The organism is Streptomyces sp. NBC_00249, assembly GCF_026342355.1.
Classification (GTDB): domain Bacteria; phylum Actinomycetota; class Actinomycetes; order Streptomycetales; family Streptomycetaceae; genus Streptomyces.
In genome coordinates, this window is sequence record NZ_JAPEMV010000004.1 from 170,396 (window position 1) to 280,034 (window position 109,639).

112 protein-coding genes, 2 tRNA genes and 1 pseudogene (2 of these 115 cut by a window edge) are annotated in these 109,639 nt (G+C 72.7%); 58 read left to right on the top strand and 57 right to left on the bottom strand.

What is annotated here, in order from left to right:
• Both OOK31_RS19010 and OOK31_RS19015 read left to right on the top strand, forming a co-directional pair.
• Positions 1 to 45: the end of a Crp/Fnr family transcriptional regulator gene (locus OOK31_RS19010; protein ID WP_003981529.1), read on the top strand. It extends 630 nt beyond the left edge of the window; 45 of the gene's 675 nt are visible here — the last part of the coding sequence; its start codon lies off the left edge, out of view; the stop codon is at positions 43 to 45.
• A gap of 126 nt (positions 46 to 171) precedes the next feature.
• Positions 172 to 975 carry a nucleotidyltransferase domain-containing protein gene (locus OOK31_RS19015; protein WP_267088463.1) on the top strand — a complete coding sequence of 268 codons (804 nt, stop codon included), beginning with the start codon at positions 172 to 174 and terminating at the stop codon, positions 973 to 975.
• Here the strand turns inward: OOK31_RS19015 and OOK31_RS19020 are convergent.
• From OOK31_RS19020 to OOK31_RS19040, 5 genes are all read right to left on the bottom strand, one after another.
• Entirely contained in the window at positions 972 to 1,268 is a 297-nt protein-coding gene (locus tag OOK31_RS19020; protein ID WP_267088464.1) for a hypothetical protein, read from the bottom strand. The genes OOK31_RS19015 and OOK31_RS19020 overlap by 4 nt on opposite strands.
• Positions 1,265 to 2,110, bottom strand: a complete 846-nt coding sequence (locus OOK31_RS19025; protein WP_267088465.1) for an MBL fold metallo-hydrolase — start codon at positions 2,108 to 2,110, stop codon at positions 1,265 to 1,267. Before OOK31_RS19025 ends, OOK31_RS19020 begins: the two co-directional genes overlap by 4 nt.
• On the bottom strand, positions 2,107 to 3,015 hold the full coding sequence (locus tag OOK31_RS19030) for an NUDIX hydrolase (protein ID WP_267088466.1): 909 nt from the start codon (positions 3,013 to 3,015) through the stop codon (positions 2,107 to 2,109). The genes OOK31_RS19025 and OOK31_RS19030 overlap by 4 nt, the downstream gene beginning before the upstream one ends.
• 191 nt (positions 3,016 to 3,206) lie before the next feature.
• Complete coding sequence (locus tag OOK31_RS19035; RefSeq protein WP_267088467.1) at positions 3,207 to 3,677, bottom strand: RidA family protein; 471 nt, start codon at positions 3,675 to 3,677, stop codon at positions 3,207 to 3,209.
• The gene (locus OOK31_RS19040; RefSeq protein ID WP_007264966.1) at positions 3,674 to 3,835 is read right to left on the bottom strand and encodes a DUF4177 domain-containing protein; all 162 of its coding nucleotides are present in this window, start codon (positions 3,833 to 3,835) and stop codon (positions 3,674 to 3,676) included. The genes OOK31_RS19035 and OOK31_RS19040 overlap by 4 nt, the downstream gene beginning before the upstream one ends.
• Positions 3,836 to 3,881: 46 nt before the next feature.
• Here OOK31_RS19040 and OOK31_RS19045 point away from each other — a divergent pair, with 46 nt between their 5' ends.
• Together OOK31_RS19045 and OOK31_RS19050 are read left to right on the top strand one after the other, a co-directional pair.
• A complete protein-coding gene (locus tag OOK31_RS19045) occupies positions 3,882 to 4,868 on the top strand; it encodes an ArsA-related P-loop ATPase (RefSeq protein WP_267088468.1) in 987 nt (328 codons plus the stop codon).
• The gene (locus OOK31_RS19050) at positions 4,865 to 6,163 is read left to right on the top strand and encodes an ArsA family ATPase (RefSeq protein WP_267088469.1); all 1,299 of its coding nucleotides are present in this window, start codon (positions 4,865 to 4,867) and stop codon (positions 6,161 to 6,163) included. Before OOK31_RS19045 ends, OOK31_RS19050 begins: the two co-directional genes overlap by 4 nt.
• Positions 6,164 to 6,260: 97 nt before the next feature.
• On the opposite strand, the gene OOK31_RS19055 is transcribed toward OOK31_RS19050, so the two are convergent.
• On the bottom strand, positions 6,261 to 6,611 hold the full coding sequence (locus tag OOK31_RS19055) for a WhiB family transcriptional regulator (protein WP_030299276.1): 351 nt from the start codon (positions 6,609 to 6,611) through the stop codon (positions 6,261 to 6,263).
• 398 nt (positions 6,612 to 7,009) lie between these two features.
• Here OOK31_RS19055 and OOK31_RS19060 point away from each other — a divergent pair, with 398 nt between their 5' ends.
• The gene (locus OOK31_RS19060; RefSeq protein WP_267088470.1) at positions 7,010 to 9,424 is read left to right on the top strand and encodes a transglycosylase domain-containing protein; all 2,415 of its coding nucleotides are present in this window, start codon (positions 7,010 to 7,012) and stop codon (positions 9,422 to 9,424) included.
• 72 nt (positions 9,425 to 9,496) lie between these two features.
• Here OOK31_RS19060 and OOK31_RS19065 read toward each other — a convergent pair whose 3' ends face one another.
• Positions 9,497 to 9,958: a GatB/YqeY domain-containing protein gene (locus tag OOK31_RS19065; RefSeq protein ID WP_267088471.1), complete on the bottom strand. Its 462-nt coding sequence runs from the start codon at positions 9,956 to 9,958 to the stop codon at positions 9,497 to 9,499.
• Between the two features lie 68 nt (positions 9,959 to 10,026).
• Between OOK31_RS19065 and OOK31_RS19070 the strand changes: the two genes are divergently transcribed.
• The 5 genes from OOK31_RS19070 to OOK31_RS19090 all read left to right on the top strand — a co-directional run bounded on the left by OOK31_RS19070 (position 10,027) and on the right by OOK31_RS19090 (position 14,015).
• Entirely contained in the window at positions 10,027 to 10,965 is a 939-nt protein-coding gene (locus tag OOK31_RS19070) for a metallophosphoesterase (RefSeq protein WP_267088472.1), read from the top strand.
• Positions 10,966 to 11,140: 175 nt separating this feature from the next.
• Positions 11,141 to 11,214: transfer RNA gene (locus tag OOK31_RS19075), tRNA-Pro, on the top strand.
• Between the two features lie 98 nt (positions 11,215 to 11,312).
• Entirely contained in the window at positions 11,313 to 11,984 is a 672-nt protein-coding gene (locus OOK31_RS19080; protein WP_267088473.1) for a histone deacetylase, read from the top strand.
• 97 nt (positions 11,985 to 12,081) lie between these two features.
• On the top strand, positions 12,082 to 12,657 hold the full coding sequence (locus OOK31_RS19085) for a potassium channel family protein (RefSeq protein ID WP_267088474.1): 576 nt from the start codon (positions 12,082 to 12,084) through the stop codon (positions 12,655 to 12,657).
• Positions 12,658 to 12,701: 44 nt separating this feature from the next.
• Positions 12,702 to 14,015, top strand: a complete 1,314-nt coding sequence (locus OOK31_RS19090; RefSeq protein ID WP_267088475.1) for a chloride channel protein — start codon at positions 12,702 to 12,704, stop codon at positions 14,013 to 14,015.
• A 19-nt stretch (positions 14,016 to 14,034) separates the two neighbouring features.
• On the opposite strand, the gene OOK31_RS19095 is transcribed toward OOK31_RS19090, so the two are convergent.
• The gene (locus tag OOK31_RS19095) at positions 14,035 to 14,604 is read right to left on the bottom strand and encodes a DM13 domain-containing protein (protein WP_267088476.1); all 570 of its coding nucleotides are present in this window, start codon (positions 14,602 to 14,604) and stop codon (positions 14,035 to 14,037) included.
• Between the two features lie 245 nt (positions 14,605 to 14,849).
• On the opposite strand from OOK31_RS19095, the gene OOK31_RS19100 reads away from it, so the two are divergent.
• Together OOK31_RS19100 and OOK31_RS19105 are read left to right on the top strand one after the other, a co-directional pair.
• A complete protein-coding gene (locus OOK31_RS19100) occupies positions 14,850 to 15,068 on the top strand; it encodes a hypothetical protein (protein WP_267088477.1) in 219 nt (72 codons plus the stop codon).
• A gap of 7 nt (positions 15,069 to 15,075) precedes the next feature.
• A complete protein-coding gene (locus OOK31_RS19105) occupies positions 15,076 to 15,348 on the top strand; it encodes a hypothetical protein (RefSeq protein WP_267088478.1) in 273 nt (90 codons plus the stop codon).
• Positions 15,349 to 15,437: 89 nt separating this feature from the next.
• Here OOK31_RS19105 and OOK31_RS19110 read toward each other — a convergent pair whose 3' ends face one another.
• Positions 15,438 to 16,427 (bottom strand): helix-turn-helix transcriptional regulator, encoded by a 990-nt coding sequence (locus OOK31_RS19110; protein ID WP_267088479.1) that lies wholly within the window; start codon positions 16,425 to 16,427, stop codon positions 15,438 to 15,440.
• A gap of 188 nt (positions 16,428 to 16,615) precedes the next feature.
• Here OOK31_RS19110 and OOK31_RS19115 point away from each other — a divergent pair, with 188 nt between their 5' ends.
• Positions 16,616 to 16,864, top strand: a complete 249-nt coding sequence (locus OOK31_RS19115) for a response regulator transcription factor (protein ID WP_267088480.1) — start codon at positions 16,616 to 16,618, stop codon at positions 16,862 to 16,864.
• Positions 16,865 to 16,948: 84 nt separating this feature from the next.
• On the opposite strand, the gene OOK31_RS19120 is transcribed toward OOK31_RS19115, so the two are convergent.
• Together OOK31_RS19120 and OOK31_RS19125 are read right to left on the bottom strand one after the other, a co-directional pair.
• Entirely contained in the window at positions 16,949 to 17,512 is a 564-nt protein-coding gene (locus tag OOK31_RS19120; protein WP_267088481.1) for a hypothetical protein, read from the bottom strand.
• A 64-nt stretch (positions 17,513 to 17,576) separates the two neighbouring features.
• Complete coding sequence (locus tag OOK31_RS19125) at positions 17,577 to 19,331, bottom strand: ABC transporter ATP-binding protein (RefSeq protein WP_267088482.1); 1,755 nt, start codon at positions 19,329 to 19,331, stop codon at positions 17,577 to 17,579.
• 311 nt (positions 19,332 to 19,642) lie between these two features.
• On the opposite strand from OOK31_RS19125, the gene lxmA (OOK31_RS19130) reads away from it, so the two are divergent.
• The 13 genes from lxmA (OOK31_RS19130) to OOK31_RS19190 all read left to right on the top strand — a co-directional run bounded on the left by lxmA (OOK31_RS19130) (position 19,643) and on the right by OOK31_RS19190 (position 30,987).
• On the top strand, positions 19,643 to 19,858 hold the full coding sequence (gene lxmA, locus OOK31_RS19130) for a lexapeptide family class V lantibiotic (protein WP_267088483.1): 216 nt from the start codon (positions 19,643 to 19,645) through the stop codon (positions 19,856 to 19,858).
• A 100-nt stretch (positions 19,859 to 19,958) separates the two neighbouring features.
• Positions 19,959 to 20,174, top strand: coding sequence for a lexapeptide family class V lantibiotic (gene lxmA / locus OOK31_RS19135; protein ID WP_267088483.1), 216 nt, complete (start codon positions 19,959 to 19,961; stop codon positions 20,172 to 20,174).
• Between the two features lie 129 nt (positions 20,175 to 20,303).
• Positions 20,304 to 20,894 (top strand): flavoprotein, encoded by a 591-nt coding sequence (locus OOK31_RS19140; protein WP_267088484.1) that lies wholly within the window; start codon positions 20,304 to 20,306, stop codon positions 20,892 to 20,894.
• Positions 20,891 to 21,823 carry a hypothetical protein gene (locus tag OOK31_RS19145; RefSeq protein WP_267088485.1) on the top strand — a complete coding sequence of 311 codons (933 nt, stop codon included), beginning with the start codon at positions 20,891 to 20,893 and terminating at the stop codon, positions 21,821 to 21,823. Before OOK31_RS19140 ends, OOK31_RS19145 begins: the two co-directional genes overlap by 4 nt.
• The gene (gene lxmK, locus OOK31_RS19150; protein ID WP_267088486.1) at positions 21,820 to 22,971 is read left to right on the top strand and encodes a class V lanthionine synthetase subunit LxmK; all 1,152 of its coding nucleotides are present in this window, start codon (positions 21,820 to 21,822) and stop codon (positions 22,969 to 22,971) included. Before OOK31_RS19145 ends, lxmK begins: the two co-directional genes overlap by 4 nt.
• Entirely contained in the window at positions 22,968 to 23,978 is a 1,011-nt protein-coding gene (locus OOK31_RS19155) for a T3SS effector HopA1 family protein (protein ID WP_267088487.1), read from the top strand. Before lxmK ends, OOK31_RS19155 begins: the two co-directional genes overlap by 4 nt.
• A 1-nt stretch (position 23,979) precedes the next feature.
• Entirely contained in the window at positions 23,980 to 24,828 is an 849-nt protein-coding gene (locus OOK31_RS19160) for a bifunctional 2-polyprenyl-6-hydroxyphenol methylase/3-demethylubiquinol 3-O-methyltransferase UbiG (protein ID WP_267088488.1), read from the top strand.
• Positions 24,825 to 26,102, top strand: coding sequence for a pitrilysin family protein (locus OOK31_RS19165; RefSeq protein WP_267088489.1), 1,278 nt, complete (start codon positions 24,825 to 24,827; stop codon positions 26,100 to 26,102). The genes OOK31_RS19160 and OOK31_RS19165 overlap by 4 nt, the downstream gene beginning before the upstream one ends.
• Complete coding sequence (locus OOK31_RS19170) at positions 26,099 to 27,400, top strand: pitrilysin family protein (RefSeq protein ID WP_267088490.1); 1,302 nt, start codon at positions 26,099 to 26,101, stop codon at positions 27,398 to 27,400. The genes OOK31_RS19165 and OOK31_RS19170 overlap by 4 nt, the downstream gene beginning before the upstream one ends.
• Entirely contained in the window at positions 27,397 to 28,425 is a 1,029-nt protein-coding gene (gene lxmJ / locus OOK31_RS19175) for a F420-dependent peptide dehydroalanine reductase LxmJ (protein ID WP_267088491.1), read from the top strand. The genes OOK31_RS19170 and lxmJ overlap by 4 nt, the downstream gene beginning before the upstream one ends.
• A gap of 146 nt (positions 28,426 to 28,571) precedes the next feature.
• Positions 28,572 to 29,336 carry an ABC transporter ATP-binding protein gene (locus OOK31_RS19180; protein ID WP_267088492.1) on the top strand — a complete coding sequence of 255 codons (765 nt, stop codon included), beginning with the start codon at positions 28,572 to 28,574 and terminating at the stop codon, positions 29,334 to 29,336.
• A complete protein-coding gene (locus OOK31_RS19185; protein ID WP_267088493.1) occupies positions 29,329 to 30,135 on the top strand; it encodes an ABC transporter permease in 807 nt (268 codons plus the stop codon). Before OOK31_RS19180 ends, OOK31_RS19185 begins: the two co-directional genes overlap by 8 nt.
• Positions 30,136 to 30,264: 129 nt before the next feature.
• Positions 30,265 to 30,987, top strand: coding sequence for a TetR-like C-terminal domain-containing protein (locus OOK31_RS19190; protein ID WP_267088494.1), 723 nt, complete (start codon positions 30,265 to 30,267; stop codon positions 30,985 to 30,987).
• 66 nt (positions 30,988 to 31,053) lie between these two features.
• Here the strand turns inward: OOK31_RS19190 and OOK31_RS19195 are convergent, their stop codons facing one another.
• From OOK31_RS19195 to OOK31_RS19205, 3 genes are all read right to left on the bottom strand, one after another.
• Positions 31,054 to 31,647, bottom strand: coding sequence for an HD domain-containing protein (locus OOK31_RS19195; protein WP_267088495.1), 594 nt, complete (start codon positions 31,645 to 31,647; stop codon positions 31,054 to 31,056).
• A gap of 42 nt (positions 31,648 to 31,689) precedes the next feature.
• Positions 31,690 to 32,994, bottom strand: a complete 1,305-nt coding sequence (gene codA / locus OOK31_RS19200; protein ID WP_323188230.1) for a cytosine deaminase — start codon at positions 32,992 to 32,994, stop codon at positions 31,690 to 31,692.
• A gap of 120 nt (positions 32,995 to 33,114) precedes the next feature.
• On the bottom strand, positions 33,115 to 33,282 hold the full coding sequence (locus tag OOK31_RS19205; RefSeq protein ID WP_267088496.1) for a hypothetical protein: 168 nt from the start codon (positions 33,280 to 33,282) through the stop codon (positions 33,115 to 33,117).
• 181 nt (positions 33,283 to 33,463) lie between these two features.
• Here OOK31_RS19205 and OOK31_RS19210 point away from each other — a divergent pair, with 181 nt between their 5' ends.
• Both OOK31_RS19210 and OOK31_RS19215 read left to right on the top strand, forming a co-directional pair.
• Positions 33,464 to 35,242, top strand: a complete 1,779-nt coding sequence (locus OOK31_RS19210; protein WP_267088935.1) for a prolyl oligopeptidase family serine peptidase — start codon at positions 33,464 to 33,466, stop codon at positions 35,240 to 35,242.
• A 30-nt stretch (positions 35,243 to 35,272) separates the two neighbouring features.
• Complete coding sequence (locus tag OOK31_RS19215) at positions 35,273 to 36,127, top strand: SURF1 family protein (protein WP_267088497.1); 855 nt, start codon at positions 35,273 to 35,275, stop codon at positions 36,125 to 36,127.
• Here the strand turns inward: OOK31_RS19215 and OOK31_RS19220 are convergent.
• The 7 genes from OOK31_RS19220 to OOK31_RS19250 form a co-directional block, all read right to left on the bottom strand.
• Positions 36,105 to 37,283: a hypothetical protein gene (locus OOK31_RS19220; RefSeq protein WP_267088498.1), complete on the bottom strand. Its 1,179-nt coding sequence runs from the start codon at positions 37,281 to 37,283 to the stop codon at positions 36,105 to 36,107. The genes OOK31_RS19215 and OOK31_RS19220 overlap by 23 nt on opposite strands.
• Complete coding sequence (locus OOK31_RS19225) at positions 37,280 to 38,059, bottom strand: SigE family RNA polymerase sigma factor (protein WP_323188231.1); 780 nt, start codon at positions 38,057 to 38,059, stop codon at positions 37,280 to 37,282. The genes OOK31_RS19220 and OOK31_RS19225 overlap by 4 nt, the downstream gene beginning before the upstream one ends.
• Positions 38,060 to 38,228: 169 nt before the next feature.
• The gene (locus OOK31_RS19230) at positions 38,229 to 39,305 is read right to left on the bottom strand and encodes an aspartate-semialdehyde dehydrogenase (protein WP_267088499.1); all 1,077 of its coding nucleotides are present in this window, start codon (positions 39,303 to 39,305) and stop codon (positions 38,229 to 38,231) included.
• Entirely contained in the window at positions 39,302 to 40,576 is a 1,275-nt protein-coding gene (locus OOK31_RS19235; RefSeq protein ID WP_267088500.1) for an aspartate kinase, read from the bottom strand. Before OOK31_RS19235 ends, OOK31_RS19230 begins: the two co-directional genes overlap by 4 nt.
• Before the next feature lie 152 nt (positions 40,577 to 40,728).
• Complete coding sequence (locus OOK31_RS19240) at positions 40,729 to 41,376, bottom strand: DUF5063 domain-containing protein (RefSeq protein ID WP_267088501.1); 648 nt, start codon at positions 41,374 to 41,376, stop codon at positions 40,729 to 40,731.
• Entirely contained in the window at positions 41,369 to 41,968 is a 600-nt protein-coding gene (gene recR / locus OOK31_RS19245) for a recombination mediator RecR (RefSeq protein WP_267088502.1), read from the bottom strand. The genes OOK31_RS19240 and recR overlap by 8 nt, the downstream gene beginning before the upstream one ends.
• Before the next feature lie 51 nt (positions 41,969 to 42,019).
• Complete coding sequence (locus OOK31_RS19250) at positions 42,020 to 42,364, bottom strand: YbaB/EbfC family nucleoid-associated protein (protein ID WP_267088503.1); 345 nt, start codon at positions 42,362 to 42,364, stop codon at positions 42,020 to 42,022.
• A gap of 266 nt (positions 42,365 to 42,630) precedes the next feature.
• On the opposite strand from OOK31_RS19250, the gene OOK31_RS19255 reads away from it, so the two are divergent.
• Positions 42,631 to 43,365, top strand: coding sequence for an SLATT domain-containing protein (locus OOK31_RS19255; protein WP_267088504.1), 735 nt, complete (start codon positions 42,631 to 42,633; stop codon positions 43,363 to 43,365).
• Between the two features lie 392 nt (positions 43,366 to 43,757).
• On the opposite strand, the gene OOK31_RS19260 is transcribed toward OOK31_RS19255, so the two are convergent.
• The 3 genes from OOK31_RS19260 to OOK31_RS19270 all read right to left on the bottom strand — a co-directional run bounded on the left by OOK31_RS19260 (position 43,758) and on the right by OOK31_RS19270 (position 46,635).
• On the bottom strand, positions 43,758 to 44,408 hold the full coding sequence (locus tag OOK31_RS19260; RefSeq protein WP_267088505.1) for a hypothetical protein: 651 nt from the start codon (positions 44,406 to 44,408) through the stop codon (positions 43,758 to 43,760).
• Between the two features lie 99 nt (positions 44,409 to 44,507).
• Positions 44,508 to 45,173, bottom strand: a complete 666-nt coding sequence (locus tag OOK31_RS19265; protein WP_267088506.1) for a GntR family transcriptional regulator — start codon at positions 45,171 to 45,173, stop codon at positions 44,508 to 44,510.
• Between the two features lie 109 nt (positions 45,174 to 45,282).
• Entirely contained in the window at positions 45,283 to 46,635 is a 1,353-nt protein-coding gene (locus OOK31_RS19270) for an aspartate aminotransferase family protein (RefSeq protein ID WP_267088507.1), read from the bottom strand.
• A gap of 190 nt (positions 46,636 to 46,825) precedes the next feature.
• Between OOK31_RS19270 and OOK31_RS19275 the strand changes: the two genes are divergently transcribed.
• From OOK31_RS19275 to OOK31_RS19295, 5 genes are all read left to right on the top strand, one after another.
• Positions 46,826 to 47,461 (top strand): DJ-1/PfpI family protein, encoded by a 636-nt coding sequence (locus tag OOK31_RS19275; protein ID WP_267088508.1) that lies wholly within the window; start codon positions 46,826 to 46,828, stop codon positions 47,459 to 47,461.
• Positions 47,454 to 48,029, top strand: a complete 576-nt coding sequence (locus tag OOK31_RS19280; RefSeq protein ID WP_323188232.1) for a helix-turn-helix domain-containing protein — start codon at positions 47,454 to 47,456, stop codon at positions 48,027 to 48,029. Before OOK31_RS19275 ends, OOK31_RS19280 begins: the two co-directional genes overlap by 8 nt.
• Positions 48,030 to 48,172: 143 nt before the next feature.
• On the top strand, positions 48,173 to 49,777 hold the full coding sequence (locus OOK31_RS19285) for a serine/threonine-protein kinase (protein ID WP_267088509.1): 1,605 nt from the start codon (positions 48,173 to 48,175) through the stop codon (positions 49,775 to 49,777).
• Positions 49,778 to 49,869: 92 nt separating this feature from the next.
• The gene (locus OOK31_RS19290; RefSeq protein ID WP_267088510.1) at positions 49,870 to 50,292 is read left to right on the top strand and encodes a nuclear transport factor 2 family protein; all 423 of its coding nucleotides are present in this window, start codon (positions 49,870 to 49,872) and stop codon (positions 50,290 to 50,292) included.
• A 5-nt stretch (positions 50,293 to 50,297) separates the two neighbouring features.
• A complete protein-coding gene (locus OOK31_RS19295) occupies positions 50,298 to 50,972 on the top strand; it encodes a LysE family translocator (RefSeq protein WP_267088511.1) in 675 nt (224 codons plus the stop codon).
• A 58-nt stretch (positions 50,973 to 51,030) separates the two neighbouring features.
• Here OOK31_RS19295 and OOK31_RS19300 read toward each other — a convergent pair whose 3' ends face one another.
• A complete protein-coding gene (locus OOK31_RS19300) occupies positions 51,031 to 51,510 on the bottom strand; it encodes an HIT family protein (RefSeq protein WP_267088512.1) in 480 nt (159 codons plus the stop codon).
• Between the two features lie 200 nt (positions 51,511 to 51,710).
• Here OOK31_RS19300 and OOK31_RS19305 point away from each other — a divergent pair, with 200 nt between their 5' ends.
• The 7 genes from OOK31_RS19305 (at position 51,711) to OOK31_RS19335 (ending at position 59,410) form a co-directional block, all read left to right on the top strand.
• Positions 51,711 to 52,796 carry an alpha/beta hydrolase gene (locus OOK31_RS19305; RefSeq protein WP_267088513.1) on the top strand — a complete coding sequence of 362 codons (1,086 nt, stop codon included), beginning with the start codon at positions 51,711 to 51,713 and terminating at the stop codon, positions 52,794 to 52,796.
• Positions 52,789 to 54,009, top strand: a complete 1,221-nt coding sequence (locus OOK31_RS19310; protein ID WP_267088514.1) for an acyltransferase — start codon at positions 52,789 to 52,791, stop codon at positions 54,007 to 54,009. Before OOK31_RS19305 ends, OOK31_RS19310 begins: the two co-directional genes overlap by 8 nt.
• A gap of 10 nt (positions 54,010 to 54,019) precedes the next feature.
• Positions 54,020 to 55,399, top strand: coding sequence for a sensor histidine kinase (locus OOK31_RS19315; protein WP_267088515.1), 1,380 nt, complete (start codon positions 54,020 to 54,022; stop codon positions 55,397 to 55,399).
• Positions 55,396 to 56,067 (top strand): response regulator transcription factor, encoded by a 672-nt coding sequence (locus OOK31_RS19320; protein WP_267088516.1) that lies wholly within the window; start codon positions 55,396 to 55,398, stop codon positions 56,065 to 56,067. The genes OOK31_RS19315 and OOK31_RS19320 overlap by 4 nt, the downstream gene beginning before the upstream one ends.
• 86 nt (positions 56,068 to 56,153) lie before the next feature.
• Positions 56,154 to 57,476: a sensor histidine kinase gene (locus OOK31_RS19325; protein ID WP_267088517.1), complete on the top strand. Its 1,323-nt coding sequence runs from the start codon at positions 56,154 to 56,156 to the stop codon at positions 57,474 to 57,476.
• Complete coding sequence (locus OOK31_RS19330; RefSeq protein ID WP_267088518.1) at positions 57,473 to 58,132, top strand: response regulator transcription factor; 660 nt, start codon at positions 57,473 to 57,475, stop codon at positions 58,130 to 58,132. Before OOK31_RS19325 ends, OOK31_RS19330 begins: the two co-directional genes overlap by 4 nt.
• Positions 58,133 to 58,192: 60 nt before the next feature.
• A complete protein-coding gene (locus OOK31_RS19335) occupies positions 58,193 to 59,410 on the top strand; it encodes a cytochrome P450 (RefSeq protein WP_267088519.1) in 1,218 nt (405 codons plus the stop codon).
• A 35-nt stretch (positions 59,411 to 59,445) separates the two neighbouring features.
• Here the strand turns inward: OOK31_RS19335 and OOK31_RS19340 are convergent, their stop codons facing one another.
• Positions 59,446 to 61,032, bottom strand: a complete 1,587-nt coding sequence (locus OOK31_RS19340) for an ABC transporter permease (protein ID WP_267088520.1) — start codon at positions 61,030 to 61,032, stop codon at positions 59,446 to 59,448.
• The gene (locus tag OOK31_RS19345; RefSeq protein ID WP_267088521.1) at positions 61,029 to 61,934 is read right to left on the bottom strand and encodes an ABC transporter ATP-binding protein; all 906 of its coding nucleotides are present in this window, start codon (positions 61,932 to 61,934) and stop codon (positions 61,029 to 61,031) included. Before OOK31_RS19345 ends, OOK31_RS19340 begins: the two co-directional genes overlap by 4 nt.
• 75 nt (positions 61,935 to 62,009) lie before the next feature.
• On the opposite strand from OOK31_RS19345, the gene OOK31_RS19350 reads away from it, so the two are divergent.
• Together OOK31_RS19350 and OOK31_RS19355 are read left to right on the top strand one after the other, a co-directional pair.
• A complete protein-coding gene (locus tag OOK31_RS19350) occupies positions 62,010 to 62,525 on the top strand; it encodes a GbsR/MarR family transcriptional regulator (protein WP_267088938.1) in 516 nt (171 codons plus the stop codon).
• A 133-nt stretch (positions 62,526 to 62,658) separates the two neighbouring features.
• A complete protein-coding gene (locus OOK31_RS19355; protein WP_267088522.1) occupies positions 62,659 to 63,561 on the top strand; it encodes a S41 family peptidase in 903 nt (300 codons plus the stop codon).
• Positions 63,562 to 63,584: 23 nt separating this feature from the next.
• Here OOK31_RS19355 and OOK31_RS19360 read toward each other — a convergent pair whose 3' ends face one another.
• A complete protein-coding gene (locus OOK31_RS19360) occupies positions 63,585 to 63,761 on the bottom strand; it encodes an MTH938/NDUFAF3 family protein (protein WP_267088523.1) in 177 nt (58 codons plus the stop codon).
• Positions 63,762 to 63,868: 107 nt separating this feature from the next.
• On the opposite strand from OOK31_RS19360, the gene OOK31_RS19365 reads away from it, so the two are divergent.
• The gene (locus tag OOK31_RS19365) at positions 63,869 to 64,243 is read left to right on the top strand and encodes a VOC family protein (RefSeq protein WP_267088939.1); all 375 of its coding nucleotides are present in this window, start codon (positions 63,869 to 63,871) and stop codon (positions 64,241 to 64,243) included.
• Between the two features lie 110 nt (positions 64,244 to 64,353).
• Here OOK31_RS19365 and OOK31_RS19370 read toward each other — a convergent pair whose 3' ends face one another.
• Positions 64,354 to 65,163 (bottom strand): diacylglycerol kinase, encoded by an 810-nt coding sequence (locus tag OOK31_RS19370; protein WP_267088524.1) that lies wholly within the window; start codon positions 65,161 to 65,163, stop codon positions 64,354 to 64,356.
• Positions 65,164 to 65,347: 184 nt separating this feature from the next.
• Here OOK31_RS19370 and OOK31_RS19375 point away from each other — a divergent pair, with 184 nt between their 5' ends.
• Entirely contained in the window at positions 65,348 to 66,631 is a 1,284-nt protein-coding gene (locus tag OOK31_RS19375) for an adenylosuccinate synthase (protein WP_267088525.1), read from the top strand.
• 55 nt (positions 66,632 to 66,686) lie between these two features.
• Here the strand turns inward: OOK31_RS19375 and OOK31_RS19380 are convergent, their stop codons facing one another.
• Complete coding sequence (locus OOK31_RS19380; protein WP_267088526.1) at positions 66,687 to 67,085, bottom strand: DNA-binding protein; 399 nt, start codon at positions 67,083 to 67,085, stop codon at positions 66,687 to 66,689.
• A complete protein-coding gene (locus tag OOK31_RS19385; RefSeq protein WP_267088527.1) occupies positions 67,082 to 67,330 on the bottom strand; it encodes a type II toxin-antitoxin system CcdA family antitoxin in 249 nt (82 codons plus the stop codon). The genes OOK31_RS19380 and OOK31_RS19385 overlap by 4 nt, the downstream gene beginning before the upstream one ends.
• Before the next feature lie 125 nt (positions 67,331 to 67,455).
• On the opposite strand from OOK31_RS19385, the gene OOK31_RS19390 reads away from it, so the two are divergent.
• From OOK31_RS19390 to OOK31_RS19400, 3 genes are all read left to right on the top strand, one after another.
• Entirely contained in the window at positions 67,456 to 67,956 is a 501-nt protein-coding gene (locus tag OOK31_RS19390) for a carboxymuconolactone decarboxylase family protein (protein WP_267088528.1), read from the top strand.
• A gap of 150 nt (positions 67,957 to 68,106) precedes the next feature.
• Positions 68,107 to 69,300, top strand: coding sequence for an NAD(P)/FAD-dependent oxidoreductase (locus OOK31_RS19395; protein ID WP_267088529.1), 1,194 nt, complete (start codon positions 68,107 to 68,109; stop codon positions 69,298 to 69,300).
• Between the two features lie 25 nt (positions 69,301 to 69,325).
• Positions 69,326 to 70,210 (top strand): RNA polymerase sigma-70 factor, encoded by an 885-nt coding sequence (locus tag OOK31_RS19400; RefSeq protein WP_267088530.1) that lies wholly within the window; start codon positions 69,326 to 69,328, stop codon positions 70,208 to 70,210.
• Positions 70,211 to 70,232: 22 nt separating this feature from the next.
• On the opposite strand, the gene OOK31_RS19405 is transcribed toward OOK31_RS19400, so the two are convergent.
• From OOK31_RS19405 to OOK31_RS19425, 5 genes are all read right to left on the bottom strand, one after another.
• A complete protein-coding gene (locus tag OOK31_RS19405) occupies positions 70,233 to 71,111 on the bottom strand; it encodes a S9 family peptidase (protein ID WP_267088531.1) in 879 nt (292 codons plus the stop codon).
• A 181-nt stretch (positions 71,112 to 71,292) separates the two neighbouring features.
• The gene (gene kynU, locus OOK31_RS19410; protein WP_267088532.1) at positions 71,293 to 72,528 is read right to left on the bottom strand and encodes a kynureninase; all 1,236 of its coding nucleotides are present in this window, start codon (positions 72,526 to 72,528) and stop codon (positions 71,293 to 71,295) included.
• Entirely contained in the window at positions 72,521 to 73,369 is an 849-nt protein-coding gene (locus tag OOK31_RS19415; RefSeq protein ID WP_267088533.1) for a tryptophan 2,3-dioxygenase family protein, read from the bottom strand. The genes kynU and OOK31_RS19415 overlap by 8 nt, the downstream gene beginning before the upstream one ends.
• A 220-nt stretch (positions 73,370 to 73,589) precedes the next feature.
• Complete coding sequence (locus tag OOK31_RS19420; RefSeq protein ID WP_267088534.1) at positions 73,590 to 74,006, bottom strand: DUF3151 domain-containing protein; 417 nt, start codon at positions 74,004 to 74,006, stop codon at positions 73,590 to 73,592.
• A 4-nt stretch (positions 74,007 to 74,010) separates the two neighbouring features.
• Positions 74,011 to 75,123 carry a CE1758 family FMN-dependent luciferase-like monooxygenase gene (locus OOK31_RS19425; RefSeq protein ID WP_267088535.1) on the bottom strand — a complete coding sequence of 371 codons (1,113 nt, stop codon included), beginning with the start codon at positions 75,121 to 75,123 and terminating at the stop codon, positions 74,011 to 74,013.
• A 317-nt stretch (positions 75,124 to 75,440) separates the two neighbouring features.
• On the opposite strand from OOK31_RS19425, the gene OOK31_RS19430 reads away from it, so the two are divergent.
• Positions 75,441 to 76,721 (top strand): transposase, encoded by a 1,281-nt coding sequence (locus OOK31_RS19430; protein WP_267088536.1) that lies wholly within the window; start codon positions 75,441 to 75,443, stop codon positions 76,719 to 76,721.
• Here the strand turns inward: OOK31_RS19430 and OOK31_RS19435 are convergent.
• From OOK31_RS19435 to OOK31_RS19480, 10 genes are all read right to left on the bottom strand, one after another.
• Entirely contained in the window at positions 76,718 to 78,670 is a 1,953-nt protein-coding gene (locus OOK31_RS19435; protein ID WP_267088537.1) for a helix-turn-helix domain-containing protein, read from the bottom strand. The two genes, OOK31_RS19430 and OOK31_RS19435, sit on opposite strands and share 4 nt — an antisense overlap.
• 132 nt (positions 78,671 to 78,802) lie before the next feature.
• A complete protein-coding gene (locus tag OOK31_RS19440; protein WP_267088538.1) occupies positions 78,803 to 79,510 on the bottom strand; it encodes a BTAD domain-containing putative transcriptional regulator in 708 nt (235 codons plus the stop codon).
• Positions 79,511 to 79,583: 73 nt separating this feature from the next.
• Positions 79,584 to 80,327, bottom strand: coding sequence for a ScbR family autoregulator-binding transcription factor (locus OOK31_RS19445; RefSeq protein WP_267088539.1), 744 nt, complete (start codon positions 80,325 to 80,327; stop codon positions 79,584 to 79,586).
• 213 nt (positions 80,328 to 80,540) lie between these two features.
• Positions 80,541 to 81,563: a class II fructose-bisphosphate aldolase gene (gene fbaA, locus OOK31_RS19450; protein ID WP_267088540.1), complete on the bottom strand. Its 1,023-nt coding sequence runs from the start codon at positions 81,561 to 81,563 to the stop codon at positions 80,541 to 80,543.
• A 257-nt stretch (positions 81,564 to 81,820) separates the two neighbouring features.
• The gene (gene pyrE, locus OOK31_RS19455) at positions 81,821 to 82,360 is read right to left on the bottom strand and encodes an orotate phosphoribosyltransferase (RefSeq protein ID WP_267088541.1); all 540 of its coding nucleotides are present in this window, start codon (positions 82,358 to 82,360) and stop codon (positions 81,821 to 81,823) included.
• A gap of 21 nt (positions 82,361 to 82,381) precedes the next feature.
• A complete protein-coding gene (locus tag OOK31_RS19460) occupies positions 82,382 to 83,170 on the bottom strand; it encodes an aldose 1-epimerase (RefSeq protein ID WP_267088542.1) in 789 nt (262 codons plus the stop codon).
• 19 nt (positions 83,171 to 83,189) lie between these two features.
• On the bottom strand, positions 83,190 to 84,017 hold the full coding sequence (locus tag OOK31_RS19465; protein ID WP_267088543.1) for an SRPBCC domain-containing protein: 828 nt from the start codon (positions 84,015 to 84,017) through the stop codon (positions 83,190 to 83,192).
• Between the two features lie 72 nt (positions 84,018 to 84,089).
• Positions 84,090 to 85,733, bottom strand: coding sequence for a polyamine aminopropyltransferase (locus OOK31_RS19470; protein ID WP_267088544.1), 1,644 nt, complete (start codon positions 85,731 to 85,733; stop codon positions 84,090 to 84,092).
• A 116-nt stretch (positions 85,734 to 85,849) separates the two neighbouring features.
• On the bottom strand, positions 85,850 to 86,368 hold the full coding sequence (locus OOK31_RS19475; RefSeq protein WP_267088545.1) for a DUF2617 family protein: 519 nt from the start codon (positions 86,366 to 86,368) through the stop codon (positions 85,850 to 85,852).
• 297 nt (positions 86,369 to 86,665) lie between these two features.
• Positions 86,666 to 86,806 carry a hypothetical protein gene (locus OOK31_RS19480; protein ID WP_267088546.1) on the bottom strand — a complete coding sequence of 47 codons (141 nt, stop codon included), beginning with the start codon at positions 86,804 to 86,806 and terminating at the stop codon, positions 86,666 to 86,668.
• A gap of 244 nt (positions 86,807 to 87,050) precedes the next feature.
• On the opposite strand from OOK31_RS19480, the gene OOK31_RS19485 reads away from it, so the two are divergent.
• Complete coding sequence (locus OOK31_RS19485) at positions 87,051 to 88,226, top strand: pyridoxal phosphate-dependent aminotransferase (protein WP_267088547.1); 1,176 nt, start codon at positions 87,051 to 87,053, stop codon at positions 88,224 to 88,226.
• A 94-nt stretch (positions 88,227 to 88,320) separates the two neighbouring features.
• Positions 88,321 to 89,448 carry a hypothetical protein gene (locus tag OOK31_RS19490; RefSeq protein ID WP_267088548.1) on the top strand — a complete coding sequence of 376 codons (1,128 nt, stop codon included), beginning with the start codon at positions 88,321 to 88,323 and terminating at the stop codon, positions 89,446 to 89,448.
• A gap of 10 nt (positions 89,449 to 89,458) precedes the next feature.
• Here the strand turns inward: OOK31_RS19490 and OOK31_RS19495 are convergent, their stop codons facing one another.
• Positions 89,459 to 90,004, bottom strand: a complete 546-nt coding sequence (locus OOK31_RS19495; protein ID WP_267088549.1) for a YbjN domain-containing protein — start codon at positions 90,002 to 90,004, stop codon at positions 89,459 to 89,461.
• Between the two features lie 135 nt (positions 90,005 to 90,139).
• Positions 90,140 to 92,737, bottom strand: coding sequence for an ATP-dependent chaperone ClpB (clpB, locus tag OOK31_RS19500; RefSeq protein WP_267088550.1), 2,598 nt, complete (start codon positions 92,735 to 92,737; stop codon positions 90,140 to 90,142).
• 133 nt (positions 92,738 to 92,870) lie between these two features.
• On the opposite strand from clpB, the gene OOK31_RS19505 reads away from it, so the two are divergent.
• Positions 92,871 to 93,275 (top strand): pyridoxamine 5'-phosphate oxidase family protein, encoded by a 405-nt coding sequence (locus tag OOK31_RS19505; protein WP_267088551.1) that lies wholly within the window; start codon positions 92,871 to 92,873, stop codon positions 93,273 to 93,275.
• Positions 93,276 to 93,414: 139 nt separating this feature from the next.
• Here OOK31_RS19505 and OOK31_RS19510 read toward each other — a convergent pair whose 3' ends face one another.
• Positions 93,415 to 93,729, bottom strand: a complete 315-nt coding sequence (locus OOK31_RS19510) for a (2Fe-2S)-binding protein (protein WP_267088552.1) — start codon at positions 93,727 to 93,729, stop codon at positions 93,415 to 93,417.
• Between the two features lie 323 nt (positions 93,730 to 94,052).
• Here OOK31_RS19510 and OOK31_RS19515 point away from each other — a divergent pair, with 323 nt between their 5' ends.
• The gene (locus tag OOK31_RS19515; protein WP_267088553.1) at positions 94,053 to 95,084 is read left to right on the top strand and encodes a helix-turn-helix transcriptional regulator; all 1,032 of its coding nucleotides are present in this window, start codon (positions 94,053 to 94,055) and stop codon (positions 95,082 to 95,084) included.
• A 78-nt stretch (positions 95,085 to 95,162) separates the two neighbouring features.
• On the opposite strand, the gene OOK31_RS19520 is transcribed toward OOK31_RS19515, so the two are convergent.
• From OOK31_RS19520 to dnaK, 4 genes are read right to left on the bottom strand one after another with little or no spacing between them, the layout of a single operon-like run.
• Positions 95,163 to 95,627 (bottom strand): helix-turn-helix domain-containing protein, encoded by a 465-nt coding sequence (locus tag OOK31_RS19520; protein ID WP_267088554.1) that lies wholly within the window; start codon positions 95,625 to 95,627, stop codon positions 95,163 to 95,165.
• Position 95,628: 1 nt separating this feature from the next.
• Positions 95,629 to 96,816 carry a molecular chaperone DnaJ gene (gene dnaJ / locus OOK31_RS19525; RefSeq protein WP_267088555.1) on the bottom strand — a complete coding sequence of 396 codons (1,188 nt, stop codon included), beginning with the start codon at positions 96,814 to 96,816 and terminating at the stop codon, positions 95,629 to 95,631.
• 45 nt (positions 96,817 to 96,861) lie between these two features.
• Positions 96,862 to 97,524, bottom strand: a complete 663-nt coding sequence (gene grpE, locus OOK31_RS19530) for a nucleotide exchange factor GrpE (RefSeq protein ID WP_267088556.1) — start codon at positions 97,522 to 97,524, stop codon at positions 96,862 to 96,864.
• A complete protein-coding gene (gene dnaK, locus OOK31_RS19535) occupies positions 97,524 to 99,371 on the bottom strand; it encodes a molecular chaperone DnaK (RefSeq protein WP_267088557.1) in 1,848 nt (615 codons plus the stop codon). The genes grpE and dnaK overlap by 1 nt, the downstream gene beginning before the upstream one ends.
• A 415-nt stretch (positions 99,372 to 99,786) precedes the next feature.
• Between dnaK and OOK31_RS19540 the strand changes: the two genes are divergently transcribed.
• A complete protein-coding gene (locus tag OOK31_RS19540) occupies positions 99,787 to 100,323 on the top strand; it encodes a sugar transferase (protein ID WP_267088558.1) in 537 nt (178 codons plus the stop codon).
• Between the two features lie 110 nt (positions 100,324 to 100,433).
• A pseudogene (locus OOK31_RS19545) lies at positions 100,434 to 102,650 on the top strand (heterodisulfide reductase-related iron-sulfur binding cluster); the annotation flags it as partial.
• A gap of 933 nt (positions 102,651 to 103,583) precedes the next feature.
• Here OOK31_RS19545 and OOK31_RS19550 read toward each other — a convergent pair.
• Complete coding sequence (locus OOK31_RS19550) at positions 103,584 to 104,579, bottom strand: PT domain-containing protein (protein WP_267088559.1); 996 nt, start codon at positions 104,577 to 104,579, stop codon at positions 103,584 to 103,586.
• A gap of 230 nt (positions 104,580 to 104,809) precedes the next feature.
• On the opposite strand from OOK31_RS19550, the gene OOK31_RS19555 reads away from it, so the two are divergent.
• On the top strand, positions 104,810 to 105,739 hold the full coding sequence (locus OOK31_RS19555) for a Yip1 family protein (protein ID WP_267088560.1): 930 nt from the start codon (positions 104,810 to 104,812) through the stop codon (positions 105,737 to 105,739).
• Positions 105,740 to 105,810: 71 nt separating this feature from the next.
• Here the strand turns inward: OOK31_RS19555 and OOK31_RS19560 are convergent, their stop codons facing one another.
• Together OOK31_RS19560 and dcd are read right to left on the bottom strand one after the other, a co-directional pair.
• A complete protein-coding gene (locus tag OOK31_RS19560; RefSeq protein WP_267088561.1) occupies positions 105,811 to 106,308 on the bottom strand; it encodes a phosphoribosyltransferase in 498 nt (165 codons plus the stop codon).
• A complete protein-coding gene (gene dcd / locus OOK31_RS19565; protein ID WP_267088562.1) occupies positions 106,305 to 106,892 on the bottom strand; it encodes a dCTP deaminase in 588 nt (195 codons plus the stop codon). The genes OOK31_RS19560 and dcd overlap by 4 nt, the downstream gene beginning before the upstream one ends.
• A gap of 499 nt (positions 106,893 to 107,391) precedes the next feature.
• Between dcd and OOK31_RS19570 the strand changes: the two genes are divergently transcribed.
• Positions 107,392 to 107,465, top strand: a tRNA-Gly gene (locus OOK31_RS19570).
• Positions 107,466 to 107,827: 362 nt separating this feature from the next.
• On the opposite strand, the gene OOK31_RS19575 is transcribed toward OOK31_RS19570, so the two are convergent.
• A complete protein-coding gene (locus tag OOK31_RS19575; RefSeq protein WP_267088563.1) occupies positions 107,828 to 108,547 on the bottom strand; it encodes a DUF4232 domain-containing protein in 720 nt (239 codons plus the stop codon).
• Positions 108,548 to 108,876: 329 nt separating this feature from the next.
• On the opposite strand from OOK31_RS19575, the gene OOK31_RS19580 reads away from it, so the two are divergent.
• Positions 108,877 to 109,639, top strand: partial view of a helix-turn-helix transcriptional regulator gene (locus tag OOK31_RS19580; RefSeq protein ID WP_267088564.1) — the start only. 800 nt of this gene lie beyond the right edge of the window; only the first 763 of its 1,563 coding nucleotides appear in the window; it begins with the start codon at positions 108,877 to 108,879; its stop codon lies off the right edge, out of view.

Sequence of the window (109,639 nt, forward strand, 5' to 3'; positions counted from 1 at the left end):
GTGATCCTGCTGGACGTGGAGCGCCTCGCGAAGCGCTCCCGCTGACACCGACGCACAGGCAGGGCCCCGTCCGGACCCCCGGACGGGGCCCTGCGTGCGTCCGGGGGCCCTCGGCCCGCGGAGGGCCGTAAATGAGCTGCTCCGGGGCCCCAGGCGGGTCACAGTGGCCCCATGGGGCACAGAGGGCTGGACGCGTACGGGTACTTCGAGCGGGAGGGCTCGCTCGGCACGGTGCGGCCGGAGTTCGCCGGCCTCGTCGCCGCCGCGCGCGGCCGGATCCTCGAGGCGTACGGGGGCCGGCTGCACAGCGCGTACCTCTACGGTTCCGTGCCGCGCGGCACCGCCCGCCCCGGGCGCTCCGACCTCGACCTGCTGCTCGCCCTGCACCGAGAGCCCACCGACGAGGACCGGGACACGGCCGAGGTGCTGGGTCGGGGGCTCGACCAGGACTTCCCGGAGATCGACGGGGTCGGCATCCTGCTGTACGGCAAGGAGACCCTGCTGAGCGAGCGGGAACGTCACGACCTGGGCTGGTTCCTCGCCTGCCTGTGCACGCCGCTGCTCGGGGCCGATCTCGCCGAGCACCTGCCCCGCTACCGGCCGGACAGCCTGCTCGCCCGCGAGACCAACGGCGACCTGGCCCTCGTCCTGCCCAGGTGGCGGGCCCGCTTCGCGGCGGCCTCCGAGCCCTCCGAGTACCGCCGGATGAGCCGGTCCTTCGCCCGGCACCTGGTGCGCACCGGATTCACCCTGGTCATGCCCCGGTGGGGCGGCTGGACCAGTGACCTCGCCGAGTCCGCGGAGATCTTCGGCCGCTACTACCCGGAGCGGGCGGCCCAGATGCGGGCCGCGGCCGCCGTGGCGCTGGACCCCGTGGAGGACCCGGCCGTGGTGCGGCGGTACATCGAGGACCTCGGGCCGTGGCTCGCGGACGAGTACACCGCCCGGCACGGCACGAAGGCGCCGCGGGACTAGCTCTTGGCGGGCTCCAGGGCCTCTACCGCCCGCTTGGCCTCGGCCAGGCCGACGCCGGTGATCCCCCGGTAGACCTTGATGGCGGAGATGGTGCGGCCGTCGCGCATCAGGGCGCGCACCTCGTCCAGTCCGGCCGGCTCCGGCTCCTCGACGCCCAGGTGGTCCAGGAGCAGGCCCAGGCGGCGCTCCAGCCGGTCCGCCCGGTCCTCCAGGGCCCGCATCCGCAGGGTCACCGTGGAGGTGATCCAGCCGGCCGTGGCGAGCACCGCGAGCAGCAGGAAAAGGGTGTTCATTCAGGTCCCCCCGGGATCAGTCCGTGATCACGAAGGTACTCGAGCTGCGCCCGGACGGACCACGTGGCCGCGGGCCACAGCGAGCGGTCCACATCGGCGTAGACCTGGGCGACGACCTGCTCCGCGGTGAGGAACCCGTTCTCCACGGCCGTCTCGACCTGCGCCAGCCGGTGCGCGCGGTGGGCCAGGTAGTACTCGACGACGCCCTGGGCGTCCTCCAGCACCGGCCCGTGGCCCGGCAGGACCGTGTGGACGCCGTCGTCGACGGTGAGGGAGCGCAGCCGGCGCAAGGAGTCCAGGTAGTCGCCGAGGCGGCCGTCGGGGTGCGCGACGACGGTGGTGCCGCGGCCCAGGATCGTGTCGCCGGTCAGGACCGCGCGGTCGGCGGGCAGGTGGAAGCAGAGCGAGTCGGCGGTGTGCCCGGGGGTCGGGACCACGCGCAGTTCCAGGCCGCCGGTGCGGATGACGTTCCCGGCGGCCAGGCCCTCGTCGCCGAGGCGCAGCGCGGGGTCGAGGGCGCGGACCTTCGTACCGGTGAGCTCGGCGAAGCGGCCGGCGCCCTCGGCGTGGTCGGGGTGGCCGTGGGTGAGGAGGGTGAGGGCGATCCGCTTGCCGGCGCTCTCGGCGGCGGCGACGACGGCCTTCAGGTGGGTCTCGTCCAGCGGGCCGGGGTCGATGACGACGGCCAGCTCGGAGTCGGGCTCCGACACCAGCCAGGTGTTGGTGCCGTCCAGGGTCATCGCCGAGGCGTTGGGGGCGAGCACGTTGACGGCGCGGGCGGTCGCCGGCCCGGAGGAGACCACGCCGCGGGGCTGGCCGGGCAGGGCTGCGGCGTCGGTCATGCGGGGCCTCCCGGGCGTACTCGCTTGGTGAACTCCTCGTGGCCCGGCCAGCTCAGCACCAGCTCACCGTCCTCCAGCGTGGCCTGGGCGAGAACGGCGGTCAGGTCCTGCCCGGCGGCCGCGCCGAGGGCCCCGGCGGCGCTCGGGTAGGGCTGGAGGGAGCGCAGCGTGGAGATGGTGGGCGGCATCATCAGCAGCTCGCCCTTGTCATAACCGGCGGCGGCGTCCGCGGGGCGGATCCAGACGGTCCGGTCGGCCTCGGTGGAGGCGTTGCGGGTGCGCTGGCCCTCCGGGAGGGCGGCGACGAAGAACCACGTGTCGTAGCGGCGCGGCTCGAACTCGGGAGTGATCCAGCGGGCCCACGCCCCGAGCAGGTCGGAACGCAGCAGCAGGCCGCGCCGGTCGAGGAACTCGGCGAAGGACAGCTCACGGCCTACGAGGGCCTCCCGGTCGGCCTCCCAGTCGTCCCCGGTGGTGTCGCCGACGACGGTGTCGGGGGTCTCCCCGGCGAGGAGTACGCCCGCCTCCTCGAAGGTTTCCCGGACGGCCCCGCAGACGATGGCCTGGGCGGTGGCGGCGTCGGTGCCGAGGCGTGCCGCCCAGACGTCCTGGCCGGGTCCGGCCCAGCCGATGCGGTGGTCCTCGTCGCGGGGGTCGACGCCGCCGCCGGGGTAGGCGTAGGCGCCGCCGGCGAAGGCCATGGAGGCGCGGCGGCGGAGCATGTGCACGGCGGGGCCGTCGGGGGTGTCGCGGAGCAGCATGACGGTGGCGGCGCGCTTGGGTTCCACCGGGGTGAGGGTGCCGTCCGCGAGCGCGCGGATGCGGGCGGGCCACTCCGGGGGGTACCACTGGCCTCCGGCGGGCTGGGTGGGCTTCGGCGGCTGACCGTGCTGACCATTCGGCATGGGCGGATGCTACGGCCATCCGGCCCGATGTTCGAGGGCCCCCCGCCTGCGCCGCGGACGCCCCCCGCTGCGCGGTGCCGCTCCCCGCCCCGCCCTTCGCCCGTTCCCCGGGGCTCCGCCCCAGACCCCGCGCCTCAAACGCCGGCGGGGCTGGATTCATCCAGCCCCGCCGGCGTTTGAGGCGGGAACGGTCAGGAGGGGAGAAGTTCGACCTGGATCTCGATCTCCACCGGGGCGTCGAGCGGGAGGACCGCCACGCCGACCGCGCTGCGGGCGTGGACGCCCTTCTCGCCGAGGACCTCGCCGAGCAGCTCGCTCGCACCGTTCAGCACGCCCGGCTGGGCGGTGAAGTCGGGGGCGGAGGCGACGAAGCCGACGACCTTCACGACACGCGCGATGCGGTCGAGGTCACCGACGACCGACTTGACGGCGGCCAGCGCGTTCAGCGCGCAGGTCGCGGCCAGCTGCTTGGCCTGTTCCGCCGAGACCTCCGCGCCGACCTTGCCGGTCAGCGGGAGCTTGCCCTTCACCATCGGGAGCTGCCCGGCGGTGAACACGTAGTCACCCGACCGGACGGCCGGCTGGTACGTGGCCAGCGGCGGGACGACCTCGGGCAGGGTCAGGCCGAGCTCTGCGAGCCTCGCCTCGACGACGCCGCTCATGCCTTCTCCCGCTTGAGGTAGGCCACGAGCTGCTCGGGGTTGTTCGGGCCGGGCACGACCTGGACGAGCTCCCAGCCGTCCTCGCCCCAGGTGTCCAGGATCTGCTTGGTGGCGTGGACAAGCAGCGGGACGGTCGCGTATTCGAACTTCTTGGTCATGGGGGCGAGCGTAATGCCTGAGCGGGAGTGGTTAGGCTCGGACGCTGTGAGCAGGCTCCAGGTGGTCAGCGGCAAGGGCGGCACCGGCAAGACCACGGTCGCCGCGGCACTCGCGCTGGCCCTCGCGCGCGAGGGCAGGCGGACTCTTCTCGTGGAGGTCGAGGGCAGGCAGGGCATCGCACAGCTTTTCGGCGCGGAGGCGCTCCCCTACGAGGAGCGCAAGATCGCGGTCGCGCCCGGCGGGGGCGGGGGTGAGGTGTACGCGCTCGCCATCGACGCCGAGCGGGCGCTGCTGGACTACCTCCAGATGTTCTACAAGCTGGGCTCGGCCGGCCGAGCCCTGAAGAAGCTCGGCGCGATCGACTTCGCGACGACCATCGCCCCCGGTCTGCGGGACGTGCTGCTGACGGGCAAGGCGTGCGAGGCGGTGCGGCGCAAGGACAAGGCCGGGCGGTTCGTCTACGACCACGTGGTCATGGACGCTCCGCCGACGGGCCGGATCACCCGCTTCCTGAACGTCAACGACGAGGTGGCGGGGCTGGCCCGGTTCGGGCCGATCCACAATCAGGCGCAGGCCGTCATGAAGGTGCTGAAGTCCCCGGAGACGGCGGTGCACCTGGTGACGCTGCTGGAGGAGATGCCCGTCCAGGAGACCGCCGACGGGATCGCGGAACTGCGGCAGGCCGGACTGCCGTTCGGCCGGGTCATCGTCAACATGGTGCGCCCGCACCACCTGGACGAGAGCACCCTGCGGGAGGCCGCGGACGGGCGGCGGGCGGAGATCGCCCGGGCGCTGTCCCGTGCCGGGCTGGGCGGCGCACGGCGGGGCGGGCTGGCCGAGCGCCTGGTGGAGCCGCTCCTGACGCAGGCAGCCGAGCACGCGAGCCGGGTCGAGCTGGAGCGGGAGCAGCGCGCGGTGCTGGCGGGCCTGGACGTGCCGACGTACGAACTCCCCCTGCTCGGCTCGGGGATGGAGCTGGCCGGGCTGTACGAGCTGGCCGTGGAACTCCGCAAGCAGGCGGACGCCGAATGAGCGAGGGTGGGGACATCGTGGGCCTGGACACTCCGCCGCGGCTGGCGGTCGACGCGCTGCTGGACGACCGGGGGACCCGGATCATCGTGTGCTGCGGGGCGGGCGGGGTGGGCAAGACCACCACGGCCGCGGCGCTCGGCGTACGGGCGGCGGAGCGCGGCCGCAAGGTGGTGGTGCTGACCATCGACCCGGCGCGCAGGCTGGCCCAGTCGATGGGGATCGACTCGCTGGACAACACTCCCCGGCGGGTGAAGGACGTGTCCGGGGGCGGCGAACTGCACGCCATGATGCTGGACATGAAGCGGACCTTCGACGAGATCGTCGAGTCCCACGCGGAGGGCGACCGGGCGCAGGCGATCCTGGACAACCCCTTCTACCAGTCCCTGTCGGCCGGTTTCGCGGGCACGCAGGAGTACATGGCGATGGAGAAGCTGGGGCAGCTGCGGGCCAGGGACGACTGGGACCTGATCGTCGTGGACACCCCGCCGAGCCGGTCCGCGCTGGACTTCCTCGACGCGCCGAAGCGGCTCGGGTCCTTCCTGGACGGGAAGTTCATCCGGGTGCTGATGGCTCCGGCGAAGGTCGGCGGGCGGGCCGGGATGAAGTTCCTGAATGTCGGCATGTCGATGATGACGGGCACGCTGAGCAAGCTGATGGGTGCCTCGCTGCTGAAGGACGTGCAGACCTTCGTGGCGGCGATGGACACGATGTTCGGCGGGTTCCGCACCCGCGCGGACGCGACGTTCCGGCTCCTCCAGGCTCCGGGGACGGCCTTCCTCGTGGTCGCGGCTCCCGAGCCGGACGCCCTGCGCGAGGCGGCGTACTTCGTCGAACGCCTGGCCGCGGAGCGGATGCCGCTGGCGGGCCTGGTGCTGAACCGGGTGCACGGAAGTGACGCCGGACAGCTGTCGGCGGAGCGGGCCCTGGCCGCCGCCGAGAATCTTGAGTACGGCGGCATTGTCGATCAGGAGTCCGGGAAAGCTGGACTTCGTGACGCCGAAGACTCCGCCGGCACCGGCTCCCCCGCCCTGGCCGAGGACAGCAACGGCGACGATGCCGACGACAACGGCAACGACGACGTGACCGTCGACGGGATCACGGCAGGACTGCTGCGCCTGCATGCCGAACGGATGCAGGTGATCGCGCGCGAACAGCGCACACGCGATCGCTTCACCTCGCTCCACCCGGAGGTGGCGGTGGCCGAAGTGGCCGCCCTGCCCGGCGATGTACACGACCTCGCCGGGCTGCGGGCCATCGGAGAACGACTCGCGGCCGGGGTTCCGGCCGGAGCGTAGACGTTCCTTCGTCTGACGTGACGTGCCGTGGCGTGCCGACGGTGCGGGCGGTGACGACGTGGTGGGTCGTTGACGCCCTGGCGCGGCGGGCGGGTGGTTACCCGGCTGCCGCGTACGTCTCGTACGGAACGTCGATCTCCGCGTCGACATCCACGGTGAGGATGCCTGTGCTGCGCTCGTACTCCGTGCGGGCGGTTTCGAGCAGCCGTCGCCACGAGGTGACGGTGGGACGCCGGCGCAGCAAGGCGCGACGTTCCCGCTCGGTCATTCCGCCCCATACTCCGAACTCGACACGGTTGTCGAGCGCGTCGGCCAGGCACTCGGTCCGCACCGGACATCCGGTGCACACCGCCTTGGCCCTGTTCTGTGCCGCTCCTTGAACGAACAGTTCATCCGGATCGGTAGTGCGGCAGGCTGCCTGCGCACTCCAGTCGGTAACCCAGCCCATCCCGGCGCCGTCCTCTCCCGAATCGAGGCTCCCCCACGGCGGCATGCGGCATATTCACCGCTGCCAGTTGAGGACGTTACGGAAGGCGGGCACAGTGCAACACCCCCGTCGGGCCCAATCTTGAATGGTCCGAACGGACTATGGGTAAGCGGCAGATCACCCGACGGAGTGATCCGGCGACATGCCCGGCCATTCCGGCGATTCGGGTGAAATCGGGGAGGCTCCGGTGCGCAGCCGTCAGAGTGAAGGGCGGGATTCGGACATGTGTCCACCCGATTCGGGAAGGGTGAAAATCAAGCCGGGGGGTTGATGTGGGCCCGCGCTGCTGTGACAGTTGGGGACAGCTTAGGCCAAGGCATTCGCGCGTGTCCGGCGAATGAGAACGTAGGCTGCCCTCCATGGGAAAGAAGCGCTCGGGCGGCGGGCTCACGGGGCCACAGCAGGCCGCCAAGTTCCTCGGGGTGTCCGTTCTCTCCGGAGTCGTACTCGCCGGCATCGCGATCCCGGGCGCCGGCGCGCTGGGGCTCGCGGCCAAGGGGACCGTCGAGGGTTTCGACGAGATCCCGGCCAATCTGAAGACCCCTCCGTTGAGCCAGCGCACCACGATCCTGGACGCGGAAGGTGGCGTGATCGCCACCGTCTATTCACGGGACCGGCAGGTGGTCCCGCTCACGGCCATCTCGCCGTACATGCAGAAGGCGATCGTCGCGATCGAGGACTCTCGTTTCTACGAGCACGGCGCGGTCGACCTCAAGGGCATCCTGCGCGCTGTGAACCGCAACGCGCAGGAGGGCGGCGCGGCACAGGGCGCGTCCACCCTCACGCAGCAGTACGTCAAGAACGTCTTCGTCGAGGAGGCGGGTGACGACGAGACGAAGGTGCGCGAGGCCCAGGAGAAGAGCCTCGGGCGCAAGATCCGCGAGCTGAAGTACTCGATCCAGGTCGAGGAGGAGCTCGGGAAGAAGAAGATCCTCGAGAACTACCTCAACATCACCTACTTCGGGCAGCAGGCGTACGGCATCGAGTCCGCGGCGCAGCGCTACTTCAGCAAGCCGGCCAAGGACCTGACCCTGGAGGAGTCGGCGCTGCTGGCGGGCGTCGTGCAGTCGCCGAGCCGCTTCGACCCGGTGAACGACGCGACCGAGGCCATGAAGCGCCGCAACATCGTCCTCCAGCGGATGGCCGACATGAAGGACATCTCGCAGGCGGAGGCGGACGAGGCCAAGCAGAAGCCCGTCACGCTGAAGGTGACCCGGCCGAAGAACGGCTGCATCACCGCAGTCAAGGGCGCGGGCTTCTTCTGCGACTTCGTGCGTGCCACCTTCCTGTCCGACCCGGTCTTCGGCAAGAACCGGGAGGACCGGGCGAAGGTCTGGAACCAGGGCGGCCTGACGATCCGTACGACGCTGGACCCGCAGTCGCAGGAGGCCGCCAACGCCTCGATCAAGGACCACGTCAACGACGACGACTCGATCGCGACGGCCGTGACCATGGTCCAGCCGGGCACCGGACGGGTCCTGGCGATGGGCCAGTCGAAGCCGTACGGCTTCGGGAAGAACGAGACGCAGATCAACTACTCCGTGGACAAGCGGATGGGCGGCTCCAACTTCGGCTTCCAGGTGGGCTCGACGTTCAAGCCGTTCATCGCGGCCGCGGCCATAGAGCAGGGCATGACGCCGACGAAGGTGTACTCGGCGCCGAACAAGATGGACTACCCGAGCCCCGTGCCGCGGTGCGACGGTTCGAAGTGGCAGAACCTGCCGATGGGCGGCGGGAAGTTCCAGACCGTCGAGAACGAGACCGAGAGCGAGATCGGTCCGTACGCGCTGAAGACGGCGATGGAGAAGTCCATCAACACCTACTTCGTGCAGATGATCTCGGAGATCGGGCTGTGCCCGGTGACCGAGATGACGCAGAAGCTGGGTGTGGTCCCGGCCAGCGGCGTGAAGCTGCCCGAGGAGCCCTCCATCGCGCTCGGCTCCGCCGAGATGTCCCCGCTGACGATGGCCAACGCCTACGCCACCTTCGCCAACCGGGGCGTCTACTGCACCCCGGTCGCCCTCGAGTCGATCACCGACGCGCACGGCAAGGCGCTCGCGGTCCCGAAGTCCAAGTGCGACCGGGCGATGTCGCAGGAGACCGCCGACACCATCAACACCCTGCTGCGCGGAGTGGTCGACTCCGGTACGGGTGAGCGGGCCGGCCTGTCCGACCGGGACAACGCGGGCAAGACCGGTACCACCGACAGCCGCTACAACGCCTGGTTCGTCGGGTACACCCCGAACCTGTCGGGCGCGGTGTGGGTCGGCTCCGGCGGCGCGAAGAAGATCTCGATGGAGAACATCACCATCGGCGGCCAGTACTACGACAAGGTCTTCGGCGGCGGCCTGCCCGGCCCGATCTGGAAGGACGCGGTCACGGGCGCGCTGAACGGCCGCGAGGCACCCGCCTTCACCACCGTCAGCATCCCGGAGCCCTCGGTCCCGAGCGGCGGCAACGCGGGCGGCAACGGCACCGGAACCGGCGGCGGCGGCAACGGCAACGCGACGGGCGGCACCACCGGCGGCACCACCGGCGGCCGGGGCAACACGCCCAAGCCGGGGAAGCCGACCAAGCCCGGCGGTGACGGCAAGCCCGGCGACACCCGCCCCGGCGGTACGACGACCGCCGGAACCACCGCCGGAACCGGAACCACAGCCACCGGCGGCACGAGCACGGGCGGCACGGGCGGCACCCCGCCCGACCCGCTCGCCGGAGGCACCACCACCGGCCCGATCGGCGGCCCGATCGGCGGCGGGGGCGCGACCCCGTAGTACGGAACGCAGGAAAGAGGGGGAGGCCCCGGCCGGATGATCCGGCCGGGGCCTCCCCTTGTGCGTTCCGTCCTACGAAAGCTGCTGCTTGACGACAGCGGCGACCCGGCCGCCGTCCGCCAGGCCCGCGACCTTCGGGTTCACGATCTTCATGACGGCGCCCATCGCGCGGGGCCCCTCGGCGCCGGCCGCCTTGGCCTCCTCGACCGCCTGCGCCACGATCGCGACGAGCTCGTCGTCGCTGAGCTGCTTGGGCAGGTAGCCGTCGAGGAACGCGCCCTCCGCGGTCTCCCGCGCGGCCTGCTCGCTGCGGCCGCCGGCCGCGAAGGCCTCCGCGGCCTCACGCCGCTTCTTCGCCTCCTTCGCGATCACCTTGAGGACTTCCTCGTCGGAGAGCACGCGCGCTTCCTTGCCCGCGACCTCCTCCTTGGTGATGGCGGAGAGGGTCAGGCGCAGTGTGGACGAGCTGAGTTCGTCACGCGCCTTGATGGCGGTGGTGAGGTCTTCCTGGAGCTTGGCCTTGAGCGTGGTCATGCCCCTGAGTCTGCCAGGTGCGGGGGCCGCGGCGCCCGTCGGTTTAACGCGTCTGCGACGATGGGGGCATGCGCGCGCGTTACGGAGTACCCCTGAAGGTCACCGCTGGAATCGCTGCGGCGGGCGCCGCGGGAGTGGCCTATGCCGCCGGGTTCGAGGCCAGGTCGTTCCGGCTGCGCCGGATCACGGTGCCGGTGCTCCCGGCGGGCGCGCGGCCGCTGCGCGTGCTCCAGGTGTCGGACATCCACATGGTGGGCGGGCAGCGCAAGAAGCGCGCCTGGCTGCAGTCCCTCGCCGGGCTGCGCCCCGACCTCGTGGTGAACACCGGCGACAACCTCTCCGACACGGAGGGCGTGCCGGAGCTGCTCGACGCGCTCGGGCCGCTGATGTCCTTCCCCGGCGTGTACGTCTTCGGCTCCAACGACTACTACGGGCCGCGGCTGCGCAATCCGGGGCGCTACCTGATCGAGAAGGTCCAGGGCCGGCACGGGCTGAACGGCAACAAGCCGGTCGTCGGCGCCGTCCACAACCCGTGGGAGGGCATGCGGGACGCCTTCGACGCGGCGGGCTGGCTGAACCTCACCAACACCCGGGCCCGGATGAAGCTGGACGGCCTGGAGCTGGCCTTCACCGGCCTGGACGACCCGCACATCAAGCGGGACCGCTACGAGCAGGTCGCGGGCGGGCCGGAGGCGGACGCGGACTTCTCGATGGCCGTCGTGCACGCCCCGTACCTGCGGGTGCTCGAATCCTTCACCGCGGACCGCTACCCGCTGATCCTCGCCGGGCACACGCACGGCGGCCAGCTGTGCGTCCCCTTCTACGGGGCCCTCGTCACCAACTGCGACCTCGACACCAAGCGCGTGAAGGGGCTGTCCACGTACGAGGCCGACGGGCAGCGCTCCTACCTGCACGTCTCCGCCGGCTGCGGCACGAACCGGTTCACCCCGGTGCGCTTCGCCTGCCCGCCGGAGGCGACACTGCTGACGCTGGCGCCCAAGGCGTAGGGGAGCCCCTTCAACGTCCCCGATGACCTCGACGAGCTGGTCACCGCGGACCGCCACCGCCCCCACTCCCCACTGGCCCCGGGCACACCCCGCGAAAACCGGATTTCGTCTCCGGCCGAGGGTCCGCTAAAGTAATCGATGTCGCCAGGGCAGCAAGCGCTGCAAGGGTGGACATCGGGGTGTAGCGCAGCTTGGCAGCGCGCTTCGTTCGGGACGAAGAGGTCGTGGGTTCAAATCCCGCCACCCCGACTTCGTAAGATCAGGTCAGGGAGACTACTCATCGAGTAGTCTCCCTGACCTGTTTCTGTGAGCGCCAGACCCTCGCCCCCGCCTCCGAGGAACTGCGTATGGTCGTGCACACCGCCGCTCCGCTCACTCGGGCGCTGCCTGTGCCCGAGCACGTCTGGTACGCCTCCTACGGGTCCAACATGCACATGGACCGTCTTGCCGCTTACATCGCCGGTGGGACCCCGCCCGGCGCGACGCGTACGTACCCGGGTTGCCGGGACAGGCGGGCACCGCAACGGTCGATCGCCGTCGAGCTGGAAGGCTGCCTGTACTTCGCCACGGAGTCCCCCGTGTGGACCGGGGGCCGTGCGTTCTACGACCCCACGGCTGCCGGGCGGATGCGGGGGCGGGCTCACCTGGTGACGGTCGGCCAGATGTCGGACATCGCCACGCAGGAGATGTACGAGGATCCCGGGGCAGACCTGGACCTGACGACGGTCCTGCGGGACGGCCGCGACGAGTTGGGGCCGGGGCGGTACGAGACCCTGATCTGTCCGGGCACGATCGAGGGCATCCCCGTGCTGACGTGCACAGCCCCCTGGACCCTCCAGGACGTCGAGGTCCGCACCCCGTCGGCCGCGTACCTGCGCTACTTGGCCGGCGGCCTCCTGGAGTCCGGGCCGTGGGAGGAGCGGGGCATCGCGGAATACCTCGCGGCCTGTCCCGGTGCCGAGGGCACCTGGACTCCTCAGCAGGTCCAGAAGTTGTTCGCGGCTGACGTCCGCCGCTGACATCCACGCGCGGTGCGTGGAGGTGCGGGGGCGGGTGGGCGGTGCTGGAATGCCGGGAGGGGCCGGGCCGGTGGCCGGGCCGTGGACGAGGAGGGGTATGGGCGACGACACGTCCGACGACCGCCGCCGCCTCCTGCCCGCCCGGTGGTGGCGCCCGCGTCCGGTCGTCGCCGTCCTGCTGCGGTGCAGTGGTGTGGTGGTGCTGCTCACCGCGCTGTACTACCTGGCACCGCTGGACCACGGGTTCGGCGTCGTCACCGTCGGGGCGCTGTTCACCGGGCTGCTGCTCTTCGGCTGCGTGATCGCCTGGCAGGTGTCGGCCATCACCCGTTCGGAGCATCCGCGGCTGCAGGCCTTGGAGGCCCTGGCCACCGCCGTGCCGCTGTTCCTGCTGCTGTTCTCCTCGACGTACTACCTGCTGTCGCTGAACCGGCCCGGCGCGTTCTCGGAACCGCTGGACCGGACCGACGCCCTGTACTTCACGGTGACGGTCTTCGCGACCGTGGGATTCGGCGACATCGTGCCGACCACCACGGGCTGCCGGGCGCTGACCACCGTGCAGATGATCGCCGACCTGATCGTGGTCGGACTCGTCGTCAAGCTCCTCTTCGGCGCCGTACAGATCGGACTGTCCCGGAACCCGCCCGGCGGGGAAGGAAGGAACGACCTGTGACGACGGCGGATGAGGGAGGGGACCGGCCAGGAGCAACGCAGCCCGTGACCCAGCCCGTGGAGGCCGACCTGCTGCGCGACATCCTGCGCTCGCCCGGATACATGAAGACCCTCGTGCTGTGCGCGCTCGTCGGCATCCCGGTGTCCCTGGCGTCCTTCTGGTTCCTGGCCGCGATGCACTCGCTGGAACACGCGCTGTGGGAACGCGTGCCGCACTCCCTCGGCTGGGGCACCGCGCCCTGGTGGTGGCCGCTGGTGCTGCTTCCCGTCGCCGGTGTCATCGTCGGCCTCGTCGCCACGCACCTGCCCGGCGCGGGCGGCCACATCCCCGCCGCCGGAGTGGGCACGGGCGGCGCCTCGGTGGCCGCGCTGCCCGGCGTACTGCTCGCGGCGGCGGCGAGCCTGCCGCTCGGCGCGACCCTGGGACCCGAGGCACCGCTGATCGCCCTCGGCGGCGGGCTCGCCCTGCTGTTCCGGGACCTCTCGCGGGCGCCGGCGACCCCGCGCGGCTCGCTGCTGATCGGCACGGCCGGCGCCGCCGCGGCCATTTCGGCCATCTTCGGGAGCCCGCTGGTCGGCGCGGTGCTGCTCATCGAGGTCGCGGGGGTGGGCGGGCCCCAGCTGTTCGCGGTGATGATCCCGTCGCTGCTCTCCAGCGGCGTCGGAGCCCTGGTGTTCACCGGCTTCGGACGGTGGACCGGGCTGCAGACCGGCGGGCTCGGGGTGAAGATGTCGGTGCCGTTCACCCGGCTGGACGCATCCGAGGTGCTCTGGGCGCTGCTGATCGCCGTGGTCCTGGCCTGCGTCATGCACCGGGTGATGGCCGGGGGGCATCGCGTGGCGGCGTACGTCTCCACACGGACGGTCTCCCGGACCACGCTGTGCGCGCTCGCCGCCGGGGCGTGCGCGGCCCTCTACACGCTGGCCACCGACCGCACCCCGGCCGACGTCGCCTCCTCAGGGCAGGGCACCCTGGGGGAGCTGACCTCCGACCCGCGTGCGTGGGGCATCGGCGCGCTGATCGCCGTGGTGGTGTTCAAGAGCCTCGCGTACACGCTGTGCCTGGGCAGCCTGCGCGGCGGGCCGATCTTCCCCGGGCTGTTCATCGGGGCGGCGGCGGGGCTGCTGCTGGCGCCGCTGCCGGGGCTCGGGATCGTCCCGGCGATGGCGGTGGGCATGGCCGCCGTCCTCGCGAGCGTCATGCGGCTGCCGGTCAGCAGCGTGGTGCTGGTGGTCCTGCTGATCGACAATGCCGCGGCGACGCCCGTGGTGATCCTGGCGGCCGTGGTCGCCTTCGTCGTCACCGAGCTGCTGCCGGCACCGAAGGCGGCTCCGTTGAAGGCGGAGGCGAAGGCCTGAACGGGGGCGTCCGCCCGGCTCAGACGGGCTTGAGGGTGGCCGCGCCGAAGGAGACGTCGAAGCGGTCGCACCAGATGGTGACGCTGCCGTAGTCGGCGGGGTTCACGCCGGCCGGAACCTCGTAGTTCTGGTCGCCCTTGTTGCCCTTGAGCTTGCCCAGGCTGGTGTGGGCGCCGTCGTCGAAGACCCGCCAGCCCGCGACGCCCTCCTTGACGGGGGCGTCGGAGAGCCAGACCCTCAGGTCCGGGCCGTTGCTGGTGTCCAGGTCCTCCAGGCGGAGGGTGTACGAGCCGTCGGGCAGCCGGACGAGCTTCACCGTGCCGGTGGTGGTGTGCTCGTGGCTGATCAGGGTGCCCTGCGCGACGGTCCGGGGCCCGGCCGGGGCCGCGGCGGCCGGGGCGCCCGCCGAGGGGGCCGCCGAGGGGGCCGCCGAGGGGGCCGCCGAGGGGGCCGCCGGCAGCGCGTCGTGGACGGTGTCGTCCTGCCACAGCTTCCACGGCTGGAACCAGTACAGCCCGGCGGCCAGCGCCACCAGCACCGCGATCACCACACCGGCCACGATCCCGCCGCGCCGCCTCGAACCAGCCATCGTCCGTTCCTCTTTCCTCCGGTACCTGTCCGGAATTCAATCCCCCGCGGCGGCCCGGCACCATGCCCCGGCGGATGACGGATTCCTTACGCCGGACGCGCGGCGGGGTTTGGCACGAAGTTCAGGGCGCCGGTGCAACAAGCTGACACCGATCACCGTGGAAGGGGCCCCGGGCCGCTGACAAGGTTGTTCTCACCGGCCAACAGCCGGACAGCCACCCGCTCTTCCACCCCACGGAGATCACGATGAGCGTCAAGAAGATCAGCGTCGCCCTGCTTCCGACCACGGCCCTGCTCGTCATGCTGGCCCCGGCCGAGGCCTCGGCGGCCCCGCAGCAGGCCGCGTCGCACAAGGCCTGTTCGGCGACGCGTCCGCTCCCGCTCCCCGACCTCCTGCCGCAGTCCCTGCACCGCCCGGCCGCGAAGCTGCTGCCGAAGCTGAGCTGCGTCAACGGCTGGCAGTGAGGGCCCGGTGAACGAACGGCAACCGTACGAGATCACCCTGGTCCGGGCCGGGCCGCAGGCCGCCGCGGCCGAGACCACCGTCATCCGGCTCGTGGGGCTGCTGCCCGCGCACTGGACCTTCACCCAGCGGGTGGAACGGGAACCGGAGCGGATCGTCATGCTCGTGCATCCCGCGCACCCGCCGGGCAGCGCCGGACCGGACGCCGAGGCGGTCCGGGCCTGGCTGGCCCGGACGCTCACCGACGACGCACTGCGCGGCTGGCACGCGGAAGGGCCCTGACGCCCCGACGCCGGGAAGCCCCCGACGCCGGGAAGCCCCTGACGCAGGAAGCCCCGGCGCGCGAAGCCCTCAAGTCCCGCCGCGGTCCCTCAGATCCAGCCCTTCTCCCGCGCGAGCAGCGCGGCGTGCGGCCTGCTGCTGGCGCCCAGGATGCGCAGGACGTCGGCGACGTGGCGGCGGTAGGTGCGGACGGAGATGTCGAGGTTCCGGGCCCCCGTCTCGTCCTTGCCGACGCGGCACAGTTCTTCGAGCACGCGGCGCTCGATCTCCGAGAGCACGCCCGCGGCCTCGGATCCGTCGTCGGTCAGTACGGACAGGTCCACGGCCTGGTCCCAGATCTTCTGGAAGAGGGCGAGGATGTTGGCCACGAGACCGGCCTGCTGGGTGACGAGCGCGCCGCGCGAGGTGTCCTCCGGGTCGACGGGCACCAGGGCGGTCTGCCGGTCGTAGACGAGGATCCGCTCGGAAAAGCTTTCCGCGACCCTGATCGAAGCCCCCTGCGCGGTGAGTTCCCGCAGGTAGGCGACGGTCGGCGGGTGGTCGAGGGCCTCCTTGCGGACGACGCTGCGGATGCGGACCCCGCGGCGCAGGCAGCGGGTGTCGAGGGGGCGGGCGTGGACGATGTTCTCCGCGGTGAGCGCGGAGTAGGGCTCCACCGAGAGGATCTCCTCGCGGGCGAAGAAGGCCAGGTCGTCGATGCGGTCGCGGATCTGGGAGAGCACGGCCAGGCGCTCCACCCCTTGCGGGGCGAGGGACTTGGCGCCCTGTTCGGCCTTCAGGTCCGCTATCAGGTGGCGGGACTGGGTGACCTGCTGGAGCTGTTCGTGCAGGACCCGCAGCTGGAGGTCGGTGAGCCGGCCGACGGCCGTCTCGGGATCGGTGGCGAAGAGCGCGGCCTGGTCGCTGTGGAGCAGACCGAGTCCGATCAGCCTCTCCTGGGCGGACTCCACCTCCTCCCGGGGTGAGTGCAGGAGGACGTGAATGTCCTCACCGAGCGTCCCGGGATTGCGTAGGAAGTGGCGGTAGATCCGCTCCTCCGTGGCTGTGAGTCCGAGTATGAGCAGACTGGTGCCGTTCACGATTGCCCCCGCAAACCGTACTGATGATCACTGTCCGGCATAGGTCAGATGCCGGACGGTCTTACGTAGTGGAATGAAGAGTAATGCCCAGGTAAAAAGCGGAGTCCGGCGTAGCGGCCGAAAGTGACATGAATCATGAACCTTCCACGGGGGAAGCTACTTTGAAGCCATTGACTGAAAATCACCTGTTGGACTTTTCCTCCCTCACGGGCCGTGAGGTGGAAGTGCTCCTGCTGCTGGCGTCCGGAGAGCAGAACCGCCGGCTCGCCCGGCACCTCGGCATCACGGAGCGGACGATCCGGGCGCACACCGCCAGCATCGTGCGCAAGCTCCGGCTGAAGTCGAGGTTCGAGGCCGCGATCGTCGCCCACCTCCACGCCGACCGCATCAAGGACCTGGGGACGACGACCACGCACCGCAGCGCCGCCGCCGCCTGACATACGCACGCGACACGGGGAAGGCCCCGACCGGCTGAGAGCCGGTCGGGGCCTTCCCCGTACGTACGGACCCGCGCGCGCCGGCTACGGCAGCGCGCTGCTCACCCCGTCGACGATCATCATCCACATCGGCTGGCCGCCCGTGCCGAAGGCCGAGGCCAGGGCGTAGCCGATCGCGGCGTCCGCCGGCCGGAGGTCGGCGTCCTCGCGCCACTCGGCGATGACCAGCTCGTCGCCGTCGGAGGAGAAGTCGCCGAGGTGCAGGCCGTCCCGGGTCAGCCGGCTGCTGGGCACCGAGTCCGGGACCAGCCGGTACGAGACCCCGTCGTACTCCACGTCCACCCGGTACGAACGCCTGCTCAGGGCCCCCTTCGCGGGCTTCAGCACGGCCTCCCGGCCGTCGACGCGGAGCGTCAGGAAGGCCGGGTCACGGGTGCCGATGGCGATCTGCGGGTCCACCTCGGCGGCGGGGTCGCGCTCCAGGGTCACCCGGGGGATCCCCTCGCCCACGACCTCCAGGCGGTCCTGGCCCTCCTGGTGGACGGTGACCGCCCCGAAGCGGGTGTCCTCGATGGGGACCGGCGTCCGGTCCTCGGCGGGCTCGGGGGTCCCGTCGGCGGGGGCGGGGTTCCGGTCGGCGTCGTTCATCGTTGAGTCCTTCGGTGCCGGTGGTACGGGTACTGGCTGGCGGTACGGGCGGTACGGGCCCGGCTCAGCGGGCGGCGGCCAGCTGGGTCGCGGCCAGCTCGCGGTAGAGGTCGTTGCGCTCCAGCAGCTCCCCGTGCGGACCGTGGTCGCCGACCCGGCCGTCGTCGAAGAGGATCAGCTGGTCGGCGGAGGTCACCGTCGACAGCCGGTGCGCGATCAGCAGCACCGTGCAGTTCTCGGCGGCCTGCTCGACGGTCTTGCGCAGGGCGAGTTCGCTGAGCCCGTCGAGATGGGCCGTGACCTCGTCCAGCAGCAGCACCTGCGGCTTGCGGAGCAGGGCCCGGGCGATGGCGAGCCGCTGCCGTTCGCCGCCCGACAGGGCCAGGCCCCGCGAACCCACCTCGGTGTCGAGGCCGTCCGGGAGTCCCGCGACGAACTCGTCGAGCAGGGTCTTGCGGAGCACCTCGGCGACGGCCTCGTCGGTGGCGTCGGGCGCCGAGTAGAGGAGGTTCTCGCGCAGGGTGCCGGCGAGCATCGGGGAGTCCTGCTCGACGTACGCGATGCGCCGCCGCAGGTCGGCCCGGCTCAGGGAGCGGATGTCGGTCCCGTCGAGCCGGATGCTGCCCGCGTCCATGTCGTAGAAGCGCTGGATCAGTGAGAACACCGTGGTCTTTCCCGATCCGGAGGAACCGACTATCGCGGTGACCGCGCCGGCCGGCGCGGTGAAACTGGTCCCCTTCAGGGTAGGCGTACGCCCCTGGTAGGCGAACTCGAGGCCTTCCACGACCACTTCCGGCGGCGGGCCGGACGGCACCGCCGGGGTCAGGTCCACGTCGTCCTCGGTCTCCATCTCCCGCACCTCCTCGATCCGGGCGAGCGCGCCCAGACCCTGCTGGAGGGCGGTGGTGCCGGAGACCAGGGACAGGATGGGACCGCCCAGGTTGAACAGGTACAGCAGGAAGCCGATCAGCGCGGCGAGGTCCAGGGACCCGGTGGCGACCAGCGCCCCGCCGAAGCCGATGACCGCGAGGAAGGACGCCTGGACGACGAGCCCCGCCAGGACCGCGATCATCGCCTGGTAGCGGGCGCCCACCAGGCCGGCCCGGTAGGCCTGTTCGGCGGCGGCGTCGGCGCGCTCGGTCTCCTTGGCCTCGCCGCCGTTCGCCTTGACCGTACGGGCCGCCCCCAGCGCGCGGTCCAGGGCGGCGCCGATCGCGCCGACCGATTCCTGGGCCTGGGTGGTGACCCGGCGGATGCGCGGCATGACCACGCCCATGGCGACGCCGATGACCAGCAGCACCACCGAGGTGATGCCGAGCAGCGGCAGGCTGGTGACGCCCATCAGCACGATGGTGGCGAGGAGGTGGATCGATCCGTCGACGATCTGGATGAGGCCGCCGGTCGCGGCGTGCTGGACCAGGGTGCTGTCGGAGGTGACCCGGGTGGTCAGGCCGCCCGGCTCGGTGCGGTCGAGTTCGCTGGTGCGCAGCCGGATCAGCCGGGCGATGAGGCCGCGGCGTACGTGGAGGACCACGCGCTCGGCGGTGCGCTCGCTCAGCCAGGCCTGCCCCCACATGAGGGCGATGGACAGCAGCAGCAGGCCGATCAGCAGCAGGAGTTCGTCGCGCAGACCGGCCCCGGTCATCAGGTTCCCCAGCACCTTCTGGATGACCATCGGCTGGGCGAGGCCGGCGGCGCTGGCGAGCAGGGTCAGCAGCAGCACCACCGATAGAACACCGCGGTGCGGCCGCGCGTACGAGAGCAGCGCGCGCAGCGCGGGCCGCTCAGCCTTGGGCTGTTCTGCGTCAGAAGTGTTCACACACGTATTTCTAATGCGCCGTGCGCGCGGGCGGAATTGTCTCTTGCGGCAATGCCGGAACGGTGGTGCGGCCGGCCCCCGGGAATAGCGTGCGTCGATCGAATGGCCATTGTCGTTGGCGGAGTTGACGGTGTGGGCAATGCCGCAAGTGGCAATGGTGCGGGGGCCGGGCGGGGGGTCAATATCGGTCTGTGCCCGACGGACACCGGCCGAAAAGGGCCACCGCCGGCGGGTGCGTCCGACCCCGGACGCCGCTGTGGCGCACCGGATCACTCCGCGGGAATCCGCGGGACATTTCGAGGAGTCCTCCCATGCAGAACGTCACCGAGCAGGACCTGTTCGACGGCTACACCGCCTACACCTCCGCCGAGGAGCTCGGTCTGCACGACGGCGCCACCGCCGGCCCGGCCTTCAGCCCGACCGTGCCGTGGGCCATCCAGGCCACCGTCATCTCCGCCCGCTCCTCGCAGGCCTGCGCCGCCGCCCTCGGCTCGCTCGCCGCGAAGACCGTCGAGAAGAAGTGCTGATCACAGCACCTCGGCCGGACCTCCGCTCCACCACCGCAGTGCACCGGCGGCCGGTCCGGCCGCCGGAATCCGCAAGACACACCAGATAGGGATCACCACCATGCAGAACGTCACCGAGCAGGACCTGTTCGACGGCTACACCGCCTACACCTCCGCCGAGGAGCTGGGCCTGCACGACGGCGCCACCGCCGGCCCGGCCTTCAGCCCGACCGTGCCGTGGGCCATCCAGGCCACCGTCATCTCCGCCCGCTCCTCGCAGGCCTGCGCCGCCGCCCTCGGCTCGCTCGCCGCGAAGACCGTCGAGAAGAAGTGCTGATCACCGCGTGACATCGGGGACCGGCCGGCCCACCCGCGGCGACGCACACCGTCACCGTGGTGGCCGGCCGGCCCCGGCGCGGCGTGACCCCACGCCCGCGCCCACCGCGAAAGCCCGAGAGGAGGAGTCATGGACCGTCCGGACCCCGCGTTCCGGCGCGTGCTCGTCGTGGGAACCGGCGCCCTCGGGGTGGCCTTTCTCCCCTTCTGGATCAACTGGCTGAGGAACGCGCACCCGGAAACCGAACTGCGCGTCGCACTGACCCGTTCCGCGCTGCGTTTCGTTTCCGCCGACGCCATTTCCGTACTGTCCGGCACGGAGGTTTTCGTCGACGACTGGAGCACCGTCTCCGGAACCGGCGTACCCCATGTCGAACTGGCCCGCTGGGCCGATCTCGTCCTGGTCCACCCGGCCACCCTGCACTTCGTCGGCCGGTACGCCCTGGGCATCACCGACACCCCGCTGATGCTCGCCCTGCAGTCCACCGAAGCCCTCGTGGGCGTCGCCCCCTCACTGCCGCCCGCCGCGCACCTGAACCCCGTCGTACGGGGCCACCTGGACGTGCTGCGGTCCCGGCCCGGCGTGGTCCTCGCGCCGACCGTGCCCGCGGTGAGCGCGAGTACGGGCGAGCTGGAGGACGGGGGCTCCGCCCCGCTCAACGAGCTGTACGAACTGTGCGCCGCCCGCGCGGGCGCGGGCTCGACGGGAGACCCGACGTGAGCACCACCGCGCCCGCGCCGCAGCCGTACGGGGCCGAGGTGGTGGCGGAGTACGGGACGGAACTCCAGCTCACCCGGGTGCTCCGCACGCCCGACGGTGGACACCTGTGGTGGCAGGGGCCCGGCGCGCAGGTCGAGGGTCCCCTCCTCGCGCCCGCCGCGCACCTGGTGCCCCGGCCGGCCGCCGGCTCCGGGGCCGCGCTGCTCACGGTGCCCGAGCGGGCCGGTGACGGCCTGCTGCACCGGGTCGCCGGGCCGTCGTCCGCGGCCGCCTGGCTGCGGGACTTCCGGCCGCAGGCCCGCGCCCTCGTGGCCCGTGCGCTGGCTTCGACGGCACTCGCCCTGCGCACGCTGCACGCCGTGCCCCTGCCCCCGTACGCGGAGCTGCCGCTCGGCGCCCCGCCGGGACTGGGCCGGCTGCGGAGCTGGGCACACGGCAGCGGTGAGCTGCGCGAACGCACCCTGGCCTGCTGGGGCGCACGGCGGATGGAGCGGCTGCTGGACTGGGCCGACGCACTCGCCCCGCAGGCCCCGTCAAAGGACGCCCGGTCCCTGATCCACGGCTGGGCCTCGCTCGGCGCGCTCGTACCACCCCTGAGCCGGGGCCCGGTGGCGCTGCTGACCGGGGAGGACCTGGCCGCCGGCCGGCCCGAACTGGACCTGGGCTGGCTGCTCGGCGAACTCGTCGAGCTGGCCTGGACCACCCCGCACCAGAACCCCGTCGATCTCCAGCGGGTCCTGCTGGAGGCCTACGGGCCCGGCCCGGACCCGGTGCTCGTCGGACGGTCCGCCGTCCTGCGGGTCGTCACACACATGCAGGACTTCGCGACCTACCGGGGGTGGGACGACGAACTCCTGGGCTACATCGCCTTTACCGCCGAGCTGATCGACGAGGAGGGCCGCAGAGCGGTCCCCCAGGGAGTGTCATGACTACAGCGACCCCGACCGAGCCGCAGCCCGCACTGGTGCGGTACCAGCCCACGGAACTGGACAGCGTTCCCGAGGTGGCCGAGCTGCTGGAGCGCCTCGGCCTCGGCAGCTTCGTACCGGACGGACTCACCGCCTTCGGCGGCCGCAACGACAACTGGGCGGGTACGACGACCAGCGGCGACCAGGTCTTCGTGAAGACCGTCGCCCGCGCCCCCGACGGCAGCAGCCCCGAACTCGACCGCACCCTCGCCTACGAGGCCCTCTCCGCCCGGCTGCCCGCCGGCTCCCCGCTCCGCTCCCCCGCCCACCTCGGCGCCCACGAGGGCGCCGCCCTCAACGCCTACCGGCTGCTGTCCGGCTCCCGTTCCGGTTCCGAAGTCGCCCTGGACGGCGGCTTCGACGAGGACATGTGCCGCGCGGCCGGCCGCGCCGTCGCCACCCTGCACGAACTGGACGCGGACGGCGCCGGCGTGGACACCGGTGAGGCGCCGCTGCCGCCGCTGGCCTGGCTGGAGGCCTTCCCCTGGAGCGCGCTCCAGGACCGCAGCATGGCGCAGATCGCCGCCTGGAAGCTGGTCCAGGACGACACCGAGGTCGTGTCCGCGCTGCACCTGCTGCGTGCCCGGGAGGAGGCCGCGCCGCGCACCCCCGCCCACTGCGACCTGCGCTTCGACCAGTTCATCCAGCACGAGGGCACGCTCTACCTGTGCGACTGGGAGGAGTTCCGGATCGCCGACCCGGCGCGCGACGTCGGCGCCTTCATCGGCGAATGGCTCTTCCAGGCCACCTACTCCGTCTTCGCCCCGACCGGCGACCCGGGAGCGGACGCCGCCGCGCTGGGCTTCGACCTCACCCACGAGGAGATCGTCGAGCGCGGCGCGGCGAGCCTGCGCCGGCACATCCCCCGCGTGGCCGCGTTCTGGCAGGGCTACCTCGAATGCCGGGTCCCGGACGCCGAACTCGCCGAACGGGCCGTCGGCTTCGCCGGATGGCACATGTACGACCGGCTGATCGCCACCGCCCAGGCCCACGCCGTCCTCAGCCCCGTCGCCCGCGCGGCGGCCGGCATCGGACGCCGCCTGCTGCTCGCCCCGTCCGCAGCCGTCGCCACCCTGCGGCTCGAAGCGCCTTCCGGGAGCCCCCGATGACCACCCTCACCCTCACCGCCACCGCTGACACGCTCGTCCTCGCCCCGAGGCTGTCCGCCGCCCTGGAGCTGGTCTCCGTACGCGCCGACGGCCTCCAGGCCACCGTCGCCGGGCGCGAGATCACCACGGAGAGCCCCCGTGACCTGCGCGGACGCCTGGCCAACGCGCTCTACGAGGAGTTCCACGCGGGCAACGGCGAACACCGGCGGGAGCCCGGCGGAGCCCCCCGCCGCAGCCTGCGCGACGCGAGCCTGGAGGAGCGGCTGGCGGCCGGGGTCCCGCACGCCTGGACCCCGACCCGGGCCCGGCTGATCGAGGTCCTGCGCCGCGACGGCGGCGACCAGCTCGTCGTACGCCTCCCCGACATCACCGCCCGGGTGCCCGCCGACCGGCTCATCGACTCCGGGAGCGAGCCGCAGCCCGGGGACATCGTCGAACTGGCCCTGGAGGCGGCCCGGCCCGCCCTGTCCCCCGGCTTCTTCTACGTCATGGGCTCGCGCGCCCTGCCCCGCCCGGCCGGACCGATCCGCAGGCTCTTCCTGCACGCCCTCGACGGGGATGGCGCGGCCGTCCTGTGGGCGGCCGCCCTTGCCGCCCTGGAGGAGGCCGGCGCGCTGTACCACGCGAAGGCGCTCTCCGACCCGGACGACTTCCCGCGCCGCGACGGCCTGGTGGTCTACCTGCACGGGGACCACGTAGCGGGCGAACGCGCCGTGGTCGAGGCCGTACGGGACCTGCCCGGACGGGGCGCGGACAGCTCGCTGTTCACCGAGCGGCTCGCCCCCGGTGTGGCGGCGGCATGGGACCCGCGCGACCCGCGACCGGGCCGGAGCGGCATGAGCTTCGGCCAGCACCGCAGCTTCGCCCTGGCCACGGCCCTGGTCGACCACGCGACGGCGGACTCCCCCGCGGGGTCCCTGGAGGAGCGCGTGGCGGGGGCGTTCAGGGCGGCGGGGATCGACCCGCTGCGCCCCGAGAACAACATCACCACGACGGAGGGGAACTGACATGAGCGCCACGACGACGGCCTGGGAGCCCGCGACGGAGCCGACGGCCACGGACGAGGCCGTGACGGCTCCGGACGAGGCCGTGACGGCCCCGGACGGCGCGACCGGGCTCGGCACCGCCATCACCACCGCCTACAGCGACGCCCTCGCCTCGGTGTACGACGACATCTACCCCGGCACCCCCGAGATCGCCGAGTACCTGGTCACCCTCACCGAGCCGGGCGCGAGCGTCCTCGAACTCGGCGTCGGCACCGGCCGCGTGGCCCTGCCGCTGGCCGACCACGGCTTCCAGGTCCACGGGGTGGAGACCTCCGAGCAGATGCTCGCCCGCCTCGCCGAGAAGGACCCGCAGGGCCGCATCACCCCGGTGCTCGGGGACCTCGTCCAGCTCGACCTGGAGCGGACCTTCGACGTGGTGCTGGCCCCCTTCAACGTGCTGTGCTGCGCGATGACGGTCGACGAGCAGATCGCGATGATGCACGCCATCGCCCGGCACACGGCCGCGGACGGCCACGTGGTGATCGAGACCTTCGACCCGAGCGACTACCACGTCCAGCGCAAGGCCGACATCACCACCCGCCCGGCCGGCACCCGGGGGGTGGTCATCGAGTCGCTGGAGGTGCTGCCCGCCTCGCAGAACATGCTGCTGAACTCCACCCTCTTCCTGGACGGCGCCGCCCCCACGTCCTCCTCCACGGTGATGCGCTACCTGTGGCCGAGCGAACTGGACCTGCTGGCGGCGATCGCCCGCCTGGAGCTCGTCGGCCGGTACGCCGGCTGGCAGGAGCAGCCCTTCGACGGCGGTGACAGCCGCAAGATGTGCGTCTCCGTCTTCCGGCCGCTGGCATGAGCCCCCACGACAGCCGGTTGGCGAACGGCCTCGGGCTGTCGGTGGAACCCCTGCCCGGCCACGGCGGCGGGCTCGTGTCCGTCGCCCTGACGGTGGCGGCGGGCGGGGACGCGGACCCGGCGGGCCGGCACGGCACGGCGCACCTGGTCGAGCACCTGATGTTCCCGCGCGCGGCCGCGACGGAGACGGACGACGGGCTCGACAGCCACGTCGCCCGCGTCGAGGGCGCGGGCGGTGTCTGCAACGCCGAGACCCACCGCGACCACACCGTCTTCCACACGACCGTTCCGGCGGAGCTGCTCCCCGAGGTCCTGGAGTGGGAGGCGCGGCGGCTGCTCACCTTCGCCCCCGACGGGTCCGTGCTCCGTACGGAGACCTCCGTGATCGCCGAGGAGATCCGCGGCGCGGCCGCCGCCGGGCGGGTCTGGGAGGCGGCCCTCGGCGCGCTGTACCCCGGCAGCCGTGACAGCTTCGGCACCCCCGGCGAGCTGGCACGGGCCACCGCCGCCGAGGCCGGTGCCTTCTTCCGCCGCCACTACCGGCCGGACGCCATGGTGCTGTCGGTGGTGGGCGACGTGGACCCCGACCGGGTGGCGGCCTCAGTGGACTCGCACTTCGGGCAGCTCCCGGCGGGCGAGGGTCCGCTCCCGGCTCCCTCCCCGGCCCCCTCTCCCGCTCCGGCGCCCGCCGTCGCGCCGGCCGTGGTCCGGACGGCACCGCTGGCATCCCCCGTCAGCGGTGCCGCCCTGGGCCACCCCCTGCCCGACCCGGTCCGCGACCGCGCCGCCTACCTCGCGCACGTGGTGCTGGCCGAGACCCTCAGCCGCTCCCGGCTGCCGGGGCTGACCCGGCGCGACCCCCGGATCACCTCCGCCCGGGTGACCTGCGGCTACCTGGGCCAGTGGCTCGGCTCCGCCGTACCCGACCTGGCGCTCGCCCAGTTCGCGACGGCTCCCGGAGCGGACGTCACCGCGGTGCTCGGCGCCTGGCGCGAGGTCCTCGCCGAACTGGCGGCCCGCCCGGCGGACGCGGCCGAACACCGGCGCGCGGTCAACGCACTGCTGCTGGCCTGCCACCGCCGGGCGGACTCCCTGACCGCCCGCAGCGTCTCCCTCGGCCGTACGGCGCTCCTCTTCCCCGGCGCCGGCGGCCCGGACGCCCTCCCCCGCGACCTGGCCCGGGTCACCGCCGCCGAGGTGTCCGCCGCCGCGGCGGCCCTGCTGGCCGGGCCCTGCTCGGTGACCGCACTCGGAGAGATCGGAGAGACCCGGTGAACCGCGAGACCCTCGACACCACGCTCGGCAACGGCCTGCGGGTCCTCGTCGTCCACGCCCCCGGCGCGCCCCTGGCCGAGGTCCGGCTGGTCCTCCCGTACGCCCGCACCGCGCCGCACCTCGCCGGCCCACAGGAGCTGCTGGCCGCCTGCCTGGGGACCGGTACGACCGCCGGCGCGGCCGGCGGCGGCACCCGGCAGGACATCGCCGACCGGGCCGGTGACCTCGGCGCCGAGCTGAGCACCGTCGTCACCGCCGAGTCCCTGGTGATGGCGGCGAGCGTGCTGCGCCCCGGCCTGCCCGGCACGCTCGCGCTCCTCGCGGACCTGCTGCTGCGCCCCGCCTACCGCGAGGCGGAACTCGCCCTCGCGGCGCGCCGTACGTCCTCCTCCCCCCGTACCCCGGGCCCCCGGCAGCGGCTGCGCCGGGCGCTGCTGGCCCACGCCTTCGGCGCCCACCCGCTGCTGGAGGTCCCGGCCGCGCGGACCACGCCGGGCACCGGTGACCTGTACGCACTGCACGCCCGCGCGGTGGTGCCGGACGGCGCGGTGCTGCTGGTCATGACCGCCGAAGCCCCCGACACGGTGGGCGCCCTCGTCGGGGAGGCGCTGGGCGGCTGGGCCGGCGGCCCGTCCGGGCTGGCCCTGCCGCCGTTCGCGCGCCGCACCCCGCGCCCCGGCCGCCTCGCGCTGCCCGCCCCGCCCGGCCCCCCGGGCTCCGGGCAGGCCCTGCTGCTCGGCGCCGGACCCGCCGTCCCCGCCGCCGACCCGGGCCACGCCCCGCTGCACCTGGCCCAGACGGTGCTGGGCGGGTACGCCTCCTCACTGCTGGCCCGCCGGGTCCGCGACCGGCACGGCCTCGCGTACGCCGTCAGCGCCGAGCTGCGCGGCAACGGCGCCGGCGACTGGCTGGAGATCGAGTGCGCCGGGGCCCCCGGCACGGCGGACCGGATCGCCGAGGAGGTCACCGGCTGCCTGCGGGAGCTGGCCGGGGACGGCCCCTCCCCCGAGGAGGTCGACCGGGCCCGCGCCTACACGAGCGGCTTCACCCGCTTCGCCCTCGCCACCCGGACCGAGGAGGCGAGCGCGCTGGCCGGTTTCGCGGCGGCCGGACTGCCCCTGGACTGGCTGGACGCCTACCGGGCCCGGCTCGCCGAGGTGACGCACGCCCAGGTCGCCGAGGCGGCCGCGCAGTTCCTCGATCCGGGCCGCGTCGTCCTCGCGACCCTCGACACCGCACACCCGCAGCCGCACCTGGCCAGTGACTCCGACCCCGAAAGCGACCGGTGGACCCCGTGAACGCGACGCAGCAGCCCGCCCCGCGCCCGAACCCGCAGGCCCCGGCCGTCCTCTACCCCCTCCAGCCCGACCACCCCGAACTCGTCGCCCCCTTCGCCTCCCTGGTCCAGCGCACCGGCGCCCGCCGGCTCTGGCTGTGCCAGTCCTTCAAGGCCGAGCCGCACCAGGTCCTGGCCCACCTCGCCGGCATGGGCCACACCACACCGGTCGGCACGAGCGTGACCCTGCTGCCGCTGCGCCACCCCTACGAGGCCGCCCTCCAGGCCCGCTCCCTCGCCCTGATCACCGGGCAGCCGGTCGTCGCGGGCTTCGGCATCGGCAACCCGGGCTTCGTGTCGGGGCTGACCGGCAGCCCGTACGCGAGCCCCCGCACGGCGGTGCGCGACTACCTGTCCTCGGTGCGCGCCCTGCTCGACGGCGAGACCGTCGCGCACGAGGGCCCGTACCACCAGATGCACGGCGGCCTGCTGCCCCTGGACCACGCACCCGTCGAGGTCGGCGCCGGGGTGCTGCGGCCCGGCATGGCGCGGACGGCCGGTGAGGTCGCCGACGTCGCCATCACCTGGATGACCCCGCCGTCCTACGTCCGGGGGACCCTGCGGCCCGCGCTCGACGAGGGCGCGCAGGGGCGGCCGGTGCGGCCGAGGATCGCCACCGCCGTCCACGTGGCCGTCGCACGTCCCGGCCGGGACCCCCGACGGCTCGCGCTGGCGGCCGCCGGCGAGCACCTGTCGGTCCCGCACTACGCCGACATGCTGCGCCGGGCCGGGGTGTCCGTGGACCCGCACGACCCGGACGGCACCGCCGACGCGCTGCTGGGCGGGCAGGTCGTGCTCACCGGCACCCCCCACGAGATCGCCGAGGCCCTCGACGGGTACCGGCGCGCGGGGGTGGACGAGCTGATGCTCAACCCCTCGGGCGTGCTGCTGACGGAGGGCGTGCACGCGGCGGTCGCCGACCTGGAGGAGATCCTCGCCGCCTGCGACAGCATGCTGCCGCGCCCCCGGCAGGATGCTGCTGTCTGACGGCCGCCGCCGGGCCCGTACCGGCTGCTTTGCTGGAAAAGGCGGACAGGGCATTCCACTTGAGGCATTCCCCTCGAGGGATTCCACGTGAGGCATTCCACGTGAGTCCGCCCCAGCGTCCGAGACCTCCAGCAGGAAGAAGAGCCGTGAGCAGGGAACACCCGGACCGGGCGGGCGGCGCCAGCGTCGCCCTGTCGGGCATCAGCAAGAGATTCGGCGGCCACCAGGCGCTCCAGGACGTCTCCTTCGAGCTGCGGCCGGGCAAGGTCACGGGCCTGCTCGGCCCCAACGGCGCGGGCAAGAGCACCCTGTTGCGGATCCTGCTCGGCCTGGCCCGCCCGGACGCCGGCACCGCCCGGGTGCTGGGCGAGGAGCCGGGTACGGCGCCGCAGGGCGCCCGGCGCATCGGTGTGGTCATGGACTCGGTCGGCTTCCCGGCGCGCATGACCGTACGGCGGCAGCTGGAGATCTCCGCGCTCTCCCTCGGCCTGCCCGCGTCCCGCGTCGACGAGGTGCTCGCGCAGGTCGGCCTGGAGGGCGACGCGACCCGGCGGCGCATCGGCGCCTGCTCCACCGGCATGCGCCAGCGCCTGGCGCTGGCCGTCGCCCTGCTCCCGGACCCGGAGCTGCTGATCCTCGACGAGCCGCTGAACGGCCTGGACCCGGACGGGATCCGCTGGATGCGCCGGCTCGTGGAGCGGGCGGCGGCCGAGGGCAGGACCGTGCTCATGGCGAGCCACATGCTGTCGGAAGTGGAGCAGAGCGTGGACGACATCGTCGTGCTGCGCCGCTCGGTGCTGTTCACCGGCACCCTCCAGGACCTGGTCCGGCGCGGCCACGGCCGGCTGGAGGACGCGTACTTCGGGCTCGTCGAGGGCTCCCTCTCCCACCCGGAGGCTTCCCGTGCGTGACACGAACCCTTCCCCGAACCCGGCCTCGAACCTGAACCCGGCCTCGTCCGCTTCGGCGTCCCCCGTGCGGCACCAGATCGCCGCCGAGATGCTGCGCGCCCGCTCCGGCGCGGCCCTGACCGGCCTGCTCCTGGGCGCGCTCGCGCTGGGCGCCCTCGGCCAGCTCGGCGTGGTCTTCGCCGACGCGGACCTCGCCGCGAACGCCGTGGACGCCTCCCACCGGGTGGTGAACCTCGCCGCCTCCGCGACCCTGTTCGCCTCGCTGTTCGGCGCTCTGCTCGTCACGGGCGAGTTCAAGTCCGGCTCCATCGGCCGCAGCGTGCTGTACGCCCCGGGGCGCGGCGCCGTCGTCGGTGCGAAGCTGCTGGTGGCGGGGGTGTCGGGGCTGCTCTTCGGGGTGGTCTCGGTGCTGGGCTCGCTGGCGGTCGGGGCGGCCGCCTTCGCCTCGAAGGACACCGCGCTGGTCCTGGACGGGCGTACGTGGCAGCTCGCGGCCGCCGTCGTCGGGGTGTGCGGCCTGGCCGGGCCGTGGGGTGCGGCGATCGGCTTCGTCGTGCGCAACCAGCTGGTGGCGGTCCTCGGGCTGGTGCTGTGGGGGACGGTCGGCCAGCTGCTGGTGCTGGGCCAGTTCCCGCAGGTGGGCCGGTTCCTCCCGGACGGGGCCCAGCTGAGCGTGCTGGGCGACCGGCTGACCTTCCCGGACGGGCTGGACGCCCCGTACGGAGTGCTGCTCCTGGTCGCCTGGGGTGCGGCGGCGGCGCTGCTGGCGCAGCGCCTCTTCGCCCGCCGGGACGTCTGAGTCCGGCAGTCCGGCCGGGGGCCTCGCCTACGAGGGGGATGTGGACGTCGTCCACATCCCCCTCGTAGGCTGTACCTGAAAGTAGACGCCGTCCACATCCAGGCGTGGATCCGAAGGAACGAAGGGCCCATGACACCGGAGACCGAAGCACCGGGGACCGAAGCACCGGGGACCGAAGCACCGGGGACCGAAGCACCAGGGCCCGAAGCGCCAGGGCCCGACGCACCGCCCCCCAAGCGCAGCACCTACCGGCACGGGAACCTCCGCAACGCGCTGCTCGACGCCGCCCTGGAGCTGGCTCGCGAGGGCGGTCCCGACACCGTGTCCCTGCGCGAGGCCACCCGCCGCGCCGGGGTCTCGCCCAACGCCGCCTACCGGCACTTCGCCGACCGGGGAGCTCTGGTCCACGGGGTCGCGCAGGCCGCCATGGCCCAGGTGGCCCTCGCGATGGAGGCCGAACTCGACGGCCTGCCCGCCACCGACGACCCCGTCGCCCGCGCGCGGGCCCGCTTCCGGGCCGTCGGGACGGGCTACATCCGCTTCGCCGTCACCGAGCCGGGCTGGTTCCGTACGGCCTTCCACGTCCCGGCCGACATGACCTACGCGACGGACACCACCGCCGCCGGGGCGGGCGGGCTCACCCCGTTCGAGCTGCTGGGCGCCGCCCTGGACGGCCTGGTGGAGACCGGGGTCCTCCCGGCCGAACGGCGTCCGGGGGCCGAGTTCCTCGCCTGGTCGGCGGTGCACGGCCTGGCGTCCCTGATCATCGACGGCCCCCTGCGCGGCATCACCCCGGAGCAGGCCCACGACGCCGGCCAGGGCGTGATCGACATGCTCGAACGCGGCATCTGAGCCGGAACCGCCGACGGGCCGGGCGGCCGCACCGCAGCGCCCCCGCCTCCGCCCGTCGGCCGCGCCTCAGTGGTCCAGCGGGTTCGCCGCGATGCGGGTGGCCGCGCCGCCCGCGACGTAGGCCGCCGCCGCGCACCGCGGCTTGCGGACGGCCTGGTCCTCGACCAGCGCGAGGAAGGCCGCGCCGAAGCCCAGCCGCGGGTACGCCTCCAGCAGCCCGGTCCGGAAGGACGCGTCGAAGTCGGCGACGCGCAGCCCCGAGACGTCCGCGCTCGTACCGACCTGGAGGAGGTGGCTCTCCACGTCCTCGGCGGCCGTGACGTCGTCCCGCATGTGCAGCACGATCACCTCCTGCGCCCGCGCCCGGCGCTCCGGCTTCCAGCCGAGCCCCGCCGTGAACAGCCGGGCCACGTGACCGCCCGCCTCCTCGAAGGGGAGGGTGTGGCTGTCGAACGGCGCCGTCAGACCCAGGTCGTGGAGCAGCGCGCTGACGTAGAGGAGCTCCGCGTCGTACGAGAGCCCCTGCGCGCGGGCGTACTCGGCGGCGAAGGCGTAGGAGCGGACGGAGTGGTTGAGCAGCGCCGGGTCCGCGTACTCCGAGGCGATCTCGAAGGCGGAGCGGGCGGTCTCGGAGTCAAGGTGGTGAAGGGTCCACGTCATACGGCGCACCCTAAGGGCACATGTGTCCCCCCTCGGCCGCCGCTACGGCCTCGGGATGAAGTCCACCTCCGACGGCGCCTCACCCGGCCAGTGGAGCAGGGCCGGCGCGGGCGGGGTCTCGGCGAGGACGCTGCCCCGCGACACCACGTAGCGGGGCCGGACCTGACGGCGGATCGCTTCCTCGGGCGTGGGCGCCGGGAGGAGCACGAAGGAGGCCGGGGCGCCCTCCGTGATGCCGTACTCCGAGGCGTCGAGCCCGAGGACCCGCGCCGCACGGTCCGTCACCATCGAGAAGGCGAGCGGGATCTCGTCGGCCCCGGTGAGCTGGGCGGCGTACAGGCCCACCAGCGCGGTCTGGAGCGGGTTCGCCGTGCCCAGGGCGTTCCAGGGGTCCATCACGTCGTCGTGCCCGAAGGCGACGTTGACCCCGGCGGCCAGCATCTCCTTGACCTGGGTGAGCCCGCGCCGCCGGGGATAGGCGTCGAAGCGGCCCTGGAGGTTGAGGTTGGCGAAGGGGTTGGAGACCAGGTTGATCCCCGAACGCGCCAGGAGCCGCTGGAGCTTGAAGCTGTACGCGCCGTTGTAGGAGCCCATGGCGGTGGTGTGGGAAGCGGTCGCGCGCCCGCCGAGTCCCGAGCGCAGGGCGAGCGTGGCCAGTACCTCCACGAAGCGGGACTGCTCGTCGTCGATCTCGTCGCAGTGGGCGTCCAGCCGCAGCCCGTGCTCCTCGGCCAGCGCGAAGGCGATGCCGAGCGAGGCCACGCCGTCCTCGCGGGTGTCCTCGAAGTGCGGGATCGCGCCGACCACGTCCGCGCCGCGCGCCACCGCCTCCCGCAGCAGGCCCTTCCCGCCGGGGAAGGAGACGATCCCCTCCTGCGGGAAGGCCACGATCTGCAGGGTCATCACGTCCCGCACCCGGTCGCGGACCTCCAGCAGCGCATCGAGCGCGGTGAGGCCGGGATCGGTGACGTCGCAGTGGGTCCGCACGTGCAGCACCCCGTTGGCCGCCTGCCAGCGCAGCACCTCGGTGGCCCGCCCGATCACGTCCTCGCGGGTCAGGGTCCGCTTGCGCTCGCTCCAGCAGGCGATGCCCTCCCAGAGGGTGCCGGAGGCGTTCGGGCGCGGCTGCCCGGCGGTCAGGGCGGTGTCCAGGTGGATGTGGGGCTCGACGAACGGGGCGGTGAGCAGGCCGCCGTGGGCCTCGATCAGCACACCGGTCGCGGGAGGTTCCTTCTGGTCGTCGTACGGGATCACGCGCGCGATCCGGCCGTCCTCGCCGACCTCCACGTCGGACAGACCATGACCTGGTGTGTGCAGCAGCCGGGCACCCCGGACGATCATCCGCATGCGGCCAGCGTACGCACGCGGCCCGTGGTTTCCCGTGACCCCGATGCTTCACGTGACCCGATGTTTCACGTGAAACATCGGGTCACTTCGGGTCACGCACGAGGCCGGGGGCGCGGCGGTTCAGCCGCGCTTCGCCTGGGCCTTCTGCTGCATGCCCCTCGTCTTCGCGGCGACCGACTGCACGTCCCTGACCGCGGCCTTGGCACGTGCCTCGGCCGCCGTGTTCTTCGCCATCGCGCGCTCGGAATCCTGGTGGCCGTGGTGGCCGTCACGAGCCTTCTTGGCCATGTTCAACACCCTCTCGGAAGCGATCGGCGTACGCAGACCACCATGCGCCCGTTCGGCGCGGTCGGCATCTCGGCGCGTCACCGCCGCCGGTCCGGCAAGAATGGAGGGCATGACCAGCGACAGCGATCTGACCACCGGCGGGACCACCCCGGACAGCCCGGAGACCCCTGAGACCACCGGGATGCCCGACTGGGAGAAGCGGTTCCGCGCCCCGCGCGTCAGCCTGCCCGACTGGGCCGAGGACGCCCCGGACCGCTCGCTCTTCATCTCGAACGCGACCGGCACCTACGAGCTCTACGCCTGGGACCGCGCCACCGGCACCCAGCGGCAGGCCACCGACCGCCCCAACGGCACCACCGACGGCGCCCTCTCCCCCGACGGCGAGTGGATCTGGTGGTTCCGCGACACGGACGGCGACGAGTTCGGCACCTGGGTCCGCCAGCCCTTCGCGGGCGGCGCCGACGAGCCCGCCACCCCCGGCCTGGAGCCCTCCTACTCCGCCGGACTGGCCATCGGGCGTGACGGCACGGCGGTCGTGGGCCGCTCCACGGACGAGGAAGGCTCCACGATCCACGTCGTCCGCCCCGACGGCAGCGAGCCCGCCGTCGTCTACCGCCACCGCGAGTCGGCCGGCGTCGGCGACCTGTCCTACGACGGGAGCCTGCTCGCGATCGAGCACACCGAGCACGGGGACGCGATGCACTCCGCGCTGCGCGTGCTCACCCTCGACGGGGCGACCGTCGCCGAGCTGGACGACTCCCGCGGCGGTACGGAGGAGCTGGGCCTGGAGGTGCTGGGCTTCGCCCCGGTCGCCGGGGACACCCGGCTGCTCGTCGGGCACCAGCGGCGCGGCCGCTGGGAGCCGATGGTGTGGGACGTGGCCGCCGGAACCGAGGAGGGCCTGGCGATCGAGCTGCCGGGCGACGTGAGCGCCGAGTGGTACCCGGACGGCTCCGCCCTGCTCATCGCGCACAGCTTCGAGGCCCGCAGCGAGCTGTGGCGCTACGACCTGGCCGCGCGGGAACTCGTACGCGTGGACACGCCCTCCGGGTCGGTGTCGGGTGCGACGGCCCGCCCGGACGGCACGGTGGAGTACCAGTGGTCCTCGGCGGCCGAACCGGCCGCCGTACGGTCCACCGCGGGCGGTGTGGTCCTGGACCCGCCAGGCTTCCGGCCGCCGGGCTCGGTAGCGGTCGAGGACCTGTGGGTGGAGGGCCCCGGCGGGCGGATCCACGCCCTCGCGCAGCGGCCGGTGGGCCACGGCGACGGCCCGTTCCCGACGGTCTTCGAGATCCACGGCGGGCCCACCTGGCACGACAGCGACTCCTTCCTGGCCACCCCGGCGGCCTGGCTCGACCACGGCTTCGCGGTCGTCCGGGTCAACTACCGCGGTTCCACCGGCTACGGCCGCGAGTGGACCGACGCCCTCAAGCACCGGGTCGGCCTGATCGAGCTGGAGGACATCGCGGCGGTCCGCGAGCGGGTCGTCGCCGACGGCCTCGCGGACCCGGCGCGGCTGGTCCTCTCCGGCGGCTCGTGGGGCGGCTACCTGACCCTGCTGGGCCTGGGCACCCAGCCCGACGCCTGGGCCGTCGGCCTGGCCGGCGTACCGGTCGCGGACTACGTGACGGCGTACCACGACGAGATGGAGGCGCTGAAGTCCCTGGACCGCACCCTCTTCGGCGGCACGCCGGAGGAGGTCCCGGACCGCTTCGAGGCGTCCTCCCCGCTGACGTACGTCGACGCGGTGAAGGCCCCCCTGCACATCGTGGCGGGCGTCAACGACCCGCGCTGCCCGATCCGGCAGATCGACAACTACGTGGACCGGCTCGCGGCGCGCGGAGCGGTCCACGAGGTGTACCGCTACGACGCGGGACACGGTTCGCTGGTCGTCGAGGAGCGGATCAAGCAGGTCCGCATGGACCTGGAATTCGCGCTGAAGCACCTCCCGCTTCGATAGCCGCCGGTGCACCCCACGTACGGTGGTGGGGTGCACCGGTTTCTCCTGACCCCGCGGTGGTGGGGGATCAACGTCTTCGTCGCGCTCGCCATCCCCTTCTGCCTGTTCATGGGGACCTGGCAGCTCGGCCGCTTCGAGGACCGCGTCGGCAGTCACCGGGAGGCGGGCGCCGAACGCCCCGCCGACCGGGCGGCGGCGCCGCTGGACTCGCTGCTCCCGGTGGACACCACGACCTCCGGACGACTGGCCTCCACGGCCGGTGAGTACGGGCAGCAGCTGCTGGTCCCCGAGCGGGACCTCGACAACAAGCCCGGCTTCTACGTCCTGACGCTGCTGAGGACCGACACCGGCAAGACCCTCCCGGTGGTCCGCGGCTGGCTCCCGGGCCCGGCGGACCCCGCGAAGGCACCGGCCCCGCCGGCCGGGCGCGTCGAGGTGGCGGGGGCCCTGCAGGCCTCGGAGAACTCCGGCACCAAGGGCGTCCACGCCCAGGGCGGGCTGCCGCAGGGCCAGCTCGGGGTGATCGGGGCGGCCACGCTGGTCAACCTGGTGCAGGAGCCGCTGTACGACGCCTGGCTGACGGTGCAGACCCCGGCGGACGGGATGACCCCGGTCCCGGCGAAGGCACCGAACAACACCGGGCTCGACCTGAAGGCCTTCCAGAACCTCGGCTACACCGGCGAGTGGTTCGTCTTCGTCGCCTTCGTGCTCTTCATGTGGTTCCGGCTCTACCGGCGTGAGGTGGAGACCCTGCGCGACGCGGCAGCCGGTCTGCTGCCGGCCGCGCCGGGGGACGCCGCGGCGACCGCCGAGGCCGCCGCCGCGGCCGACACCCCCGCCACCGCCGACAGCGGCGGCACCGTCACGGCGCCGCCGGCGCGATGAGCCCCGTCCGGTAGACCGTCCCGCCGCAGGCCTCCGGGATGGTGGCCTGTGTGACCGGGGCGCCCGCCACCGGCGTACCGGGGGTGTGGGACACCTCCACCCCGGCCGGGGCCGTGCCCGTACCGCCGCTGATCAGGGGCGGGGCCGAGGCCTCGCCGGAGTCCGCCGCCGCCCCCTCCTGCACCGCGGGCGGCGCGGCCGGGGAGCCGCCCGTCTCCGCCTGCTCCGGCTTGGCCGACGCCGTGGGGGTCGCCGCCGGGCAGGACTGCGCGGACGGCACCCAGGCGAAGCGCACCTCGTACGCCGTGTTCGGCTGGAGGAGCAGCACCGGGGTCTCCGCCGACGGGTCGGGGAGCAGTCCGCTCGCGGGGTCGCCCGCCGTGTGGCTCGTCACCGTGACTCCGGACGCCCCCTGCGCGGGCGGCGGCGGAGCGTCCAGCGAGGCGGCCGTCACGGTGTCCGGGCCGGTGACCACGCAGCCCCGGACGGAGACGTTGGTGACCTTGAAGGCTCCGAAGACCTTGCCGTCCGCCTCGGGGGCGCGGGCGCTGGCCGCCACCCCCAGCTGATCGGCGGTGCATCCGGGCGTCGTACCCGGGGCGGCCCCCAGCGGGGGCAGCGGGCCGTGGCCGGCGGCGCCGCTCGCCGCCCCGCTCCCGGTACCGGCGGAGGCACCCGCACTGGAGGACCCCGCCACCGGCCCGCCGGAGGGGGAGCCGCTCGCGCGGGGGGACGGCTGCGTCCCGGCGCCGCCGCCCGTCTCCTGGCCCTGCCCGGGGGACCTCGAGGGCCTCGGCTCGGCGAAACCGCCGGTGCCGTTCTGCTGCGGGTCGGAGGGGCCCGTCGTACGGCCGCTCTGGGTCTGGCCGTGCCCGGCCATCGTCGAGCGCTCGGCGGAGGCGCCCTGGTCGGCGCTCAGGTGCAGTGCGGCCGGGATCGCGGTGCCCGCGAGCAGCGCCGCCGCGGCGGCCCCCACGAGGGCCTGCCGTTTGCGGGCCCGGCGGGCCGGCACGGCGTGGCGCAGCCGTTCCAGCGCGCCGTCGCAGGGCTCCAGGCCCTGCACGGCCCCGGCCAGCAGGCTGCGCAGCGCCTGCTCGTCACCGGGTGCCGGTCCCGGGGTTCCCGGGCCGGGCGGGTTCTTGTGGTCGTCCCTCATGACTGCGCAGCCTCCATCGCCACCCTCAGCGCGGCAATGCCCCGCGAACCGTACGCCTTGACCGAGCCGAGCGATATCCCGAGCGTCTCGGCGACCTGGACCTCCGTCATGTCGGCGAAGTAGCGCAGCACCAGCACCTCGCGCTGACGGCGCTGGAGTCCGCGCATCGCCTTGATGAGGTCGTCGCGCTCCAGTGCGTCGTACGCCCCCTCCTCCGCGCTGGCCATGTCCGGCATCGGCTTCGACAGCAGCTTCAGGCCGAGGATGCGGCGGCGCAGCGCGGAACGCGAGAGGTTGACGACGGTCTGGCGGAGGTACGCCAGTGTCTTGTCGCGGTCCCTGACCCGGTTGCGGGCCGAGTGGACGCGGATGAAGGCCTCCTGGACCACGTCCTCGCAGGAGGCCGTGTCGTCGAGGAGGAGGGCCGCCAGTCCGAGGAGGGACCGGTAGTGGGCCTGGTAGGTCTCGGTGAGGTGGTCGACGGTGGTACCGGCGATAACCGTCCGCTCGCCGTCCGCTTCCCGCTCCTGCGCCGGGTCCGCGACCTCCGCGCTGTCGCGGGGCGAGGGCACGCGCCCGCTCCGGGCCTGCCCGGCGGGCGGCCCGGCGGGCGGCGCGACGGGCGCGGCCACAGGCGGAACGGCGGTGGCCGGCACGCTGGCCGGCGGGACGGGAACGATCACCGGCAGTCCGCCGGGCGTGCCGGAACGCCGGCGCGACGGGATGATCCCGGTGCGCGCCGGTACGACGGCGAAGTCCAACAGTGCCTCTGCCACGCCGGTTGGACACGCGTCCCCCGGTCAGGGTTGTACGCGTGCGGCAGAGTAACCAGCAATTTCCCCATTGCCTTCATGCGTACCCGCTCTTCCCGATTGCCCCATTTATCCAGGCGGCAGTCGGGCCAACACCTTGATCAAGGGATCGCCACCGATCCTACAAAGCGAATTACGCGAATTCACCCGCGATCAGTTCCGCGATCTGCGCCGCATTCAGGGCGGCGCCCTTGCGCAGATTGTCCGCGCACACGAAGAACTCCAGGGCCCGCGGATCGTCGAGCGAGCGCCGCACCCGTCCCACCCAGGCAGGATCCGTCCCGGCCGCGTCCGTGGGCGTCGGGAACTCCCCCGCCGCCGGGTCGTCGACGAGGACCACCCCGGGGGCCGCCTCCAGGACCTCCCGGGCGTGCACCGCGTCCACCTCCCGCTCGAAGCGGGCCCGCACCGTCAGGGAATGCCCGGTCAGCACCGGAACCTGGACGCAGGTCACCGAGACCGGCAGCGCCTCCAGGTCCAGGATCCGCCGGGTCTCCGCCCGTACGGCCAGCTCGTGCGAGGACCAGCCGCCCTCGCACAGCTCACCGGACCAGGGCACCACGTTCAGCGCGAGCGGCGCCGCGAAGGGGCCGGTCTCCTCGCCCACGGCACGGCGTACGTCGCCCGGCTGCTCCCCCAGGGTGCTCCCGGCGACCAGCGTCAGCTGCTTGCGCAGCGCCTCGGCCCCGGTACGGCCCGCCGCGCTGGCGGCCTGGTACGAGGACACGGCCAGCTCGGCCAGCCCGTACTCGGAGTGCAGCGCGCCCAGGGCGGCGATCATCGAGGCGGTGACGCAGTCGGGGCCGGCGACGATCCCGCGCGGCCGGATCCGTACGGCGTGGCCGTTGACCTCGGGCACCACGAGGGGCACCTCGGGGTCGTCCCGGAAGGCGGCGGACTGGTCCACCACGACGGCCCCGCGCGCGGTCGCCACGGGGGCCCAGCGCGCCGAGACCTCGGCCGGGGTCAGGAAGAGCACGACGTCGCCCGGCCCGAGGCCCTCGAAGGCGTCCTCGGTGAGGGCGAGCACCTCGGTCTCCCGGCCGCGCACGGCCAGCACCCGGCCTGCCGAGCGCGAGGAGGCGATCAGGCGTATGTCGCCCCAGACGTCCGCCCGCTGGGACAGGATCGGGAGCAGGACCGAGCCGACCGCTCCGGTCGCCCCGACCACGGCGAGCGCCGGAGCCGGGGCGAACCGGGGTGCGGTCATCGTCCGGTGCCGCCGTAGACGACGGCTTCGTCGCTGTCGGAGTCCAGACCGAAGGCCGTGTGCACGGCGCGGACGGCCTCGTTGACGTCGTCCTGGCGGGTGACGACCGAGATGCGGATCTCCGAGGTGGAGATCAGCTCGATGTTCACGCCCGCGTCGGACAGCGCCTGGAAGAAGGAGGCGGTGACGCCCGGGTTCGTCTTCATGCCCGCGCCGACCAGCGAGATCTTGCCGATCTGGTCGTCGTAGCGCAGGGACTCAAAGCCGATCTTCGCCTTCGCCTTCTCCAGGGCCTCGATGGCCTTGTGGCCCTCGGCCTTGGGCAGGGTGAAGGAGATGTCCGTGAGGCCCGTGGAGGCCGCCGACACGTTCTGGACGATCATGTCGATGTTGATCTCGGCGTCCGCGATGGCGCGGAAGATCGCCGCGGCCTCGCCCGGCTTGTCCGGAACGCCGACGACCGTGACCTTGGCTTCGGAGACGTCGTGAGCGACTCCGGAGATGATGGCGTGCTCCACCTGCGCGTCCCCTTGCGGATTCTCGTTGCTGACCCAGGTGCCCGGCAGTCCCGAGAAGGACGAGCGGACGTGGATCGGGATGTTGTAGCGGCGCGCGTACTCGACGCAGCGGTGCAGCAGCACCTTGGAGCCGGAGGCCGCGAGCTCCAGCATGTCCTCGGAGGAGATCCAGTCGATCTTCTTGGCCTTCTTCACGACGCGGGGGTCCGCGGTGAAGACGCCATCGACGTCGGTGTAGATCTCGCAGACCTCGGCGTCCAGCGCCGCGGCCAGGGCCACGGCGGTGGTGTCCGAGCCGCCCCGGCCGAGGGTGGTGATGTCCTTGGAGTCCGCGGACACGCCCTGGAAGCCGGCGACGATGGCGATGTTGCCCTCGTCCAGCGCGGTGCGGATACGGCCCGGCGTCACATCGATGATGCGCGCTTTGTTGTGGACCGAGTCGGTGATCACGCCTGCCTGGCTACCGGTGAACGACTGGGCCTCGTGGCCCAGGTTTTTGATCGCCATGGCCAGCAGGGCCATGGAGATCCGCTCTCCGGCGGTCAGCAGCATGTCGAATTCACGCCCTGCAGGCATCGGGGATACCTGCTCGGCGAGATCGATCAGCTCGTCCGTAGTGTCGCCCATCGCGGAAACCACGACGACCACCTGGTGGCCGTTCTTCTTGGTGTCCACGATCCGCTTGGCGACGCGCTTGATGCCCTCGGCATCGGCTACGGAGGAGCCTCCGTACTTCTGCACGACAAGGCCCACGTGCGCTCCTCGCTCGGTCCGTCTCAATTTGCTGGTGCAGTCTAACGAGCGGCCGGGATCCGACCGCTTCGTGCCACATCATGAGACGAAAAGATCAGAGAACCGGTTGCCGCGGCAGTGAGCGTCTCACGCCGCGCCCGTGAACCCCGCACTCACTTACGGCCGAGGCTGCCGAGCTCCTCCGCCATGACCTGCCCCGCCTGCTCGGCGAGATCGTCCTCGGCGAGGTCCTCGTCCGTGTCCAGGCCGTCCAGGGCGGCGAGCGGCTGGTCCAGGCGGACGTGCGCGATCAGCGACTGGAGGGCGCGCAGGGTGGCCGAGGCCGTCGGCCCCCAGTTCGTGAAGTACGAGAACTGCCACCACCACAGCGCCTCGGTGATCCGGCCCGCCTGGTGGTGGATGAGCCCGTGCCGCAGGTCGGCGACCACATCGGCCAGGTCGTCGGAGATCCGGTGCGCGACCGGGGCCTTGCGCGGCTCGTACGGGTCGAAGACCTCGGAGTAGACGTCGACCGGCTCCAGCATGATCGCGAACCGCTCGCGCAGGTCGTCCACGTCCGGCTCCGGGCCCAGGTCGGGCTCGTAGCGCTCGTCGGGCAGGACGTCCTGGTACGCGCCCAGCCGGCCGCCCGCCAGCAGCAGCTGGGACACCTCCAGGAGGAGGAAGGGCACCGCGCTGTCCGGGTCCTCGCCCTTGGCCACCTCGGTGACCGCGACGATGAAGGACTCGATCTGGTCCGCGATGGAAGCCGCGAAGTCGTCCGGATCCTGGCCCAGGGCGTGCAGCGTTGCGTCAGACATCGAGAAGTCGCCTTCCTTCAAAGGCCCGCCCGAGCGTGACCTCGTCCGCGTACTCCAGATCTCCCCCGACGGGGAGCCCGCTGGCCAGGCGGGTGACCTTCAGGCCCATGGGCTTGATCATGCGGGCGAGGTAGGTGGCGGTCGCCTCGCCCTCCAGGTTCGGGTCGGTCGCCAGGATCAGCTCGGTGACCGTGCCGTCCGCGAGGCGCGTCAGCAGCTCGCGGATGCGCAGGTCGTCCGGGCCGACGCCCTCGATCGGACTGATCGCGCCGCCGAGGACGTGGTACCTGCCCCGGAACTCGCGGGTCCGCTCGATCGCGACGACGTCCTTCGGCTCCTCCACCACACAGATGACCGTGGTGTCGCGGCGCGGGTCACGGCAGATGCCGCACCGCTCCTCCTGCGCCACGTTCCCGCACACCGCGCAGAACCGGACCTTGTCCTTGACCTCCAGCAGCGCGTGCGCGAGGCGGCGGACGTCGGTGGGCTCGGCCTGCAGGATGTGGAAGGCGATCCGCTGCGCGCTCTTGGGCCCGACGCCGGGCAGCCTGCCCAGTTCGTCGATCAGGTCCTGGACCACGCCTTCGTACAACGGACTGCCTTCTTTCGGTTCTGGGGTGGGAGGGGGTCGCGGGTCGCGGAGCTAGAACGGCAGGCCGGGGATCCCGCTGCCGCCGCCCAGCGCCTGGGCGAGGGGGCCCATCTTCTGCTCCTGGAGGGCCTGCGCGTTCTCGTTGGCCGCCTGGACGGCCGCGACGACCAGGTCCGCCAGGGTCTCGGTGTCGGCCGGATCCACGGCCTTCGGGTCGATCACCAGGGCACGCAGCTCACCGGAACCGGTGACGGTCGCCTTCACCAGACCGCCGCCGGCCTGACCCTCGACCTCGGTCCGCGCCAGCTCCTCCTGGGCCGTCGCGAGATCCTGCTGCATCTTCTGGGCCTGCTGGAGCAGCTGCTGCATGTTGGGCTGGCCACCACCGGAAATCACAGGTACTCACTCCACACTTCGGAACGACCTTCGGGAACGCTCGGTCAATCCGAGCCTACGTGCTCCCCGGGCGCCGCGCCCTACGCCGGGAGGACCAACTCTTTCGAGTGAGGGACGGGGCGTGCGCGGACCTGCTGAAGACCTCCTTGCGGGCGGAAAACCGGGGATTCGTTGTCCATCGCGCGGCATTCGAAGGTAGGAAGAGCATGCGCACCATTGCGCACACGCGCACCACGACACGTCAGCGCAGCCAGAGGGAGTGCCGGGTGAGTCAGCCGGAGATGCAGCCCGAGGGGCCACCCCGGGACCCCGCAGAGGACGGCGACGGCGGCGACCTGACCGGCCGGCCGTTCCCCCTCGGGGACTGGGGCGAACCCGCCGAGCGGCTCGACGAGCTCTACCGGCGGGTCGAGGCCGATGCGCTGCGCACCGCCGAGTGGTACCTCTCCGACCGGGCGTGGAAGCGGCGGGGCGCGCGGACCCTGCGCGCGGGCGCGGCCGCGGGCGCCGTCACGGGCGCCGCGATGCCGCTGCTGGAGCTGACGGGCTCGGCGCCCGGCGCGGCCTCCTACGGGTACCTCGCGCTGCTGCTGGCGGCCGCCTGCCTGGCCTGCGACCGGTTCTTCGGGCTGACCTCGGGGTGGATGCGGGACGTCGCCACCGCGCAGGCCGTGCAGCGCCGGCTCCAGACGCTCCAGTTCGACTGGGCCTCCGAGAACGTACGGGAGGTCCTGGGCCCGACCGAGGGCACCGCGAGCGAGGCGGCGGAGCGGTGCCTGACCGTGCTGCGGCGGTTCTCGGAGGACGTCACGGAGCTCGTGCGCTCCGAAACGGCGGACTGGATGGTCGAGTTCCGGGCCGGGCCGGCGCCGCTGGTGATGCAGTCCCTGGCCGGCTCCGCCGTGCGCCCCGACGCGTACGTCCCCCCGGCCCGCTTCCCCCTCCCCCCGGGCAACCGCCCGAACATGCCCCGCCAACGCCCCCCGGAACAGCCCCGCTGAGGGGGCCTTCCCATTCCTTGACGCGCCGCTCGCGCGGTGCGGCCCTGGCGGGCCTTACCGGCTTCGCGCCGCTGCGCCGGACTCCGTCCGGCGGTGGCGGGGCGGGACCGGTTCGGGTGGCCGGGCCCGTCTGCTGTCTGCGGACCGTTGCCGCTGCGCGGGGCGGGGTCCCCTACCCGCCCTTCCACCGTTCCCGCCTCAAACGCCGGCGAGGCTGGATTTATCAGCCTCGCCGGCGTTTGAGGCGCGGGGTCTGGGGCGGAGCCCCAGGGTCTTTCAGCCCCGCCGGCGATTGAGGCGCGGGGGTCCGGGGGCTGGCCCCCGGGAGCGGCGCCGCACACGAACGGGCACGTCGGCCACATCCAGCCCGGCCAGGGCAACGGCAAGGGCGATCAGCTGAAGATGATCATCGACCCCTGGCCAAGGCTCCGCGTGGCCGCCGCATGCAGCCCCAGCCACACGTGCCGCTCCCGCGCGAAGGGACTCTCGTCGTACGGGATCGGCCCCGCCGACTCCTCCAGTGACGTCGGCCGCCCCGGCGGCGCCGGCGCCGCGGGCGGGTTCGCGGGGTCTATCCCGATCGCGGGAGCCACGAAGGCCAGCTCCCGCAGCAGCCCCTGCGCGGACCCCAGCGGCCCGCCCCCGGCCAGCAGCTCCTCGTTCGCGAGCGGTGCCGCGAAGTCCACCGGCACGTACGCCCCCGCGTGGTCGTAGTGCCACACCAGGTGCGACTGCTGGGCGGTCGGCTCGAACATCTCCAGCAGCTGCTCGTAGTCCCCGCCCAGCTCGTCCACCGGGGTCACCGGCAGCCCGCAGATCTGCAGCAGGTACGCCCGCCGCAGGAAGTGCAGGGCGTCGTAGTCGAATCCGGCCACCGGGGCCACGTCTCCGCTCAGGCCCGGCATGTAGGCGAACACGGGCACCGACGGCAGGCCCGCCGCGCCCAGCGCCTTGTCGTACGAGGCGATCTCTTCCGCGAAGGGGTTGTCGGGGCTGTGGCACAGCACGTCGACAAGGGGGACCAGCCACAGGTCACAGGCCACGCGGGCTCCGATCAGTCGTTGCCGCCGATCGGGCCAGCGTAGTGCTCCGGACACGCTCCGCGAAGGGGTGCGCAGAACCCGCGCACGCGGGCCGGGGGCTCAGAGGCCCGCGGCCCAGTCCAGCCCGTGCTGGTTGTACGCGCGCACGATCCGCCGTACCTCGTCGGCGTCGGCCCGCGTCACCGCGTCGACCAGCTCGTTGTGCCCGTCCCACAGCACGTCACGGGGCTCCCGCGCCAGCTGGAGGTGCGGTACGGAGAAGACCCAGCACTGCACGCGGATCCGGTGCAGGAACTCCGAGATGTACGTGTTCCCGACGAGCCCGCTGAGTTCCCGCCAGAAGCGCAGGTCGTAGCCGATCAGCACTTCGAGCGAACCGCTGCGCGTGGCCCGCCGCGCCTCCTCCGCGCGGCGGCGCACGGACACGAGCAGTTCGCCGGCCTCGGGCGAGACCCCGCGTTCGACGAGCCGGCGGAAGATCCCGTCGAGGATCAGGGTGCGGGCCTCGATCATTCCGCGGAAGTCGTCGACGGTGTAGACGCGGACGCGGAACCCGCGGTGCTGCACGGATTCCAGCAGCCCCTGCGCGGAGAGGTCGACGAGCGCCTCGCGCACCGGGGTCGCGGAGACCTCGTACTGCTCGGCTATCTGCTTGACCGTGAATTCCGTGCCGGGGGGCAGACGGCCCGCGAGCACCTCGTCACGCAGCGCGTCCGCGATCTGCTGTCGCAGGGTGTTGCGGGTGACACCTCCGCTGCCTGGCATAGGGGTCCGTCTCTCCTCGTAGATCCTCGGACACCTTAGGCCAGGCAGCGCGGCTGAAACCGATCGGTTCTCGATCGGTATGCGGATGTACCGACCGTTATGCGGACGATCAGCCGCCCGTGGTGTGCCGGTCGGCCACCGTCAGCGCCTCGTCGAGCAGCGCGAGGCCCTCCTTCGCCTCGGCTTCCGTGACGGTGCAGGGCGGGACGACGTGCGTCCGGTTCATGTTGACGAACGGCCACAGCCCGGAGGCCTTGCAGGCCGCCGCGAACTCGGCCATCGGGGCGTTGGCGGCGCCGGCCGCGTTGTACGGGACCAGCGGCTCGCGCGTCTCCTTGTCCCGTACGAGTTCCAGGGCCCAGAAGGTGCCGAGGCCCCGGACCTCGCCGACCGACGGGTGCCGCTCGGCGATGGCGCGCAGCTCGGGGCCGATCACGTTCTCGCCGATGTGCGCGGCGTTCTGGACGATGCCCTCCTCCTCCATCGCGTTGATCGTCGCGACGGCGGCGGCGCAGGCCAGGGGGTGGCCGGAGTACGTCAGTCCGCCCGGGTAGGGGCGTGTGGCGAAGGTCTCGGCGATCGCGGCGGAGATGGCGACGCCGCCGAGCGGTACGTATCCGCTGTTGACGCCCTTGGCGAAGGTGATCAGGTCGGGGGTGACGCCCCAGTGCTCGGCGGCGAACCAGGTGCCGGTGCGGCCGAAGCCCGACATGACCTCGTCGAGGATGAAGACGATGCCGTGGCGGTCGCAGAGCTCGCGCACGCCGGCGAGGTAGCCGGCCGGCGGGGTCATGATCCCGGCGGTGCCCGGCACGCTCTCCAGGATGATCGCGGCGATGGTCGCCGGGCCCTCGAAGGCGATGGTGTCGGCGAGGTGGGCGAGGGCGCGCTCGCACTCCTCGGCCTCGGTGGTGGCGTGGAAGGGCGAGCGGTACAGGAACGGGCCCCAGAAGTGCACGACGCCGGCGGAGGCGGTGTCCGAGGGCCAGCGGCGCGGGTCGCCGGTCAGGTTGATCGCGGCGGCGGTGGCCCCGTGGTACGAGCGGTAGGTGGACAGCACCTTCTGGCGGCCGGTGTGCAGCCGGGCCATCCGGACGGCGTTCTCCACGGCCTCGGCGCCGCCGTTGGTGAAGAAGATCTTGTCGAGGTCGCCGGGGGTGCGCTCGGCGATGAGGCGTGCGGCCTCGGAGCGGACGTCGACGGCGAAGCCGGGCGCGAGGGTGCAGAGCCGGGCGGCCTGCTCCTGCACGGCCGCGACGACCTTGGGGTGCTGGTGGCCGATGTTGGTGTTGACCAGCTGGGAGGAGAAGTCGAGGAAGCGGTTCCCGTCGTAGTCCCAGAAGTACGAGCCCTCGGCGCCGGCGACGGCCAGCGGGTCGATCAGGGCCTGGGCGGACCACGAGTGGAAGACGTGAGCGCGGTCGGCGGCCTTGACGGTCGCGCCGGTGACATGAGGGGTCATGCGGTCACGCTAGAAGTGCGCAGGTGGGAAGGGATATCGGCGGACTGTATGGGGGTGGGGGGCCGCCCTCGGCAGTCTGTCGCCCGGACGGTCGTCCGTTGCATCCATTGACAGCATGCTGCCGATACGACAGTCTGTTGTCATAAGCCGGAGCCACTCGGACGATGCGACGCCACTGGAGGCGAGCACCATGAGCGAAACCCCGCACAAGCCGGTCCACCTCGCGGTCTACGACACCTACGCGGACTGGGAGACCGGCCACACCACCGCCCACCTCACCCAGCGCGGCTACCAGGTCCGTACGGTCGGCCTCGCCGCCACCGCCGGGCAGCAGATCACCACGATGGGCGGCGTCCGCGTCCAGCCCGACCTCTCCCTCGCGGACCTGCGCCCCGAGGACTCCTCGCTGCTGATCCTCACCGGAGCCTCGCTCTGGGACACCGGCGACACCCTCGCCCCCTTCGCGGCGAAGGCCCGCGCCTTCCTGGCGGCCGGAGTGCCGGTGGCCGCGATCTGCGGAGCCACGGCGGGCCTCGCCCGCGAAGGCCTGCTCGACGGCCGCCCCCACACCAGCGCGGCCCCCTTCTACCTCGCCGGACAGCCGGGCTACGCGGGCGCCGGACACTACGTCGAGGCCGACGCCGTCACGGACGGGGACCTGATCACGGCGGGCCCGACGGAACCGGTGGCCTTCGCGCGGGAGGTCTTCGCCCGGCTCGGCGTCTACAAGCCGGACGTGCTGGACGCGTGGTACCGGCTCTTCCACGACTCGGACGCGAGCGCGTACCCGGTACTGATGGCGGCGTCGGAGTCCGGCGATGCCTGACCCCGGCCCCGGCCCCGGCCCCGGCCCCGGCCCCGGCCCCGGCCCCGGCCCCGGCCCCGGCCCCGGCTCCGGCTCCGGCTCCGACCCCGACCCTGGCCCCGAGCCGCTGTCCCCGCGGGCGCGGCAGGACCTGCTCAGCCGCACCGCGCTCGGCGTCTTCCACCTGAACGGCCAGTTCCTCGCGATCTCCGAGGAACTGGCCCGCCCCGCCGGGCTCACGGCCGCGTGGTGGCAGGTACTGGGCGCCGTGCTGCGGGAACCGCTGCCGGTCGCGGGCATCGCCCGGTCCATGGGCATCACCCGGCAGAGCGTGCAGCGCGTCGCCGACCTGCTGGCCGCCAAGGGGCTCGCCGAGTACGTCACGAACCCCGCGCACCGGCGCGCGAAGCTGCTCCGGCCGACGGAGGCGGGCCGGGCCGCCGTCGCCCGCATCAACCCGGGGCACGCCGCCCTGGCCGCCCGCCTCGCGGAGGAACTCGGCGAAGCCGCCTTCGCGGAGACCGTCCGCACCCTGACCCGCCTCTCCGAGGCCCTGACCAACCTCACCCCCCGGCCCGACACCCCCTGACCGCCGGGGGGCGATCCCCTCACCTCCGCGCGGCGGGACCCCGCAACCACCACCCGCCCCCCGACCGTCCCTCCCCCTGCGAAGCCCACCGCACTACGCTCGGCCCCGCCCGCCGACGCGCCCCTGGGGAAGGGACACCCGCTGTGGAACAGCTCCACCCCACCGACCCGCCGCACATCGGCCCGTACCGTCTCCTCTCGCGCCTCGGCGCCGGCGGCATGGGCCAGGTCTACCTCGCCCGTTCCGACCGCGGCCGCACCGTCGCGGTGAAGCTCGTGCACCCCGCCCTCGCCCTCCGCGAGGAGTTCCGCGAGAGGTTCCGCCGCGAGGTCGCCGCCGCCCGCCGCGTCGGCGGCACCTGGACGGCGCCGGTCCTGGACGCCGACACCGAGGCCGAGGTCCCCTGGTTCGCGACGGGCCACATCCCCGGCCCGAGCCTGCGTCAGGCCGTCGACCACGACTTCGGCCCGCTGCCGGCCCGCACCGTGCGGATACTCGCCGCGGGACTCGCGTACGCCCTCCAGGACATCCACCGCGCCGGTCTGATCCACCGCGACCTGAAGCCGTCGAACATCCTGCTCACCCTCGACGGCCCCCGCGTCATCGACTTCGGCATAGCCCGCCCCCTCCAGGAGGCCGACCGCGGCCTGACCCGGCCCGGGGAACTGGTCGGCTCCCCCGGCTTCATGGCCCCCGAGCAGGTGCGCGGTGATCCGGTCACCCCGGCCTGCGACGTGTTCTGCCTCGGTGCCGTCCTCGCGTACGCCGCCACCGGCCGGCTGCCGTTCGGCGACGCGGAGCAGCCGGGAGGGGCCGCCGGGCTGCTGCTGCGCATCGTCGAAGCGGAACCGGACCTGGGCGGCGTACCGGCCGAGTTGCGCGAGCTCGTGGCGGACTGCCTGCGCAAGGACCCCGCCGCCCGGCCGGGCTCCGACGCGGTGCTGGCCCGGGTGGGCGCGGACGGCACGGTCGCCGACGGCCGGGCCCTGGAACCGTGGCTTCCGGCGCGGCTCGTGGCGCAGCTCGGGCGTCGGGCCGCGGAGCTCCTCGACCGTGAGGACGCCGGCCCGGACCGCGCCCCGCACCCGCCGCCACCACCGCCCCGGACGCCGCCGCCCCCGGCGCCCGTCCCGACGTACGTCTACGGTCCCGCCCCGGCCGCCGAGCCGCCTCCACCGCGCCCGCACGCCGCGTCGACGGCGTTCCTGGTGGCGGTCGCCGCCGTCGTCGCGACGGCCGCGGGCGGGACGGTGTACGCGGTGATGAGCGCCGGCCCCGTGCCCCTCCCGCCAACCCCGCACTCCCCTCCCGTACCGGCTTCCTCCCCGGCCGAACCGCCGGGCACGAGCCGCGGAACGGGCCCCGGCACGGGCCCCGCCGCCGGCCCCTCAACCGGAACCTCCGGGGCCTCCCCCGGTACCTCCCCCGGCGTCCTCCCCGAGTCGTACGCCGGTAACTGGCGGGCCACCTCCGGCAGCGCGACCTGGTACCTCTCCCTCACCCCCGGCGCGGTCGGCGAGCCCGTCATGACCCTGCGCGTCGAGGACCCGGGCTACTCCTGCGCCTGGCGGGCGCCCCTGCGCAGCGCCCCCGACCCGGTCGAGCTCGGCGCCTCCTCCCTGACCTCCGGAACCCCTCCCACCTGCACCGCGGGCAGCTGGAGCCGGCTGCGCCTGCTGCCCGACGGGAGCCTGCGGCGCGAGCTGGACGGGGGATCCGGCCTCCCCCTCACGTATCACCGGGAGTAGCCGGCGGCGTTACTTCAACGGATTGTGTCGAAGTCAATAAGCCTGCAAGCAGTGCTTGTTACGCGTCCTGGCCCCACCGCACACTGCGGCACATGGAGCCGTTGAAGGTAGTGGCACAACTGTGGGAGCGGATCGAGGCACGCGACTGGGACGGCGTGGCCGGGCTGGTCGCCGAGGACGCGGTCATCGAGTGGCCGGTCAGCGGCGAGCGCATCGTGGGCAGGGCCAACTTCATCGCCGTTCTCAGCGACGAGGCCCCGGACCCGGATTTCGACGCGGGAACGTCCTCGGGGACGGGTGCAGGGACGGTCGAGGTCCTGCGGATCCTCGCGGACGGGGACCTCGTCGTCACCGAGGTGGAGATACCTGAGGAGCACGTCCTCTACCGGGGCCTGTCCCTGTGGACCGTGCGGGACGGGCTGGTCGTCGGCGCCCGCGAGTACTGGACCAGCCCCGGCCAGGACCCGGCGCCGCGCTGGAGGGCGGGCTACGTCGAGCCTCTGGTGGCAGACTGAGCCGCGTGCTCACCCAACTCCTCGCGGCGACCGGTGTCCTGGCCCTGCTGACCCTCGTCCCCGGGCCCGACATGGCCGTCGTGACCCGGCGGGCCGTCTCGCGCGGGCGGACCGACGGGCTGCTCACCGTCGCCGGCATCGCCGGCGGGCTGCTGCTCTGGGGCGCCCTCACCGTGGCCGGGCTCGCGGCGCTGCTCGCCGCCTCGGCGGAGGTGTACCTGGTGGTCAAGCTGGCCGGGGCGGCGTACCTCTGCTTCCTCGGCATCCAGTCGCTGCGCCGCCCGGGCGGCGGACCGGACGCCGACGCGGACTCCGGCGCGGGCGCTGACTCCGGCTCCGGCTCCGCCTCGGGTGGCGGCGCGGCCGGCGGCAGGCGCGGGGAGGCGGGCAGCGGCTGGCGCACGGGCCTGGTCAGCAACACCCTCAACCCGAAGATCGCCGTGTTCTACACCGGCCTGCTGCCCACCCTCGCCCCGGCGGACCTCTCCCCGGCGGCCGGGATGGCGCTCCTCGTCCTGGTCCACGTGCTGCTGACCCTGGCCTGGCTGGGCACGTACGTCTACGTCCTCACGCGCGCCCGGCGGTTCTTCACGCGCCCGCGCGTCCGCCGGGCGATGGACCGGGTGACGGGCGTGGTCCTGATCGGGTTCGGGGTCCGCGTGGCGAGCTCCACGGCGTAGCTCCGAAGGTCCGTAGCTTCCAAGGTCTGTAGCTCCGAAAGTCCGTAGCTCCCAAGGTCTAGGCGAGCAGCCGGTCCAGCTCCTCCGTGACGGCCGCCCGTACCGCGTCGTGGCGGGGGGCCAGCGCGTGCCGCTCGCCGCGCCAGCACTCCTCGTCCTCGTAGAGCCAGACGGGCAGGCGGACGAGGTCGGCGGGCTCCCAGTCGTAGCGGGGCCAGATGTGGGCGTGCAGGTACGGGTCGGTGTTGCCCAGGATCTCGATGTTCACGCGGCGGAAGGCCGGGTCGAGGCGGGCGCAGGCGCGTTCGACGGCCTCGGCGAGCCGCTCCAGGTCGGTGAGGTAGGCGATCCGGCGGGCCGGGGGCAGGTCCGAAAGCCGGGTCACGGCGGGGTCGTCGGTCAGCAGCACCGAGTACCCCGGCAGGAACTGCCGGTCCCCGACGACCGCGAACCCGGAGTCGAGGCGGCGCATGACGGTGGGGTTCTGCCCCCGGTGCGCGCTGCCGATGCGGTCTTCCCGCCAGTCGATCTCGTTCATCCCAGGACCCTAACGGAGTACCTGAGTGCCTCTCCGACTACGTCCCTGACTGCCTCTCACGTAGGGCCTGTCATACCTGAGAGCTACGGCTGAAGGCGGCTCCCGGGCGTGATGCCGACCACGGGGGCGGATTCCTAACTTCGGTACCAGAGCGGGCGGATGACGGCCCGGCACCGAGGGACGAGGAAGAGGGACCCGCCATGACCAGCACGAGCAGCCCCACCGGCAGCGGCCTCAGCGGCCCCGGCGTCCCCGGTGTCCGCGACGGCGGGCGCCGGTCCGGCAGCGGCCGGTTCCGCCGCACCGTGCTGGCCGGCCTCGTCGCGGCGGCCGTCGTGCTGCCCGTGTCGGCCGCCGCGTCCCCTCAGGTCCCCGCGCCCGCTCCGGTCGTCTTCGCCGAGTCGGCGGGCCCGCAGAGCCGTTACGCCGCCCACCTGGGCAGCCTCGCCGAAGCGGCCCGTACGGCGCAGGACGCGGGCCACCCCGGCCGGGCCGCGAAGCTCCGGTCGATGGCGCGGGTCCCGGGCGGGGCCCCGGCCCAGTTCCTCGTCTTCGACGGCCGGGGCAAGGGCCGCGCCGTCGAGGTGTTCGGCGATCTGGCCACCGCCGACCGGGTCGCCGTACTGGTGCCCGGCTCCGACACCTCGCTCGACACCTACCAGCGCTTCCGGGACGGTGCGATATCCCTCCAGGAGCGGCTGCGGGCCGAGCATCCGCGCTCCGCGGTGGTCGCCTGGCTCGGGTACGACACCCCGGGCACGGTCAGCACCACCGTCCTGACCGCCGGCCGGGCCGACGAGGCCGCCGCCGAACTGGGCCCGTTCCTCTCCCGCTTGCGGCAGCTGACCGGTGACGGCACCCGGGTCTCCCTCCTGTGCCACTCCTACGGTTCGGTGGTCTGCGCCCGCACCCGGACGGCCTCCACCGTGGACGACGTCGTGCTGTTCGGCAGCCCGGGTACGGGCGCCGACCGCGCCGCCGAGCTGCCGACCGGCGCCCGGGTGTGGGCCGGTCGGGGCAGCGGGGACTGGATCGGCCGGGTCCCCCATGTCCGGCTCGGCGGGGTCGGGTTCGGGACCGACCCGGTGGATCCGGCCTTCGGTGCCCGGCCCTTCGAGGCGGGCACCGCCGGACACAGCGACTACCTCAAGCCCGGTACCCGGTCCCTCGACAGCCTGGCCCGCATCGTCCTCGGTTCCCCCGCCGCCCCGGCTGCGCCGACCGTCCCCGCCGCTCCCGCCGCCCCTGCTCCTTCCGACACCGCCCCGGAGGCCCCGCATGCGTAAGCTCCGCGCCCGCTGGTCCGCCGTCGCGGACCGCGTCGACCGGGCGACCCCGGCACACCGGGACCGGTCCGTCGACGCCCTGCGGGCCTTCGCGATCCTCGGGGTGGTGCTGGGGCACTGGCTGGTGACGGCGCTGACCACCGCCGACGGCGGCCTGCAGGGCACCAGCCCGCTGGCCCGGATGCCGTGGCTGGCCCCGGTCTCCTGGGTGTTCCAGACCCTGGCCGTGTTCTTCCTGGTCGGCGGCCACGTCGCGGCCCAGGGGTACGGCTCGGCGCGGGCGCGCGGTGTCTCGTACCGGGCCTGGGTGGGGCAGCGCCTCGGCCGGCTGTTCCGCCCGGTGGCGGCGGTGCTCGGGCTGTGGACGGTCGTGGCGGGCGGGCTGCTGCTCGGCGGCGCCGAGCTGGACACCGTACGGACCCTGCTCAAGCTGGTGTGGTCGCCGCTGTGGTTCCTGCTGGTGTTCGCCGCGCTGACCGCGGCGACCCCGCTCGTCGCCCGGCTGAGCCCGGTGTGGCCGCTGGCCGTGGTGGCCGGGGTCGATGTGTGGCGGTTCGGCTTCGGCGGCCCGGAGTGGATCGGCTGGGTCAATGTCGCCGCCGGCTGGCTGGTGCCCTACACCCTGGGGGCCGCGTGGTCCCGGGGCGCGTTCGGCCGGACCCGTCCGGCCCTGCTCCTGCTGCTCGGCGGGGCGGCCGCCACCGCCCTGCTGGTCCTGTGGGGCGGGTACCCGGCGTCGATGGTCGGCGTCCCCGGGGCCGCCGTGTCCAACCTGAACCCGCCGACGCTGGCCGCCGTGGCCTTCGGACTGGGCCAGTGCGGGCTGGCGCTGCTGCTCCGCGCACCGCTCGCCCGGGCCATGAGCCGGCCGCGTACCTGGGCGAAGGTGGCCCTGCTGAACCTGTCCGCGATGACCGTCTTCCTCTGGCACCAGACCGCGATGATGTCGGTCACCGCGCTCGGGCTGCTGTTCTCCACCGACCTCCCCGGGCTGCACACCGTGCCCGGCTCGGCGCACTGGATCCTGGCCCGCCTGCTGTGGCTGCCGGTGTTCGCGGCGGCCCTGGCCGTCTGCTGGGCCGCCTTCCGCGTCCACGAGCAGCCGCGCGGCCCCCGTCACCGTACGGTCCGCACCGGTCCGGCCACGCGGCCCGCCCCCGCCCCCGTTCCCGCGCTGCGGCCGGCCGGGCTGAAGGGCGGCAGCCATGCCTAGGGTGGCCCGTGTGACCCAGCGACCCGCTCCCCCGGCCGAGACCGCCACCGCCCCCGACATGCGCAGTGTGGTCCAGGAGTTGTTCACCCTGCGCCGGGACCCGCTCCCCCGGATGTCGCGCCCGCGCTGGCTGGCCCGGCTGCCGCACGTGGTGGTGCTCTACGCGGCCGTCTTCTTCGGTTTCCTCACCAACCTCCAGCTCGGCGAAGACTACGACGTCACCGGCGGCCCCTCCCTGGTGCTGTCGCTCCTCACCGGGGTGTCCATCGCCCTCGCGTTGTCCCGGCCCGTCGCCGCGTGGTGGCTGGGGCTGGTCACGGCGGCCCTGACGGCCTGGACGGTGCGCGTCCAGCAGTCGCAGGCACAGTCCGCGTCCTGGGTGCCCACCGAGTACAACCCCTGGGGCGCCCACGCCCAGCAGTGGCACAACCAGGCATGGCCGTGGACGGCCATCGGGTACTTCGCCTTCGCCCCGCTGGTCCTGCTGGTCTCGCTGCGCGTGCCGCCCCGTGTCACGGCGGTGGCCGTCGGCGTCCCCGTCGTCTGCACGGGGCTGGCCGAGCTGCTCCTCAAACCCCTGGGCAGCACCAGCACCTTCGTCATCTCCACCCTGCTCTTCGGCATCGCGGGGCTCGTCGGGTACGCCATGCGCGCGGTGCGCCTGGCCCGGGGGCAGCTGGTCGTCCAGGAGACCCTGACCGAGGAGGAGCGGGCCCGGCGGACCCTGCTGGAGGAGCGCAGCCGGATCGCCCGTGAGCTGCACGACGTGGTCGCCCACCACATGTCGGTGATCTCCATCCAGGCGCAGGTCGCCCCGCACCTGGTGGAGAACCCGTCCGAGGAGCTCAAGGAAAACCTCGCGGGCATCCGGGAGAACGCCGTGGAGGCCCTGACGGAGCTGCGCCGGGTGCTGGGCGTCCTGCGGTCCGAGCATCCCGACGACCCGGCCGGTCCGCACCACCCGCAGCCCACCCTCGCCGAGCTGGACGGCCTCGTCGACAACGTGCGGGGGGCCGGCCTGGAGGTCACCACCGAGTTCGCGGGGATCCGCCGGCCGCTGACCCCGGGGGTGGAGCTCACCGCGTACCGGATCGTGCAGGAGGCGCTGAGCAACTGCCTGCGCCACGCGCCCGGTTCGCGGGTGGAGGTGGGTATCGCCTACGGGCCGCGCGAGCTGCACCTTTCCGTGGCCAACTCCGCTCCGACCCGTACGGCGCCGCCCTCGCCCGGAGCGGGGCACGGCCTGCTGGGCATGCGGGAGCGTGCGGGCATGCTGGGGGGCGAACTGGCCGCCGGCCCCCGCCCCGGCGGCGGGTACGAGGTGTCCGCCGTACTGCCCATGGACCCGCCCGGCGGTTCCGCCTCCTCCGAGCCGAAGAAGGACATATGAGCACTCCGATCAGGGTGATGATCGCCGACGACCAGATGATGGTCCGGCAGGGCTTCACCGTGCTCCTGAACACCCAGCCCGACATCGAGGTGGTCGGCCAGGCCGTGGACGGGGCGGACGCCGTGGCGAAGGTCGCCGAACTGGGTCCGGACGTGGTCCTGATGGACATCCGCATGCCGGGCATGGGCGGGATCGAGGCCACGTCGGTGATCACCGCCGCCCCGGACTCGGCGGTGAAGGTGCTGGTGCTGACCACCTTCGATCTCGACGAGTACGTCTACGAGGCGCTGCGCGCCGGCGCTTCGGGCTTCCTGCTGAAGGACGCCTCGGCGGACCAGCTCGCGGAGGCGGTACGGGTGGTGGCCGCCGGTGAGGCGCTGCTGTCACCGAACATCACGAAGCGGCTGATCACCGAGTTCTCCCGGATGGGAGCGCCGCGGGCGCCGTCCAGAGCGCGGATCGACGAGCTGACGGAGCGGGAGACGGAGGTGCTGTCGCTGATCGCCCAGGGCCTGTCCAACGCGGAGATCGCGGAGCACCTGATCGTGGCCGAGCAGACGGTGAAGACCCATGTGAGCCGGATCCTGGTGAAGCTGGGCCTGCGGGACCGCACCCAGGCCGCGGTGTTCGCGTACGAGACGGGTCTGATCCGTCCGACGGGCTACTGATCCCCCGCGTAGTACTTGAGGGGGACCCCGGAATATCCCCTTCGGCGCCGACGCGGACGACGAGGGCCCCGGCCTACGGTGTGAGCATGACCCAGACGACCACCGGGGCGACCCCCCGGCCACCCGAATTGCGGCTGGCTTCGGGCTTGATGCGGAGCCTTCGTGACGACCTGTTCACCGATGCCTTCGCCTACCGGCCGCTGGCCCTGATGCGTACGGACGGTCCGGTGGTGCGGCGGCTCCCCCGGGGGATACGGCCGCAGGCGGCCTACCTGCCGTACGCGGTGGTGGTGTTCACGGCGTTCTGCGTGACCATGCTCGCCAGCGCGAACAACCTGTACGGGGGGCCGCCGCTCCAGTTCCTGGTGCTCGGGCTGCTGGCGGCGGGGCCGGTGCTGATGACCCTGGTACGGCCCGTGGGGGCGTACTGGACGATGCTGGCGATGACCACCGCCCTCGCGGTGCTCAGCGACCGGACCATGACCTGGCCCTGGTCGCCGAGCACCTTCCTCGCCACGCTGGCCGTCATGACGTTCGTGGCGATGCGGGTCCGGCCCCGGGCCGCCGCCTGGATGTGGGGCATCACCCTGCTGTACGGGACGGTCCTTCCGATCCTGGTCGGTGACGGCGGCAACCTCGGGCCGATGGCCTTCTTCTCGGCGGTGGCCCTGCTGGTGGTGACCGTCCGCAACACCCGCAAGGAGGCCCGTCGGGAGGTCATCGCGCAGCAGGAGGTGACGGCGGTCGAGCGGGACCGGCGGACGCTGCTGGAGGAGCGGACGACCATCGCCCGCGAGCTGCACGACGTGGTCGCGCACCACATGTCGGTGGTGGCGATCCAGGCGGAGGCGGCCCCGTACCGGGTGAAGAATCCGCCGCCGGAGCTGGAGGCGGCGTTCGTCACCATCCGGGAGAACGCGGTGGCGGCTTTGACGGAGCTGCGCCGGGTGCTGGGTGTGGTGCGGTCCGCGGACTACGAGGCGCCCGACGCCCCGCAGCCGACGCTGGCCTCGCTGGACGGGCTGCTGGCCAATGTGCGGGAGGCCGGGCTGAGCGTGGACAAGACGGTCACGGGGGCGGTGCGCGAGCTGCCGCAGGGGGTGGAGCTGTCGGCGTACCGGATCATCCAGGAGGCGCTGAGCAACAGCCTGCGGCACGCGCCGGGCGCGCCGGCCGGGGTCGAGGTGTCGTACGTGCTGGGCGGCCTGGGGGTACGCGTCGTCAACGGTCCGGCGGTCGGGGACGTGGCGCCGTCGCCGGGGGCGGGGCACGGGATCACCGGGATGCGGGAGCGGGTGGCGATGCTGGAGGGCGAGATGACGGCCGGGGAGACCGCGTCCGGGGGGTACGAGGTCGCGGTGTTCATACCGGTGCGGCGGCGTCCGGAGCCCGAGGAGGAGCCGGCATGACGATCAGGGTGCTGATCGTCGACGACCAGATGATGGTCCGCGAGGGTTTCTCCGTCCTGTTGAACGCGATGGAGGGGATGGAGGTGGTGGGCGAGGCCGTCGACGGCCGGCAGGCCGTGGCGCAGGTGGCGGCCCTGCGGCCGGACGTGGTGCTGATGGACATCCGGATGCCGGAGATGAACGGCCTGGAGGCGACGCGGCAGATCGTGGCGGCGGACACGGACGCGAAGGTGCTGGTCCTGACGACCTTCGACCTCGACGAGTACGTGTACCAGGCCCTGCGGGCGGGGGCGTCCGGGTTCCTGCTGAAGGACGCGTCGGCCCGTCAGCTGGCGGAGGGCGTGCGGGTGGTGGCGGCCGGGGAGGCGTTGCTGGCCCCTTCGGTGACGAAGCGGCTGATCCTGGAGTTCTCGAAGCTCGCAGATGTGCCGAGGCTCGCGGATCCGGCGGGGGTGGCGGAGCTGACGGAGCGGGAGACGGAGGTGCTGGTGCTGATCGCGCAGGGGCTGTCCAACGCGGAGATGGCGGACCGGCTGCTGGTGGCGGAGTCCACGATCAAGACCCATGTGAGCCGGATCCTGGTGAAGCTGGGCCTGCGGGACCGCACCCAGGCCGCGGTGTACGCGTACGAGACCCGCCTGGTGACACCCGCTTAGCCCGCACCGGCGCGGGTCGAACGGATCGAGCGGGCCGAGCTGTAGGCCTAGGCTTCGGGGATGGGCTTTGATCCGTGGGATGCCGCGTTCGTCGCCGATCCGTACCCGGCCTACCGGGAGTTGCGGGAGCGGGGGCGGGCCGTGTGGTCGGAGGCGACCGGGCAGTGGCTGGTGCCGCACTACGCCGATGTGAGCGCGCTGTTGCGGGACCGGCGGCTGGGGCGGACCTATCTGCACCGGTTCACCCACGAGGAGTTCGGGCGCGCGGCTCCGCCGCCGGAGCACGAGCCCTTCCACACGCTGAACGACAACGGCCTGCTGGATCTGGAGGATCCCGCGCACGGGCGGGTGCGGCGGCTGGTGGCGAAGGCCTTCACCCCGCGCACGGTGGAGCGGCTCGCGCCCTCCGTGGAGCGGCTGGCCCGGGAGCTGGTGGGCGGGTTGCGGGCGGCCGGGGGCGGGGACCTGCTGACGGCCGTCGCGGAACCGCTGCCGGTGGCGGTGATCGCCGAGTTGCTGGGCGTCCCGGAGGCGGACCGGCCGCTGCTGCGGCCCTGGTCGGCGGACATCTGCGGGATGTACGAGCTGCGCCCGTCCGCGGAGACGGCACGCCGCGCGGTGACGGCGAGCCTGGAGTTCAGCGCGTACCTGCGGGAGTTGATCGCGGAGCGCCGGGAGCGGCCCGGCCCGGATTTGATCTCCGGGCTGATCGCCGCCCACGATGAGGAGGGCCGGCTCAGCGAGCAGGAGATGATCTCCACCTGTGTGCTCCTGCTGAACGCCGGGCACGAGGCGACCGTCAACACGACGGTGAACGGCTGGTGGGCCCTTTTCCGCAATCCGGAGCAGCTCGAGGCCCTCCGTGCGCACCGCGGATCCACGGATCCGAAAAAGTTGTCCACAGCTGTGGATGAACTGATGCGCTATGACACGCCCCTCCAGCTGTTCGAACGCTGGGTGCTCGAGGACATCCGGATCGGTGACGTCCTCGTCCCCCGGGGAGCCGAAGTAGCACTGTTGTTCGGGTCAGCGAACCGGGACCCGGCCCGCTTCGCGGCACCGGACGTCCTCGACCTGACCCGCGCCGACAACCCCCACCTGACCTTCGGCGCGGGCATCCACTACTGCCTCGGCGCACCCCTGGCCCGCCTGGAGCTCGCGGCCTCCTTCGCCGCCCTCCTGAACCCGGACGTCCCGCCCGTACGGCTCGTCAGGGAGCCGCAGTGGCGGGACGGTTACGTGATCCGGAGCCTGCGCGAACTGCTGGTGGAGTTCTAGCACCGCCGGGGCCGCCTCGGTCCGAGCAGCAGCCCCTACGCGAGCAGGTCGCGGCGGCGCAGGGCGGCCAGGGCGGCCGCCGTCAGGGCCGCCGCCAGGGCGGTGAGGGCGAGGAGCGGCGCCCAGTCTGCCCAGTCGACGGCCCGGGGGCCCGGGAGCTTCGGCAGGTGGGTGAAGGGCGAGAGGTCCATGACCGCCTGGGGCAGGCCGAGGGCCGGGCCGAGCCAGCCGAGGGCCAGCGCGGCCCCGGCCACCGCCCAGCCGGCGACGGCGTACCGGGGTGCGGCGCCGTGCAGCAGGGCGGCGACGGCCCCGATCAGCCACACCGCCGGGAGCTGCGCGAGGCAGGCCCCCACGGTGGCGCCGAGCCCGGAGCCGTGTCCGATCCCGAGGCCCGTCCCGGCGAGCAGCAGGATCAGCGCCGAGCCCCCGAAGGCCACGGCCAGGTGCCCGCCGGCCCAGCGCAGCCGGCCGACGGCGTTCGCGAGCAGCGGCTCGGCCCGCTGGGAGGTCTCCTCCCCGTGCAGGCGCAGCACGGAGGAGACCACGTAGAGCGCGGCGACCATCCCGAACAGTCCGGCCATCGCGGCGAGGAAGGCGTCGGTGAGCCCGCTCTGGCCGCCCATGCGCTCGATGATCTGCCGGGTCTTCTCGTTGCCGCCGACCACTTCGGCGGCGCCGGAGGCCATCCCGCCGAAGACGGCCCCGGCGGCGAGGAAGCCCAGGCTCCAGCCGAGCAGGCCGCCGCGCTGGAGCCGCCAGGCCAGCGCGCCCGCCGTGCCGAGCCGGCCCTCGGCCGGTCCGGGCCGGGCGGGCAGGAGGCCGGTGCCCAGGTCCCGGCGGGCCGCCAGGGCGTACGCGCCGAGCACGAGGGCCGCGGCGCAGGCCAGGGACAGCCCGAGCACCCACCAGCGTTCGCCCGCGAAGGCCCGTACGTTCTCCGCCCACCCCAGCGGGGAGGCCCAGGTCGCCGCCGAGCCACCGCCCGCCTCGGCGGAGTCGCCCGCCGCCCGCAGGACGAAGGCGGCGCCGAGCACCCCGGCGGTGAGCCCCTTGGCGGCCCGCGCGCTCTCGGTCAGCTGCGCGGCGACGGCCGCGACCGCCGCGAAGAACAGCCCGGCGCCGCCGACGGCCGCCCCGAGCGCGAGCGCCCCGGCGGCGCCCTGCCCGGCGAGGCCGCCCGCGACGAGCAGGGCCACGCACCCGTCGGCGACGAGCGCCGCCAGCAGTGCGGCGGTCAGCGGCGCCGCGCGCCCCACCGCGCCCGCCGAGAGCAGTTCCTGACGGCCGGTCTCCTCCTCCTCTCGGGTGTGCCGGACGACGAGGACCAGGCTCATCGCGGCGGCGAGCACGGCGGCGTAGACCCCGCCGCGCCAGGCGGTGAGCGCGCCGAGGGAGTCGCCGAACACGGGCCCGTACATGGCCCGCATCGAGCTGTTGGCGTTCATCGAAGCGGCGATCTCGGCGCGTTCGGCGGCGTTCCCGTACACGGCGCCGAGCGAGCGCGGCATGCTGACCACCAGCAGGGCGGTGACGAGGATCCAGACGGGCGCCGTCACCCGGTCGCGGCGCAGGGCGAGGCGCAGCAGCGTTCCGGTGCCCGCCAGTCGGCGTCCCTTCATCGCCCGCTCACCCCCTCGGCGCCGACGGTGTAGTGGCGCAGGAACAGCTCTTCGAGGGTGGGCGGGGTCGCGGTCAGCGACCGTACGCCCGAGGCGGTCAGGGCGCGCAGGACGGCGTCCAGCTTGTCGGTGTCGGCCTGGAGGCTGACCTTGAGGCCGCGCACCTCGACGTCGTGAACGCCGGGCAGGTGCGCGACGCCGTTCGGCGGTCCGGCCAGCTCGGCGGTGATCGACGTACGGGTGAGGTGGCGCAGCTCGGCGAGGGTGCCGCTCTCCACGGTGCGGCCGGCGCGGATGATGCTGACCCGGTCGCAGAGGGTCTCGACCTCGCTGAGGATGTGCGAGCTGAGCAGGATGGTGCGCCCGGCGGCGCGGGCCTCGGCGACGCAGCTCTGGAAGACCTCCTCCATGAGCGGGTCGAGGCCGGAGGTGGGCTCGTCCAGGACGAGCAGTTCGGCGTCGGAGGCGAAGGCGGCGACGAGGGCCACCTTCTGCCGGTTGCCCTTGGAGTACGTACGGCCCTTCTTGGCCGGGTCCAGTTCGAAGCGTTCGACGAGTTCGGCCCGCCGGGCGCGGTCGAGTCCGCCGCGCAGTCGTCCGTAGAGGTCGATGACCTCGCCGCCGGAGAGGTTGCGCCACAGGGTGACGTCGCCGGGGACGTAGGCGACGCGGCGGTGGAGGGCGACGGCGTCGGCCCACGGGTCGCCGCCGAGGAGGGTGGCGGTCCCGGAGTCGGCGCGCAGCAGGCCGAGGAGGACCCGGATGGTGGTGGACTTCCCGGCGCCGTTGGGGCCGAGGAAGCCGTGGACCTCGCCGGTCGCGACGTCGAGGTCGAGCCCGTCCAGCGCGTGGGTGCGGCCGAACGCCTTGTGGAGTCCGGCGACGCTGATTGCCTTCGTCATGCTTCTGAACGTACGCTAGCTTCACAAAATTGTGAAGGTCGGGAATCACGTAAAGTCTGGAGGGTGGCCGAACCAATGGACGTACGAGATGCACGGGACGAGCGGGACGAGCGCGTCGACCGGGACGAGGAAGCGGTCTCCCGCTTCGTCGAGCGGTTCGCCGCGCAGCTGACCGAGGCGGGCATGCAGCGCATGGCCGCCCGCGTCTTCGCGCGGCTCCTCGCGAGCGACGGCGGCGCGATGACCTCGGCGGAACTGAGCGAGGCCCTCCGCATCAGCCCGGCGGCGGTGTCGGGGGCCGTGGCCTACCTGACGCAGGTCAACATGGTCAGCCGGGAGCGCGAGCCGGGCTCCCGCCGCGACCGCTACGTCCTGCACAACGAGCTCTGGTACGAGACCTTCACCCGCCGGGACCAGGTGCTCACCCTCTGGGAGAAGACCCTGCGCGAGGGCGCGGCCGGCCTCGGCGCGGACTCCCCGGCGGGGGCGCGGGTCGCGGAGACGGCGGCGTTCTTCGAGTTCCTCCAGCACGAGATGCTCGGCCTGATGGACCGCTGGCGCACCCACCGCGCCACCCTCGACCTGCCCTGACCTGCCCTGACCTGCCGGGGCCTACTCAAACCCGCCCTGACCCGCCGGAACCCGCCCTACCGGAACCACGGCTCCGCGCCGCCCCGGTAAAACCGCTGGTCGTAGCGGTAGCGACCTCCTAGCATGATCCGCCATGCCTACCAACGAGCACGTCATAGACCTGGCCCTGCAGCGCATCACCGCGGGGTACGTCTTCCCCGAGAAGACCGCCGCCATCGAGACCGCGATCCGCGGCCGTCTCGCGGAGGGCGCCTACGCGGGCCTCAGCGGCCCCGAACTCTGCGAGACGGTGACCGCGGACCTCCAGGAGGTCTGCCCCGACAAGCACCTGCGGCTGCTCTGGACGGACGAACCGCAGTCGCTGGAGCCGGTGGACGACGACGGCGGCGCTGCCGCGTTCCTCGCGCTGCTGAAGGCCCACAACCACGGGGTCCGCCGCGTCGAGCACCTGGAGGGCGGCGTCGGCCTCATCGAGCTCAACCGCATCACGACCGCCGCCGAGGGCGCGAGCGCGATCGGCGCGGCCATGACCCTCGTCGCGCACAGCTCCGCGCTCGTCCTGGACCTGCGGGGGTGCCTCGGCGGGTCCCCGGAGGGGGCGGCGATGTGGTGCAGCTACTTCTTCGCCGACGACCAGGTCCACCTGAACGACATCTACGACCGGGGCAGCGACTCGACCCGGCAGTTCTGGACCACCGCGCACCTGCCCGCGCCGCGCTACGGGGACCGCCCGGTCCACGTGCTCACCAGCGCGATCACCTTCTCCGGGGGCGAGGACGTGGCGTACACCCTGCAGGCGCAGGGCCGGGCCGTCGTCGTCGGCGAGACCACGCGCGGCGGCGCCCATCCCACGGCCCGCCACGCGGTCAGCGAGCACGTCCTCGTGACGGTGCCGACGGCCCGGGCCATCAACACCGTCACCGGCACCAACTGGGAGGGCGTGGGCGTCGTCCCCGACATCCAGGTCCCGGCCGAGCAGGCCCTCGAAGAGGCCCTGAAGGCCACGACGCGCCGACTGGGCACGACCACCGCCTGAGCCGTACGCGCCGCAGCCGCCGCTCAGCAGGTCGAATGGAAGAGCCCACCGACCCGCCGGGCGGCGGCCAGCGCGTTGTAGAGCCCGACGGCCGCCCGCGTCTCCTCGACGTGCACCTCGGCCCCGGCCTCCCGGAGCAGCACCAGGGTCTCCGGGGCCACCCCCAGGCGCCGCTCCATGCCGAGGCCGAGGACGATCACGGCGCGGCTCCCGTCACCGCCCGCATCGCCGTCCGCGTCACCGGTCGACGGTCCCCGGGCCCGGAGGGACCATGAGGGAGGGGGCCGCGTACGTCGAAGGGCCGATCATGTTCGAAGGCAGCAAGCCGTTCAGCGGGTTCTCGGTCGACGACATCGCCGAGGCCAAGCGGTTCTACGGGGAGACCATGGGCCTGCGCGTCTCCGAGGACAAGGGCATGCTCTTCCTGCACCTCGCCGACGACACCACGGTGCTGGTGTACCCGAAGGACAACCACGAGCCCGCGAGCTTCACGATCCTCAACTTCCCCGTGCCCGACGTCGAGCAGGCCGTCGACCGGCTGACGGCGGCCGGGGTCGTCTTCGAGCGGTACCCGGGCTTCGCCACCGACGACAAGGGCATCGTCCGCGAGGAGCAGGGCCCGGCCATCGCCTGGTTCAAGGACCCGGCGGGGAACGTGCTGTCCGTACTCGAACCGATGTGAACCGTACGGCGGCGGGCGCGGTGACGGACCTGATCGAGGCCGCCGCCACGGACCCGGCCGGCCAGTGACCCGCCGGGGCCCGGGCCACGAGGGCCCCGGCCCCGAACGGCTCAGGCCCGCGGCAGCGTCAGCGACCACGCCTCTCGGTGCAGGGTCCACGTACGCCGCCGGACCGGGCCCGTCAGGGCCTGGTCGGCGCGGTAGCGGAAGTCCGCCCCCGACACCGTGACGGCCTCGGCGCAGCCCCGCAGCGGGGCGGCCCCCGACAGCTGGACCACCACCTCGGCCGCGCCGCCCGCCCCGCCGGTGCGCACGGCCACGTCCCGCACCGGGTGCCCGACGTCGGCCAGCACCGCCCCGTCGACCTCCACCCGCAGCCGGTGCACCCCGGACGCGGGCGCCGCCGGGCTCGGCAGCAACGTACGCAGCAGCGACCGGTACGTCCCGCCCCACCGGGTCACCGGGACCGAGCGCGGCGGCGGCCCGATCCGCAGGCCGCCCAGCACCACCCCGCCGCTGTCGTCCACGAGGAGGTCCCGCGGGTACGACACGCCGTCCAGCGCGGCCCGCGCGCCGAGCACCGCCGACAGCGGCACCCCGAGCGAGCGGGCCAGTACCAGCGAGGACGCCGCCCCCACCGGGACCAGCGAGAGCGCCCCGTCCCCCAGGCCCCGCTCCCGGTGCAGCAGCCCCACGGCCCGCACCAGGGCCCGGTCGTCCCCGACGACCACCGGCCGCCGATGACCGCGGCGGGCGAGGGCCCGCGCGAATTCCTCCTGCGAATCCGGGAGGCAGATTTTCGCCGCCGCTCCCGCTGACAACACATCTTTCGCGATTCGCACGGACTCGCCGTCAAGACGGCGGGCGACCGGGTCGACGAGCACGAGCAGGCCGCCTACCGGCGCACCCGCTTGGCTCATGGCGGGCTCTGGAGCCGACACCTCGGTCCTTCCTCGGGTAGCATCTTTGTGCAAGAGGCCCTTGCGCTATTGCGCCAGGGCCTTCGTCTATTCCGGGGCACCGGTCCGACGGCTCAGCCTGCGGTGTACATCGTCGTACGCCCCCTGACCTTGGACATGCCCCATCCGGAAGAGGTGTACGCCTGTGCCCGCTCTTGTGCTGCTCGGAGCTCAGTGGGGTGACGAGGGCAAGGGAAAGGCCACCGACCTGCTCGGTGGATCCGTTGACTATGTGGTGCGCTACCAGGGTGGCAACAACGCCGGCCACACGGTCGTCGTAGGCGACCAGAAGTACGCGCTGCACCTTCTCCCTTCCGGCATCCTCTCCCCCGGATGCACCCCGGTCATCGGTAACGGCGTCGTCGTCGACCCGGCCGTCCTGCTCTCCGAGCTGCGCGGCCTGAACGAGCGCGGCATCGACACCTCCAAGCTGCTCATCAGCGGCAACGCGCACCTGATCACGCCGTACAACGTCACCCTCGACAAGGTCGGCGAGCGTTTCCTCGGCAAGCGCAAGATCGGTACGACCGGCCGCGGCATCGGCCCGACCTACGCGGACAAGATCAACCGCGTCGGCATCCGCGTCCAGGACCTGTACGACGAGTCGATCCTCATCCAGAAGGTCGAAGCGGCGCTGGAGGGCAAGAACCAGCTCCTCGCCAAGCTGTACAACCGCCGCGCGATCGAGGCCTCCGCGATCGTCGAGGAGATGCTCCAGTACGCGGACCAGATCAAGGGCTACGTCGCCGACACCACCCTGATCCTGAACAACGCGCTGGACGAGGACAAGGTCGTGCTCTTCGAGGGCGGCCAGGGCACCCTGCTCGACGTCGACCACGGCACGTACCCCTTCGTCACCTCCTCGAACCCGACCGCCGGCGGCGCCTGCACCGGCACCGGCGTGGGCCCGACGAAGATCAGCCGCGTCATCGGCATCCTGAAGGCGTACACGACCCGCGTCGGCGCCGGCCCGTTCCCGACGGAGCTGTTCGACGAGGACGGCGAGGCCCTGCGCCGCATCGGTGGCGAGCGCGGTGTCACCACCGGCCGTGACCGCCGCTGCGGCTGGTTCGACGCCCCGATCGCCCGCTACGCGACCCGCGTGAACGGCCTGACGGACTTCTTCCTCACCAAGCTGGACGTCCTGACCGGCTGGGAGGAGATCCCGGTCTGCGTCGCGTACGAGATCGACGGCAAGCGCGTCGAGGAGCTCCCGTACTCGCAGTCGGACTTCCACCACGCGAAGCCGATCTACGAAACCCTCCCCGGCTGGTCCGAGGACATCACCAAGGCCAAGACCTTCGCGGACCTCCCGAAGAACGCCCAGGCGTACGTCAAGGCCCTCGAGGAGATGTCGGGCGCCCCGATCTCCGCGATCGGCGTCGGCCCCGGCCGCACCGAGACGATCGAGATCAACTCGTTCCTCTAGGCAGCACCCGAAGGGGCGGGACGCGCATGCGTCCCGCCCCTTCGGCGTACCCGGCTCAGACCGCGACGAGCCGGACCCGGTCACCGCACAGCGCGCGCATGTCCTCGACGTCGGACGTCAGCATGACCACGGGCCCGGGCTGGCGCAGCGCCATCTCGGCGACGGTCGCGTCGACGGCGTACTCGTGCCCGTGCAGCCCGACGCCCTTGAGCAGCTTCGCCGCCGCCCTGGCCGCCCCTGCGGTAACGGCCTCGATCTTGACGGCCGACAGCGCCCGGTTCAGCTTGGCGGGGTTCACCCGCGCGTGGCTGACCTCCACGAGGGTGTTCGTGCAGACGACGAGATCGGTCCCCGCCGACTGCAGCCGCCGGATCAGGGGAGTGACCTTCCGGTCCTGCTCGATGAGTGCGGACAGCCCCTGGGAGTCCAGTACCGCGGTCACGTATCGCGTCACGCGGCGACCGCCGGCTCCTCGCTCTGTTCAGGGCCGAAGAGTCTCGCCTCGGCATCCGCCATCTCGGCCTCGGTGAACGCCCCGTACTCCGCTTCGTGGTCGTCGAGGTAGCGACCGAGCAGCTCGTTGCGGATCTGCCGGGCGACCGCCTCGGCCACGTACCCGGAGATGTTGTCCGTCATCTTCCGGAGCTCCTCCACCTGCTCGGTGGGGAGCGTCACGGTGATGCGTGTGGTCCCTGACATACGGCGGGCGTACTGCGGTATGCACCAGCGGAGCGAGGCGATGAAAAAAGATTCCCCCGTTCGTGTCACATCCGCGTGCTCCCGTCCGTCAGTGCTGTGAAGACACCGACCGAAGGAGAGCAGCCATGACGAACACCGACACCTCCCGCTCCATCTCCCGGATGCCGAACCCGGGGCAGTTCGTCCCCGAGCTGGGGGACATCAGTGCCGCGCTGTTCCGGGCCACCGGCAACCGGTCCGTGCCGCGGACCACGATGAGCCTCGTCCACCTGCGGGCCGGGCAGATCGTCGGGAACACCTACCTGACCGTCCTCAACACCGGGTTCCTGCGCAAGGCCGGGGAGAGCGAGGAGCGGATCACCGCCGTGTCGTCCTGGACGGACGCCCCGTACTTCACCGCCGCCGAGCGCGCGGCCCTCGCCCTGGTGGAGGCGACCCTCCAGCCGGCCCCTCCCGGCAAGGAGCGCGTCAGCGACGAGCTGTACGCGCAGGTCGCCGAGCACTACGACGAGAAGGCCCTCGCCACGCTCACCATCGCGATCGGCCAGATCAACTTCTTCATCGCCCTGGCGGTCATCGGCAAGCCGCAGCCGGTCGCCTCGCTGGCGGACGAGCAGTGGGACTGAGCCCGGAAACGAAAGAAGGAACGGAGTCGCCGCCCCGTTCGGCTGAGACTCCCGGAAAGAAAAAAACAAGATCGGACGCATTCGCTGTCACAACCGTCGGCCAGCCGGTGTCTTGATGCCGTAACCCCCTCGGAGCAACGGAGAGACACCATGAACGAGTACACCGAAGTGGTCGTCATCGGCGGCGGATACGCCGGAGTCATGGCGGCCAACCGCCTGACGCAGCGCGGCGACGTGAGCGTGACGCTGGTCAACCCGCGCCCCGAGTTCGTCCACCGCATCCGCCTGCACCAGCTGGTCGGCGGGTCCGACTCGGCGGTCGTCGCCTACCGGGACGTCCTCGCCGAGGGCGTCCGGCTGGTGGTCGACACCGTGGCCCGGATCGACGCGGCCGACCGCTCCGTGGCGCTGGCCTCGGGCGCCACCCTCGCCTACGACCACCTCGTCTACGCGGTGGGCAGCGGCACCGCCGACCCGCGCGTGCCCGGAGCGGCCGCCTTCGCGTACCCGATCGCCACCCTGGAGGACGCCCAGCGGCTGCGCCCGGCCCTCGACGCCGTCCCCGCGGACGCTCCGGTGACGGTGGTCGGAGCCGGCCCGACCGGCATCGAGACCGCCGCCGAGCTGGCCGAGCTGGGCCGCACCGTGAACCTGGTCTGCGGCGGGGTCCTCGGCCCGTACCTGCACGCCCGGGGCCGCCGTTCGGTCGCCGGACGGCTGGCGAAGCTCGGGGTGCGCGTCGTCGACGGCCCCGACTCGAAGGTGACCGAGGTGACCGAGGACGCCGTACGGCTCGCCGACGGCCGCGAACTGCCGAGCCGGCTGACCGTCTGGACCGTCGGCTTCGGCGTCCCGGACCTGGCCGCCCGCAGCGGTCTGAGCACCGACGCCCTGGGCCGCCTCCTCACGGACGAGACGCTGACCAGCGTGGACGACGACCGCATCGTCGCGGCCGGGGACTCGGCGGCGCCGTCGGGCCTGCCGCTGCGGATGAGCTGCCAGTCCGCGATGCCGATGGGCGCGCGGGCCGCCGACACGGTGCTCAGCCGGATCGCGGGCGAGCAGCCCGAGACCCTCAACCAGCACTTCGCCGCCCAGTGCATCAGCCTGGGCCGGCGCGCGGGCATCTTCCAGTTCGCCACCCGGGCCGACGTCGCCATCTGGTTCAAGATCGACGGCAGCCTCGGCGCGAAGCTCAAGGAGACCGTCTGCAAGGTCGTCCCCAAGCACCTGGCCGACGAGGCCGCCAAGCCCGGCAGCTACCGCCTGCACACCGGCTCGGGCGGCGACACCCGCCGCGAGCTCCTCCAGGCCGGGCGCACCACCGCGCCGGCCACCCGCTGACACACGAGAAGGACCCGAACAGCAGATGAACGACCAGGCCACCGACACCTTCGTCGCCCACCGCAACCTCCTCTTCACCGTCGCCTACGAGATGCTCGGATCGGCGGCCGACGCGGAGGACGTCCTCCAGGAGACCTGGCTGCGGTGGGTGAAGGTCGACCTGACGCAGGTCGGGGACCTGCGCGCCTACCTGGTCCGGATCACCACCCGGCAGTCCCTCAACCGGCTGCGCTCCATGTCGCGCCGCAAGGAGGCCTACGTCGGCTCCTGGCTGCCCGAGCCGCTGCTCACCGCACCCGACGTGGCGGAGGACGCCGAGCTCGCCGAGAGCGTGTCCATGGCGGTGATGCTCGTCCTGGAGACGCTGTCGCCGACCGAGCGGGCCGTGTTCGTGCTCCGCGAGGTCTTCGACGTCGGCTACGAGGAGATCGCGGCCGCCGTCGAGAAGACCCCGGCAGCCGTCCGGCAGATCGCGCACCGCGCCCGCAAGCACGTCGACGCCCGCCGCCCGCGCGAGGTGGTCTCCCAGACCGAGACCCGGGCCGCCCTGGAGTCGTTCCGGAACGCCGTCGACACGGGGGACATCCAGAGCCTCCTCGACGTGCTCTCGCCGGAGGTCGTCCTGGTGGCCGACGGCGGCGGCATCAAGCAGGCGGCGCTGCGGCCGATCGTCACGGCCGACAAGGTGGCCCGCTTCCTGGTCGGCGGCATCGGCAAGAACCAGCTTCCGCTGGCCTTCGCCCCCACCGTGGTCAACGGCAGCCCGGCCCTCGCCGTCCACAAGGACGGGGAGCTCGACGGCATCCTGGCGGCCCGCGTCGAGGACGGCCTCATCACCGGCCTCTACTACGTCCGCAACCCGCAGAAGCTCTCCCGTGTGGAGTCCGAGACCCCGCTGACCCTGCGGTGACGCCTCCGACGGCGGCAGGGCCCTACCAGGCGAGCTGCGAGATCTCCTCGGCCACCACCGCGCAGGCGTCGGCGGCCGGGTCGATCAGCGGGAAGTGGCCGACGCCCTCGACCACCGTCAGGCCGACCATCTCCCCCGCCTTCGCCGCCGCGGCCACGTACGACTCCGCCACCTCCGGCGGGACCACGATGTCCTCCCGCCCGTGCACCACGGCGGTGGCGATGCCCGTCGGGAGCAGGGCCGCCGGGTCGGCGTAGGGCAGCCGCTCCTCCCAGTGCCCGGGCCCGCCCAGCAGCTGCGCGGACGCGCCGCCGCACACCTCCAGCCGCTCGGCCACCGCGAAGTCGGCGATGGGGGCCAGTGCCACGACGCCGCGCAGCGCCGGCGGGGCGGGCAGCCGCCACGGGGACCCGTACGGCAGGACGTGCCGCGCCGCCGCCCACAGCGCGAGCTGTCCGCCCGCGGAGTGGCCCGTCACCACCGTCCGGTGCGGATCGGCGGCGGGCAGCGCCGCCGCGGCCAGCCCCGGGAGCGCGTCCATGGCGGCGGCGACGTCGTCGAAGGTCTCGGGCCAGCGCCCGGCCACCGGCCCGCCCGCACCGCCCTGGTGCGGCAGGGAACTTCCGCGCCGGTACTCGACGTTGGCGACGGCGAAACCCCGCCGGGCCAGGAAGTCCGCGAAGGGGGTGACGTGCTGCCGGTCGTACGGGGCGCGCCAGGCACCGCCGTGCAGGAGCACCACCAGCGGGGCCGGGCGCGACGGGTCTCCGCGCGGGGCGTAGAAGTCGACGACCTGGTCGGGGTGTTGCCCGTACGCGGCGCTCGCGTCCGGGGCCACCGGGGAGTGCGAGAAGGCCGAGGCGGCCTCGGCGGCGTCCCGTTCGACTGCGGGGTCCGTCATCGGCTCAACCTCTCGGTAACGCGTGGGACAGCGGGGACAGATGTTCCGGTGTTCCGGCAGAGCGGGACCGTATCAGGCCGGAACCCGCCGTTCCGTGGCGGGACAGCGACATGGACCGGCGGGCGGAGCCGGAGCCCCGCCCGCCGAGTGCTGTGACGTTTCGCTACCTCGTGCTACCGAGTCACCCGAAAATGTGACCCAGCGTGCGGGCCGCGCGCTCGGCGTCGGCGAACCCGACGTAGAGCGGGGTGAACCCGAACCGCAGGACGTCGGGGGCCCGGAAGTCCCCGACGACGCCCCGCGCGATGAGCTCCGCCATCACCTCGCGCGCGTTCCCGCAGCGCAGCGAGACCTGGCTGCCGCGCTCCGCGTGCCCGGCCGGGGTGACCGCCTCGACCTTGCCCGCGGGGACGTACGCGGCCACGCACTCCAGGAAGAAGTCCGTCAGCGCGAGGGACTTGGCGCGGACGTCGGCGACGTCCACCCCCTCCCACACCCCGAGGGCCGACTCCAGCGCGAGCATCGACAGGATGTCCGGGGTCCCGACGCGCGCCCGGGCCGCGCCCCGGGCGGGCTCGTACTCCGGGGTCATCGCGAAGGGCTCCGCGTGGCTGTTCCAGCCGGGCAGCGGGGAGTCGAAGCCGTCCTGGTGGCGGGCGGCGACGTACAGGTACGCCGGGGCGCCCGGGCCGCCGTTGAGGTACTTGTACGTGCACCCGACGGCGAGGTCGACCCCGTGCGCGTCGAGCCCCACCGGCAGGGCGCCGGCCGAGTGGCACAGGTCCCAGACGACGAGCGCGCCCGCCGCGTGGGCCGCCCGGGTGAGGGCGGGCAGGTCGTGGAGCCGGCCGGTGCGGTAGTCGACGTGGTTGAGCAGGACGACGGCCGTGTCGGCGGTCATCCGCTCCGCCGCCCCGGACGGGTCGACCGGGACGATCTCCAGGCCGGTCATCCGGGCGGCGGAGGCGGCGATGTAGCCGTCCGTCGGGAAGGTCGTCGCGTCGACCAGCATCCGGGTGCGGCCCGGGGCGGCGAGCCGGGCGGCGCCGACCAGGGCCTTGAAGAGGTTGACGCTGGTGGAGTCGCCGACGGCGATCTGGCCGGGGGCCGCGCCGACCAGCGGCGCGATCCGGTCGCCGATCCGCTCGGGGGCGGTCCACCAGTCGCTCTCGTCCCAGGAACGGATGAGCAACTCGCCCCACTGGCGGCGCACGACGTCGCTCATGGCGTCGGGCACGGCCGCCGGGAGGGCGCCGAGGGAGTTCCCGTCGAGGTAGACGACGCCGTCGGGGAGGGTGAAGCGTTCCCGGAGCTTGCCGAGACCGTCCTCGGCGTCCAGCTGGGCGGCGCGGGCCGCGAGGTCGCCGTCGACGCCGGCCGTGGGCTCGGGTATGGGGTTCGAGGTCGCGTCAGACATGGCTGCGGGCCGTCCACAGCTCGGGGAAGACGTTCTTCGTCGCGCGCTTCTCCAGCCAGGTCACACCGGCCGAGCCGCCCGTGCCCGTCTTCGCGCCCATGGCGCGGCGGGTCGCGACGAGGTGGTCGTTGCGCCAGCGCCAGACCAGTTCCGCGACGTCGGTGAGGATCTCGCCGAGACGGTGCAGGTCCGCGTGCTCCCCGGTGGGCTCGGCGTACAGGCCCGTCCAGACGGCCTCGACCGCCGGCGAGGGCTCGTAGCGCAGCGCGAGGTCCCGGTCCAGGACCTCCTGGGGGACCGGCAGGCCCCGGCGGGCGAGCAGGCGCAGGGTCTCGTCGTAGAGGCTGGGCTCCTGGAGGGCCTTCTCCAGCTCTCCGTGGACGCGCGGCGCGCCGCGGTGCGGGACGAGCATCGAGGCGGACTTCTCGCCGAGCAGGAACTCCATCCGGCGGTACATCGCCGACTGGAAACCGGAACCTTCGCCGAGCGCCGCGCGATAGGCGTTGAACTGGGCGGGAGTGAGCTGGGCCAGGGGCCGCCAGGAGGCGTTCAGGGCCTCCAGCTCGCGGAGGGATCGTTTCAGCGCGTCCGTCGCGACCGGGAGGTCGTCCTGGCGCAGTGCGCGGGCGGCGGTCTCCCACTCGTGGACGATCACCGTGAACCACAGCTCCATGACCTGGGTCGTGACCAGGAACACCATCTCGCCGGGGTCGTCCGAGCGCAGGTGCTGGAGGTGGGTGAGGACGTCGGCCTGGACGTAGTCCTCGTACGGGGTGGTGCCGGCGAAGTCGAGGTTCGGGGTGTCCGAACCGGCTCCGGAGGCATCAAGGGCGTGCGACATTTCTGTCTCCTCGACACGTGCTTCCGGGTAGCGGTCCGCTCCTTCCGGTGAGGTAAGTGGAGCCCCGGTCCCCTGCCTCGCATCATAAGCAGGGGATCCGGAGCGCCTCTAGAGCAGTTATCCGAGTGTGTCCGGGGCCTTCACCCGACGATCACCAGGACGGACGCCCCGGCGGGCGCCCGGCGGCCACCCCTGCGGATGCCCGCCGGACGCCCGGCGCTCACTCGGCCAGCGTGTCAGCGGCCGTCGCGGAGGAGTCGCGCAGGAAGGTCGAGCAGCGCTCGTACTCCTCCTTCTCGCCGATCGCGCCGGCGGCGCGGGCCAGGGCGTTCAGCGCGCGCAGGAAGCCGCGGTTCGGCTCGTGCTCCCACGGCACCGGGCCGTGGCCCTTCCAGCCGGCGCGGCGCAGGGCGTCCAGGCCGCGGTGGTAGCCCGTACGGGCGTACGCGTACGACTCGACGGTGCTGCCGGCGGCGTAGGCCCGGTCGGCGAGGGCGGCCCAGGCGAGGGAGGAGGTGGGGTGCGCGGCGGCCACCTCGGCCGGGTCGGTCCCGGCGGCGAGGGCCTCGCGGGGCGCGGGCTCGTCGGGCAGGTGGGTGGGGGCGGGGCCCCCGAGCAGGTTCTGGTGAATCGACATGGGATCAGTGTGTCCCAGAGGCGGTGGCAGCGGGGTCGAGGGGAGCCGGGGCGCCCGCGGCCGCCGCGGGGTGGCGGGGGCCCGGCGGGACCGTCGGCGGGCGGGAGGCGGCCAGTTCCCGGCGCAGCACGGGCACGATCCGCTCCCCGAGCAGGTCGATCTGCTCCAGCGCGGTGCTCAGCGGCAGCCCGGCGTGGTCCAGCAGGAAGAGCTGGCGCTGGTAGTCGCCGTAGGCCTCCCGGAAGCCGAGGACCTTCTCGACGGCCTGGTCCGGGCTGCCGACGGCCAGCGGGGTCCGGGCGGTGCACTCCTCCAGGGACTCGCGGCCCCCGTGGACGGGCGAGCGGTCGAAGTACGGGCGGAACTCGCTCACCGCGTCCTGCGAGCGCGCCCGTACGAAGAGCTGCCCGCCGACGCCGACGACGGCCTGCTCGGCGCTGCCGTGGCCGTGGTCGGCGTACCGGGTCCGGTACAGGTCCACGAGGCGGGCGTAGTGCTCGACGGGGGCGAAGAGGTTGTTCGCGAAGAAGCCGTCGCCGTAGTACGCGGCCTGCTCCGCGGTCTCCGGCGAGCGGACCGACCCGTGCCACACGAAGGGCGGTACGCCGTCCAGCGGGCGGGGCGTGGAGGTGAAGCCGTCGAGGCGGGCGCGGGAGCTGCCCTTCCAGTCGACCTCCTCCTCGCGCCAGAGGCGGTGCAGGAGGGCGTAGTTCTCGCGGGCGAGGGCGAGGCCGCGGCGGAGGTCCTGCCCGAACCAGGGGTAGACGTTCGGGACGTTGCCGCGGCCGGTCATCAGGTCCAGGCGGCCGTCGGCGAGGTGCTGGAGGAGCGCGTACTCCTCGGCGACGCGCACCGGGTCGTTGGTGGTGATCAGGGTGGTGGCGGTGGAGAGGATCAGCCGCCGGGTGCGCGCGGCCACGTAGGCGAGGAGGGTCGGCGGCGAGGAGGTGACGTGGGGCGGGCTGTGGTGCTCGCCGGTGGCGAAGACGTCGAGCCCGGCCTCCTCCGCGCGGACGGCGAGGGTGGTCATGGCCTTGATGCGCTCGTACTCGGTCGGCGTACGGCCGGTCGGCGCGTCGGGGGTGACGTCGCCGAGCGAGAAGATGCCGAACTGCACCGTGCCCCTCCCCTTTCCGCACCCCGGCTGCGTGCGGACGGGGTGCGCGGTGCCGGGGGGCAGGCCCCGGCACCGCGGCTCGTGGTGCCGGTCCGACCGTGCCGGACTCCGCACGGAAGGGGCCATTGCCTTTTCAACAGTCCGTCAAGTCGGAGGGCGCGGACGGGGAGTGGCGGCGTGGTGGTGGCGGGATGGTGGCGGCCCCACCACCTTTCGGACAAGTGCGGTGGCCGGGACACCTCCCCGTAAGAGGGGTCCTGGGCGGACGGTAGGGGTGCAGTCGATGCACGCCAAGGGGGCATGTCGTGAAAACGATCATGAATAGCAGCACGGGCACGGCAACGGGGACAGGGGCGGGGACGGCCACGGGGGCGGCCACAGGTTCGGGGAGCAGGACCTGCGGCGCCACGCTGGAACGGCCGCCCGCCGTCCGAAGACACCCGGCCCGCCGCGACCCGGCCCGCGAGGCCGCCGACGACCTGTGCGCGGCCGTCCTGGCCTCCCTGCGCCGCAAGGACCAGCGGGAGAAGGGCCGCCAGTACGTACGGGGGCTGCTGGCCCTCCCCGGCCGCAAGTCGATGCGCGGCATCGCCGGGCAGGTCGGCGGGGCGGCGGCCGAGCAGAGCATGCACCACTTCATCTCCAGCTCCACCTGGGACTGGGAGCCCATCCGCGCCTCGCTCGCCGGCTTCCTGGAGGCCGCCACCCCGTTGACCGCGTGGGTGGCCCAGCCGATGGCGATCCCGAAGGGCGGCGAGCACTCGATCGGCGTTGCGCACCGCTTCGACCCGCACCAGGGGCAGATGTTCCGGGGGCAGCAGGCCTTCGGTACCTGGTTCACCTCGCCCGCCCTCGCCAGCCCGGTCGGCTGGCGGATGTTCCTGCCCGGCGAGGAGGAACTGCCGCGCACGGGCGAGGACCTCCTCGCGCGCGCCGCCTACGAGGAGTCCGCGTACGAGGAGTCGGCGGCGGCCGCCGTGATCTCCACCGTGCGCGCCGCCGGGGGCGCACCCCGCCCGGTCGTCCTCGACATCATGCGGATCGGCACCCGGTCCACGATGAACCGCTTCGCGGAGGCCGGACTGCCCGTCATCGCCCGGGTCGGCCCCGCCACCCCGCTGCTGGTGACCGATCCGGCGCTGCCCGGCCACGGCGCGGGGGCCCGCTCCGCACGCGACGTCCTCCAGTCGGTGAAGGGCCTGGCCACCCCCGTGGAGTGGACCGACCCCGATGCCGGGCACCCCTCGGGCCGCCACCGCAGCACCCTCGCGGTCGCCGTCCGCGTGATGATGCCCGACCCCTCCCCGGCCCGCCGGCGCCACCTGCTGCTGGTCGGCGAGTGGACGGACCCGCGCCGGGCGCCCACGCAGATGTGGGTGACCGACCTCGTACGCCTCCCCGTGGGCCCGCTGCTGCGGCTGACGAAGCAGGGCCGCCGGGTCGGCTTCGCCGCCGAGCACAGCGGCCGGGAGGCGGGGCTGCGCGATTTCGCGGGCCGCGCCCTGCCCGGCTGGCACCGCCACGTCACCCTGGCCTCGGTGGCCCACGCCGCCCGCGCCCTGACGGGGACGGAGCGCTACCCGGAAGAGCGGCCCTAGGGCGGCGGGCCGGCGGCCGTGCGGCGGTCGTGGAGGACGGTACGGGCCTTGCGGAGCCGCAACGCCATCTGGATCTCCAGCGCCCGGCCGGGCTTCTGCCAGTCCGCGCCCAGCAGTTCGGCGATCCGCTCCAGCCGGCGGGAGACCGTGTTGGGGTGGACGTGCAGGGTCTCGGCGGCGTGCGTGGGGCTGGCGCCGGAGGCGAAGTAGGCCTCCAGGGTGCGGGTGAGGTCCGTCAGCCGGTCCTCGTCGTACTCCAGGACCGGGCCGACCGTCGCGGCGATGAAGGACTCCACGTCGTGGTCGGCGGACAGCAGCAGCCCGAGGAAGCCGAGTTCGCGCAGCGAGGCCGTGCCGCCCACCCCGTCGAGAGCGGTCAGCGCGTCGAGGCAGCGCACGGCCTCGGCGTACACCCGGGCCACCTCCCCGGGGCTCCCGGTGGGTCCGGCGGCCCCGGTGGAGACGGCGTGCCCGAGCAGCGGCGACAGCTCCCCGGAGGCCCGGTGCGCGGCGGCCGAGGCGTCGGTGCCGGGCAGGACGAGCACGATGCAGCCCCGGCGGACCCCTTTGAGCCCGCCCATCCGGTACGCGTACGAGGACGCCCAGGCGACCGCCTTGCCCAGCTCCCCGCCCTCGGGCCGGGCGACGAGGACCACGTGCGGGCGGTCGAGGTCGATGCCGAGCCGCCGGGTGCGCTCCAGCAGGTGCAGGTCGACGGAGTGCGGCCGTTCCAGCAGGTCGGCGAGGATCTCGTCGTGCACGGGCCCCTCGGCGGCGGCGGTGCCCCGCTGGATCAGCATCAGCGAGGCCACGGACTGGGCGGCGAGCTGGAGCAGCCGGACGTCCTCGTCGGCGAGCGGCGCGGAGGCGCTCAGCAGCAGCACCCCGAGGTCCTCGGCGCCCGCCAGGACGGGCGCCAGCCACAGGTCCCCGGGCAGCCGGACGGGCCGCCGCCCGGTCAGTGCCTGCAGGGCCCCCTGGGTGACGGCCTCCTCGTCCAGGCCGGGGAGTTCCCCGGTGGCGGTCAGCGGCCGCCCGCCCGGGTCGCGGACCTGGAGCACGCCGTCCAGCGCGTCGGCGGTGGCGCGGGCGAGGGTGGCCAGCCCGGCCCCGTCGAGGACGAGCCCGGCGAGGCGGGCGTGGCACTCCCACAGGTGACGGACCCGGGTGAGGGCGGTGTTGGTGCGCGAGCCGAAGGCCTCCAGCTCGGTGACCTCGTCGCGGGTCTGCTCCAGCAGGCGGGCCTTCTCGATGGCGACGGCGGCCAGGTCGGCGAGGGAGAGCAGCATGCCGATCTCGTCGGCGCTGAACTGCCGTACGGCGCGGTCGGATCCGTAGAGCGCGCCGAGCGTGGAGTCCCCGCGGCGCAGCGGGACGGCGATGATCGCGTGCAGGCCCTCCGCTTCGACGACGGCGTCGATGCCGGGGGCGTGCGGGATGGCGGTGTCGGCGAGGTAGTCGGCGGTCCAGACGGCGGAGCGGCGGGCCTGGGCGATGCTGCCGAGGCCCCGGCCGGTGCCGAGTTCGAGGCCGACGTTGAGGGCGGTGGTCTCGCCCTCGGAGGTGCGTACGTACGCCGATCCGTCGGGGCGGCTCAGGGACAGCCAGGCCATGTCGAAGCCGAGGAGGCGCCGGGCCCGGCGGGTGATCAGGCGCAGCAGGCCGTCGATGTCGTAGGGGGAGGTCAGGTCCTGGGCGGTGTCGACGAGCGCGGTGAGGGCGGCCTCGCGCTGTTCGCGGCGGCTGGCGCTGGCCCGTACGGAGCGGGCCAGTTCCACGGCCCGGGTGAGTTCGGCGAGCGCGGCCGGGTCCGCTCCGGCGGCGCGGGCCCCGGCGAGCAGGACGTCGTAGCGGCTCTGCGGGGCGTCGGCCGCGAGGAGTTCCAGTACGGCGAGCGGGCCGCCCGTACCGCTCCTGCCGCTTTCGCCGGTTCCGTCGTCCCCACGCATCCCGGTGTCCCCGTCCCCCGTCCGACCAGGCGTTTTCCAGCCCGCGTCAGAACCTAGGTTCCGTGCGGCGGGGGGTCAAGGCGCTACGGCGGCGCGGCGGGCCGGGGCGGGGACGCGGGCGGGCGCGGGCGGTCAGGGGCGGGCCCCGCAGGTCACGGTGAGGCGGGGGGCCGGGCGGACGGCGCGCAGGGCCTCGACGCGCGCCTCGGCACGGCGCAGGGCGGCCAGGTAGGCGTCGTCGGGGCGGTGGCCTCCGGCGCCGCGCAGACCGGCCAGGTCCAGGCGCAGTTCGCGCAGCCGGCCCAGCGCCAGTTCGGCTTCCACCCACTGCCCGAACACGGCGAGCCGGTCGGCGTCGAGGCACGCGATGCGGGCGCCGAGCCAGGGCCCGGGGTCGATCCCGTCCAGGGCGGGGCCGGTCCACAGCCCCAGGGCCCGGCGCAGCCGCGCGGCGGCCTGCTCGAAGTCCCCCCGGCCCATGGCCCGGTAGCCGGCGCCCGCCTCCCGCTCGAACTCCTGGACGTCGGAGCGGCCGCCGCCGGTGTCGAGGAGGTACCCGCCGGGCCGGGTCGAGAGCACGGTCTCGGGAGTACGGCACGAACCGGCCCCCTGTGCCTGCGCGAACCGCTCGCGCAGCCGGCGTACGGCGGTGTGCAGGGCGCCCCGGGTATGTTCGGGCGGGGTGCGGACGGCCAGTTCGTCCGCGAGCACGGACACCGGGACCACCCGGTCGGGGGAGGCCGCGAGGACCGCCAGGACGTGCCGGGACTCCGGTGTGGGCGCCGTGATGGGCACGCCGTTCTCGATGACCCGTGGTGCGCCGAGTACCTCAATGTCCACAGTGTTCCCCCTGGGCAGATGAGCCGAAAAAATAATACCCAGAAGGATTTTTTTGAGAAGGGGATTACGAGGGTTACGCAGGGTACGAGGAACAGCCCTCCCGAGCTTCCGCCTCGCACCGCTCCGCCGGCCGGAAGGCGCCCGGACAGCCGAGCAGGCACGCGTGCGCCCCCTGCGGACCGTACAGCGCCCGAGCGCCCCGCCCCGGGGCCGTGTCCAGCCGGATCGCCACCGCCGGGACCACCACGTTCGGCATCACGTGCGTGTACAGCTCCGACACCTGCGCGTCCAAGTCCAGGCGGAGCATCTGGGACATGGTGTTCAGCCCCGCGTACGCGCCCACGATCAGCCGCGACGGGACGACCGGGTCCACGTTCGGCAGCAGCTCCCCGCGCCGCTGCGCCTCCGCCAGCACCGCGATGTGCAGTTCGATCCAGGCCTGGTAGGGGGTCGCCTTGTCCAGGCCTCGCCCCGCGTGCTCCAGCGTCAGGCGCGCGCTCGCCCGCATCAGCGTCTCGTGCCGCAGCCGGTGCGAGAACACCATCCCGATGTCCAGGAACTCCTGCGCCTTGTACGCCTGCGGCAGCATCGGCGGCTGCGCCGCGTTCTGGGCGTCGATGACCGCCTGGGCCAGGCCCTCCTTCGAGTCGAAGTGGAAGTAGAGCGCGCCCTTGGTGACCTTCGCGATGTTGACGATGTCCGAGAGCTTGGCCGTGTCGTAGCCGTGCTCCTCGAAGACCACCGCGGCCGCTTCCAGGATGGCCTGACGCGTGCGCACCGCCCGGTCCTGCTTCACCTGGGGTCGCTCTGTCCTCATGTCTGGCGTCGCCTTCTCCTGGCCCGCCGGCGATACATCCCCACGGGTACGTTTTGTGTGAGGAGATTCCACACCATCGCGCGCCCGCAGTCCAACACGCCGCCCGACCTCCGTCAGGTCGGCCCGGGGCCGGGGCCGCCGGGGTACGCGAAAGGGGGCCCACCGGTCCCTGACGGACCGGCGGACCCCCTTCGGATCCTCGCGGTGGCGCTGCTACTTGAGCTTGGTGCCCGTGGAGCGCAGGTTCGCGCAGGCCTCGGTCACGCGCTTGGCCATGCCGGCCTCGGCCAGCTTGCCCCAGGTGCGCGGGTCGTAGGTGGACTTCGTGCCGACCTCGCCGTCGACCTTCAGGACACCGTCGTAGTTGCGGAACATGTGGTCCGCGACCGGGCGGGTGAAGGCGTACTGGGTGTCGGTGTCGAGGTTCATCTTCACCACGCCGTTCTCCAGCGCGGTGGCGATCTCCTCGGCCGTGGAGCCCGAACCGCCGTGGAAGACGAAGTCGAACGGGGAGGCCTTGCCGTACTTCTCGCCGACACCGGCCTGGAGGTCCTTGAGGAGCTCGGGGCGCAGGACGACGTTGCCCGGCTTGTAGACGCCGTGCACGTTGCCGAAGGAGGCGGCCAGCAGGTAGCGGCCCTTCTCGCCCAGGCCCAGGGCCTCGGCGGTGCGCAGCGCGTCGTCGACGGTGGTGTACAGCTCGTCGTTGATCTCGTGGCTGACGCCGTCCTCCTCGCCGCCGGTCGGGGTGATCTCGACCTCGAGGATGATCTTCGCGGCGGCGGCCTTGGCCAGCAGCTCCTGGCCGATGGCCAGGTTGTCGGCCAGGGTCTCGGCGGAGCCGTCCCACATGTGCGACTGGAAGAGCGGGTTCAGACCGCGGGCCACACGCTCGGCCGAGACCTCCAGGAGCGGACGTACGTAGCCGTCCAGCTTGTCCTTGGGGCAGTGGTCGGTGTGCAGCGCGACCGTGACGTCGTACTTGGCGGCGACGACGTGCGCGAACTCGGCCAGGGCGACAGCGCCGGTGACCATGTCCTTGTTGTACTGGCCGCCCAGGAACTCCGCACCACCGGTGGAGATCTGGATGATGCCGTCGCTCTCGGCCTCCGCGAAACCGCGCAGCGCGGCGTGCAGGGTCTGGGTCGAGGTCACGTTGATGGCCGGGTAGGCGAACTTGCCTGCCTTCGCCCGGTCGAGCATCTCGTTGTAGATCTCGGGGGTTGCGATGGGCATCTGTCCGCTCCTTGGATGTGCGGGGAAGGGTGCTGATTGCGGGCCCTGACCTGGGGGCGACGTCATCGTCGCGCCTATCTTTCCAGACTCGGCGCGACACTCCATCCCACTCGTCTCGTGATGCGGTCCGAACCGGGTGGAGTGTTTCACGTGAAACACTCCACCCGCCCGGAAAGCACCAGGTCAAGACCTGGTCAGCGACTTCTGAGGACCTTCGTCACCAGTTGTCCGAACCGGAACCCCGACCTCAGGAGGGGTCAGGCCAGACCCAGGTCGCCGAGCTCGTAGCCCGTGAGGTAGGGCAGGCCCGCCGCGGCGATGGCGTCCGCCGCGCCCCGGTCCACGATGGTGGCGACGGCGACGACCTCGCCGCCGGCCTCGCGGACCGCCTCGACGGCGGTCAGCGGGGAACCGCCGGTGGTCGAGGTGTCCTCGACGACCAGGCAGCGCTTGCCCTTGACCTCGGTGCCCTCGATGCGGCGCTGCATGCCGTGCGCCTTCTGCGCCTTGCGCACGACGAAGGCGTCCAGGCGCTCGCCGCGCGCGGCGGAGGCGTGCAGCATCGAGGTCGCGACCGGGTCGGCGCCCAGGGTCAGACCGCCGACGCAGTCGAAGTCGAGGTCGGCGGTCAGGTCGAGCATGACCTGGCCGACCAGCGGGGCGGCCTCGCCGTCGAGGGTGATCCGGCGGAGGTCGATGTAGTAGTCGGCCTCCTTGCCGGAGGAGAGCGTCACCTTGCCGTGCACGACGGCCTTGTCCTTGATCTGCTGCAGAAGCGCATCGCGTACGTCAGTCATGCCCCCGAGCTTAATTGCGCCCTAGGAGAGCCGCCGCCACGTCCAGGTGCTGGAGACCTCCAGCGGGTCGACCGGCGTGACCAGCTGCGGGAGGGTGTTCAGGCCGTTCGGCGGCCCGGACTGGGGCTCGACGCAGACGGCCTCGGGCTGTTCGTCGTAGACGACCACCCATTCGGCGCGGCTGGTGATCCGCAGTTCCAGCGCGCCGGGCCAGGTGAGGGTGGCGTCGACCCCGTGGGGCATGCCGAAGCAGTCGTCCCAGGGGCCCGGCTTCGGGTCGATCCGGCGGCCGGTGGGCAGGTGGTCCACGCCGCGCTCCTCCTGCCAGGCCGGCTCGAAGGCGAGCTCCGCCTCGGGGCCGCCCGGCTCCAGGACGCGGTTGAACCAGGGGTGCCAGCCCGCCTGGGCCGGGAAGGAGTCCTGGTACGTCTCCACGCCCATCGTGAGGGTGAGCGCGTCCTCGGTCAGCTCGAAGATCTGCGTCACCCGGCCGCTGTACGGCCACGGGTCGGTGAGGTCGTAGGTGAAGGCCGCCCGGGTCGCGCTCACCCCGCCGGGCCGCCAGGCGGCGTCGCGGCCGAAGCCGTGGATGGCGTGCGGGGGGTGGTTCAGGGGCAGCTGGTGGACGTGCGCCCCGTCGCGGAACCGGCCGTCCGCGGTGCGTCCGCACCAGGGGACCATCGGGAAGGACCCGTAGTGCGGGCCCTGGCGCAGGAGTTCGGTGCCGTCGACGCGCAGACTGCTGATCCGGCAGCCGTTCTTCTGGTCGATGGTGATGTCGGCGCCGCCCGCGCTCAGTTGCGTACTCATACGGCGACCCTACGGCGGCTCAGCGGCGGCGGCGCAACGCCCTTCCGACGACGACCGCCGAGGCCAGGGCCAGTGCGGCGGCCGGGCCGATCCAGCGCAGGTTCGCGCCGGCGGTGGCGGAGGACGGCGCGGGGACCGGGGCGTAGCGGCCGCGCGGGGGCGCGTGGTCGACCTCCTCGGCGCTGCGGCCGATCATCGTGCGGCGGGCGTGGGCGGCCTCGGCCGGGGGGCGCGGGGCGGTTCCGGCGGCGCCGATGTCCGCGATCTCCGCGAAGTCCCCTTCGAGGAAGGGGTCGAGGGAGGGCGGCGGGACCTCGGTGTCGAAGACGGAGGCGCCCGCCTCCTCGGCCTCCTCCGCCTCGGCGACGGGGTCGCCCAGGTCCGGGGCCGCGTCCAGCTCCGGGCCCTTCTCCGGTGCCCGAGCCTCGGTGGCCAGGTTCGCGGCGAGGCGTTCCAGGAGCCGCCGGGCGGCGGTGGCGGTGGCTTCCGGTTCGAATCCGGCGGCCCGCCCCTCGGCGGTGGCCCCGCCGGTGAACTCCAGCCGGGTACCGCCCTCGTGGGGCAGCAGCCGCAGCCCGAGCGAGAGGGTGACGGCGCCGCTGCCCCGCACCTCGGTGCCCTCGCCCTCGGCGGTGAAGCGGTCGGGGGCCCGCTCGGTGACGGTCAGGGCGCCCCGGTAGGTCACGGTGTGCCCGCCGACGCGCAGCTTGAGCCGGCCGGCCACCGGCCCGGACGCGGTGTCGGCGTCGTGCTGGAGCCCCGGTACGCAGCGGGCCACGCGGCCGGGGTCGCGCAGCACGGCGCGGAGGTCTTCTGCCGGTACCGGAACGAACACCTGATGCTCCATGCGGTCGAGCCTACCGAGGGGAGCCTCCCCTGCACACGGACACGACACCCGGGGATGTCCAGCACTAGCGGTTCAGGAGTAGCGCGGGTGCGGAAGGGTGGAGGGCGGCAGGCCTTCCTCGGGGCGGCTGCGGGCCGCGTCCCGGGCGGCGTCCTGGAGGGCCCGCGTGGAGACCGCGCGCAGGGCGGGGGTGTCCCGGTCCACCCGCAGGCCGGGGACGCCGTCGCGGGCGGCGAGGACGAAGCCCCAGTCCTGCGGGGGTGCCCCGGTGCCGCCGAGGGCGCGGTCGGGGCCGGCGGCGAAGCCGGTGAGGCGGCCGCCCGCGCTGTAGGGGGCGGTGAGCAGGCCGGCGGCGCGGAGGGTGGATTCGACGGTCCAGTACGTACGCGGCCGCGTGGTCAGGGGCCCCGCGTGCACCGCGAGCCGGCCGCCGGGGGTCAGGGCGCGCGCGGCGAGTCCGTAGAACTCCTGCGAGTACAGCTTCGTGCTGGGGGTGATGCCGGGGTCGGGGAGGTCGGAGACGATGACGTCGAAGCGGTCCCCGGCGGCGGGCCCGCGCAGCCAGCTGAAGGCGTCCTGGGTGATGACGCCGAGGCGGGGGTCCTCGTAGGCCCGGCTGTTGAGGGCGGACAGCATGGGGTCGGTGCGGGCGAGGTGGACGACGCCGGGGTCGAGCTCGACGACGGTGACGGAGGCGACGTCCCGGTAGCGCAGCACCTCGCGGGCGGCCAGCCCGTCGCCCCCGCCGAGGACGAGGACCCGGGCGTGCGGGCCGGTCATCGCGGGGTGGACCAGGGCCTCGTGGTAGCGGTACTCGTCGTAGCCGCTGACCCGCAGCCGGCCGTCGAGGTACAGGTCGAGGGAGCGGGGTGAGCCGGTGGAGGGCCCGGTCAGCACCAGTTCCTGCACCCCGGTCTGGACGGCGACCCGCACCTCGCCGCCGTAGACGGCGCGGCGGGCGACGCGTTCGAAGTCGTCGGCGAGCAGGGTCGCGGAGCCGAGCAGGGCGAGGACGGTCGCGTTCGCGGCGATCAGCAGCCAGCGGCAGCGGGGGCTGAGGTCGCGGCGGAACAGCCACAGCACGAGGGCGCCGCCGACGGCGGCGTTGACGGTGCCGGTGAGCATGGCGCCGGTGAGCTGGCCGAAGACCGGGAGCAGCAGGAAGGGGAAGGCGAGCCCGCCGATCAGGGCGCCCACGTAGTCGGCGGCGAACAGGTCGGCGACGGCCCCGCCGGCGTCCTGTCTGCGGATGCGCTGGATGAGGACCATCAGGAGCGGGATCTCGGCGCCGATGAGCACCCCGATGGCGAAGGAGAACGCGACGAGCGCGGGCCGGGACTCCCCCAGCCACGCGAAGCTCGCGTACAGGGCCATGGCGGAGAAGCCGCCGAGGAGGGCGAGGGCCGCCTCGATCGCGCCGAAGCCGAAGGCGGGCCGCCGGCGCAGCCGTTTGGCCAGCAGCGAGCCGACGCCCATGGCGAAGACCATGACGGACAGCACGACGGACGCCTGGGTGACGGAGTCGCCGATGAGGTACGAGCCGAGGGCGAGCAGCTCCAGTTCGTACACGAGCCCGCAGGCGGCGCAGACGAACACCGTGGCCAGGACGAGGAGTCGGCCGGTCCTGGGGCGTACGGGCAGGGCGGCCGGGACGGTCTGCACGCCCCGCGGCTCCGGCGCCGGGAGCACCCCGCGGGGGGCGGAACGGTCGATCATGAAGCGAACCGTACGTCACCGCCCACCGACACCCTGTCACCCACATGGGTGCAAGTACCGTTCGGATCCGGCCAGTTGGCCTAACCAGTGGCCGAACTCGCGGTCCCCCGAACTGACTAGACGGCTGCTCCCATCCTGACGCCCACCCGGGTCCGGGTGGCCACCAGCTGCCCTTCCTGCGGGTACGCGTGCCAGGTCCGCCAGCGCACCTGCCCCTCGTACCGCTGCGCGAGCAGGGCGGTGAAGGCGTGCGGGCTGCCCGGGAAGGTGCCGGCTAGCCCGTTCGGGTGGTCCGCGACGAGGGCCAGGAGTTCCTGCGCCCGCCCCGCGAACGAGCCGCGCGAGAGGGTCTCGACGCGCGCGGCGAACTCGTACTCCCAGTCGCCGACCCGCTTCGCCACGCCGAGCGGCAGCGGCGTACTGCTGCCGGGCATGCAGGCGACCGTCTCCGAGCAGAGCACCTCGCCTTCCTCCAGGAGCACCTGATGAGAGGCCCCGAGCAGGCGCAACTCCACCTTCGCGTCCGCGAGCTGGAGGTTCAGTACGGCCAGGGCGGGCAGCCGGTCCCGTCCCAGGGCCCAGGCGAGATCGGCGGCACGCGTGTCGGTATAGGTGGTCTGGAGGGTCGTGAGCATGAGTCGGCTCCGCAAACGCGCGAGGGAGATGGGCCGGGGCCCGCCAGCGGTAGTCAACGGGTGGGGGGACACCGGCACGGGTCCACAGGAAGTCCCGGGAGGTCCGGGGACTGGTCTACTCAACCGAGGGAATCATGAAAGGCACGGCACTCACAGCGTTTTTACCCAACTTGACGGGGTTTACATCCCCCCGGGGGCTGCCCGGTTCACGTGTTCAACCACATCCCGCCCGTACGCCGTAACGCGGAGCCGAACAACAGGACGCCTTGGGGAAGTTGTCCCCACCGGGCGAGCTGTTCACGCTGGTCCGGACGCCCCCATCAGTGTCAGCTGGACCCGCAGCCTCCGCCACCGCAGGAGGACGACGACCCGCACGACGAGGACGACCCGCAGGAGGACGAGGACCCGCAGGAGGAGCCGCCCCCGCTGCCCGCCCACCAGCTGCCGCCGGAGCCTCCGCTGCCCGATCCGCCGCCCCCGGACCGGCCGACGAGCCAGACGATCCCCCCGACGACCGCGACGACGAGAACTACGGCAAGGATCATGTCCTCGCCCCCTCTCAGACACCCCGGTCCCCCGGGGACCGGGACCCCCGTGTCCCGTGTGCTGGGGGGATGCCCGCAGGCCACGACCGGTAAAGCACACTTGAGCAACTCCAGAGGTTCCCCCCAGGATGGCGCCCATGAGCGCACCCGCGAGCAGCAGCCGCCCCTTCCTGAACCGCCGCCTGGCGGCCTTCGGCACCACGATCTTCGCGGAGATGTCGGCGCTGGCCGCCCGCACCGGGTCGATCAACCTCGGCCAGGGCTTCCCCGACACCGACGGACCCGCCGAGATCGCCGAGGCCGCCGTCCGCGCGGTCCGCGACGGCCGCGGCAACCAGTACCCGCCGGCCCCCGGCGTCCCCGAGCTCCGTACCGCGATCGCCGCCCACCAGCAGCGCTTCTACGGCCTGTCCTACGACCCCGACACCGAGGTCCTCGTCACGGCCGGCGCCACCGAGGCCATCGCCGCCTCCCTCCTCGCCCTCCTCGAACCGGGCGACGAGGTCATCGCCCTCGAACCCTTCTACGACTCCTACGCGGCCTGCATCGCCATGGCCGGCGCCGTCCGCGTCCCCCTGACCCTGCGCGCCCCGCACTTCCGCCCCGACCTCGACGCCCTGCGCGACGCGATCACCCCGCGCACCCGCCTGCTCCTGCTGAACACCCCGCACAACCCGACGGGCACGGTCCTGACCCGCGAGGAGCTCGCGGCCGTCGCCGAACTGGCCGTCGAGCGGGACCTCCTCGTCGTCACCGACGAGGTCTACGAGCACCTGGTCTTCGAGGGCGGCCACATCCCGCTGGCCTCCCTCCCCGGCATGCGCGAGCGCACCGTCACCATCTCCTCCGCGGGCAAGACCTTCTCCTTCACCGGCTGGAAGGTCGGCTGGATCACCGCCCCGCCGGAGCTCGTCTCGGCGGTCCGCTCGGCCAAGCAGTTCCTGACGTACGTCTCGTCCGGGCCGTTCCAGTACGCCGTCGCGGAGGCCCTCGCCCTCCCGGACTCCTACTACGACACCTTCCGCGCGGAACTCGCCGCCAAGCGCGACCTCCTCACCGAGGGCCTCACCGCCGCCGGCTTCGAGGTGTTCCGCCCGCAGGGCACCTACTTCATCACCACCGACATCGCCCCCCTGGGCGAGCAGGACGGCCTGGCCTTCTGCCGCGCCCTGCCGGACCGCTGCGGGGTCGTCGCCATCCCGAACCAGGTCTTCTACGACGACAAGTCCGCCGGCGCCACCCAGGTCCGCTGGGCCTTCTGCAAGCGGACGGACGTCCTCGAGGAAGCCGTCCGCCGCCTGCGCCGCCTCTGACCCCCGCGTGGCCGAACCCCCGGCCGGGGGCTCGGCCTCATAGGGTCATAGGGTTTGCCCGACGTACGACGCCGAAGGGAGAGCCGGGACCGACATGGCGACGCTCTCCCTGCGGCCGGCCGGCCCGCGCCAGGCCACCGCGTCCACGGCCCTGCTCGCGCTCGGGGTGTTCGCCGCCGTGCGCGCGGCCGGGGTGCTGGTGGTCACCGCGGGCGCCTGGTGGGCCGGCCGGGACCCGGTACGGGTCCTCGGGGCCTCCTGGGACTCCGTCTGGTACCTGGGCATCGCCGCCCACGGCTACGGCCGCACCCAGATGTGGGCCGACGGATCCATCCAGAGCGACTACGCCTTCTTCCCGCTGTTCCCCCTGCTGCTGCGCCTCGCCGGCGGGACCGCGCTCTCCGGGCTGGCGGTGGCCTGGAGCGCCGCCGCGGTGGCCGCCGTCGGCGTGTACCGGGTCGGGGAGCACCTCGCCGGGCCGCGCGCCGCGACCCTGCTCGTCGGGCTGTGGGCGGCGCTGCCGCACGCGGTGGTGCTGACCCTCGCCTACACGGAGGCCCTGCTCTGCGCGCTCGCCGCCTGGGCCCTGTACGCCCTGCTGCGCGGCCACCGGCTGACGGCCGCCGCCCTCGCGGTCCTCGCGGGGCTGACCCGGCCGACCGGGATCGCCGTGGCCGCCGCCGTGACCGCGCTGGCCGTACGGGAGCTGCTGCGCGGGGAGCGGACGCCCCGGGTGTGGGCGGCCGCGCTGCTGGCGCCGGCGGGCTGGGCGGCGTACGTCCTGGCCGTCGGGGTGCGCCGGGGCGATCCGCTGGGCTACTTCACCGTGCAGCGGCAGTGGGGGTCGCGCTTCGACTTCGGCGCCGGGACGCTGCGCTCCGCGGAGAAGGTGCTGACCGGCGGGCACGTACCGCTCGCCTCGACGGTGACGGTGGCCGTCCTGGCCGTCGCGGGGCTGCTGGCGGCGGCCCTGACCCTGGAGCGGGCGCCGCTGCCGCTGCTCGCGTACACGGGGACCCTGCTGCTGATCACCCTCGGCGGGGCGGGCTTCTTCGAGTCGAAGCCGCGGTTCCTGCTGCCCGCGTTCCCGCTGCTGCTGCCGCTGGCCGCCTTCATGGCGAGAGCCCGGCCGCGCACGGCGGTCGTGGTGACCGCCTGCCTGGCCGGGCTCTCGTACGGCTACGGGGTGTACCTGCTCCTGGTGGCGCACGTACCCCCGTGACGGCCGGCGACTAGTTGGTGTCGCCGTCCTCGTCCTTGTCGTCGCCCTCGGCGGAGTCGACGTCCTTCTCCAGTCCGAGCTGCTCGACGAGCCACTTGTCGAACTCGATCGAGGCGCGGACCCAGCTCACCGTGGAGGACACGAAGTGCTCCAGGTTGACGCCGGTGCCGATGAGCATCTGCGCCTCACCGATCAGCCGGACGGAGCCGTCGTCGTGGGTGTGGCTGTAGACCTTGGGCCACAGGGTGCGGCGGTTCCAGTCGTCGATCGACTCGAGCAGCTGCGGCTTCTCGTCGATCTTGTGCGGGCGGTCGTAGAAGGTCCGCACGGAGAAGACCTGCTGCTCGTCCTCGCCGCGGAACATGAAGTACGTCCGGAAGTCCTCCCACGGCGCCGCGAGGTCACCCTCGTCGTCGACGACGTACTTGAGCTCCATCTGCTCCAGGAGCTGCTTCACGAGGTCCTGGTCGGGGACGACGGGGCCCGCCGGTCCTGTGGCCTGCGGATCGGGCTGCTGCCCTCCGAAGTTCGGAATCGAGGCCGGGTCGATGCTCACCGTGTACTTCCCTTCGTGCGGATACCGCCATCCTCCCCCATCGCTCCTACCCCGTGTCCACCCCCGCACGCCCGATCCGCTCCGGGCGGACAGGAGTAGGACACGGGTAAGGCTCCAGGACGCCCCGGGAGGCGGTCAGAGGGCCTTTCCGACCAGCAGGTCCTCGCCGGCGACGTCCACGCGTACGGTGTCCCCCTCGCGGACCTCTCCGGCCAGGATCTCCTTCGCCAGCCGGTCGCCTACGGCCGTCTGGATCAGGCGGCGCAGCGGCCGGGCGCCGTAGGCCGGGTCGTTGCCCTTGTCGGCCAGCCAGGCCAGGGCCTCGGGGGTGACGTCCAGGGTCAGGCGGCGGTCGGCGAGCCGCTTGGCGAGGCGGCCGATCTGCAGCTCGGCGATGTGCGCCAGCTCGTCGCGGGTCAGGGCGGAGAAGACGACGAGGTCGTCGAGGCGGTTGAGGAACTCCGGCTTGAAGCTCGCCCGGACCACCTCCAGGACCCTGGCCTTCTTGTCCTCGGCGGAGGCCGCCGGATCGACCAGGAACTGACTGCCCAGGTTCGAGGTGAGGATCAGGATGGTGTTGCGGAAGTCCACCGTGCGGCCCTGGCCGTCGGTGAGGCGGCCGTCGTCGAGGACCTGGAGCAGGATGTCGAAGACCTCGGGGTGGGCCTTCTCGACCTCGTCCAGGAGCACCACGCTGTACGGGCGGCGGCGGACGGCCTCGGTGAGCTGGCCGCCCTCCTCGTAGCCCACGTAGCCGGGCGGGGCGCCGACGAGGCGGGCCACGCTGTGCTTCTCGCCGTACTCCGACATGTCGATGCGGATCATGGCCCGCTCGTCGTCGAAGAGGAAGTCCGCGAGGGCCTTGGCCAGCTCGGTCTTGCCGACACCGGTCGGGCCGAGGAAGAGGAACGAGCCGGTCGGGCGGTCCGGGTCGGCGATGCCGGCGCGGGTGCGGCGTACGGCGTCCGAGACGGCCCGTACGGCCTCGCCCTGGCCGATCAGGCGGCGCCCCAGCTCCTCCTCCATGCGCAGCAGCTTCTGGGTCTCGCCCTCCAGGAGGCGGCCGGCGGGGATGCCGGTCCAGGCTCCGACCACGTCCGCGATGTCGTCGGGGCCGACCTCGTCCTTGACCATGCTGTCCTTGGCGTTGCCGCCCTTGGACGCGGCCTCCTCCTCGGTGGCCTCGGCCAGCTCGCGCTCCAGGGCCGGGATCTCCCCGTAGAGCAGCTTGGAGGCGGAGTCGAAGTCGCCGTCGCGCTGGGCGCGCTCGGCCTGGCCGCGCAGGTCGTCCAGGCGCTCCTTGAGCTCGCCGACCTGGTTGAGGGAGTGCTTCTCCTTCTCCCAGCGGGCGGTGAGGCCGCGCAGTTCCTCCTCCTTGTCGGCGAGGTCCTTGCGCAGCTTGTCCAGGCGCTCGCGGGAGGCCGCGTCGGACTCGTTCTTGAGGGCGAGCTCCTCCATGCGCAGCCGGTCCACGGAGCGCTGGAGCTCGTCGATCTCCACGGGGGAGGAGTCGATCTCCATGCGGAGCCGGGAGGCGGCCTCGTCGACCAGGTCGATGGCCTTGTCGGGGAGGAAGCGGGAGGTGATGTACCGGTCGGAGAGGGTGGCGGCGGCGACGAGCGCGCTGTCGTTGATGACGACCTTGTGGTGGGCCTCGTAGCGGCCCTTGAGTCCGCGCAGGATCGCGATGGTGTCCTCGACGGTGGGCTCGGCGACCAGCACCTGCTGGAAGCGGCGCTCCAGCGCCGGGTCCTTCTCGATGCGCTCGCGGTACTCGTCGAGGGTGGTCGCGCCGACCATGCGCAGTTCGCCGCGGGCCAGCATGGGCTTGAGCATGTTGCCCGCGTCCATGGCGGAGTCGCCGCCGGCGCCCGCGCCGACGACGGTGTGCAGCTCGTCGATGAAGGTGATGATCTGGCCGTCGCTGGACTTGATCTCGGCGAGGACGGTCTTGAGCCGCTCCTCGAACTCGCCGCGGTACTTGGCGCCGGCGACCATCGCGCCGAGGTCGAGGGCGACGAGGCGCTTGTTCTTCAGGGACTCGGGGACGTCACCCTTGACGATGCGCTGGGCGAGGCCCTCGACGACGGCGGTCTTGCCGACGCCGGGCTCGCCGATGAGCACCGGGTTGTTCTTCGTACGGCGGGAAAGGACCTGGACGACGCGGCGGATCTCGTGGTCACGGCCGATGACGGGGTCGAGCTTGCCCTCGCGGGCGGCGGCCGTGAAGTCGGTGCCGAACTTCTCCAGGGCCTTGTACTGGCCCTCGGGATCGGGGGTGGTCACCCGCCGTCCTCCTCGTGCGTTCTCGAAGGCGGCCAGCAGCTTCTTCGCCGTCGCGCCCTGTGCGGAAAGGAGCTCACCGGCCGCGCCGCCCTTGGCGGCGGTGGCGATGAGCAGGTGTTCGGTGGAGAGGTACTCGTCGCCGAGCTTCCCGGCCTGGGCGTCGGCCTCGGCGAGTACGGCGAGCAGCTCGCGGGTGGGCTGCGGCGGGGCGACGGTGGAGCCGGTGACGCTGGGCAGGGCGGCGAGCAGCCGGTCGGCGCCGGCCCGGACGGCGGCCTGGTCGGCGTCGGTGGCGGCCAGCAGGTCGGTGATGTTCTCGTTGTCCTCGCCGGCGAGCAGGGCCAGCAGCAGGTGCGCGGGGGTCAGGTCCGCGTGGCCGTCCTTCACGGCCCTGCTGGTGGCGGCGTTCAGGGCGTCGCGGCTCCTGTTGGTCAGTTCGGCGTCCACGTGCGACTTCTCCTCTCCGCGGGGGCGGTAACTCTGTCAGGGTGGCAGGGTCGGGGCGAAACCCTGCCATGCATAGCGTCCGTAAAGTTGAGTCTATTCCACTCAAGATGGTGTCGCGCGTACGCTTCGGCACATGTCTCTTGACGTACTCAACCCGACGCCCGAGTACCTCGCCTTCTGGCAGGAGCGGCACTTGTGCACGCTGACCACCACGAGGCCCGACGGATCGCCCCACGTGGTGCCGGTGGGGGTGACCTACGACCCCGAGGCCGGAGTGGCACGGGTGATCACCAACAAGGGCAGCAAGAAGGTCCGCAACATCCTGGCGGCGCCCGGCGGCACGGCCCGGGTGGCGGTGTGCCAGCTCGAGGGCAAGCGCTGGGCCACCCTGGAGGGGCGCGCGGCCGTCGTCACGGACGAGGCGGCGGTCGCCGACGCGGTGGAGCGCTACGCGGTGCGGTATGGGCGGATGCCCCAGCCCAACCCGGACCGGGTGCTGCTGCTGATCACCCTGGACCGGGCGATGGGCCGCGGATAGGCCTGCGGGAACTCTCGATGATTGTCCGGTTCAACCACTGGACGCGGACATCACAACGGCGCCATCGTGGTCAGGTCCACGATGGCGCCGTTGTGTGGGGGAAGCACCTGATGCGATCTGCAACGACGGGGGAATCGCCTCAGGCACTGCGGGGGGTGGCGGCGGTGATGTCGGGTTCGAAGAGCTGGTGGTCGCGCTGATCGAGATTGACGAAGACCATGCCGTACCGCACTTCACAGCGGACGGGCTGCGGTGCGCCCCGGGGGCGGCGCAGGCAGCGGTAGGCACGGACGTCCTCGTCCTCCTCGCGCACGACGACGATCGGCTGTCCGAACAGGGTGACCATCAACGAGTCGCCGGCGTAGGGGATCGCCGTGGCGAGATCGATGAACTGCCACCCGGAGCGGTACGCGGAGGCCATTTCCCGGCGGAAATCACGGTCGTCGGGGGTCATCAGGAGGCCTGCAGGGGCGCGGTGTTCCAGCCGAGATCACCGCGATCATCGGGAGCCGTGTTCCAGCCGAGATCGGGCTTGCCAGCCGATCCGACGGGCGCGCTGGGACCCGTAGCGGCCTGAACGCTTCCCGCGTCCCCGTTCACGGCGACGACTGCCCCAGAGACCGCAACGACGGAGAAAACAACGGCAAGCGCCGAGCGAAGCATTCTCTTATACATGGTCGGCTTCGTCCTCACTTGATGGAATCCTCTCCCCCGCGTGTCAGACGATGGCTCATTCAGGCATGTCAGTGCCACAGGGACGATGCATCATGTTCTTACATGTTCAGGACCCTGGGGGGTGGAGATTTGCCCAAAAGTGACACAAACCCGACACATCCCCACCCCATCACAGCGATGTGCCCCGAGGGAGCGCGACTCTACGCGACCGCCCTGAGCACCGGCCGCATCGCCCGCGGGGAGGTGGAGAACGCCCCCTGCCTGCTCGATTTCGCTCTCCTGCGACCCGACCCGGATGACGCGAAGCAGCTGCGCGCGGTTCCGCCGTCGATCGCACTCGCCCAGCGGCTCCATCCGCTCGAACGTGAGATCCGCGAACGCCGGCGCAGCGCCGTAGATCTCACCGATGCATTCGAGCCGTTCCTCACCATCAGCGCCCAGAGTCCCGCGAACACCCACGCCATCACCGTGCTGGAGGGCTTCGACCAGATCAACGCCGCCCTCGACCTGGCCACCGCCGAGTGCCACACCGAGGCGCTGACCGTCCAGCCGGGCGGCGCCCGGCCGAGCTTCGTCCTCACCGAGGCCCTGGAGCGCGCCGCGCCGCTGATCGACCGCGGGGTGAGCATCCGTACGCTCTACCAGCACACGGTCCGGCACAGCCAGGGCACGCTCGCCTACGTGGACCGCATCTCCACGGGGAAGGTCGAGATCCGCACGCTGGAGGAGCTCATAGAGCGTCTCATGATCTTCGACCGCACGGTGGCCTTCATCCCCGCGAGCGACGACCGGACGGTGGCGCTGGAACTGCGGCACCCGGGCCTGGTCGACTACCTCATCAAGGTCTTCGAGCAACTGTGGCGGCGCGCCGTGCCGTTGGGCGACGAGGTGACGTACACGCACGCTCCGGATGGTATCTCCGGCGTGCAGCGCTCCATCGCCCAGCTCCTCATCGAGGGACACGTCGACGAGGCCATCGCCCGCCGGCTCGGAATGAACGTACGGACCTGCCGGGCGCACATCGCCCGCCTCGCCACGGCCCTGGGCAGCGGCAGCAGGGCCCAACTGGGCTACCTCATCGCCCAGTCGGGCATCCTCCGCGAGACCGCCCCGACGGGCCCCCACGGGCCCTGAGAGGGCCGCGAGCGCACGAGAAGGCCCCGCCCGGGAGAAAGCCGGGCGGGGCCTCGTCTCATGCCGCGCAGCGGGCCGTCAGTCGGCCTGGCGCTTGGGCCGCCAGACGACCAGGGCGCTGCCCGGCACCGGCGGCTGGTACGGGACCAGGTCGCGGCGGTACGAGGCGTGCACCTGGGCCTCACGGGCCTGGAGGGCGGCGGCCGCCCCGTCCACAGCTGTGGACAGTTCGGCCACGCGCTGCTGGAGCGCGGCCACCTGGTTCTCCAGCTCGATGATCCGCTTGATCCCCGCCAGGTTGATGCCCTCGTCCTGCGACAGGGCCTGGACGGTACGGAGCAGTTCGATGTCCCGGGCGGAGTAGCGGCGGCCGCGACCGGCCGTACGGTCCGGGGAGACCAGGCCGAGCCGGTCGTACTGGCGCAGGGTCTGCGGATGCAGACCCGAGAGCTGGGCGGCCACCGAGATCACGTAGACCGGGGTCTCGTCGGTCAGTTGATAGGGCCCGTTCCCGAAACGGGGCTGACTGCGGCGGCCGTCCATCTCATGCTCCCTTCACGGAGTCGAACAGCTGGGCGCGCGGGTCCTCGGACACCGTCGCGTCGCGGTACATCTCCAGGGCCTCGCGGGCCTTGTCGGAAAGCTCCGTCGGCACCGCGAGCTCCACCGTGACGAGGAGGTCGCCGCGGGTGCCGTCCTTGCGGACCGCACCCTTGCCGCGCGCCCGCATCGTACGGCCGCCGGGGGTGCCCGGGGGCAGCTTCAGCGTGACGGAGGGACCGTTCAGCGTCGGGACCTTGATCTCGGCGCCCAGGGCGGCCTCGGCGAAGGTCACCGGGACGGTCACCGTGAGGTTGTCGTCCTTGCGGCCGAACACCGGGTGGCTGTCGACGTGGACCACCACGTAGTGGTCGCCCGCGGGGCCGCCGCGCTCGCCCGGCGCGCCCTTGCCGCGGAGCCGGATGCGCTGGCCGTTGGAGACGCCGGCCGGGATCCGCACCTGCATGGTGCGCGAGCTGCGGGCACGCCCACTGCCCTTGCAGACCTCGCAGGGGTTCTCCGCGATCAGGCCGCGGCCCTTGCAGTCCGCGCAGGGGTCGGTCAGCGAGAAGCCGCCGCCGCTGCCCCGCGAGACCTGGCCGGTGCCGACGCAGGTCGGGCACACCCGGGGGGTGCCGTTCTTGTCGCCGGTGCCCGAACAGGCCTTGCAGGGAGCCTGCGAGGACGTCCGCAGCGGGACGGTCGCCCCGTCCACGGCCTCGGTGAAGGAGAGCGTGACCTCGGACTCGATGTCCTGGCCGCGGCGCGGCTGGGTACGGGGACCCGTACCGGCGCCGGCGCCGCGGTTGAACAGGCCGCCGAAGACGTCGCCCAGGCCGCCGCCGCCACCGAAGCCGCCGCCCGGACCGCCCTGCTGGGTACCGCCGAAGAGGTCGCCCAGGTCGAAGTTGAACGAACCGCCGCCCCCGCCCGGACCGGGGCGGAAGCCCCCGTTGCCGAACAGGGCGCGGGCCTCGTCGTACTCCTTGCGCTTCTTGGCGTCCCCGAGGACGTCGTTCGCCTCGGAGATCTCCTTGAAGCGCTCCTCGGCCGAGGCGTCGCCCTTGTTGGCGTCCGGGTGGAACTCGCGCGCGAGCTTCCGGTACGCCTTCTTGATCTCGGCCTCGGTGGCGTCCTTCGGGACACCGAGGACCTTGTAGTAGTCCTTCTCGACGAAGTCCTTCGTGCTCATCCCCGGTGGCCCTCCTCTCGGTTCCCTGTCACTGCATGATGTGCGTCAGCCCTTGTCGGGGGCATCCGTGTCCTTGTCGGACGGCGTGTCGCCGTCCGCGGACTCGGACTTGGCGGCGGGCGCCGCACCCGGCTGGGGCTCGGCCACCGCGACCCGCGCGGGGCGGATCGTACGCTCACCGATCCGGTACCCCGGCTGCAGGATCGCCACGCAGGTCGTCTCGGTGACGTCCGGCGCGTACGAGTGCATCAGGGCCTCGTGGATCGTCGGGTCGAAGGGCTCGCCCTCCTTGCCGAACTGCTGCAGCCCCATCTTGGCGGCGGCCGTCTCCAGCGATTCGGACACCGACTTGAAGCCGCCGACCAGCTCGCCGTGCTCCCGCGCCCGGCCGATGTCGTCCAGGGTCGGGAGGAGCTCCGTCAGGAGGGACGCGACCGCGATCTCCTTGACGGCGATCCGGTCCCGCTCCACGCGACGGCGGTAGTTCTGGTACTCCGCCTGGAGCCGCTGGAGGTCCGCGGTGCGCTCGCTGAGCGCGGTACGGGCCTGGTCCAGCTGCGCCAGCAGAGCAACGTCTGCTGCTGCGTCCCCGGCCGGGGCCGCCGCGTCCTCCTTGGAGGCGTCGGCGGCCTTCGGCTCGGCGTCGTCCGCGTCGGCGCCGGTGGGGACTTCGGGCTTCTCGTCGAAGCCCGGCGTCTCCTCCGACATCAGGCAGCGCCGCCCTTCGGCTTCTCGTCGTCGACGATCTCGGCGTCGACGACGTCGTCGTCGGCCTTGGCCTGGCCCGCGTCACCGGCGGCGCCGGCCGCACCCTGGGCGGCCTGGGCGTCGGCGTAGATGGCCTGGCCGAGCTTCTGGCTGACCGCGGCGAGCTTCTCGGTCGCGGTGCGGATCTCGGCGGCGTCGTCACCCTTGAGCTTGTCCTTCAGCTCGGTGACGGCCGTCTCGACCTCGGTCTTGACCTCGGCCGGGACCTTCTCCGCGTTGTCCGCGAGGAACTTCTCGGTCTGGTAGACCAGCTGCTCGCCCTGGTTGCGGGACTCGGCGGCCTCCTTGCGGCGCAGGTCCTCGTCCGCGTACTGCTCCGCCTCCTGGCGCATGCGGTCGACCTCGTCCTTGCCAAGCGAAGAGCCGCCGGTGACGGTCATCTTCTGCTCCTTGCCCGTGCCGAGGTCCTTGGCCGTGACGTGCATGATGCCGTTCGCGTCGATGTCGAAGGAGACCTCGATCTGCGGGACACCGCGCGGGGCCGGCGGCAGGCCCGTCAGCTCGAACATGCCGAGCTTCTTGTTGTACGCCGCGATCTCGCGCTCGCCCTGGTAGACCTGGATCTGCACGGACGGCTGGTTGTCCTCGGCCGTCGTGAAGATCTCCGACCGCTTGGTCGGGATGGTCGTGTTGCGCTCGATGAGCTTGGTCATGATGCCGCCCTTGGTCTCGATACCAAGGGACAGCGGGGTCACGTCGAGGAGCAGGACGTCCTTGACCTCACCCTTGAGCACACCGGCCTGGAGGGTGGCGCCGATGGCGACGACCTCGTCCGGGTTGACGCCCTTGTTGGCGTCCTGACCGCCGGTGAGCTCCTTGACGAGCTCGGCGACGGCCGGCATGCGGGTGGAGCCGCCGACCAGGACCACGTGGTCGATCTCGGACAGCGCGATGCCGGCGTCCTTGATGACGTTGTGGAACGGGGTCTTGCAGCGGTCGAGCAGGTCCGCAGTCAGCTGCTGGAACTGGGCGCGCGTGAGCTTCTCGTCCAGGTGCAGCGGGCCCTCGGCGGAGGCCGTGATGTAGGGCAGGTTGATCGAGGTCTCCGTGGAGGAGGACAGCTCGATCTTCGCCTTCTCGGCGGCCTCGCGCAGACGCTGGAGCGCCATCTTGTCCTTGGACAGGTCGACGCCGTGGCCGTTGGCGAACTGCTTCACCAGGTAGTCGACGACGCGCTGGTCCCAGTCGTCGCCACCGAGGTGGTTGTCACCGTTGGTGGCCTTGACCTCGACGACACCGTCGCCGATCTCCAGGAGCGACACGTCGAAGGTGCCGCCACCGAGGTCGAAGACGAGAATGGTCTGGTCGTCCTTGTCGAGGCCGTAGGCCAGGGCGGCGGCCGTCGGCTCGTTGACAATGCGCAGGACGTTCAGGCCCGCGATCTCGCCGGCCTCCTTCGTCGCCTGACGCTCGGAGTCGTTGAAGTAGGCCGGGACGGTGATGACCGCGTCCGTGACCTTCTCACCCAGGTACGCCTCGGCGTCGCGCTTCAGCTTCTGCAGGATGAAGGCGCTCATCTGCTGCGGGTTGAAGTCCTTGCCATCCAGGTTGATCTTCCAGTCAGTGCCCATGTGGCGCTTGACGGAGCGGATGGTCCGGTCCACGTTCGTGACCGCCTGGCGCTTGGCCACTTCGCCGACGAGGACCTCGCCGTTCTTGGCGAAGGCGACGACGGACGGCGTGGTCCTGGCGCCCTCGGCGTTGGTGATGACGGTGGGCTCGCCGCCTTCGAGAACGCTGACGACGGAGTTAGTGGTGCCCAGGTCGATGCCGACCGCACGTGCCATTTCAATTCCTCCAGCTGACTTGAGTGGAACAGGCTCAAGAATGACCCACGGCGCCGCCCACGTCAAGAGAGGTGAGCCGAGGGGACTCAACCTTTAGGCTCCCCTTACGCTCACACCAAACCCAGCCCCGCCAGCGTTTGAGGCGCAGCCAAACCCAGCCCCGCCGACGTGCGAGGCGCAGCCAAACCCAGCCCCGCCGACGTGCGAGGCGCAGCCAAACCCAGCCCCGCCGACGTGCGAGGCGCAGCCAAACCCAGCCCCGCCGACGTTCGAGGCGCAGCCAAACCCAGCCCCGCCGGCGTTTGAGGCGCGGGGGTCCGGGGGCGGAGCCCCCGGCAACGGCGCCGCACCCGGACGGGGGACGCCCGCCGCGCGGCACCCAGGGCCCGCCGCAGGCGTCCGGCAGCGTGCTGGCATGCCTCTGCTGCCCACCCTCACCGCCCGGCCAGGGCTCCGGCCGGCCAGGCCACCGGCCAAGCGGGTGTTCGACCTCCTCGGCGCGCTGACCCTGGCCGGGCTGTGCGCCGTACCGCTCCTGCTGGCCGCCGCCGCGCTGTACGCGGCCACCCGCGCGCGGGTCCTCGTACGGGAGCCCGCCCTCGGCCTGGCCGGCCGCCCCTTCCGCACCTGGCGGCTCCGCACGGAGGGCGCCGGCCGGCTCGGTGCGGCGGTGCGGCGGTGCGCGCTGGACGGGGTGCCGCAGCTGCTCAACGTGGCGCGGGGGGAGATGTCCCTGGTCGGGCCGCGCCCGCAGGCCCGTACGGACCAGACCGACCGGCTCTTCGTACGGCCCGGAATGACCGGTTTGTGGCAGGTCAGCGCACGTTCCGACCTCCCCTGGGAGGAGATGGCCCTGTTGGACCGGCACTATGTGGAGAGCCATTGGCTGGGGATGGATCTCGCGATCCTCGCGCAGACACCTCGGGCGGCCTACCGACAGAGGCATGCCTGAGCGACACAGATCACCGCACGCTCACCTACAGTGCGGCGCGGGAACTGGGTAACCTCAAGCCTTGACTCAATAAGTTACCGCTTAGTAAGTCCCGCCCGAGGAGCCCTCCCATGCAACTCGCCGCGATCATCGTGTCGCTGGTCCTGACCGTGGTCGGCGTCGCGCTGATCGCCCGAGCCGTGGCGCAGATCTACCGGTTCGTGAAGCTCGGCCAACCCGTACCGGCAGGCAGCCGCACGGACCGGCCCAAGGAGCGAACGCTCACCCTGGTCAGGGAGTTCCTCGGCCACAGCCGGATGAACCGCTGGGGCATCGTCGGCTTCGCGCACTGGTTCGTCGCCATCGGCTTCCTGACGCTGCCGCCCACCCTGGTGCAGGCCTTCGGCCAGCTCTTCCAGGCTGACTGGCTGCTGCCGATCGTCGGTGACTTCCTGCCCTTCGAGCTCTACACCGAGTTCATCGGCGTCATGACGGTCGTCGGCATCGTCATCCTGATGGCGATCCGGCTGCTCAACCTTCCCTCGCGGGCCGGTCGCAAGTCGCGCTTCGCCGGCTCGAAGGCCTGGCAGGCGTACTTCGTCGAGTACGTCATCCTCACCATCGGTCTCGCGATCCTGGCCCTGCGCGGCCTCGAGGGCGCGATCCACCACGTGGACTCGTACGAGCCGGCGTACTTCGCCTCGTACCCGCTGGTACTGGCCTTCAAGGGGGTCTCGCTCGGCGCCCTGCAGAACGCCATCTACTTCACCGCGATGGTCAAGATCAGCGTCTCCTTCATCTGGATGATCACGGTCTCGCTCAACACCAACATGGGTGTCGCCTGGCACCGCTTCCTCGGCTTCCCGAACATCTGGTTCAAGCGCAACGCGGACGGCTCCACCGCCCTCGGCGCGCTCCAGCCGATGACCAGCGGCGGCAAGGAGATCGACTTCGAGGAGCCGGGCGAGGACGACGTCTTCGGCGTCTCCCAGGTCGAGCAGTTCTCCTGGAAGGGCATCCTCGACTTCTCCACCTGCACCGAGTGCGGCCGCTGCCAGTCGCAGTGCCCCGCCTGGAACACCGGCAAGCCGCTGTCCCCGAAGCTCCTGATCATGTCGCTGCGCGACCACGCGCACGCCAAGGCCCCGTACCTGCTCGCGGGCGGCGGCAAGGACATGGAGGGCAACGAGAAGGCCACGGCGGAGCAGCTCGCCGGCGTCCCGGCCGCGGCCCTCGCCGAGGCCGAGCGCCCGCTCATCGGCACCGCCGAGGAGAACGGCGTCATCGACCCGGACGTGCTGTGGTCCTGCACCACCTGCGGTGCGTGCGTGGAGCAGTGCCCGGTCGACATCGAGCACATCGACCACATCGTCGACATGCGCCGCTACCAGGTGATGATCGAGTCCGCCTTCCCGAGCGAGGCCGGCACGATGCTGAAGAACCTGGAGAAGAAGGGCAACCCCTGGGGTCTGGCCAAGAAGCAGCGCGTCGAGTGGACGAAGGAGGTCGACTTCGAGGTCCCGATCATCGGGAAGGACGCGGAGGACCTCTCCGAGTTCGACTACCTGTACTGGGTCGGCTGCGCGGGCGCGCTGGAGGACCGGGCCAAGAAGACCACGAAGGCCTTCGCGGAGCTGCTGAACATCGCGGGCGTCAAGTTCGCGATCATGGGCGGCGACGAGAAGTGCACCGGTGACTCCCCGCGCCGCCTGGGCAACGAGCCGCTGTTCCAGCAGCTCGCCCAGGAGAACGTCGCCATGCTGAACATGGCCTTCGGCGAGGACGACGAGGACGAGTCCACGAAGAAGCCGAAGTCGGCGAAGCGGATCGTCTCCACCTGCCCGCACTGCTTCAACACCATCGCGAACGAGTACCCGCAGCTCGGCGGCGAGTACGAGGTCATCCACCACACGCAGCTGCTCCAGCACCTGATCGACGAGGGCCGCCTCACGCCGGTGACCCCGGTCGACGGCCTGATCACGTACCACGACCCCTGCTACCTGGGCCGGCACAACAAGGTCTACACGCCGCCGCGCGAGATCATGAGCGCCGTCCCCGGCCTGCGCCAGCAGGAGATGCACCGCCACAAGGAGCGGGGCTTCTGCTGTGGCGCGGGTGGCGCGCGGATGTGGATGGAGGAGCGGATCGGCAAGCGCATCAACAACGAGCGCGTCGACGAGGCCCTGTCCCTGAACCCGGACATCGTGTCCACCGCGTGCCCGTTCTGCCTGGTCATGCTGACGGACTCGGTGAACGGCAAGAAGAACGACGGCAAGGCGAAGGAATCGGTCCAGGTCGTCGACGTGGCCCAGCTCCTCCTGGAGTCGGTGAAGGCACCGGAGCCGACGGAGGAGGAACTGGCCGCGGAGGCGCTGGCCGCTGAGGAAGCCGAAGCCGCTGCGAAGGCCGAAGCCGAAGCCAAGGCCAAGGCCGCCGCCGAAGCGAAGGCCAAGGCGGAAGCCGAGGCGGCCGCGAAGGCCGAGGCGGAAGCCGAAGCCGCCGCGAAGGCCGAGGCTACGGCGAAGGCCGAAGCCGAAGCCGAGACCGAGGCTGAGACCCCGACCGAGGCCGCGCCCGCGGCCAAGGACGAGGCTGCGCCCAAGGACGAGGCTGCGGCCGAGGCAGAGGCTGAGCCGAAGACCGAGGCCAAGGCCGCGCCTGAGCCTGCGGTCGAGACCGAGGCTGCGGCCGAGCCGAAGGCCGAAGACCCCACCCCGGCCAAGGCCGAGCACGAGGCATCTCCCGAGGCCGAGGCCGAGCCCGAGGCCCCCGCCAAGGCAGAAGCAGCCGCCGAGGCGAAGGCCGAGCCGGAGCCGGAGGCCGAAGCCGCCGCTGAGGCCACGCCGGAAGCCCCGGCCAAGGCGGAGACCGAAGCCAAGGCCGAGGTCCCTGCCGAACCGAAGGCGGAAGCCACCGCCGAGGCCGAGGCCCCTGCCGAGGTGAAGGCTGACGCCGCCGCCGAGGCGGAGCAGGAGACCTCCGCCGAGGCGGAAGCCGAGCCGACGCCCAAGGCCGACGCGGACAGCGAGGCCAAGGCCGAGCCGACGGCGGAAGCCGAGGCGGAGCCGAAGGGCGAGGGCGCCAAGTAGCCCCCAGGCAGTAACCAGGAACGGCCGGTCCCCCAAGAGGGGACCGGCCGTTCCTGCACCTCCGGGCGCCGCACACCCGGGGCCGCAGGCCGGGGGCCGGGCCGCATGCCCGGGACCCGGGGCCGCAGGCCGGGGGGTCCGGGGCTGGGCCCCGGTTTCGGGAAGGGGCGGGGTGGGGGAAAGACCCCCCGGTCAGCTGCGGCGGCCGCGGCGGAGGATTGCGAAGCCGAGGCCCGCCGCGCCCATGGCGGCCATCCCACCGCCGGCGGCCAGCAGCACCGGGGTGTCGGCCTGCGGCGCCCCGACGCCCTCCGCACCCGCCTTCACGCCGCCCTTCGGGACGACCCGCTCGGTCTTCCCGCCGGGGGCCGTGGTCGGCTTGGCGGCGGCGTCCTTCTCCGCCCGGTACTTCTCGATCAGCTTGCCGGTGCTGAAGTCGTACACCCAGCTGTCGCCACCGCCCTTGCCGTCGATGACGACGAACTTCACGCGCTTCCCGTCCTGGACCAGCTTGTACGTCCAGCCGTCGTTCACCACGCTCGGGTTCTTCAGGTCGATCGTGCCCAGGGCGTGCCCGTTCGGCAGGGAGATCTCGGCCCGCTTGCCCTTGGCGCCGTCGACGAGCGTGGCGATCCGCCCGTCGGGCATGGTGATCCGGACCGACGCCTCCTTCTTGACCTCCTTCTTGACCTCCGGCTTGACCTCCGGCTTCGGCTTCGGCTTCTCGACCGGCTCGCGGTTCCCGCCCTCCACCCACGAGGTCACGGTGCCGTTCGGCTGGAGGACGACGTGCAGGCCGTTGTTCTGCCCGTACGCCGGCTTGCCGTCCTTGCTGACCAGGGTGTCCAGCTTCGTGTCACCGGAGAAGACGTCCGCCTCGAAGTGGCCGTCGCCGATCTTGTAGACCTTGGCGACCGACCCGTCGGCCAGCTTCACGGAGGTGACGTACGCCCGCACACCGGCCGACGGCTTCGCGGAGGGCTTCACAGACGGCTCGACGGACGGCTCCACGGACGGCTTCACCGACGGCTCCACCGCCGGCTGCTCCACCCCCGGCAGCACCTCCGGCTCCGCCGACGGCCCCGTCGGCGAGTCCGCGAAGGCGGCCCCCACCGGCAGTGCCAGGACGGCGGCCGCTCCGGCGAGGACGGTGGCGGTACGAAGGGAGGTGCGTCGGTTGCTGCGCATGGCGGGGCTCTTTCCGTGCTCGGTGCTCGTTGGCGGCGACACTCACGAACCTACGGACCCGATCCGTACGCATTCCCTCGACAACGTAACGAACCCCCGCAGACTGCCGCACAGACGGGTAAACCACCCACCCCCACCTCCCCCTAGGGGATGTCACAGGTCAGCCGCAAAGGACACGTGTTCCGGGGGCCCGGCCACCCTCGCCCGGCGGAGCAGGTACTTTCGATCACGTGGCTGGATTCAGGATCGGACGCGGCAGGGACAACAACCGCCCCCCGCAGCAACCCCCGCACACCCCGCGGCAGCAGCCGTACGGTCAGCAGCAGCAAGCGCCGCAGGCTCCGTACGGCCAACAGCCCTACCCTCCTGCCGGGCCGCCCCCGCAGCAGGCCTGGCCCCAGCAGGGCGCGGCCGGGGGGCACGGCGAGCCGGAGTACTTCGACCCGTACGGCCAGCAGCAGCCGCAGCACCACCAGCAGCCGCAGGCCCCGTACGGCGCCCCGCACGAGCCCTCGTACGCCGACAACCCCGGCTACACCCAGGCCTTCTCGATCGGCGAGGACCCGTACGGCCAGGCGGCCACCTACCACGCGGGCACGGCGGCGGCTCCGGCCGCCGGGCCGCGGCTGCACTGGAAGGAGCTCCTGCGCGGCATCGTCCTGCGGCCGGGGCCCACCTTCCTCCAGATGCGCGACTACGCCGTCTGGGGTCCGGCGCTGGTCGTGACCTTCATCTACGGCATGCTCGCGGTCTTCGGCTTCGACAAGGCCCGCGAGGACGCCATCAAGGCGACCCTCGGCCAGGCGATCCCGATCGTGCTCAGCGCGGGCGTGGCCTTCGTCATCTGCGGCCTGATCCTGGGCGCGGTCACGCACACCCTGGCGCGCCAGCTGGGCGGTGACGGCGCGTGGCAGCCCACGGTGGGGCTGTCGATGCTGGTCATGTCCATCACGGACGCCCCGCGCCTGCTGGTGGCGGTGTTCCTGGGCGGCGACAACATGTTCGTCCAGGTGCTGGGCTGGGTGACCTGGCTGGCGGCCGGCGCCCTCTTCACCTCGATGGTCAGCAAGTCGCACGACCTGCCGTGGCAGAAGGCCCTGGGCGCGTCCGCGATCCAGCTGGTCGCCCTGCTGTCACTGATCAAGCTGGGCACGCTCTAGCAGCAGACGCACAGAGGGGCCCGGTGCACGCCTTACGGCACGCACCGGGCCCCTCTCCGCACTCATGACGCCTACGCGTCGAGGACCTGGCCCTCGCGCTTCACCACGGGCGGCTCGACCGACCACGGGAAGTTGATCCACTCGTCGGTCTTCTTCCACACGTACTCGCACTTCACGAGCGAGTGGGACTTCTCGTAGATCACGGCGGAGCGGACCTCGGCGACATGCCCGAGGCAGAAGTCGTGCACCAGCTTGAGCGTCTTGCCGGTGTCGGCGACGTCGTCGGCGATCAGCACCTTCTTGTCGGTGAAGTCGATCGCCTCCGGCACCGGCGCCAGCATGACCGGCATCTCCAGCGTGGTGCCCACCCCGGTGTAGAACTCGACGTTCACGAGGTGGATGTTCTTGCAGTCCAGCGCGTACGCCAGGCCGCCCGCCACGAACACGCCGCCGCGGGCGATGCTCAGGATGATGTCGGGCTCGTAGCCGTCGTCGGCGATGGTCTGCGCCAGCTCGCGCACGGCGCGCCCGAACCCCTCGTAGGTCAGGTTCTCGCGTACTTCGCTCATGCCTCGTGCCTCACCTGGGTGCGGTGGAAGTTCTGGAAGGAGCGCGAGGCGGTCGGCCCGCGCTGTCCCTGGTACCGGGAGCCGTACCGCTCGCTGCCGTACGGGAACTCCGCGGGCGAGCTGAGCCGGAACATGCACAGCTGCCCGATCTTCATGCCCGGCCAGAGCTTGATGGGCAGGGTGGCGAGGTTCGACAGCTCCAGGGTCACGTGACCGGAGAACCCGGGGTCGATGAACCCGGCGGTCGAATGCGTCACCAGACCCAGGCGGCCCAGGCTGGACTTCCCCTCCAGTCTGGAGGCAATGTCGTCGGGCAGCGAGATGACCTCGTACGTCGAGGCGAGCACGAACTCGCCCGGATGCAGGATGAAGGCCTCGTCACCCTCGGGCTCGACCATCCGCGTCAGGTCGGGCTGCTCGACGGCGGGGTCGATGTGCGCGTAGCGGTGATTCTCGAACACCCGGAAATACCGGTCGAGACGTACATCGATGCTGGAGGGCTGCACCATCGAATCCTCGAACGGGTCGATGCGAACCCGTCCGCTGTCGATCTCGGCCCGGATGTCTTTGTCTGAGAGAAGCACGTCCCGAGGATACGCAGAGCGCGCGGGCCACCCCCAATCGGAGCGGCGCCCGCGCGCCCGGCCGAACCCTGTCCCCGTGCCCGTGCCGACCGGGGTGCCCGCCGCGCTACCGCTTGGGCGCGCCGCCCACGGGCACGGCATGCCTCAGCCGCGCGCACCGCGGACACCGCAGCAGCCGTCCCGGCCCGATCCGGCCGGCACCGAGATGCTGCAGCGGGAAGGAGGCGGTACTGAAAACGTGCCCTTCGGCACAACGGACGACGGTGTGCTCCATCGAGTCCCTTTCCCCAACGAGCCGTACTGCGATGAATCGCCACATTAGGGGATGATCGGGACCCACTCCAGCCGCCGCTCCGCACCCCCACGGTACGCCCCAACTCCCGCCCCCACGAACCCCGGTTGCCCCCGGAAACGACGGCGACCCCGCGGGTGAATTCACCGGGGGTCGATCATGGGGTACAGTGTGCAACGATACGGCTCCAGGCAACTGGACCACTGTGCGGATGTAGTTTAATGGTAGAACATGAGCTTCCCAAGCTTATAGCGCGGGTTCGATTCCCGTCATCCGCTCCACGACAAAGCCCCAGGTCAGCGACCTGGGGCTTTTGTGTTGCCTAGACCTGTCTACCCCTCCCGTGCCAGATCCGTGTCGGACCAGATCCGGGCCCAGGGCCTGCGCTACGCCGCGGCGCGGACGTCAAAGCCACCGATCCCTACGGCCGCCGGACCGCCGGACCATTTCGTCCCGGCGCCCGTGCAGCTTGTCGATCTCGCCCCGGAGCTGGGCCAACTCACGCTCCAGGGGCTTGAGCTCGTCTCGGACTGCCCCGCGTTCGGCGAGGCAGGTGTCTAGCGTTTCCTCACCCAGGACAGTTGAGCCCGCCCGGCGACACACCCCGTGGGACGGCCGGGGGCCGCAGCCCCCGGAACTGCGTTCAGAAGGCGCTCAGCGCGTCGCGGGTGTTGGTGCGGTACAGGCCGACCTTCGGGTCGGCGACGCTGCCCGGCTTGGCCAGCCGGAGGCTGACGCCGTCCGCGTTCGGCATGTGCTCCTTGTCGGCCAGGATGTTGACCTCGTCGGCCACGGGGCCGTTGCCACCCGACGGGTTGAGGTCCACGGCCGCGTACGCGGTGGCGCCGGGGCGCACCGGGTACGCCGGGGCGCCGCCCAGACCACCGGGGGCAGTGGCCTGGAGACCGAGCGCGCCGCCCTTGGCGCTGAAGCCGACGGTGGGGAAGTAGTCCAGACCGCAGGAGGTGGAACCGTTGTTGGTCACGGTGATGACGCGGACGGTGGCCGGAGTGCCCGTCGGGGAAGTGACCTTGACGGTCAGGTTCCGCGCCGAGCAGGGGTGGGTGTAGGCGTAGGAGTCACCGGTGGTGTCCCCCGTGTTCTTGCCGCTCGAACCGGCCTTCGCCGGGGTGGCGGTGGACGTGCCGGTTCCGGTGGCCTTGCCGGCGGACGGGGCGGCGGAGGCGCCCTCCCCGGACGGCGTCACGGTCCCGGTCGAGACCTGCTTGTCCGCGCTCTTGGTCGCGGCGGGGTTCGCGGTCGGCCCGCCGGCGCTGTCCGAGCCGCCGCAGGCGGTCAGGGCCAGAGCGAGGCCGGCGGTGGCGGTGGCCAGGGCGGTGGTGCGGAGTCGGTAGGTGCGCATGGGGAACTCTCCGTGTCGGTGCGGTCGTCAGACGGAGGCTTCCGCTTCCCGCCTGACGAGACGTTGGGTGGGGCTGCTGTACCGGTCGGCTGCTGTCGCAGGTGGCCGAGGGCGGTCGGTGGGGCGGGTGGGGCCCTCCCGTACCGACCGCCGAATCCGACCGCCGATCCGATCGGCGGACCGCCGGGCTGATGACGCAACTGTGGGGCCGGTTTCGTCCCAGTGGCGTCTGGACCGGGATAGTAGGAACCCTGGAACGCTCCCGACCCCTCTCACCTGGGCGATCGGGCGAGCCTGGAACGTGCTTCCGGGATGAGGGGGAGGGTGGAATGGCCACGGAGACGGAGCAGTTCGCGGAGCTGATGCGCGGATTCAAAGAGCGCTCGGGGCGCAGCTACGGCACGCTCGCGAAGCGTCTGCACTCCAGCAACTCGACGCTGCACCGCTATTGCAGCGGCGCGGCGGTGCCCACGGATTTCGCCCCGGTGGAGCGGTTCGCCCGCGTCTGCGGTGCCTCGGCCGACGAACTGCTCGCGCTGCACCGGCAGTGGCTGCTGGCGCTGGTGGAGCGGCGGCGGGGGGTGACGGAGGGGCAGGCCTCGGGGTCGGGGGCGGCGAGCTCCGCGGCGCCGCGGGGCGGTGACGCCGCGCCGGAGGTGCCGCCTGCATCGGCGGCGGTGGTGGCTGGGGAGGCTTCGGAGGTCCTGCCGAAGGCGGAGACCGACCCCGCACCGGCCCCGGCGTCCGCGGCCGGGTCCGCCCAGGCGCCCGGACCTGCCGCTGCGGAGGTATCCGCCCCGGCGCCCACCCCCGCTCCCGCGCCGGCACCGGCGGAGGACCCCGCCCCTGCACCGGCACCGGCACCGGCACCGGCACCGGCACCGGAGACACCCGCACACGCCCCCGCCGCCCGTATCCAGCCGGGCCCCGCCCGGGCCTCCGTACCGGGGGCACGGCGGCCTCGGCTGCTGCTCGCCGTTGCGGCCGCCGTGGCCACCGCCGTGGTGGCGGGGACCGCCGCCGCCGTCTCTGCCATGGGAGATACGGGTCGCGGGGACACGCGCCACGGCGCCGCCCAGCCGTCCTCGCGCG

What these genes read in the sequence shown, in the direction of transcription:
- OOK31_RS19280 (WP_323188232.1), top strand. Translation starts at nt 47,454, where the DNA reads ATGCCTGACCCCGGCCCCGGCCCCGGCCCCGGCCCCGGCCCCGGCCCC.
- lxmA (WP_267088483.1), top strand. Translation starts at nt 19,959, where the DNA reads ATGCAGAACGTCACCGAGCAGGACCTGTTCGACGGCTACACCGCCTAC.
- OOK31_RS19310 (WP_267088514.1), top strand. Translation starts at nt 52,789, where the DNA reads ATGCGTAAGCTCCGCGCCCGCTGGTCCGCCGTCGCGGACCGCGTCGAC.
- OOK31_RS19120 (WP_267088481.1), bottom strand. Translation starts at nt 17,512, where the DNA reads ATGAACGACGCCGACCGGAACCCCGCCCCCGCCGACGGGACCCCCGAG.
- OOK31_RS19210 (WP_267088935.1), top strand. Translation starts at nt 33,464, where the DNA reads ATGCCCGACTGGGAGAAGCGGTTCCGCGCCCCGCGCGTCAGCCTGCCC.
- OOK31_RS19390 (WP_267088528.1), top strand. Translation starts at nt 67,456, where the DNA reads ATGACGAACACCGACACCTCCCGCTCCATCTCCCGGATGCCGAACCCG.
- OOK31_RS19445 (WP_267088539.1), bottom strand. Translation starts at nt 80,327, where the DNA reads ATGAGGACAGAGCGACCCCAGGTGAAGCAGGACCGGGCGGTGCGCACG.
- lxmK (WP_267088486.1), top strand. Translation starts at nt 21,820, where the DNA reads ATGACTACAGCGACCCCGACCGAGCCGCAGCCCGCACTGGTGCGGTAC.
- OOK31_RS19160 (WP_267088488.1), top strand. Translation starts at nt 23,980, where the DNA reads ATGAGCGCCACGACGACGGCCTGGGAGCCCGCGACGGAGCCGACGGCC.
- OOK31_RS19345 (WP_267088521.1), bottom strand. Translation starts at nt 61,934, where the DNA reads ATGACGAAGGCAATCAGCGTCGCCGGACTCCACAAGGCGTTCGGCCGC.
- OOK31_RS19305 (WP_267088513.1), top strand. Translation starts at nt 51,711, where the DNA reads ATGACCAGCACGAGCAGCCCCACCGGCAGCGGCCTCAGCGGCCCCGGC.
- OOK31_RS19540 (WP_267088558.1), top strand. Translation starts at nt 99,787, where the DNA reads ATGCCTCTGCTGCCCACCCTCACCGCCCGGCCAGGGCTCCGGCCGGCC.
- OOK31_RS19060 (WP_267088470.1), top strand. Translation starts at nt 7,010, where the DNA reads ATGGGAAAGAAGCGCTCGGGCGGCGGGCTCACGGGGCCACAGCAGGCC.
- OOK31_RS19520 (WP_267088554.1), bottom strand. Translation starts at nt 95,627, where the DNA reads ATGGACGGCCGCCGCAGTCAGCCCCGTTTCGGGAACGGGCCCTATCAA.
- OOK31_RS19490 (WP_267088548.1), top strand. Translation starts at nt 88,321, where the DNA reads ATGGCGACGCTCTCCCTGCGGCCGGCCGGCCCGCGCCAGGCCACCGCG.
- lxmA (WP_267088483.1), top strand. Translation starts at nt 19,643, where the DNA reads ATGCAGAACGTCACCGAGCAGGACCTGTTCGACGGCTACACCGCCTAC.
- OOK31_RS19560 (WP_267088561.1), bottom strand. Translation starts at nt 106,308, where the DNA reads ATGAGCGAAGTACGCGAGAACCTGACCTACGAGGGGTTCGGGCGCGCC.
- OOK31_RS19325 (WP_267088517.1), top strand. Translation starts at nt 56,154, where the DNA reads ATGACCCAGACGACCACCGGGGCGACCCCCCGGCCACCCGAATTGCGG.
- OOK31_RS19270 (WP_267088507.1), bottom strand. Translation starts at nt 46,635, where the DNA reads ATGACCCCTCATGTCACCGGCGCGACCGTCAAGGCCGCCGACCGCGCT.
- OOK31_RS19330 (WP_267088518.1), top strand. Translation starts at nt 57,473, where the DNA reads ATGACGATCAGGGTGCTGATCGTCGACGACCAGATGATGGTCCGCGAG.
- OOK31_RS19395 (WP_267088529.1), top strand. Translation starts at nt 68,107, where the DNA reads ATGAACGAGTACACCGAAGTGGTCGTCATCGGCGGCGGATACGCCGGA.
- OOK31_RS19275 (WP_267088508.1), top strand. Translation starts at nt 46,826, where the DNA reads ATGAGCGAAACCCCGCACAAGCCGGTCCACCTCGCGGTCTACGACACC.
- OOK31_RS19220 (WP_267088498.1), bottom strand. Translation starts at nt 37,283, where the DNA reads ATGAGGGACGACCACAAGAACCCGCCCGGCCCGGGAACCCCGGGACCG.
- OOK31_RS19505 (WP_267088551.1), top strand. Translation starts at nt 92,871, where the DNA reads ATGTCTCTTGACGTACTCAACCCGACGCCCGAGTACCTCGCCTTCTGG.
- OOK31_RS19550 (WP_267088559.1), bottom strand. Translation starts at nt 104,579, where the DNA reads ATGCGCAGCAACCGACGCACCTCCCTTCGTACCGCCACCGTCCTCGCC.
- OOK31_RS19335 (WP_267088519.1), top strand. Translation starts at nt 58,193, where the DNA reads ATGGGCTTTGATCCGTGGGATGCCGCGTTCGTCGCCGATCCGTACCCG.
- OOK31_RS19340 (WP_267088520.1), bottom strand. Translation starts at nt 61,032, where the DNA reads ATGAAGGGACGCCGACTGGCGGGCACCGGAACGCTGCTGCGCCTCGCC.
- OOK31_RS19470 (WP_267088544.1), bottom strand. Translation starts at nt 85,733, where the DNA reads ATGATCGACCGTTCCGCCCCCCGCGGGGTGCTCCCGGCGCCGGAGCCG.
- OOK31_RS19420 (WP_267088534.1), bottom strand. Translation starts at nt 74,006, where the DNA reads ATGTCGATTCACCAGAACCTGCTCGGGGGCCCCGCCCCCACCCACCTG.
- OOK31_RS19300 (WP_267088512.1), bottom strand. Translation starts at nt 51,510, where the DNA reads ATGAACGAGATCGACTGGCGGGAAGACCGCATCGGCAGCGCGCACCGG.
- OOK31_RS19055 (WP_030299276.1), bottom strand. Translation starts at nt 6,611, where the DNA reads ATGGGCTGGGTTACCGACTGGAGTGCGCAGGCAGCCTGCCGCACTACC.
- pyrE (WP_267088541.1), bottom strand. Translation starts at nt 82,360, where the DNA reads ATGACTGACGTACGCGATGCGCTTCTGCAGCAGATCAAGGACAAGGCC.
- OOK31_RS19575 (WP_267088563.1), bottom strand. Translation starts at nt 108,547, where the DNA reads ATGCGCACCTACCGACTCCGCACCACCGCCCTGGCCACCGCCACCGCC.
- OOK31_RS19015 (WP_267088463.1), top strand. Translation starts at nt 172, where the DNA reads ATGGGGCACAGAGGGCTGGACGCGTACGGGTACTTCGAGCGGGAGGGC.
- OOK31_RS19195 (WP_267088495.1), bottom strand. Translation starts at nt 31,647, where the DNA reads ATGACGTGGACCCTTCACCACCTTGACTCCGAGACCGCCCGCTCCGCC.
- OOK31_RS19430 (WP_267088536.1), top strand. Translation starts at nt 75,441, where the DNA reads ATGAATAGCAGCACGGGCACGGCAACGGGGACAGGGGCGGGGACGGCC.
- grpE (WP_267088556.1), bottom strand. Translation starts at nt 97,524, where the DNA reads ATGTCGGAGGAGACGCCGGGCTTCGACGAGAAGCCCGAAGTCCCCACC.
- OOK31_RS19465 (WP_267088543.1), bottom strand. Translation starts at nt 84,017, where the DNA reads ATGGAGCATCAGGTGTTCGTTCCGGTACCGGCAGAAGACCTCCGCGCC.
- OOK31_RS19365 (WP_267088939.1), top strand. Translation starts at nt 63,869, where the DNA reads ATGTTCGAAGGCAGCAAGCCGTTCAGCGGGTTCTCGGTCGACGACATC.
- OOK31_RS19050 (WP_267088469.1), top strand. Translation starts at nt 4,865, where the DNA reads ATGAGCGAGGGTGGGGACATCGTGGGCCTGGACACTCCGCCGCGGCTG.
- OOK31_RS19460 (WP_267088542.1), bottom strand. Translation starts at nt 83,170, where the DNA reads ATGAGTACGCAACTGAGCGCGGGCGGCGCCGACATCACCATCGACCAG.
- OOK31_RS19400 (WP_267088530.1), top strand. Translation starts at nt 69,326, where the DNA reads ATGAACGACCAGGCCACCGACACCTTCGTCGCCCACCGCAACCTCCTC.
- OOK31_RS19020 (WP_267088464.1), bottom strand. Translation starts at nt 1,268, where the DNA reads ATGAACACCCTTTTCCTGCTGCTCGCGGTGCTCGCCACGGCCGGCTGG.
- OOK31_RS19140 (WP_267088484.1), top strand. Translation starts at nt 20,304, where the DNA reads ATGGACCGTCCGGACCCCGCGTTCCGGCGCGTGCTCGTCGTGGGAACC.
- OOK31_RS19065 (WP_267088471.1), bottom strand. Translation starts at nt 9,958, where the DNA reads ATGACCACGCTCAAGGCCAAGCTCCAGGAAGACCTCACCACCGCCATC.
- codA (WP_323188230.1), bottom strand. Translation starts at nt 32,994, where the DNA reads ATGCGGATGATCGTCCGGGGTGCCCGGCTGCTGCACACACCAGGTCAT.
- OOK31_RS19320 (WP_267088516.1), top strand. Translation starts at nt 55,396, where the DNA reads ATGAGCACTCCGATCAGGGTGATGATCGCCGACGACCAGATGATGGTC.
- OOK31_RS19100 (WP_267088477.1), top strand. Translation starts at nt 14,850, where the DNA reads ATGAGCGTCAAGAAGATCAGCGTCGCCCTGCTTCCGACCACGGCCCTG.
- OOK31_RS19415 (WP_267088533.1), bottom strand. Translation starts at nt 73,369, where the DNA reads ATGTCGCACGCCCTTGATGCCTCCGGAGCCGGTTCGGACACCCCGAAC.
- OOK31_RS19385 (WP_267088527.1), bottom strand. Translation starts at nt 67,330, where the DNA reads ATGTCAGGGACCACACGCATCACCGTGACGCTCCCCACCGAGCAGGTG.
- OOK31_RS19095 (WP_267088476.1), bottom strand. Translation starts at nt 14,604, where the DNA reads ATGGCTGGTTCGAGGCGGCGCGGCGGGATCGTGGCCGGTGTGGTGATC.
- OOK31_RS19025 (WP_267088465.1), bottom strand. Translation starts at nt 2,110, where the DNA reads ATGACCGACGCCGCAGCCCTGCCCGGCCAGCCCCGCGGCGTGGTCTCC.
- OOK31_RS19515 (WP_267088553.1), top strand. Translation starts at nt 94,053, where the DNA reads ATGTTCAGGACCCTGGGGGGTGGAGATTTGCCCAAAAGTGACACAAAC.
- dnaJ (WP_267088555.1), bottom strand. Translation starts at nt 96,816, where the DNA reads ATGAGCACGAAGGACTTCGTCGAGAAGGACTACTACAAGGTCCTCGGT.
- OOK31_RS19035 (WP_267088467.1), bottom strand. Translation starts at nt 3,677, where the DNA reads ATGAGCGGCGTCGTCGAGGCGAGGCTCGCAGAGCTCGGCCTGACCCTG.
- OOK31_RS19190 (WP_267088494.1), top strand. Translation starts at nt 30,265, where the DNA reads ATGACACCGGAGACCGAAGCACCGGGGACCGAAGCACCGGGGACCGAA.
- OOK31_RS19475 (WP_267088545.1), bottom strand. Translation starts at nt 86,368, where the DNA reads ATGCTCACGACCCTCCAGACCACCTATACCGACACGCGTGCCGCCGAT.
- OOK31_RS19370 (WP_267088524.1), bottom strand. Translation starts at nt 65,163, where the DNA reads ATGAGCCAAGCGGGTGCGCCGGTAGGCGGCCTGCTCGTGCTCGTCGAC.
- OOK31_RS19155 (WP_267088487.1), top strand. Translation starts at nt 22,968, where the DNA reads ATGACCACCCTCACCCTCACCGCCACCGCTGACACGCTCGTCCTCGCC.
- OOK31_RS19080 (WP_267088473.1), top strand. Translation starts at nt 11,313, where the DNA reads ATGGTCGTGCACACCGCCGCTCCGCTCACTCGGGCGCTGCCTGTGCCC.
- OOK31_RS19240 (WP_267088501.1), bottom strand. Translation starts at nt 41,376, where the DNA reads ATGTCTGACGCAACGCTGCACGCCCTGGGCCAGGATCCGGACGACTTC.
- fbaA (WP_267088540.1), bottom strand. Translation starts at nt 81,563, where the DNA reads ATGCCCATCGCAACCCCCGAGATCTACAACGAGATGCTCGACCGGGCG.
- OOK31_RS19085 (WP_267088474.1), top strand. Translation starts at nt 12,082, where the DNA reads ATGGGCGACGACACGTCCGACGACCGCCGCCGCCTCCTGCCCGCCCGG.
- OOK31_RS19030 (WP_267088466.1), bottom strand. Translation starts at nt 3,015, where the DNA reads ATGCCGAATGGTCAGCACGGTCAGCCGCCGAAGCCCACCCAGCCCGCC.
- OOK31_RS19205 (WP_267088496.1), bottom strand. Translation starts at nt 33,282, where the DNA reads ATGGCCAAGAAGGCTCGTGACGGCCACCACGGCCACCAGGATTCCGAG.
- OOK31_RS19405 (WP_267088531.1), bottom strand. Translation starts at nt 71,111, where the DNA reads ATGACGGACCCCGCAGTCGAACGGGACGCCGCCGAGGCCGCCTCGGCC.
- OOK31_RS19355 (WP_267088522.1), top strand. Translation starts at nt 62,659, where the DNA reads ATGCCTACCAACGAGCACGTCATAGACCTGGCCCTGCAGCGCATCACC.
- dnaK (WP_267088557.1), bottom strand. Translation starts at nt 99,371, where the DNA reads ATGGCACGTGCGGTCGGCATCGACCTGGGCACCACTAACTCCGTCGTC.
- OOK31_RS19350 (WP_267088938.1), top strand. Translation starts at nt 62,010, where the DNA reads ATGGACGTACGAGATGCACGGGACGAGCGGGACGAGCGCGTCGACCGG.
- OOK31_RS19485 (WP_267088547.1), top strand. Translation starts at nt 87,051, where the DNA reads ATGAGCGCACCCGCGAGCAGCAGCCGCCCCTTCCTGAACCGCCGCCTG.
- OOK31_RS19040 (WP_007264966.1), bottom strand. Translation starts at nt 3,835, where the DNA reads ATGACCAAGAAGTTCGAATACGCGACCGTCCCGCTGCTTGTCCACGCC.
- OOK31_RS19165 (WP_267088489.1), top strand. Translation starts at nt 24,825, where the DNA reads ATGAGCCCCCACGACAGCCGGTTGGCGAACGGCCTCGGGCTGTCGGTG.
- OOK31_RS19435 (WP_267088537.1), bottom strand. Translation starts at nt 78,670, where the DNA reads ATGCGTGGGGACGACGGAACCGGCGAAAGCGGCAGGAGCGGTACGGGC.
- OOK31_RS19230 (WP_267088499.1), bottom strand. Translation starts at nt 39,305, where the DNA reads ATGACCGCACCCCGGTTCGCCCCGGCTCCGGCGCTCGCCGTGGTCGGG.
- OOK31_RS19265 (WP_267088506.1), bottom strand. Translation starts at nt 45,173, where the DNA reads ATGCCAGGCAGCGGAGGTGTCACCCGCAACACCCTGCGACAGCAGATC.
- OOK31_RS19070 (WP_267088472.1), top strand. Translation starts at nt 10,027, where the DNA reads ATGCGCGCGCGTTACGGAGTACCCCTGAAGGTCACCGCTGGAATCGCT.
- kynU (WP_267088532.1), bottom strand. Translation starts at nt 72,528, where the DNA reads ATGTCTGACGCGACCTCGAACCCCATACCCGAGCCCACGGCCGGCGTC.
- OOK31_RS19510 (WP_267088552.1), bottom strand. Translation starts at nt 93,729, where the DNA reads ATGACCCCCGACGACCGTGATTTCCGCCGGGAAATGGCCTCCGCGTAC.
- OOK31_RS19290 (WP_267088510.1), top strand. Translation starts at nt 49,870, where the DNA reads ATGGAGCCGTTGAAGGTAGTGGCACAACTGTGGGAGCGGATCGAGGCA.